107 protein-coding genes, 2 tRNA genes and 5 pseudogenes (2 of these 114 running past the window's edge) are annotated in these 114,073 nt (G+C 60.7%); 57 read left to right on the top strand and 57 right to left on the bottom strand.

What is annotated here, in order from left to right; translation table 11 throughout:
* The 4 genes from IVA88_RS16490 to IVA88_RS16475 all read right to left on the bottom strand — a co-directional run.
* Positions 1–1,366, bottom strand: partial view of a long-chain fatty acid--CoA ligase gene (locus IVA88_RS16490; RefSeq protein ID WP_247498282.1) — the 5' portion only. Its footprint begins 320 nt before the window's first position; the window shows 1,366 of its 1,686 coding nt (coding positions 1–1,366); it begins with the start codon at positions 1,364–1,366; its stop codon lies off the left edge, out of view.
* Between the two features lie 188 nt (positions 1,367–1,554).
* Positions 1,555–3,027, bottom strand: coding sequence for a D-alanyl-D-alanine carboxypeptidase family protein (locus tag IVA88_RS16485; RefSeq protein WP_247498281.1), 1,473 nt, complete (start codon positions 3,025–3,027; stop codon positions 1,555–1,557).
* A 189-nt stretch (positions 3,028–3,216) separates the two neighbouring features.
* Positions 3,217–5,013, bottom strand: a complete 1,797-nt coding sequence (locus IVA88_RS16480; protein ID WP_247498280.1) for a glucan ABC transporter ATP-binding protein/ permease — start codon at positions 5,011–5,013, stop codon at positions 3,217–3,219.
* Between the two features lie 90 nt (positions 5,014–5,103).
* Positions 5,104–6,153: an ABC transporter substrate-binding protein gene (locus IVA88_RS16475; protein WP_247498279.1), complete on the bottom strand. Its 1,050-nt coding sequence runs from the start codon at positions 6,151–6,153 to the stop codon at positions 5,104–5,106.
* Positions 6,154–6,380: 227 nt separating this feature from the next.
* On the opposite strand from IVA88_RS16475, the gene IVA88_RS16470 reads away from it, so the two are divergent.
* The 10 genes from IVA88_RS16470 (at position 6,381) to IVA88_RS16425 (ending at position 13,956) form a co-directional block, all read left to right on the top strand.
* Entirely contained in the window at positions 6,381–6,752 is a 372-nt protein-coding gene (locus tag IVA88_RS16470) for a hypothetical protein (RefSeq protein ID WP_247498278.1), read from the top strand.
* Positions 6,753–6,870: 118 nt separating this feature from the next.
* Entirely contained in the window at positions 6,871–7,275 is a 405-nt protein-coding gene (gene hisE / locus IVA88_RS16465; protein ID WP_247498277.1) for a phosphoribosyl-ATP diphosphatase, read from the top strand.
* Positions 7,276–7,310: 35 nt separating this feature from the next.
* Complete coding sequence (locus tag IVA88_RS16460; RefSeq protein WP_247498276.1) at positions 7,311–7,913, top strand: YqaA family protein; 603 nt, start codon at positions 7,311–7,313, stop codon at positions 7,911–7,913.
* 46 nt (positions 7,914–7,959) lie between these two features.
* Positions 7,960–8,499 (top strand): hypothetical protein, encoded by a 540-nt coding sequence (locus IVA88_RS16455; protein WP_247498275.1) that lies wholly within the window; start codon positions 7,960–7,962, stop codon positions 8,497–8,499.
* Between the two features lie 30 nt (positions 8,500–8,529).
* Entirely contained in the window at positions 8,530–9,930 is a 1,401-nt protein-coding gene (locus IVA88_RS16450) for an aspartate ammonia-lyase (protein ID WP_247498274.1), read from the top strand.
* A gap of 149 nt (positions 9,931–10,079) precedes the next feature.
* A complete protein-coding gene (locus tag IVA88_RS16445) occupies positions 10,080–11,048 on the top strand; it encodes a nitronate monooxygenase family protein (protein ID WP_247498273.1) in 969 nt (322 codons plus the stop codon).
* Positions 11,049–11,125: 77 nt separating this feature from the next.
* On the top strand, positions 11,126–11,899 hold the full coding sequence (locus tag IVA88_RS16440) for a thioesterase family protein (RefSeq protein WP_247498272.1): 774 nt from the start codon (positions 11,126–11,128) through the stop codon (positions 11,897–11,899).
* A 167-nt stretch (positions 11,900–12,066) separates the two neighbouring features.
* Positions 12,067–12,315, top strand: a complete 249-nt coding sequence (locus IVA88_RS16435; RefSeq protein WP_247498271.1) for a hypothetical protein — start codon at positions 12,067–12,069, stop codon at positions 12,313–12,315.
* Between the two features lie 132 nt (positions 12,316–12,447).
* The gene (locus tag IVA88_RS16430) at positions 12,448–13,158 is read left to right on the top strand and encodes a hypothetical protein (protein ID WP_247498270.1); all 711 of its coding nucleotides are present in this window, start codon (positions 12,448–12,450) and stop codon (positions 13,156–13,158) included.
* A gap of 84 nt (positions 13,159–13,242) precedes the next feature.
* Entirely contained in the window at positions 13,243–13,956 is a 714-nt protein-coding gene (locus IVA88_RS16425) for a hypothetical protein (protein ID WP_247498269.1), read from the top strand.
* A 106-nt stretch (positions 13,957–14,062) separates the two neighbouring features.
* Here IVA88_RS16425 and IVA88_RS16420 read toward each other — a convergent pair whose 3' ends face one another.
* Complete coding sequence (locus IVA88_RS16420) at positions 14,063–14,287, bottom strand: cysteine rich repeat-containing protein (RefSeq protein WP_247498268.1); 225 nt, start codon at positions 14,285–14,287, stop codon at positions 14,063–14,065.
* A 236-nt stretch (positions 14,288–14,523) separates the two neighbouring features.
* Between IVA88_RS16420 and IVA88_RS16415 the strand changes: the two genes are divergently transcribed.
* A complete protein-coding gene (locus tag IVA88_RS16415; protein ID WP_007597469.1) occupies positions 14,524–14,805 on the top strand; it encodes a hypothetical protein in 282 nt (93 codons plus the stop codon).
* Positions 14,806–14,921: 116 nt separating this feature from the next.
* Here the strand turns inward: IVA88_RS16415 and IVA88_RS16410 are convergent, their stop codons facing one another.
* Both IVA88_RS16410 and IVA88_RS16405 read right to left on the bottom strand, forming a co-directional pair.
* The gene (locus tag IVA88_RS16410; protein WP_247498267.1) at positions 14,922–16,859 is read right to left on the bottom strand and encodes an ATP-binding protein; all 1,938 of its coding nucleotides are present in this window, start codon (positions 16,857–16,859) and stop codon (positions 14,922–14,924) included.
* The gene (locus tag IVA88_RS16405; RefSeq protein ID WP_247498266.1) at positions 16,856–17,539 is read right to left on the bottom strand and encodes a response regulator transcription factor; all 684 of its coding nucleotides are present in this window, start codon (positions 17,537–17,539) and stop codon (positions 16,856–16,858) included. The genes IVA88_RS16410 and IVA88_RS16405 overlap by 4 nt, the downstream gene beginning before the upstream one ends.
* 80 nt (positions 17,540–17,619) lie before the next feature.
* On the opposite strand from IVA88_RS16405, the gene IVA88_RS16400 reads away from it, so the two are divergent.
* A complete protein-coding gene (locus IVA88_RS16400) occupies positions 17,620–17,976 on the top strand; it encodes a hypothetical protein (protein ID WP_247498265.1) in 357 nt (118 codons plus the stop codon).
* Between the two features lie 86 nt (positions 17,977–18,062).
* Here IVA88_RS16400 and IVA88_RS16395 read toward each other — a convergent pair whose 3' ends face one another.
* The 8 genes from IVA88_RS16395 to IVA88_RS16360 all read right to left on the bottom strand — a co-directional run bounded on the left by IVA88_RS16395 (position 18,063) and on the right by IVA88_RS16360 (position 23,730).
* On the bottom strand, positions 18,063–18,296 hold the full coding sequence (locus IVA88_RS16395) for a hypothetical protein (RefSeq protein WP_247498264.1): 234 nt from the start codon (positions 18,294–18,296) through the stop codon (positions 18,063–18,065).
* Positions 18,297–18,459: 163 nt separating this feature from the next.
* Positions 18,460–18,762, bottom strand: a complete 303-nt coding sequence (locus tag IVA88_RS16390) for a hypothetical protein (protein ID WP_247498263.1) — start codon at positions 18,760–18,762, stop codon at positions 18,460–18,462.
* Between the two features lie 481 nt (positions 18,763–19,243).
* On the bottom strand, positions 19,244–20,737 hold the full coding sequence (locus IVA88_RS16385) for a phosphotransferase (protein ID WP_247498262.1): 1,494 nt from the start codon (positions 20,735–20,737) through the stop codon (positions 19,244–19,246).
* A complete protein-coding gene (locus tag IVA88_RS16380) occupies positions 20,724–20,981 on the bottom strand; it encodes a multiubiquitin domain-containing protein (protein WP_247498261.1) in 258 nt (85 codons plus the stop codon). The genes IVA88_RS16385 and IVA88_RS16380 overlap by 14 nt, the downstream gene beginning before the upstream one ends.
* Positions 20,978–21,532 (bottom strand): DUF6527 family protein, encoded by a 555-nt coding sequence (locus IVA88_RS16375; protein ID WP_247498260.1) that lies wholly within the window; start codon positions 21,530–21,532, stop codon positions 20,978–20,980. Before IVA88_RS16375 ends, IVA88_RS16380 begins: the two co-directional genes overlap by 4 nt.
* Positions 21,525–22,820 carry a ThiF family adenylyltransferase gene (locus tag IVA88_RS16370; protein WP_247498259.1) on the bottom strand — a complete coding sequence of 432 codons (1,296 nt, stop codon included), beginning with the start codon at positions 22,818–22,820 and terminating at the stop codon, positions 21,525–21,527. Before IVA88_RS16370 ends, IVA88_RS16375 begins: the two co-directional genes overlap by 8 nt.
* A complete protein-coding gene (locus tag IVA88_RS16365; RefSeq protein WP_247498258.1) occupies positions 22,817–23,212 on the bottom strand; it encodes an E2/UBC family protein in 396 nt (131 codons plus the stop codon). Before IVA88_RS16365 ends, IVA88_RS16370 begins: the two co-directional genes overlap by 4 nt.
* Complete coding sequence (locus tag IVA88_RS16360; protein WP_247498257.1) at positions 23,212–23,730, bottom strand: hypothetical protein; 519 nt, start codon at positions 23,728–23,730, stop codon at positions 23,212–23,214. The genes IVA88_RS16365 and IVA88_RS16360 overlap by 1 nt, the downstream gene beginning before the upstream one ends.
* Positions 23,731–23,895: 165 nt before the next feature.
* Here IVA88_RS16360 and IVA88_RS16355 point away from each other — a divergent pair, with 165 nt between their 5' ends.
* Positions 23,896–24,228 (top strand): hypothetical protein, encoded by a 333-nt coding sequence (locus IVA88_RS16355; protein WP_247498256.1) that lies wholly within the window; start codon positions 23,896–23,898, stop codon positions 24,226–24,228.
* A gap of 27 nt (positions 24,229–24,255) precedes the next feature.
* Positions 24,256–25,344: a HigA family addiction module antitoxin gene (locus tag IVA88_RS16350; RefSeq protein ID WP_247498255.1), complete on the top strand. Its 1,089-nt coding sequence runs from the start codon at positions 24,256–24,258 to the stop codon at positions 25,342–25,344.
* 253 nt (positions 25,345–25,597) lie between these two features.
* Here the strand turns inward: IVA88_RS16350 and IVA88_RS16345 are convergent, their stop codons facing one another.
* The 4 genes from IVA88_RS16345 to IVA88_RS16330 all read right to left on the bottom strand — a co-directional run bounded on the left by IVA88_RS16345 (position 25,598) and on the right by IVA88_RS16330 (position 29,634).
* On the bottom strand, positions 25,598–26,047 hold the full coding sequence (locus IVA88_RS16345) for a TetR/AcrR family transcriptional regulator (protein WP_247498254.1): 450 nt from the start codon (positions 26,045–26,047) through the stop codon (positions 25,598–25,600).
* A 56-nt stretch (positions 26,048–26,103) separates the two neighbouring features.
* Positions 26,104–27,243: a serine protease gene (locus IVA88_RS16340; RefSeq protein WP_247498253.1), complete on the bottom strand. Its 1,140-nt coding sequence runs from the start codon at positions 27,241–27,243 to the stop codon at positions 26,104–26,106.
* Positions 27,244–27,246: 3 nt separating this feature from the next.
* Positions 27,247–28,620 (bottom strand): hypothetical protein, encoded by a 1,374-nt coding sequence (locus IVA88_RS16335; protein WP_247498252.1) that lies wholly within the window; start codon positions 28,618–28,620, stop codon positions 27,247–27,249.
* A 660-nt stretch (positions 28,621–29,280) separates the two neighbouring features.
* Positions 29,281–29,634, bottom strand: coding sequence for a hypothetical protein (locus IVA88_RS16330; RefSeq protein WP_247498251.1), 354 nt, complete (start codon positions 29,632–29,634; stop codon positions 29,281–29,283).
* A gap of 237 nt (positions 29,635–29,871) precedes the next feature.
* Here IVA88_RS16330 and IVA88_RS16325 point away from each other — a divergent pair, with 237 nt between their 5' ends.
* Both IVA88_RS16325 and IVA88_RS16320 read left to right on the top strand, forming a co-directional pair.
* Positions 29,872–31,047: a hypothetical protein gene (locus IVA88_RS16325; protein ID WP_247498250.1), complete on the top strand. Its 1,176-nt coding sequence runs from the start codon at positions 29,872–29,874 to the stop codon at positions 31,045–31,047.
* Between the two features lie 35 nt (positions 31,048–31,082).
* Entirely contained in the window at positions 31,083–32,180 is a 1,098-nt protein-coding gene (locus IVA88_RS16320; RefSeq protein WP_247498249.1) for a hypothetical protein, read from the top strand.
* Between the two features lie 5 nt (positions 32,181–32,185).
* Here the strand turns inward: IVA88_RS16320 and IVA88_RS16315 are convergent, their stop codons facing one another.
* The 5 genes and pseudogenes from IVA88_RS16315 to IVA88_RS16295 all read right to left on the bottom strand — a co-directional run.
* Positions 32,186–34,576 (bottom strand): S8/S53 family peptidase, encoded by a 2,391-nt coding sequence (locus IVA88_RS16315; RefSeq protein ID WP_247498248.1) that lies wholly within the window; start codon positions 34,574–34,576, stop codon positions 32,186–32,188.
* Entirely contained in the window at positions 34,557–35,330 is a 774-nt protein-coding gene (locus IVA88_RS16310; RefSeq protein WP_247498431.1) for a trypsin-like serine protease, read from the bottom strand. Before IVA88_RS16310 ends, IVA88_RS16315 begins: the two co-directional genes overlap by 20 nt.
* Before the next feature lie 617 nt (positions 35,331–35,947).
* Positions 35,948–36,073 (bottom strand): annotated as a pseudogene (locus IVA88_RS16305) (DNA polymerase IV); the annotation flags it as partial.
* Between the two features lie 50 nt (positions 36,074–36,123).
* Positions 36,124–36,850 (bottom strand): annotated as a pseudogene (locus IVA88_RS16300) (SOS response-associated peptidase family protein).
* A 3-nt stretch (positions 36,851–36,853) separates the two neighbouring features.
* A pseudogene (locus tag IVA88_RS16295) lies at positions 36,854–37,051 on the bottom strand (hypothetical protein); the annotation flags it as partial.
* Positions 37,052–37,151: 100 nt separating this feature from the next.
* On the opposite strand from IVA88_RS16295, the gene IVA88_RS16290 reads away from it, so the two are divergent.
* The 3 genes and pseudogenes from IVA88_RS16290 to IVA88_RS16280 all read left to right on the top strand — a co-directional run.
* On the top strand, positions 37,152–37,640 hold the full coding sequence (locus IVA88_RS16290; protein WP_247498247.1) for a hypothetical protein: 489 nt from the start codon (positions 37,152–37,154) through the stop codon (positions 37,638–37,640).
* Positions 37,641–37,760: 120 nt separating this feature from the next.
* Positions 37,761–38,339, top strand: a complete 579-nt coding sequence (locus tag IVA88_RS16285) for a hypothetical protein (protein ID WP_247498246.1) — start codon at positions 37,761–37,763, stop codon at positions 38,337–38,339.
* Between the two features lie 287 nt (positions 38,340–38,626).
* Positions 38,627–38,851 (top strand): annotated as a pseudogene (locus tag IVA88_RS16280) (ribonucleotide-diphosphate reductase subunit beta); the annotation flags it as partial.
* Positions 38,852–39,160: 309 nt separating this feature from the next.
* On the opposite strand, the gene IVA88_RS16275 reads toward IVA88_RS16280, so the two are convergent.
* The 3 genes from IVA88_RS16275 to IVA88_RS16265 form a co-directional block, all read right to left on the bottom strand.
* Entirely contained in the window at positions 39,161–39,373 is a 213-nt protein-coding gene (locus IVA88_RS16275; protein ID WP_247498245.1) for a hypothetical protein, read from the bottom strand.
* Between the two features lie 76 nt (positions 39,374–39,449).
* On the bottom strand, positions 39,450–39,941 hold the full coding sequence (locus tag IVA88_RS16270; protein WP_247498244.1) for a hypothetical protein: 492 nt from the start codon (positions 39,939–39,941) through the stop codon (positions 39,450–39,452).
* A gap of 227 nt (positions 39,942–40,168) precedes the next feature.
* A complete protein-coding gene (locus IVA88_RS16265) occupies positions 40,169–40,951 on the bottom strand; it encodes a phosphocholine cytidylyltransferase family protein (protein ID WP_247498243.1) in 783 nt (260 codons plus the stop codon).
* 777 nt (positions 40,952–41,728) lie between these two features.
* Between IVA88_RS16265 and IVA88_RS16260 the strand changes: the two genes are divergently transcribed.
* Together IVA88_RS16260 and IVA88_RS16255 are read left to right on the top strand one after the other, a co-directional pair.
* Positions 41,729–43,243, top strand: coding sequence for an ATP-binding cassette domain-containing protein (locus IVA88_RS16260; RefSeq protein WP_247498242.1), 1,515 nt, complete (start codon positions 41,729–41,731; stop codon positions 43,241–43,243).
* Between the two features lie 82 nt (positions 43,244–43,325).
* A complete protein-coding gene (locus tag IVA88_RS16255; RefSeq protein WP_247498241.1) occupies positions 43,326–44,636 on the top strand; it encodes an FAD-binding oxidoreductase in 1,311 nt (436 codons plus the stop codon).
* Between the two features lie 55 nt (positions 44,637–44,691).
* Here the strand turns inward: IVA88_RS16255 and IVA88_RS16250 are convergent, their stop codons facing one another.
* Positions 44,692–46,407 carry a thiamine pyrophosphate-binding protein gene (locus IVA88_RS16250; protein WP_247498240.1) on the bottom strand — a complete coding sequence of 572 codons (1,716 nt, stop codon included), beginning with the start codon at positions 46,405–46,407 and terminating at the stop codon, positions 44,692–44,694.
* Positions 46,408–46,593: 186 nt separating this feature from the next.
* On the opposite strand from IVA88_RS16250, the gene IVA88_RS16245 reads away from it, so the two are divergent.
* From IVA88_RS16245 to IVA88_RS16215, 7 genes are all read left to right on the top strand, one after another.
* Positions 46,594–47,763, top strand: coding sequence for an aminotransferase class I/II-fold pyridoxal phosphate-dependent enzyme (locus IVA88_RS16245; protein WP_247498239.1), 1,170 nt, complete (start codon positions 46,594–46,596; stop codon positions 47,761–47,763).
* Between the two features lie 93 nt (positions 47,764–47,856).
* Complete coding sequence (locus tag IVA88_RS16240; RefSeq protein WP_247498238.1) at positions 47,857–48,864, top strand: fatty acid desaturase; 1,008 nt, start codon at positions 47,857–47,859, stop codon at positions 48,862–48,864.
* A gap of 61 nt (positions 48,865–48,925) precedes the next feature.
* A complete protein-coding gene (locus IVA88_RS16235) occupies positions 48,926–49,762 on the top strand; it encodes an arginine deiminase family protein (protein WP_247498237.1) in 837 nt (278 codons plus the stop codon).
* Between the two features lie 33 nt (positions 49,763–49,795).
* Positions 49,796–50,734 (top strand): hypothetical protein, encoded by a 939-nt coding sequence (locus tag IVA88_RS16230; protein ID WP_247498236.1) that lies wholly within the window; start codon positions 49,796–49,798, stop codon positions 50,732–50,734.
* 329 nt (positions 50,735–51,063) lie between these two features.
* Positions 51,064–52,452: a hypothetical protein gene (locus tag IVA88_RS16225; RefSeq protein WP_247498235.1), complete on the top strand. Its 1,389-nt coding sequence runs from the start codon at positions 51,064–51,066 to the stop codon at positions 52,450–52,452.
* 153 nt (positions 52,453–52,605) lie between these two features.
* Positions 52,606–53,574, top strand: a complete 969-nt coding sequence (locus IVA88_RS16220) for an NAD(P)-dependent oxidoreductase (RefSeq protein WP_247498234.1) — start codon at positions 52,606–52,608, stop codon at positions 53,572–53,574.
* 125 nt (positions 53,575–53,699) lie between these two features.
* Positions 53,700–55,043: an MFS transporter gene (locus IVA88_RS16215; RefSeq protein ID WP_247498233.1), complete on the top strand. Its 1,344-nt coding sequence runs from the start codon at positions 53,700–53,702 to the stop codon at positions 55,041–55,043.
* A gap of 48 nt (positions 55,044–55,091) precedes the next feature.
* On the opposite strand, the gene IVA88_RS16210 is transcribed toward IVA88_RS16215, so the two are convergent.
* Positions 55,092–55,301 (bottom strand): helix-turn-helix transcriptional regulator, encoded by a 210-nt coding sequence (locus IVA88_RS16210; RefSeq protein ID WP_276577896.1) that lies wholly within the window; start codon positions 55,299–55,301, stop codon positions 55,092–55,094.
* A 2,663-nt stretch (positions 55,302–57,964) separates the two neighbouring features.
* Here IVA88_RS16210 and cysD point away from each other — a divergent pair.
* Together cysD and cysN are read left to right on the top strand one after the other, a co-directional pair.
* Entirely contained in the window at positions 57,965–58,858 is an 894-nt protein-coding gene (gene cysD, locus IVA88_RS16205) for a sulfate adenylyltransferase subunit CysD (protein WP_247498430.1), read from the top strand.
* Complete coding sequence (gene cysN / locus IVA88_RS16200) at positions 58,858–60,786, top strand: sulfate adenylyltransferase subunit CysN (RefSeq protein WP_247498232.1); 1,929 nt, start codon at positions 58,858–58,860, stop codon at positions 60,784–60,786. The genes cysD and cysN overlap by 1 nt, the downstream gene beginning before the upstream one ends.
* Before the next feature lie 78 nt (positions 60,787–60,864).
* On the opposite strand, the gene IVA88_RS16195 is transcribed toward cysN, so the two are convergent.
* On the bottom strand, positions 60,865–62,637 hold the full coding sequence (locus IVA88_RS16195; RefSeq protein ID WP_247498231.1) for a PQQ-binding-like beta-propeller repeat protein: 1,773 nt from the start codon (positions 62,635–62,637) through the stop codon (positions 60,865–60,867).
* Between the two features lie 69 nt (positions 62,638–62,706).
* Between IVA88_RS16195 and IVA88_RS16190 the strand changes: the two genes are divergently transcribed.
* A complete protein-coding gene (locus IVA88_RS16190) occupies positions 62,707–63,078 on the top strand; it encodes a cytochrome c (protein ID WP_247498230.1) in 372 nt (123 codons plus the stop codon).
* Between the two features lie 31 nt (positions 63,079–63,109).
* Here IVA88_RS16190 and IVA88_RS16185 read toward each other — a convergent pair whose 3' ends face one another.
* From IVA88_RS16185 to IVA88_RS16135, 11 genes are all read right to left on the bottom strand, one after another.
* Positions 63,110–64,279 (bottom strand): beta-ketoacyl-[acyl-carrier-protein] synthase family protein, encoded by a 1,170-nt coding sequence (locus IVA88_RS16185; protein ID WP_247498229.1) that lies wholly within the window; start codon positions 64,277–64,279, stop codon positions 63,110–63,112.
* Between the two features lie 14 nt (positions 64,280–64,293).
* Complete coding sequence (locus tag IVA88_RS16180; RefSeq protein ID WP_247498228.1) at positions 64,294–64,620, bottom strand: phosphopantetheine-binding protein; 327 nt, start codon at positions 64,618–64,620, stop codon at positions 64,294–64,296.
* Positions 64,621–64,708: 88 nt separating this feature from the next.
* The gene (locus tag IVA88_RS16175) at positions 64,709–65,245 is read right to left on the bottom strand and encodes a thioesterase family protein (RefSeq protein ID WP_247498227.1); all 537 of its coding nucleotides are present in this window, start codon (positions 65,243–65,245) and stop codon (positions 64,709–64,711) included.
* Complete coding sequence (locus IVA88_RS16170) at positions 65,242–66,081, bottom strand: beta-ketoacyl synthase N-terminal-like domain-containing protein (RefSeq protein WP_247498226.1); 840 nt, start codon at positions 66,079–66,081, stop codon at positions 65,242–65,244. The genes IVA88_RS16175 and IVA88_RS16170 overlap by 4 nt, the downstream gene beginning before the upstream one ends.
* Positions 66,078–67,067: an ACP S-malonyltransferase gene (locus IVA88_RS16165; RefSeq protein ID WP_247498225.1), complete on the bottom strand. Its 990-nt coding sequence runs from the start codon at positions 67,065–67,067 to the stop codon at positions 66,078–66,080. The genes IVA88_RS16170 and IVA88_RS16165 overlap by 4 nt, the downstream gene beginning before the upstream one ends.
* Positions 67,068–67,079: 12 nt before the next feature.
* The gene (locus IVA88_RS16160) at positions 67,080–68,069 is read right to left on the bottom strand and encodes a glycine cleavage T C-terminal barrel domain-containing protein (protein ID WP_247498224.1); all 990 of its coding nucleotides are present in this window, start codon (positions 68,067–68,069) and stop codon (positions 67,080–67,082) included.
* Positions 68,062–68,424 (bottom strand): phosphopantetheine-binding protein, encoded by a 363-nt coding sequence (locus IVA88_RS16155; protein ID WP_247498223.1) that lies wholly within the window; start codon positions 68,422–68,424, stop codon positions 68,062–68,064. The genes IVA88_RS16160 and IVA88_RS16155 overlap by 8 nt, the downstream gene beginning before the upstream one ends.
* Before the next feature lie 27 nt (positions 68,425–68,451).
* A complete protein-coding gene (locus tag IVA88_RS16150) occupies positions 68,452–69,693 on the bottom strand; it encodes an AMP-binding protein (protein ID WP_247498222.1) in 1,242 nt (413 codons plus the stop codon).
* A gap of 228 nt (positions 69,694–69,921) precedes the next feature.
* A complete protein-coding gene (locus IVA88_RS16145; RefSeq protein WP_249811254.1) occupies positions 69,922–70,653 on the bottom strand; it encodes a 3-ketoacyl-ACP reductase FabG2 in 732 nt (243 codons plus the stop codon).
* A gap of 205 nt (positions 70,654–70,858) precedes the next feature.
* Positions 70,859–71,704 carry a phytanoyl-CoA dioxygenase family protein gene (locus tag IVA88_RS16140; protein WP_247498221.1) on the bottom strand — a complete coding sequence of 282 codons (846 nt, stop codon included), beginning with the start codon at positions 71,702–71,704 and terminating at the stop codon, positions 70,859–70,861.
* A 161-nt stretch (positions 71,705–71,865) separates the two neighbouring features.
* The gene (locus tag IVA88_RS16135; protein ID WP_247498220.1) at positions 71,866–73,032 is read right to left on the bottom strand and encodes a sulfotransferase; all 1,167 of its coding nucleotides are present in this window, start codon (positions 73,030–73,032) and stop codon (positions 71,866–71,868) included.
* 252 nt (positions 73,033–73,284) lie between these two features.
* On the opposite strand from IVA88_RS16135, the gene IVA88_RS16130 reads away from it, so the two are divergent.
* Entirely contained in the window at positions 73,285–74,271 is a 987-nt protein-coding gene (locus IVA88_RS16130; RefSeq protein ID WP_247498219.1) for a sulfotransferase domain-containing protein, read from the top strand.
* Positions 74,272–74,290: 19 nt separating this feature from the next.
* Here the strand turns inward: IVA88_RS16130 and IVA88_RS16125 are convergent, their stop codons facing one another.
* The 3 genes from IVA88_RS16125 to pabB form a co-directional block, all read right to left on the bottom strand.
* A complete protein-coding gene (locus IVA88_RS16125) occupies positions 74,291–75,109 on the bottom strand; it encodes an ABC transporter permease (protein WP_247498218.1) in 819 nt (272 codons plus the stop codon).
* A gap of 25 nt (positions 75,110–75,134) precedes the next feature.
* On the bottom strand, positions 75,135–75,887 hold the full coding sequence (locus tag IVA88_RS16120; protein ID WP_247498217.1) for an ABC transporter ATP-binding protein: 753 nt from the start codon (positions 75,885–75,887) through the stop codon (positions 75,135–75,137).
* Between the two features lie 97 nt (positions 75,888–75,984).
* Complete coding sequence (gene pabB / locus IVA88_RS16115) at positions 75,985–78,105, bottom strand: aminodeoxychorismate synthase component I (RefSeq protein WP_247498216.1); 2,121 nt, start codon at positions 78,103–78,105, stop codon at positions 75,985–75,987.
* 595 nt (positions 78,106–78,700) lie between these two features.
* Here pabB and IVA88_RS16110 point away from each other — a divergent pair.
* The 4 genes from IVA88_RS16110 to IVA88_RS16095 all read left to right on the top strand — a co-directional run bounded on the left by IVA88_RS16110 (position 78,701) and on the right by IVA88_RS16095 (position 82,063).
* Entirely contained in the window at positions 78,701–79,255 is a 555-nt protein-coding gene (locus tag IVA88_RS16110; protein WP_247498215.1) for a hypothetical protein, read from the top strand.
* Positions 79,256–79,319: 64 nt separating this feature from the next.
* A complete protein-coding gene (locus tag IVA88_RS16105) occupies positions 79,320–79,697 on the top strand; it encodes an SCP2 sterol-binding domain-containing protein (RefSeq protein ID WP_247498214.1) in 378 nt (125 codons plus the stop codon).
* Between the two features lie 101 nt (positions 79,698–79,798).
* Positions 79,799–80,572: an aminotransferase class IV gene (locus IVA88_RS16100; RefSeq protein ID WP_247498428.1), complete on the top strand. Its 774-nt coding sequence runs from the start codon at positions 79,799–79,801 to the stop codon at positions 80,570–80,572.
* A 54-nt stretch (positions 80,573–80,626) separates the two neighbouring features.
* The gene (locus IVA88_RS16095; RefSeq protein ID WP_247498213.1) at positions 80,627–82,063 is read left to right on the top strand and encodes an amidase; all 1,437 of its coding nucleotides are present in this window, start codon (positions 80,627–80,629) and stop codon (positions 82,061–82,063) included.
* A 666-nt stretch (positions 82,064–82,729) separates the two neighbouring features.
* On the opposite strand, the pseudogene IVA88_RS16090 reads toward IVA88_RS16095, so the two are convergent.
* Positions 82,730–83,416 (bottom strand): annotated as a pseudogene (locus IVA88_RS16090) (cytochrome P450).
* Between the two features lie 398 nt (positions 83,417–83,814).
* Between IVA88_RS16090 and IVA88_RS16085 the strand changes: the two are divergent.
* The 10 genes from IVA88_RS16085 to IVA88_RS16040 all read left to right on the top strand — a co-directional run bounded on the left by IVA88_RS16085 (position 83,815) and on the right by IVA88_RS16040 (position 94,328).
* Positions 83,815–84,432: a 4'-phosphopantetheinyl transferase superfamily protein gene (locus IVA88_RS16085; RefSeq protein ID WP_247498212.1), complete on the top strand. Its 618-nt coding sequence runs from the start codon at positions 83,815–83,817 to the stop codon at positions 84,430–84,432.
* 305 nt (positions 84,433–84,737) lie between these two features.
* Entirely contained in the window at positions 84,738–85,523 is a 786-nt protein-coding gene (locus IVA88_RS16080) for a DUF3102 domain-containing protein (protein ID WP_247498211.1), read from the top strand.
* 213 nt (positions 85,524–85,736) lie between these two features.
* Positions 85,737–86,495 (top strand): SDR family oxidoreductase, encoded by a 759-nt coding sequence (locus IVA88_RS16075; RefSeq protein ID WP_247498210.1) that lies wholly within the window; start codon positions 85,737–85,739, stop codon positions 86,493–86,495.
* A gap of 468 nt (positions 86,496–86,963) precedes the next feature.
* Positions 86,964–87,641, top strand: a complete 678-nt coding sequence (locus IVA88_RS16070; RefSeq protein ID WP_247498209.1) for a DUF3102 domain-containing protein — start codon at positions 86,964–86,966, stop codon at positions 87,639–87,641.
* 221 nt (positions 87,642–87,862) lie between these two features.
* A complete protein-coding gene (locus tag IVA88_RS16065) occupies positions 87,863–88,963 on the top strand; it encodes an efflux RND transporter periplasmic adaptor subunit (protein ID WP_247498208.1) in 1,101 nt (366 codons plus the stop codon).
* Positions 88,947–89,648, top strand: a complete 702-nt coding sequence (locus tag IVA88_RS16060) for an ABC transporter ATP-binding protein (RefSeq protein ID WP_247498207.1) — start codon at positions 88,947–88,949, stop codon at positions 89,646–89,648. The genes IVA88_RS16065 and IVA88_RS16060 overlap by 17 nt, the downstream gene beginning before the upstream one ends.
* 11 nt (positions 89,649–89,659) lie before the next feature.
* The gene (locus tag IVA88_RS16055) at positions 89,660–90,805 is read left to right on the top strand and encodes an FtsX-like permease family protein (RefSeq protein WP_346657602.1); all 1,146 of its coding nucleotides are present in this window, start codon (positions 89,660–89,662) and stop codon (positions 90,803–90,805) included.
* Between the two features lie 4 nt (positions 90,806–90,809).
* Positions 90,810–91,997 (top strand): ABC transporter permease, encoded by a 1,188-nt coding sequence (locus IVA88_RS16050; protein WP_247498205.1) that lies wholly within the window; start codon positions 90,810–90,812, stop codon positions 91,995–91,997.
* Positions 91,998–92,360: 363 nt separating this feature from the next.
* The gene (locus tag IVA88_RS16045) at positions 92,361–93,101 is read left to right on the top strand and encodes a DUF3102 domain-containing protein (RefSeq protein ID WP_247498204.1); all 741 of its coding nucleotides are present in this window, start codon (positions 92,361–92,363) and stop codon (positions 93,099–93,101) included.
* Between the two features lie 120 nt (positions 93,102–93,221).
* Complete coding sequence (locus IVA88_RS16040) at positions 93,222–94,328, top strand: amidohydrolase family protein (RefSeq protein ID WP_247498203.1); 1,107 nt, start codon at positions 93,222–93,224, stop codon at positions 94,326–94,328.
* 26 nt (positions 94,329–94,354) lie between these two features.
* On the opposite strand, the gene IVA88_RS16035 is transcribed toward IVA88_RS16040, so the two are convergent.
* The 6 genes from IVA88_RS16035 to IVA88_RS16010 all read right to left on the bottom strand — a co-directional run bounded on the left by IVA88_RS16035 (position 94,355) and on the right by IVA88_RS16010 (position 100,233).
* Positions 94,355–95,473 carry an alpha/beta hydrolase gene (locus IVA88_RS16035; protein ID WP_247498202.1) on the bottom strand — a complete coding sequence of 373 codons (1,119 nt, stop codon included), beginning with the start codon at positions 95,471–95,473 and terminating at the stop codon, positions 94,355–94,357.
* Positions 95,457–95,645 (bottom strand): hypothetical protein, encoded by a 189-nt coding sequence (locus IVA88_RS16030; RefSeq protein ID WP_247498201.1) that lies wholly within the window; start codon positions 95,643–95,645, stop codon positions 95,457–95,459. Before IVA88_RS16030 ends, IVA88_RS16035 begins: the two co-directional genes overlap by 17 nt.
* 99 nt (positions 95,646–95,744) lie before the next feature.
* Complete coding sequence (locus tag IVA88_RS16025) at positions 95,745–97,154, bottom strand: FAD-dependent oxidoreductase (protein ID WP_247498200.1); 1,410 nt, start codon at positions 97,152–97,154, stop codon at positions 95,745–95,747.
* Between the two features lie 770 nt (positions 97,155–97,924).
* A tRNA-Met gene (locus tag IVA88_RS16020) sits at positions 97,925–98,012 on the bottom strand.
* A gap of 555 nt (positions 98,013–98,567) precedes the next feature.
* Complete coding sequence (locus IVA88_RS16015) at positions 98,568–99,938, bottom strand: site-specific integrase (protein WP_247498199.1); 1,371 nt, start codon at positions 99,936–99,938, stop codon at positions 98,568–98,570.
* 210 nt (positions 99,939–100,148) lie between these two features.
* Positions 100,149–100,233 (bottom strand) — tRNA-Leu (locus IVA88_RS16010).
* A gap of 154 nt (positions 100,234–100,387) precedes the next feature.
* Here IVA88_RS16010 and IVA88_RS16005 point away from each other — a divergent pair.
* Positions 100,388–100,927, top strand: a complete 540-nt coding sequence (locus IVA88_RS16005) for a disulfide bond formation protein B (protein WP_247498198.1) — start codon at positions 100,388–100,390, stop codon at positions 100,925–100,927.
* 3 nt (positions 100,928–100,930) lie between these two features.
* Here the strand turns inward: IVA88_RS16005 and IVA88_RS16000 are convergent, their stop codons facing one another.
* Together IVA88_RS16000 and IVA88_RS15995 are read right to left on the bottom strand one after the other, a co-directional pair.
* Positions 100,931–102,016 (bottom strand): AbrB family transcriptional regulator, encoded by a 1,086-nt coding sequence (locus tag IVA88_RS16000; protein ID WP_247498197.1) that lies wholly within the window; start codon positions 102,014–102,016, stop codon positions 100,931–100,933.
* Positions 102,017–102,117: 101 nt separating this feature from the next.
* The gene (locus IVA88_RS15995) at positions 102,118–102,402 is read right to left on the bottom strand and encodes a PsiF family protein (RefSeq protein ID WP_247498196.1); all 285 of its coding nucleotides are present in this window, start codon (positions 102,400–102,402) and stop codon (positions 102,118–102,120) included.
* A 202-nt stretch (positions 102,403–102,604) separates the two neighbouring features.
* On the opposite strand from IVA88_RS15995, the gene IVA88_RS15990 reads away from it, so the two are divergent.
* Complete coding sequence (locus IVA88_RS15990; RefSeq protein WP_247498195.1) at positions 102,605–103,099, top strand: hypothetical protein; 495 nt, start codon at positions 102,605–102,607, stop codon at positions 103,097–103,099.
* A 47-nt stretch (positions 103,100–103,146) separates the two neighbouring features.
* Here IVA88_RS15990 and IVA88_RS15985 read toward each other — a convergent pair whose 3' ends face one another.
* Positions 103,147–103,695, bottom strand: a complete 549-nt coding sequence (locus tag IVA88_RS15985; protein ID WP_247498194.1) for a TetR/AcrR family transcriptional regulator — start codon at positions 103,693–103,695, stop codon at positions 103,147–103,149.
* A 109-nt stretch (positions 103,696–103,804) separates the two neighbouring features.
* Here IVA88_RS15985 and IVA88_RS15980 point away from each other — a divergent pair, with 109 nt between their 5' ends.
* From IVA88_RS15980 to IVA88_RS15960, 5 genes are all read left to right on the top strand, one after another.
* Positions 103,805–104,233, top strand: a complete 429-nt coding sequence (locus tag IVA88_RS15980) for an acyl-CoA thioesterase (protein ID WP_247498193.1) — start codon at positions 103,805–103,807, stop codon at positions 104,231–104,233.
* Between the two features lie 3 nt (positions 104,234–104,236).
* Positions 104,237–104,713, top strand: coding sequence for a PaaI family thioesterase (locus IVA88_RS15975; protein ID WP_247498192.1), 477 nt, complete (start codon positions 104,237–104,239; stop codon positions 104,711–104,713).
* A 44-nt stretch (positions 104,714–104,757) separates the two neighbouring features.
* Entirely contained in the window at positions 104,758–105,141 is a 384-nt protein-coding gene (locus IVA88_RS15970) for a CidA/LrgA family protein (RefSeq protein WP_247498191.1), read from the top strand.
* Positions 105,138–105,860 carry an LrgB family protein gene (locus IVA88_RS15965; protein ID WP_247498190.1) on the top strand — a complete coding sequence of 241 codons (723 nt, stop codon included), beginning with the start codon at positions 105,138–105,140 and terminating at the stop codon, positions 105,858–105,860. Before IVA88_RS15970 ends, IVA88_RS15965 begins: the two co-directional genes overlap by 4 nt.
* A gap of 87 nt (positions 105,861–105,947) precedes the next feature.
* A complete protein-coding gene (locus IVA88_RS15960; RefSeq protein WP_247498189.1) occupies positions 105,948–106,607 on the top strand; it encodes a DsbA family protein in 660 nt (219 codons plus the stop codon).
* A gap of 82 nt (positions 106,608–106,689) precedes the next feature.
* Here the strand turns inward: IVA88_RS15960 and IVA88_RS15955 are convergent, their stop codons facing one another.
* From IVA88_RS15955 to IVA88_RS15945, 3 genes are all read right to left on the bottom strand, one after another.
* Positions 106,690–106,896, bottom strand: a complete 207-nt coding sequence (locus IVA88_RS15955; protein WP_211400393.1) for a hypothetical protein — start codon at positions 106,894–106,896, stop codon at positions 106,690–106,692.
* Between the two features lie 81 nt (positions 106,897–106,977).
* Complete coding sequence (locus IVA88_RS15950; protein ID WP_247498188.1) at positions 106,978–108,048, bottom strand: phospholipase; 1,071 nt, start codon at positions 108,046–108,048, stop codon at positions 106,978–106,980.
* Positions 108,049–108,076: 28 nt separating this feature from the next.
* The gene (locus tag IVA88_RS15945; protein WP_247498187.1) at positions 108,077–109,048 is read right to left on the bottom strand and encodes a S1C family serine protease; all 972 of its coding nucleotides are present in this window, start codon (positions 109,046–109,048) and stop codon (positions 108,077–108,079) included.
* A gap of 284 nt (positions 109,049–109,332) precedes the next feature.
* On the opposite strand from IVA88_RS15945, the gene IVA88_RS15940 reads away from it, so the two are divergent.
* From IVA88_RS15940 to IVA88_RS15925, 4 genes are all read left to right on the top strand, one after another.
* Entirely contained in the window at positions 109,333–110,751 is a 1,419-nt protein-coding gene (locus IVA88_RS15940) for a M20 family metallopeptidase (protein WP_247498186.1), read from the top strand.
* Positions 110,752–111,011: 260 nt separating this feature from the next.
* On the top strand, positions 111,012–112,802 hold the full coding sequence (locus IVA88_RS15935) for a peptide ABC transporter substrate-binding protein (RefSeq protein WP_247498427.1): 1,791 nt from the start codon (positions 111,012–111,014) through the stop codon (positions 112,800–112,802).
* Positions 112,803–112,829: 27 nt separating this feature from the next.
* Positions 112,830–113,789 carry an ABC transporter permease gene (locus tag IVA88_RS15930; RefSeq protein ID WP_247498185.1) on the top strand — a complete coding sequence of 320 codons (960 nt, stop codon included), beginning with the start codon at positions 112,830–112,832 and terminating at the stop codon, positions 113,787–113,789.
* Positions 113,755–114,073: the start of an ABC transporter permease gene (locus tag IVA88_RS15925; RefSeq protein WP_247498184.1), read on the top strand. Its footprint extends 599 nt past the window's final position; only the first 319 of its 918 coding nucleotides appear in the window; the start codon lies at positions 113,755–113,757; its stop codon lies beyond the right edge, outside the window. The genes IVA88_RS15930 and IVA88_RS15925 overlap by 35 nt, the downstream gene beginning before the upstream one ends.

Here is a 114,073-nt window from a genome sequence, read left to right as displayed (position 1 = left end):
GGTCGACGATCTTGGTGTAGCCCTTCTCGTCCATGATGCCGATGTCGCCGGTGCGGAAATAACCGTCCGCGGTCATCACCTTGGCGGTCTCCTCCGGCCTGTTCCAGTAGCCCGACATCACCTGCGGGCCCTTGGCGCAGATCTCGCCGGGCTGGCCGAGCGGCATCTCGTTGCCGTCGTCGTCGCGGATCGAGATCCAGGTCGAGGGCACGGGGATGCCGATGGTGCCGTTGAACTCGGGATCCGTCGTGGTGTTGCAGGTCAGGGTCGGAGAAGTCTCCGACAGGCCGTAGCCTTCGGCGATGGAGCAGCCCGTGATCGCCTTCCATTGCTCGGCGACCGGGCGCTGCACCGCCATGCCGCCACCGTTCGAGATTTTCAGCTTGGAGAAGTCGAGCTTCTTGAAGTCGGGATGGTGCATCAGGCCGTTGTAGAGCGTGTTCACGGCCGGGAAGTTGTTGACCTGATATTTCGCCAATTCCTTGATGAAGCCCGGGATGTCGCGCGGATTGGGGATCAGGAGATTGCAGCCGCCGGCGCGCACCGCGAGCAGGTAGCAGGCCGTCAGGGCGAAGATGTGATAGAGCGGCAGCGCGCAGACGACCATGAGCTGATCGACATGCGGCGGCGCGGCCATTGCCGGCTGCAGCCAGGCGTCGTTCTGCAGAACGTTCGCGACGATGTTACGATGAAGCAGGGTGGCACCCTTGGAGACGCCGGTGGTGCCGCCGGTATATTGCAGGAAGGCGACGTCGCCGGGCGACAGTTTTGGCTTATTGAAGGACATGCCGCGACCGGCCGAGAGCGCATCGTTGAACGACACCGCGCCCGGCAGTGACCAGGCCGGTACCATCTTCTTGACGCGGCGGACGACCAGATTGACGATCACGCCCTTGAAGCCGAGCAGGTCGCCCATGCTGCCGACAATGACGTGCTTCACGTCGGTCTTGGCGATCACCTGCTCGACGGTATGGGCAAAATTTTCCAGCACGATGATGGCTTCGGCGCCGGAATCCTTGAGCTGGTGCTCGAGCTCGCGCGGCGTGTAGAGCGGGTTGACGTTGACCACGGCGAAACCGGCGCGCAGCACCGCGGCGGTTGCGACCGGATATTGCAGCACGTTCGGCATCATGATGGCGACGCGAGCGCCGCGTTGCAGGCCTCGCCCTTGCAGGTAGGACGCCATCGCCAGCGACATCTGGTCGAGGTCGCGATAGCTGATCGACTTGTCCATGCAGATGAACGCCTTGCGGTCGGCGAACTTGGAAAAGCTCTCCTCCAGGAGGTCGACCAGCGATGAATATTGCGTCGGCTCGATATCGGCAGGCACGCCGGGCGGATATTGCTTGAGCCAGATGCGCTCCATGGAAAACTCCCCTCATATACCAGAGCCCGTTGTGTCTCGGGCTTGCCTCGTTACCGCCAGTATCGAGCTTGCCGGAACGGGTGGCAAGTCGTCGTCGCTTAGGGCAAAGGTCGGGGAGTAGCTACCGGAATCGTCGAGAACCGCGCTGCCGCAGTGCGAAGTGAGGGCGCGGTTTCAACTCTGTGCCGTTAACTGTTGTTGGCCGGCTTGGCGGCGGGCTTGATCGCAGCCTTGGGCTTGGCGGGTTTGGGCGCGGGATCGCCGTTTGCCGCAGGTTTTGCCGCCGCATCAGATTTGGCCGCATTAGACTTGGCCGCCGCGTGCTTGGTCCCGGCCGGCTTGGCTGCGGTCTTGCCGTCGGCTGGCTTGGCATCCGGCTTCGCCGCCGCCGTCTTGGCGGGAGGCTTGGCATCCTTCGGCTTGTCGGCTGGCTTGTCTGCCGCGTCAGGCTTCTTGGCGACGCGCGACTTCTTGCCACGCGGTTTCGGAGTTGCCTGCTGGTCGGCATCGGCCGCGACTGCCGCGATCAGGGCGGTCCCGGTGCGGGTCGGACCGGTATAGACCAGCACGGGGTCGGCGGCCGCCGGGGCCGAGGCCATCAGCTCGGAGGCCTTCATCAGGGGCGGCTGAAGCCCGGCCGTGAAGAAGGTAACCTGGGCTTCGCCGCCGGTGGCCGAGGCCGATCCCGTCGTGCCGCCATTTGCCGCGATCAGCGCGTCGTCATCGTCGCTGGCCGGTCGCTTGCGATGACCGCCGCACATGTCGTCGCGCAGGTTCGGCGGCGAGGCGTCGACCGGGACCAGCTTGTCAACCGTGCCGAGCGAGGGGCGGAGCCACGTGAGATTATCTTGCGAGAAGCCGCGCTCCAGCAGCTGCGCCGCCTTCACCGCGCGCGCGGTACCGGAGTTGGCACCGAGCACGACGGCGATCAACCGGCGGCCGTTACGCGTGGCCGATGCGACCAGGTTGTAGCCGGAGGCGCAGATGAAGCCGGTCTTGAAACCGTCGGCGCCGGGATAGCGGCCGATCAGTTTGTTGAAATTGCCGGTGACGCGCTTGCCGAAGCGGATTGCCGGAATGTGCACGAAATACTCGTACTCGGGCAGATCGCGCAGGAACGAGCGCGCGAGAATCCCGAGGTCGCGCGCCGACGTGATCTGGCCGTCGGCGGGCAGGCCATTCGGATTGACGTAGCTCGTCTGCGTCATGCCGAGCTTCTGCGCGGTATCGTTCATCAGCGCGGAGAAGCCGTCGATCGAGCCGCCGACGCCTTCGGCAAGCACCACGGCCATATCGTTCGCCGACTTCACCATCATCATCTTGAGTGCGTTGTCGACGGTGAGCTGCGTTCCAGGGCGGAACCCCATCTTCGACGGCGACTGCGAGGCTGCCGTCGGCGACACCGTGAGCAGCGTGTCGAGCGTGAGCTTGCCATCCTTGACCGCCTTCAGGGTGACATAGGCAGTCATGATCTTGGTGACGGAAGCCGGATACCAGGGAATGGTCGCGTTTTCCGCCTGCAACACCTTGCCGCTGTCGGCTTCGATCAGGAGCAGTGCTTCGGCGCTCGCCGCGCGCGGCGCGAGCGATGCGGCGCATGCGAGTGTCGCAGCGAACAGGGTGAACAGGGATTTGCGAAGCAGCGGGTGAAGAGCGTGCACTATCCGATTCCGGTCCTTGGAGACCCGCCGGTTCCGGTCGGCTCTCGCGATCTGATGTTCGGTTCTGAAATCCAGCGCCGCTGCTTGCGGCGCCGCAAACCTATACCGGCTCATGCGTCGGGAATAGGGGCATCAACGGGGTATTCCGCAATGAAATAGGCCGAATTTCGACGATAGTATGGGGACTTGCTAAGGCGACCTGGCGGCAGTCGCCGCAGCCTCAGCCGCTGTCACGCTGGCCCGTGCGTTCTCCTGAACCATGAACTGGGCCCTGGCGAGATCGGCGAAATGGCCGCCTTTGACCACGAGTTCATCGAAAGTTCCGCTTTCGATCACACGCCCGTTCTCGAACACCAGAATCCGCGTGGCATTGCGGATGGTGGAGAGACGGTGGGCGATCACGAAGGTCGTGCGGCCTTTCATCACTTCGTCGAGAGCGGCATTCACCTTGGCCTCGGTCACGGCGTCGAGCGCGCTGGTGGCCTCGTCCAGGATCAGGAGCGGTGGATCCTTCAGCAGGGCGCGGGCGATCGACAGCCGCTGGCGCTCGCCGCCCGACAGCATGCGGCCACGCTCGCCGGCATTGGTCTCGAAGCCGCCGCTGCGCTCGATGAATTCGAGCGCCTGCGCGCGCTCCGCCGCCTTGCGCATCTCCGCCTCGGTGGCGTCCGGCTTGCCGACGCGCAGATTTTCCGCGATCGAGCGGTTGAACAGCAGCGCCTCCTGAAAGACCACGCCGATGTTCCGCCGGAGCGACGTTAGCGTCACCCCGCGTACGTCCATACCGTCGATCCTGATGAAGCCGGACTGCGGATCGAAGGCGCGATGCAGCAGCGCGATCGCAGTCGACTTGCCGGCGCCGGTCGCGCCGACCAGCGCGATGGTCTGGCCAGGCAGCGCGGTGAAGGAGAGATCTTCGACCGCCGGCCGTTTGCCGTCATAGGAGAAGGTGACGTCGTTGAATTCGACGAGGCCGGAGAGCCGACCCGCGTCGATCGCATCGGGCCGGTCATGCACCGCGGGCACCGCATCGAGCACGTTGAAGAACTCGCGCAGGCGCGGGGCTTCCATGAACACGTTGTTGATGAAGCTCACGACCTGCTCGAGCTTCTGGATCAAAAGTGTCGCGAAGCTCACGAACATCACGATATCGCCGACCGAGGTCAGTCCCTGGTCGTGCAGCGCGATGCCGAAAGTGAATATCGCGAGCACCGTGATCGTGGTGGAGGCGCGCGTGATGATGGTGACGAGCGCCCACCAGGACAGCACTGGCATTTGCGCGGCGAGCAACTGGTCGGCGACGGAGCGCAAGCCCTTCACCTCGGATTCGACGCGCACGAAACTCTGCACCAGCGCGACGTTGCCGAGGGCGTCGGAAGCGCGCGCGGAGAGCTCGCTGTAGTGCTCCTCCACCTCCATTTGCATGCCGAAGGTTCTGCGCACCACGAAGGTCGTCAACCCCGTGAAGACGATGCAGAGCACGAACAGCAGGATCGCCAGCCGCCAGTTCAGGTAGAGCGACAGCGGCAGCAGCACCACGACCGACAGGATGGCGGCAAAATGCTCGCGGAAGAAGCCGACCCATAATCGCCACAGCGCATCTGTGCCGTTCAGCATCACCTTCATCAGCCGGCCCGAATGGGTGCCCGAATGGAAGGTCAGTGGCAGTTGCAGGATATGCTCGAAATAGTCCGTCAGGACAGCCTGCCGCTGGCGGTGGGAGAGCCGGTCGGCCTGCAACGCTACGAGCGCGCTGCAGGCGATGGTGAACAGCCCGAAGGCGACCCAGGCGACCAGGAACGGCCAGGCCGAGTTGGACCCTGCGACCGTCTTGCCGGAGAGCACGTCGACGATCCGGCCGAACAGCACCGGCTCGGCGAATTGCGAGCCCGCAAGCAGGAGATTGACGACCGCGAGCAGCCAGCCCAGCCGCGCCTCCTTGCCGAGCAGCTCGAGAACGCGGGTGTAGAGGCGGAAGATGGGCATGGGACGACGAACTCGGGCGGCTGGAACGGTGTGAGCGCATACTCTAATCAGGGATCGCCCGCGAGATATAGCGGAAGCTGTCGGTTTTGCTCAGTTGATCAGCCGCCCTGCGAGCGGCGGCAGGAAGCCGGCGTCGAAGATGTCGCCCGCCGCCGGCCGTTTGCGAAATTTGAAATCCTGCGCGATCTGTTCGATCGAGCGGTCCATGCGCGCCGGAGCGATGCCGCCGAGGCCGTTGCGTCTGACTTCATCGGTCAGGATGTTGTCGACGAGGACCGTGCGCAGGCGCTCCAGTTCCAGATCGCGGTCGCCGCCATCCATGCGGCTTGCGGCCTCGTTCGCTGCACGTGCCGGGTCCTTCACAGTTGCGTTGATGCCGGCGATCAATGCGCGGGCGAATCCCTTCACTGCGTCCGGCTTGGCCACGGCGAAAGCCGGGTTGACCACGACGGCAAAGCCATAGGCCTCGCAACCATAGTCGGCATAACGAAGCACGACGAGATCGTCGCCTGGCACGCCGCGGTCGCGCAGGTTCACTGCGGAGAGATAGCTGAAGCCGGCGACGGCATCGACCTGTCCCGCGGAGAGGATCGGCTCGCGGACCGCGGCGCTTATCTTGTGGAATTTCACGTGAGCCGTGTTGATGCCGTTCTGCTGTGCCAGCGCCGGCCACAGCCGCATCGACAGATCGCTGTCGGCGACGCCGATGGTCTTGCCGTCGAGGTCGGGCAGGAGGTGGATGCCACGGCTCCTGCGGGCGACGATCGCGTAGGGCGCGCGGTTGAACAGCACGAACACCGCCTTGACCGGTGCGGCATCATCCTTGTCGCGGAAGCGGATCAACTCGTTGATGTCGACGAGCGCGAGCTCGCTGTCGCCCTTGGCGACGCGCGCAAGCGCCTCCGGCGATCCGGCCGCGCTGCCGAAGGCGACGTTGAGACGTTCGGCGCCGAAACTGCCGTCCTTTGCGGCAAGAAAGAATGGCGCCATGCTCGCATCGATCGGGCGGTCGAAGGTGAAGTGGATTGCAATGGATGGCGCGGCGGTCTCAGCCGCATCGACGTTACTTGCGGCGAGGACGGCAAGCGAGATCGTAACAGCCAACAGGCGGCGAAGGGCGATGGCCTTGAATCCAAACATCGGTCGCGCCGGTCCCGCATTGTTATGGTTCGTGACGCTCGGAGCGCCGGCTGGCAATGACTCTCTCCGCGCCAAGATGAACGGCGCATGAGCGGCGGTTGCGTCACGATTACGCAACCCCGTTCAGCTTGTGTTGGGGCTGCGGAACCCAACATGGGATGCGGGTGTTTGACAGACATGAGCCTGTCGTCAGGCACCAATTCGAGGTCCCAAGGAGGGTCCAGGACATGTTTGACAGCTTTTCGAAATTTACCGGCCGCAAGGCCGTTCTTGCCACCGCAGCGGTGCTGGCAGTGACTGCGATTGCCCCGACTGCCTCATACGCCGGCGGTCGCCACTGGCATGGCGGCGGCGGTGGCGCAGCGGCTGCCGCGGCGTTTGCCGGGATCGTCGGCACCGGCCTTGCGATCGCGGCGACCCGTAACGCCTACGCCTATGACGACGGGCCGTATTATGGCAGCCCCGCCTATTACAGTGGCCCTGCCTATTACGGCAACGGCCCTTATTATGGGCCGGGCCCGAACTACCAATATCAGCGCTATGGCGGCACCGCTCCGTCGGAGCTCTGCGGTCAGGGTTATCACCAGAACTGCTATTAGCCCTGGCTACCAGAGGTTGACCAAAATGGACCGTCGCGCTTGCCGCGCCGGTCTGTTTTTTGCTTTAATTGTCGCGCGTTAACGCGTTTGCCATTGGTTTAGAGTAGTTTTGAGTACCATGAGTGATTCGCTTGAGCGGCTATATCTGGCTGTGCTCGCGGCCAGGGATCTTGATCCGGCAACATCGCGCACCGCGCGGCTGTTTCAGCGCGGCCCGTCAAAAATGGCGAAGAAGCTGGCTGAAGAGGCTATCGAGGTCGTCATCGACGCGGTCAACGGCGATAGCGAAGCCGTGATCCGGGAAAGCGCCGACCTGCTCTACAATCTGACCGTGCTCTGGGCGTCGGCCGGCGTGCGGCCCGAGGACGTTTGGCGCGAGATGACGCGGCGTGAAGACATGCTCGGCATCGCCGAGAAGCTGCCGAAGTCGGCGATGAAGCTGCCCAAAGTTGCGTCGCCGCGCGTTGCCTCCAGGCGGCCAATTGCCGCGCTCGAGGGTCGCGTGGCGCGCAAGCGCCACTAAAGCGTCATAAAACTCGCGATGGACAAATCTGTCCCATGGTGCTTCATCGCGGCGCCATGCTGAAACGTATCTACGACTGGTGCATCGACGCCGCTCACAAGCCTTACGCGCTCTGGATTCTGGGTGCCGTGGCTTTCGCAGAAAGCTCGTTCTTTCCCGTCCCGCCGGACGTGATGCTGATCCCGATGTCACTGGCGCGCCCGCAGCGCGCCTGGGTCTATGCCGCGATCTGCACCGCGACGTCGGTGCTGGGCGGCCTGCTGGGTTACGCCATCGGTGCGCTGCTCTTCGACTCGGTTGGCCATTGGCTGATCCAGGTCTATGGCCTCGGCGGCAAGGTCGATGCCTTCCGCGCCTCCTATGCCGAATGGGGCGCGATCATCATCCTGCTCAAGGGCCTGACACCGATCCCCTACAAGCTCGTGACCATCACGTCCGGCTTTGCCGGTTACAATATCGGGCTCTTCATCCTGTGCTCGATCGTGGCGCGTGGCGGTCGCTTCTTTATCGTGGCGATTCTGCTCAACCGCTACGGCGACTGGATCCGGATCAGGATGGAAAAGCATCTCGGATTGTGGGTGGCAATCGGCGCCGCGGTGCTCGTGCTCGGCTTTGTCGTCGCGGTCAAATTGATCTAACCCAAGGCGCTTTGCCACCGCGTCCGGTTCGGCTACGGTTGCCGTCATGATGGTTCGATCCGGCAATCCGGCGGTGCGGCTGGGGACGATGACTTCAGCAGCGCTGTTGCTCCTGCTCGGCGCTGGCGGGACCGGATGGCCGCAATCCGCGCCGCCATCACTCGGCATGCAGGAGCAGGGGCCGCAAGCCGCACCGCCGCCCTCGACGCCAACTCCTGGGTCGCCGCCGGCGCGTGAGGACAATCCCGGGCTGATCAACGAAATGGGCAAGCTGTTCGACAAGCTGCCCTCGATCCTACCGCCGATCAAAAGCCCGAGCGAGACCATGAACGATTTGTCGCGCCTGGCGAAGCCATCGACCATGGTGTCGGGACGCGTGGCCTGTCCGGCCTCGTCGAACGGTGCGCCCGACTGCAAGCTCGCCGCCGACAAACTCTGCCAGAGCAAGGGCTACACGGAAGGCAAGAGCCTGAATGCCGACTCCGCGGAAAAATGCTCGGCCAAGGTTCTGATCCCGGGCAGGCAACGCAAACCGGATGACTGCCGCACTGATACTTTCGTCACCAGCGCGCTGTGCCAGAACTGAGGACGTCGCGCGAGCAAGCAAGGAGCGCCCATGAGCCGTACGGAGCAGGACTTCCTCGGACAGCGTGAGATCGCCGACGACATCTACTACGGCGTCCAGACCATCCGCGGGAAGGAGAACTTCCACATCACCGGCATTCCGATGAACCAGGAGCCTTACTTCGTGAAGGCGCTCGGTTACGTCAAGAAGGCCGCCGCCATGGCCAACCGCGATCTCGGCGCGGTGGATACCAAAGTCGCGGAAGCCATCATCGTGGGCTGCGATCGCGTCATCGCTGGGGACATGATGGACCAGTTCGTCACCGATTTCATCCAGGGCGGCGCCGGCACCTCCACCAACATGAACGCGAACGAGGTGATCGCCAATCTCGCGCTGGAATCGCTCGGCTTTGCCAAGGGCGACTACCAGCATGTCAGCCCCAACGATCACGTCAATTACGGTCAATCGACCAACGACACCTATCCGACCGCCTTCCGGCTGGCGCTGATCCTGCGGCTCGAGAGCTACATGACGGCGCTGCGCCAGCTCCAGGAGGCCTTCTTCGCCAAGGGCAGGGAGTTCGATCGCGTGCTGAAGATGGGCCGCACCCATTTGCAGGACGCGGTGCCGATGTCCCTGGGCGCGGAATTCCGCGGCTGGGGCACCACCATGGGCGAGGAGGTCGATCGAATTTCCGAGGCCCGCGCGCTGCTGCGCGAGATCAATCTCGGCGCCACCGCGATCGGCACCTCGGTCACCGCGGCGCACGGCTATCCCAAGCTCGCGGTTCGGCATCTGAGCGCGCTGACCGGCGTCGACTTCATCCTCGCAGGCGACCTCGTCGAAGCGACGTCGGATACGGGCGCCTATGTGCAGCTCTCCGGCGTCCTCAAGCGCACGGCGAGCAAGCTGACCAAGATCTGCAACGATATCCGCCTGCTCGCCTCGGGTCCGCGCGCCGGCTTCAACGAGATCAACCTGCCGCAGCTCCAGCCGGGCTCCTCGATCATGCCCGGCAAGGTCAATCCAGTGATCCCCGAGGTCGTCAACCAGACCAGCTTCCTCGTGATCGGGCTCGACACCACGGTGACGCTTGCGGCGTCCGCCGGGCAGCTCCAGCTCAACGTGATGGAGCCGGTGATCTCGTTCGCGCTGTTCTTCTCGATCCGCACCATGGAGCGCGCGGTCAACAGCCTGCGCGAGAATTGCGTCGTGGGCATCACCGCCAACGAGGAGCACACCCGCAACATGGTGCTGAACTCGCTTGGCATCGTCACGGTGCTGAAGCCGCTGCTCGGCTACAAGCAATGCGCCGAGATCGCGCGCGAGGGCTACAAGAGCGGCAAGTCGCTGCACCAGATCGTCGTGGTCGAGCGGAAATTGCTCACGCAGGAGAAGTGGGACGAGATGTTCTCGTTCGAGCGGCTGATCAATCCGGATCTGATTGCGTGATGTCGTCGCCCCGTGACGAATTCCGCGGCTTGGAATTGCGGTAACGGCGTCCTCCACGGCGCCAAAACGCAGTACTTGACAGTGGAAAGATTGCCTTGTTGGTATGGCTCCCGACTTCGGTTTGACCACCAACAGAGGATCGTCTCGCAATGTCCATGCCTGCCTTGTTTAGGGGACGCCTGTCGATCCCCGTGATCGGTTCGCCGCTCTTCATCATCTCGGTGCCAGATCTCGTGATCGCGCAGTGCAAGGCGGGCGTGGTCGGCTCGTTTCCGTCGCTGAACGCGCGGCCGCCGGAATTGCTCGACGAGTGGCTGGCGCGGATCACCGAAGAGCTCGCGGCCTATGACCGCGCGCATCCCGACAAGCCGTCGGCGCCGTTTGCGGTCAACCAGATCGTGCACAAGTCGAACAACCGGCTCGACCACGACATGCAGCTCTGCGCCAAGTACAAGGTGCCGATGATCATCTCGTCGCTCGGCGCGCGCGAGGAGCTCAATCAGGCCGTGCATGGCTGGGGCGGCATCGTCTTCCACGATGTGATCAACCAGAAATTTGCGCACAAGGCGATCGAGAAGGGCGCCGACGGCCTGATCCTGGTCGCGGCGGGCGCCGGCGGCCATGCCGGCACGATCTCGCCGTTGGCTTTCGTCGCCGAGACGCGAAAATGGTTCGACGGCCCGATCGCGTTGTCGGGCGCGATCGGCAACGGCAAGGCGATCCGCGCGGCGCGCATTCTCGGCGCCGACTTCGCCTATATCGGCTCGGCCTTCATCGCGACGAAGGAGGCCAATGCGGTCGAGACGTACAAGGAGATGATCGCGGGCGCGAGCGCCGACGACATCGTCTATTCCAATCTCTTTACCGGCGTGCACGGCAACTATCTGAAGCCGTCGATTCTCGCCGCCGGCATGGATCCGGAAAACCTGCCGACGTCAGATCCCTCCAAGATGAACTTCGGCACCGACGCCTCCGGCGAGCGCGCCAAGCCAAAGGCATGGAAGGAAATCTGGGGTTCGGGCCAGGGTGTCGGCAGCATCGACGGCATCGTGCCCGCCGCCGAAATGATCGCGCGCTTCAAGAAGGAATACGACGAGGCGGTCGATCCGCCGCTGTGATCATTGTCGGCGCGGCGAAGGCCGGGACGACACCTTTTGCTGAGTCGCCAGCATTTCAGCCAACTGAGATTTGAGCGATGACCCCGATCTACCGCGTCGACGGCAACAGTGTCGTCACCAGCCCGGATGCCGCTGGCCCATGGGACCCGCGTATGCAGCACGGTTCGGCGCCGGCCTCGCTGGTGACTTGGGCGGCTGAGCGCATTCCGACGCCTGTAACGATGGACATTGCGCGCGTCACCATCGACCTGATGCGCCCGGTGCCGGTGGCGCCGCTCACGATTGCGACCGAAATCTTGCGCGAGGGCCGCAAGATCCAGCTCTGCGGGGTCAAGCTGCTCGCCGACGGCGTGCAGGTGGTCGGTGCCACCGTGCTCAAGATCAAGCGCCAGGCGCTGACGCTGCCCGACCACGTGAAGGCGCTGCCCGTTGCGCTGCCGTCGCCGGAGGACTCGCTGCTCGAGGACGGTCATGCCGCCACCAGCCCGTTCGTGCGCTCCGTCTCGATGCGCGCCGCGCGCGGCCGCTTCGGCCAGGCCGGCGCGGGCGCGATCTGGTTTCGTGTCGACCATCCCCTGATCGCGGGCGAAGCGCTCTCGCAGGCGATGCGCGCCGTGGTCGCCGCCGATTTCTCCAACGGCACTGCCTCGACGCTCGACTTCCGCGCCTGGACCTACATCAACGCCGATCTCACCGTGAACTTTTCGCGCCAGCCGATCGGCGAATGGATCCTGCTCGACGGCGATTCCTGGATCGGTCCTGACGGCGCCGGGCTTGCAATGTCGCGGCTCGCCGACCGGCAGGGCTATTTCGGCCGCGCGGTGCAAAGCCTGGTGATTGAGAAACGGTGAGGCCCTTTTTGCCTCCCCGTGACGAACGGGCGGGGTGGTGCCGCGTGCTCACCTCATCAGCACGGTTAATCCCGCATACCTCCGGCCCGCTCCACTTAACGGCAGATTAACCATCGCCGGCGAAGAATCCCTCTCAAGGCGCCAACCAGGACCGAGAGGGACAGGCGATGGACTTCGATTATCTGAACGCCAAGACGGCGGCTTCGCTGGACGAAATTCGCGTTCGCGTCGCCCATGCGCTGGCCCGCCACCCGCTGTGCCGCAATGTGCGCTTCGATATCGTCAGCGTCCCCCGCACCCGCCGGGGCGGCAATTGGACGGTGACGCTGCAATCGGTCGAACCGCGCGGCGTCTGGGAGGCCTCGGAGATCGTGGCCGACATCCAGGACGCTTACGAACTGGCGCTAGCTGCCTGATTTTCTTGAGTTTTCGGGGCAGCGTCGCCGCAGTCCGCGCGATTGCCGCCGCAATGGCACGGTTAAGCCTTAATTATCGCCCAGTTTCCGGGCAGTGATCACGTGGACTTGAAGCCGGTTGCGGAGAGACGTTTGTCGAAAGCCATCACCATCGTCGTGCTGACCTGCTTCCTCGTCCTCGGCGCCGCCACCACCGCCATTCTCGGCCGCGACAGCGTGCCCAGCGTCAGCGCCGAAATGATCACGCAGGTCCCGGCGTCCAAGCCGCTTGCAACCAACCGGGCCGCCAAGGCCGACCGTCTGGTTCCGACGCTGGCGCTGGCCTCGGCCGCGATCGACCCGGTCCAGGTTCCGGCCGACAAGCTCTCGCAAATGCCCGTGCTGACCGAGCCGCTGCGCCAGGCGTTCGCTGCCGCCACGCCGTCCGATTTCCCGATGCCCAAGGCGAACGTGAACGAGGCTCCGGTCGCTGCAGAGGTTCCTGCCGTCGAAGTCCCGGCCAAACCGAAGGTCGTCGCCAAGCCGCAGCCGCAGAAAACCTATTCATTGCTGTCCGACATACAGATCGCAGGTATCAGGGATCGCCTGAAATTGTCGTCGTCGCAGGAATATTACTGGCCCTCGGTCGAAACTGCGTTGCGTAATGTTGTCCGCAAAATCTCGGCAAACAAGCTGTCCAATCCGAACGTGCAGGGCGTGCCGATCGATCCCAATTGCGACGAGGTGCAGCAGTTGAAATCGGCCGCGATGCCGCTGCTGTTCCAACTGCGTGACGACCAGAAAGAGGAAGTGCGCAAGCTCGCGCGCATCATCGGGCTCGAGAAGGTCGCGCAGCAGATCTGACGCGTAAGTTCCTCCCGGAACTACGCCCGTATCAGGAACATCCGGCAATCGACAAGCGTTGCCCGCTCCAAAGGGAGTGGACCAATGCGCGCCTCGACAGCCTATTTCGTCGGTGCCGGAACCATTGTCGCAGCCATCGCCATTGGTCTCGGCGGCGGCATTGTCGCCGGCAATATCATGAATCCGGTCTCGCCCAAGCAGGGGCTTGATACCAGCAAGATAGCGCAGCGCGCTGACATCAAGCCCGCGACGAACGCGCCACCCGAACGCCTGCAATATCTCACTGGCTCGCAAGCCTTCGGCGCCATGGTCACCGCGCCGGCGCAGGCCGAAGTCAAAGCCGAAGCCAAATCCGAAACCAAGCCCGAAGCAAAATCCGAAGCCGCGAAGCCCGATACGCAGAACACTCAGGCCAACGCTGAACCGCCAGCGCAACAGCCTTCGCAGGCGGCTGCGGTGGAGCCGCCCAGGCCGGCACCGGCATCGCCTCCGCAAGCCGCGAAAGCTGCAGCACAGCAAGCGTCGACAGAGCCGTCATCCTCACCCGACAACGCCTATGCCAAGGCCAGAGATTCTGACGTAAAGCGTGCCGGGTCTGAACGGCGCCGGACGGAGCGCCGCGAGCGCTGGGTCGAGCGCCGCCACTACGACTACCGCGAGCCGCGTGGCATGCGCGATCGCACCGATTGGGATGACGTCGCGCGCAACATCCGCGAAGATTCCGACGCGCGCGATGTCCCGAGCCGGCCGCGCGGCGGCTTCCCGCAGGTCAGGCTGTTCGGGCTCGACGACGACTAGCGTCCCTCCTCGCGATCGCGAGCGATGGTTCGCTCCGCAGAGGCGCTTGCCCGCGAAGCCATTCCGGACTCGCGTGCTGCGCGCGCATCCCGGAATGACGGTTGGCTCACCCGCCGTGCGTCTCCACAACCTTGCGGCAGCCTTCCGAAAGCTTCGACTTGTTCTCGCGCAGACAGGCATTCATCTGCGGCGGCTTGCCGATATGTTCGGCGCAGAATTTGCTGGCGTCGCTTCGGCAGGTCATCTGCTCCTGCGGGGTCGGACCGGATTGCGCAGCGGCGGGCAGGGCGGTGGCGGCCAGCAGCAGCGCGGCAAGAACCGAATTCTTCATAAGGCACCTCTTTGAGAATGTCGTTGATCCCGCTTGGGATCAAGCGAGCCGGACCATCTCGTGGGGGCCGGGCGCAGGTCCATGCCATGTTCATGGCATCGGCCAACCCGCCCCGTCGCCGTACCCCCATTTTCATGGCATGTATCCGCGCCCCGTCTTTTGTCATTCAGGCTGCACGTCGGCTGCGAGATCCGGTGGATTGCATCGGGACGCCGAACGGGAAGCAGGAGAGCAAGATGTCGAAAAGAGCGGGAGCGCTCAGCGCCGGGCTGACGATTTTGGCGCTGGCAGGCGCGGCGATGGTGTCGCTGGGCACGAGCCCGGCGCAAGCGGTGGTCTATTGCAAGACGGTCGGAATACCCAAGGGCTGCGTGGTGCGGCCGACAGCAGCAGTGGTGGTTGCGCCGGCCGCCGCGGTCGCGGTCGCGACACCCGGGGTCGGTGCGCCCGGTGTCGGCGTGCGCGCGGGCACGCCGATGAATCGCGGTGGTCCGGTCAATCGCGTCGGCGTGCGCTGAGAAAGACAAAAGAGTTCGGGCGAAGGAGCCTTGCGAACGAATCCCCCATCCTCCGCAGGCAGATCATCCGGCCCGTCCCTCTCTCCGCGCGTCCCACACGTTCGGAGAGGGGCTTTTCAGCCCACGGCGGCATCGCTGTCGGGGAAAATCTGCGGCAATTGCAGTCGCACGCGCGTGCCTGAGGAATCCGAACTCAGATTGAGCGTCGCCCCGCAACGCGCGGCACGGCTCTTCATGTTGCGAAGGCCCCGCGCGGTCTGGCTCGCGTCCGCGGCCCCGCCGTTGCCGACCGGCGCAGAACCGTTCGCAAAGCCCTTGCCGTCATCCGCGACCCTGATCACACCGTACGGTTCCTGACCTTCATCGACCGTCTCGATGGTAACAGCGATGTGGCGGGCCTCAGCGTGCTTGACCGCATTGGTCACGGCCTCGTCGAGGATGCGCACGATCTGGATGACATGCCATGGCCTGAGCTCGGGATGCAGCGGCAGCCCCTGCGGCGTCGCCACCTGCCAGTCGAGCGCGATGCCGTGCGGGCGCAATTGCGCGGTCGCGCGCTCGCGCCAGGAGCCGAGCGCCAGCATCAGGTCGCCGCCGATGTCGTCCATGGAATCGATGACGAGACGCAGGTCCTTCAGCGCCGCGCGGGCGGCGTCGGTGATGGTCGCGCCCTCATGGCCACGCTCGGACAGTGCTACGATGCTGATGAGCTGGCCGCCGAGGCCGTCATGCAGGTCGCGCATCAGCCGTGTGCGCTCACTGGCAAGCGCGGCGGCCCGTGCACGCTCCTCCTCACGGGCAAAGCTCGCCTTCAGCCGTTCCTCTGCCTCGCGTACGCGGGTTACGAGCTGGCCGGCAAAGCTGTCGACCTGGTTCAGCGCGCGCGCGAACCGCCAGGTCAAGCCGGCGCCGATCGCGACCAGCATCGCCGAATAGGACAGGCGCGAGAGGAAGATGCGCTCGTCGGTCACGATCTCGAACACCGACAGCATGTCGTGGACCCAGCATATCAGCACGATGGTCACCGCGCAGCCGAGCGTGAAGCTTGCCGCGTCCTGCCGCCGCACCACCGCGGCAGCGGTGACGCAGGCCATCAGGAACAGGCAGAGCCCGACGGTGGGAATGCCGAGCACGAGAAACAGAATGCGCGGCAGCGGCGGGCCTCCGATCAGCCCGACACCGAACACGACGAGCCCCGGGGCGAACAGCAGCATGCTGTAACGCGGCCAGCGCCAGCCGAAGAACAGCACGCCGAAGACGACGACCAGGGCGCTCTCGATCGGTGCGGACGCGAGCAACACCGCGGCGAGCCGCGACGTGTTGACGGGGGGCACCGGCGGGGGCGCGAAGGCCTGCACCACGCCGAGTACCATCGCCACGGCCAGCACGCCGTAAACAGGCTCGCGGCGGCGCATCAGCCACATGATCGCCAGGATCACGGCGAGGATCGACTGCCAGGCGGAGAACACGACGGGCAGCGTGACGAACATCAGCGTGCGCGTCTCGTAGGCGGGCCGCAAGGCCGCATCCGGCCCGACATAGACGGTGTCGAGAAAGCCCTTGAGCGGTCCCCAGACCAACAGCCGCACTGTGATCTCGTTCGCGCCCTCGCGCAGCAGCGAGGACGGGATCGACCCGATCTGCGGGGTGTTGCGGTCGGGCCGGTTGGCGTTGGCATCGCGTCGGGAATCCAGGATGACGACGCCGTTGATCGCGACTTCGACCGCGTTGCTGAAGCGCGGCAGGAATACCGACCATCCCGACGCCACATCGCCGCGGCGGAAGGTGAAGCCGCCGGTGTAGAGCGGTGGGTCGGCCAGGGAATAGCGCGACGACGTGAAATGCGGCAGCGTCACGGGACGCGCCACGCCGTCCTCGCGCAGCGAGAACTCGCTCAGCGCAAAGTCGTCGGGGTCGATGGGCTGGAGCAGCCGCAGCCCGAGGATGGTGGCGACCAATATCAGCGCCTGGAGCAGCAGATAGGGCACGAGGCGCGAGACCAGCAGCCGGCGCCGTGCCGGTTTGACCGGTGCCTTCGCCGCGATCTCGCTCACAGCTTGATCAGGCCTTGCTGTACCGCTTCGAACACCGCTTCGCCGCGGGTGTGCACCTCGAGCTTGCGATAGATGTTCTTGATGTGGCCGGGCACGGTCTGCCTGGAGAGGCCGAGATGGCTCGCGATCTCGGCGTAGCTGAAACCTTTGGCGATGCCCCAGAGGATGTCGATCTCGCGTGGGGTGAGCCTTGCGGTGTTGAGGGCGGGACCCGGCGGAGGCTCGGCCGCATTCTGCGGGGTACCTTGCGTTCTGCGCACGATGAAGCGGGCGATCGAGGCCGAGATTGGCGAATGGCCGGCGACTAGATCGCGCACGGTGGTGGCGATGTCCGTGGGGAACGCGTCCTTCAGGAGATAGCCGGTGGCGCCGACCGTGATCGCGGAGATCACGCTTTCTTCGTCCCCGAGCGCCGAGATCACCATGATCTCGGTATCGGGAAAGCGCCGCCTTGTCTCGCGGATCAGCTCGACGCCGTGGCCGTCGGGCAGCCGCAGATCGGTGAGCAGCACGCGCGGCGCCCGCTCGCCGAGCCCGGAGCGGGCCTCTGCGAGCGTGCTGGCGCTGCGCACCTCGTAGCCGGCCTTCACCAGCGCGTCGTGGAGCCGCCAGCAGGTCGGCGCGTCGTCCTCGACGAGGAGGATGGTGATGGCTTCACCCGTCTCGCCTTGTTCGGTCATGATCATCGGCCTGCACCGCGTGTCCCCCGCGGCGCAGGGCCAAGCTTAGCCGCGGCGCGGACGCCGCGACACCCATAATCATGGGGCGCAAACCGACCGTTTGGCGTCCGCGACGCGCCGGCGAACCGCACCAGCTTGTGTTTTGGCGGGACGGCGGTGGTCATTCCGTCGGCATGCGCGGCGTCGACGCGCTCGATGCGGTGCGCGCCCGGCCCAATCGCATCTGTCCGCTGGTTTGTGCGAGGAGACAAAAGGCGGTCGGCGACCGCTGCGGCCTGATCGTCTGTGACAACAACTTCGTGCTGGACGCCCAGGGGGTGTGCCAGCGGCGTCCCGATCCGCCGCAGAAGCCAAAGGCCGTATCCCGCCACGAGTCGAGCCCCGCGCGCGCCGTCTGCTCCGGTCAGCAGCGAAGGGGGCGAATGCCATACATTTGAAGGCAAGCAATACTGCCAGTGAGACGGCGTTGCTCGCTCTGGGTTGAGGGCTAGTGGGATCCTCGCGTCCGTCCGGGATGGCCCCTCTACGAAGCCTCCACCCGCGGCGGCGGATATCGCCGGGCCAGCGCCGATAACGGCAAGTGTCGCTCGCCCTCCGGCAGCTCCAGATAGGCGAGCACGAGCGGCCGTTTCCAGTCACCGACGCCGAAATCCATCGCCATCCATTTCTGCGGCTCGGGACCTTCGAGGCCCCGCACCCAGACGAAGAAGCGGGGGAGGTCATCGGCGTCCGCTTCCGTCGTGCGTCTTCTCGCCATCAAACCTGCTCGCTGCACCAACATACGTTGCCACACGATATAGGGACTGGCTCCGCGAAGTCGAACCCGTCGTCGAGGGAGGCTCGTGCAGGGAAGCGCGTGGCCCTCCACTGGCGGAGTGTCTCCGGGACGCGGATACGAGCCGTACGGTCGCACACTCATGTCACTGCCAGAGTTCGCAGGTCGCAACCCGGTTGATATCGGCGAGCCGCCGGCTGGTGTCGCCCTTGAGATCGAGGCTTGCGACCAGTGCCAACAGGCGATGATAGGCGCCGTCAGCGACCTCGACGGGCAGCGGGGCCTCATCGAACGTCTCGACATAGCTGCCGACGAGACCGCTCAACAAACGGCACAGGCCGCGCTGGGAGGGATCGTCCCGGCCGAGCGTCTCGAGCTTTTGCTGAAAGATCCGGAAGGTGCGCAGACCGTGGTGCTGTTGCGAAAGCCACGTGTGCAGGTCGTTCATATGAGCCTCTTCGAGCGATGGAAGAAGCTACCGGTTTATACAGGTGCGATGTGACGGTTGGAAGGGGAGGGGAATACCGGACCATCGATCCAGTCCGCCTTCGCCAAGGCTCCGGCGGGACAGCCTTCGCTGCTTCGCCTCAATGGTGCGGAGCTTGGCTCGCCCAGCCGTAGCTGCGAGGCAGCGAAGGCTGGTGCCCCTGGCCGGCAATCGCTTAGTACCACAACCATTTGAAATTTAAGTCACTTTTATCGTCGATTGCTGCCGATACCAGCACAAATACCAGCAGGATGACGCGGTATTCGCCGACAAAAAATAAAACAGCAGGCTTCCCGTAGCGGGCACGCCTACGCCGTTCCGGTCTCTACAGCGTCCCAAGCGGAATCGAGCCCAGTTCTGACTCATAATCCTGGCAGGATCGATCCAGCTAACTATCGTGAGCTCATGAAAGGGGGCATGCCTGCATACGTCCCGCCGGCCTTCACGCTGCGTCGGGCGTCCGATGGGCTGTCCGGAGATGCTCGTCGGCTAATTGACCGATAATCCGGTCCGCCAGACGGTAGGCGTGCACTCGGCGCCGCTGGCCCTCTGCGCCGTCGCCGCCGTACGACGCCTTCCGCAGCAACTGCAGTGCGACGACGACGGGGTATTCCACGTCCGAGAACTGGACGGCAAACGCCGTCTGCCGGATGTAATGGAGCGCGTCGAGGAGGTTGGCTGCATCTCGCTCGGGCCGCGGCGGCACGGCGGGCGCGCGCAGCGCTTGCAACTCATAAACCTCGTCGGCCAATCGTATCCAATCTCCATCGGTTGCGAGGCACGTGTCCATCATCAAAGACACGTCCAGGGCGGCGGGATCGACGGTCAACGGTCCGTAATCGACGGATGCGAAGTCGATCAAAATCGCGTCCGCGCCGGCGATGCGGACATTGTTGCCATGAAGGTCGCCATGCGTCGTTCCGTAGCGGTACTTGATCGCGGGAAGCGCCTTGAGCATGGCGTCGAGTTCATCGAACGAGCGGACGGACGCTCCCGCCGAAAGCTGGCGCTTTTCGAGCCTCTTCTGCCGGTAGACATTGTACGTACCGGGTCGCGACCGGCGAAGGTATTGCAGCACGCTTCCGTCGGCGACGTACTGGCTGTCGTAGAACGGCTGGCGCCGCCAGCCGCGCAACGCGCCCTCGAAGAGGGAATGGAGCGCATCACGTCCGGCGCCGCGGTCGATCGCCTCCATCAAGGACTCGGACTGTTCGACGAAATTGCCGACAATCACGCCGCTCGCGTGAGAAAGCAAACACCGTTCGTCGTCGAGGTTGGGTCGCTGATTGAACGGAACATGCAGGGTCGTGCATTGCCGGTAGTTGTCGAGCTCGCGTTCGATCTTCTTGCGGCCGTCGAACTTTACAAAGAACGGCAACGGAATCGGTCCGACCCGCGAATTCAGCAGGCTCGCGAACGCGCAGAACACCTTGGCGCTCCCCGTGGATTGCTTCACCAGCTTGACCGCCGAGCAGTCGCCGAACGCGCGTTTCAACAGGATTTCCTCTTCGGGCGATAGCGACTCGCCACCGACCACCTGCAGCGACGCGTTTATCGTGGGCTGCTCCCGCACGCGCACGATCTCTTCGAGCAGTTCGCACTCCTCGCCGCGTGACGAGACCCCGACCACTCCGTTGAGCCGCCAATCTCGCAATGCGACGGCGACCGCCGTGGCGTCATTAAACGAACAGGAGACGAAGGCTTCAAGTCCATGCGCTAGAGCTTCGCGCAGCATCGCTTCGGTGTCGGTCTGCAGCGCCGCGGCTGCCGCCCCGTCGTCCAATGCCACGATCACCGCACGACCGTCCCGCAGATGCAGCGCCGACAGGTGCCCAGTGAGGCTCTCGATCTCGAGTTTCCCGAATTTACAGGCGTCCAGACAGTCCCGACCTGGACTTCCACCGCTCCAGATGACTTTCCGCCTACGCGTGTTCATCGGGCGGGCTTCCGAAGGCAGTGGGGGGTTTCGAGAAGACGCTCGGGCAAGATTCCGAAAGGTCGATCGTGTCGGTGTCGCTCACAAGGCGATCGGGCTGGTCGCCGACGCCCTCGACGATCATTCCGTGGCCGGCTGGAATTCGGGCGAGGAGGCGCAACTGGATGACGGTTATCGACGGCCCTGGCGCTTCGAGGCGCTGACCGTTGAGCAGGATTGCATACCGCCGCTCCTCGTTCATCATGCCGTCCTGTCAACTTGCGATGAGCGCGGAGCATTCGGCGCCGACGCCAGCCCGAAGCGCGAGCCCTTCTCGGAGGAAACAGCCACACGGTCGGCCACGAGCGCCTGGCAAGTCCAGAGCGCCTCCCAGGGGATGACGTCGAGTTGCATGGCGAGGTCCGCGTAATGCGCGTGCTGCAGTCCCGGCGCGGGCAGCAGCTTGTGAATGCGCCTTTTGAGGTCCTCGCTCCGCCAAGAATGCGGATCCGATACGTCGCACCAGATCAGCCTGTTCCGCCAAAGGATGAAATGCGCCTCACAGCCGCTTTCTCTCCACACCGATGGAAAGAGCGTAAGACTGTCTTCCCGATCGTAGAGTTTCCAGGCGGGACCGGTCCGCGGATCGAGGTTCACGCTGATGACCTCGCCGCAACCGTCGGGACAACGTATCGCCAGCGACCTCAGCGCGCCTCGTCGGACCAAAGCCACGTCACCGGCCTGAGGCACGAGATCGACAGCGTCGGAGTGCCTTTCCGTTGTGCCGCGCAGTTTGATAGAGCTGGCTCTAACCATGGCGGCGTACCGGAAGCGGTTCGAGGTCTTTCTTGCCTGCCGCCGAGTCCGGCCCGCAGAAATTGCAGGTCGGGTTCCGTTGGGCGACCACGCTGGACAGTCGCTGTCGGTTGCCGTCGTAGACCAGGAAGCGCGCCTGCGCGTCCAGGCCGGTCACCATCGAAAGAAACATGGTGACCCCGGCCGAAGCGACGGTGGAGTTGATGCTGATGATCGCGGGCTGCACCACGCGGGCGCCGACCACATAGGGGTCGGCCTTGCGTTGATCCGGCGTCATCATCTCCTCGCGGATCTGCTTGGGGTCGAGATGATTGAGGCACCAAAGGCATGCCTCGCCATCCACGAGCGCTTTGACGTGGCCGGCGAAGGTCACCGTGGACCCCGACGCGTCGACGACGACCCCCATGTCGATTGCCGGGATGCCGTACTGGAAGGCGAGTTGATTGATGACATGCCGGCTGGCGTGCGAGTCCGTGCAGCAGAAGATGAAGTCGCATTCGGTGAGGCGATTGGCGGGCCCCTCGTCGACCACGTCTCCCACGATCTCCTCGACCCGCGCTTCCGGCCGCACCGACCGGATCATTCGAGCCGACACGGAAGCCTTGGGTTCGCCGACCGACTTCGGCGTCGATCCGACGGTGCGGTTGAGATTGGTAGTTTCGACCACGTCCGGGTCGATGAGCAGGAAATCCGCCACGCCCAGATGGGCGAGCTGCTGGACCACGACGGACCCGGTGCCGCCCAACCCGACCACGCCGAGGCGCAGTCGCGCCAGCGCGGCCTGGCCTTCTTCTCCGAATGCGCGGATCTGGCGATCGTAGGTCGATGCTGTTTCGTGCGGGATATCCGTCACTTTCACGGTTTCCTCGGTGCCCAGTCGCCGCGCGGTTTCGGCCTCGCTGCCGAAGACCAGGGCGCAGTGCGGAATTCCCGGAATTCGAGCTTCTGCGTATTTGGCGAGTTCGATCTCGGCATGATCATCGATGTGGGAGAAAACCACGTGTTTAGTCTGATGCGGGTGCGTGTGGCAGTATACCAACGACAGGCCCTCGACGCGCCCCTTCTTTTCGACAGGCAGTCCGAAAGCGGGATCAACCACCACCGCGGTCGCGGTCCGAACCAGGCATGCCGCGGGCGGCACGACGTGCATCTCCCTCACGACCAGGTGCCAGTCGTCACCCGATCGCTTGGGATCGCAGAGCAGGATTGCCGCGGTCTCGAGGCCTTCGTGCCAGATATCGTCGCGCAACCGGCGGAGTTTTCCGGCCGGGAAGATCATCTCGATCATTGTGCGCGTCGCAGTCGGTCGATCACGATCGAAACGAAGGTCATCAGGTCGTCCCTGTTGGGGCTCCAGTTGCTCTGTCCGTCGACGACGTGCCACGAAAACCACAGGCCGACGATCGCGGTCTCGGGGATCTGCTGGATGTTGCTGGCCTGAGGTTGGCCTCCACCGACGAGCCTAAGCGTCTGGTCTGCCCAGAAGCAGTCGGGCGGCGGTCCCGGATAGCCGACAGGCACCAGGAAGTGAATGTTGGTCGACGTGGCGGACCAACCCGGCGGCAGGGCCATACCCGGAATCGAGACCAGTGCGGCGCCGGAAGGCAGTCCCTGAAGGGTACCTCCCGGGTAGCGTTCCTTTACCCGCTCAAATTGCCGTTCAGTGACGCTGGACAGCATCAGCGCGCTCCGAAGTTGGTCGGCGGCTTGGAGAAGAAATGCTTTACAGGATGTGCGGAGTCGACCGTGAGCAAAACCGTCTGGCCGTCCTCGATCACCTTGTCCTCTTCGTGGCCATGGCCTTCTTCGATCAGAGTGTGGTTCAGATCGAAGTCCGGGTCGACCGCCTTGATCTTCGCCTTGATCTGGGCACCCGTCGCGGTCTTCGTGGCCGAACGGATCTCATGCTTCTTGTAGAAGAAGTAATGCCGCTGGCGCTCGAGTTTCAGGTGAAGCTCGTGGGCGTCGGCGGCGACGGATCCCAACGTCTCCGGGTCCTTCAACGTCACCTGTTCGTGGAACAGCCCGAAGGTGACCAATTCGCCCTTCTCGTCAACGCCCTCCTTGAGGTCGAAGGCGACGAGAACCCGGGACTTGAAGGACCCGACTGTCTCGTCGCGGCCGACCTTGTGATCGTCGAGCTTGTCGCCGTCCTCGGGGTAACGGACACGGACGTCCAGTTTGCCGGTCTCACTCATATTCTTTGTCCTCCAGCCGCGGCGAGCCGAAGGGGCTGCCCTGGAACTTGATCGCAGATTCGGGCCGAAAGGTCAAATTATATGTTTCCTAATAGGTAACACTTTTTGTTTTCTGTGCATTGTGGCCGCCAGTCCAACGAGTTAAGTTGTGTTGGGCGGGAAAAAGTGTTTCCCATTGCTAAACGAATCATCGGGTCCGCCTTGCTTGTCTTGTTCGAAAGCGTTGCCGACCAGCGCCTTTTCTGTTCGGCAGAACTGCTCGATCGGCGTTTCGGACCCCTTCTATCGAAGAAGATCAAGGTGCGGCTGCATATGCTCAGGGCCGCACCGACCCTGGCATTGGTTCCGACTTGCCAGCCTTTCTGCCTTAAGAAGACGCCTCGTGGCGACTTCACGCTGGATCTGTCTCCTCCGAAGGTCCTGCGCTTCGCGACTCAAGGCCGGCGTGGCGATCCTATCACCGCAATCAAGACAGTCAGGCTTCTCGGCGTGGAATGACCGGCCGCAGCAGTTCAAAGAGGAATCATGACACGTGAGCAATTTACATTCGAGCCTGACTATTCGATCAGCCCAGGGGCGGCTTTGGAAGAAAGCCTCGAAGCCATGGGAATATCAGCTCGGGAGCTCGCCCGCAGGTGCGGACGCTCCGCGAAGCTAATAGTCGAGATACTCGCCGGAAAGGCGCCTCTCGAACCCGAGACGGCACTGCAGTTCGAGCGGGTGACCGACGTGAGCGCCGCCGTGTGGCTCGGCATGGAGACCCAGTACAGGCTCGACCTGGCCCGGAAGGAAGAGGACCAGCAGCTTGCCGGTCGCTACGGCTGGGCGAAGGATTTCCCGCTCAAGGAGATGAAGGAAAGGGAGCTTATCGATCCGCCGAAGGACAATGCCGATGCCGTCAGGCAGCTTCTCAAGTATTTCGGCGTGGCCAGCATCGATGCGTGTGAGGCGGGGTTCGAGTCTCTTTCTCTCTCGTACCGGCGTTCTCCGACTTACGTGACGGATCGAAATTCTCTCTTTGTGTGGCTAAGACTTGGGGAAATGGAAGCGGAGTCCATCGAGTGCGCTGAGTACGACAAGGCGACGTTTCTGAAGTCGCTCGCGCAGATACGCTCTCTCACGTTGGAGAGAATCGAAGTCTTCCTGCCGAAGATAGAGCGCCTATGCGCAAAGGCTGGTGTGGCATTCGTTCTTACAAAGCCTGTAGGCAAGATATCGCTTAGCGGAGTTTCTCGTTGGCTCTCGCCACGTAAGGCGATGATCCAGCAGACTTTGCGCCACAAGGCGAACGATCATTTTTGGTTCACGTTCTTCCATGAAGCACGTCACGTCCTCCACGGTAGTCGCAAGACAGTTTTCGTAGACGGAACAGGGTTGGAAGGCGCGTCACCGGAGGAAGAGGAAGAGGCAAACGCCTGGTCCGCCGAATTCCTCGTTCCGCAGGCGCAGCTCTCCAAATTTTTGGCTGACGGGGATCTGTCTGAAAGAGCCGTACGGTCATTTGCGAACGAGTTGGGTATTGCCCCGGGGGTCGTTGTCGGTCAGTTGCAGAAGCGCAACTTTTTGCGCTACGGGCAACTCAGCGGCTTGATCGAGCGTTTCGAGTGGACGTGAAAACAGGCCCCCGGGGCATGCGCCGGTCTCGAGCTAAGCGGATTCGGATCGCCGCGCTCTTGGCGGTGAACGGATGGCGGGGAGGAGGGTCAGACGGCGTTCAGGATCGCTTCGGCCGTCTTGATCTTGCCGATGATGCCCTCGAACGACGGGACATGACCGCGGCGTCGATCGCTCGCTCGGCTCGGGTCGTGAGCGTTCGTGAGGTCAATGGCAGCGCGTTAGCCCTTCGCGGCAACCCGGAAACTGGAATTCACGCACGATTCCGCAGATCACTTTCTCTATCTCCGAGATTGTCGGGGCTGCCGATAGGCGCACCGCTTCTCAATCTTTCGTTCATCTGCGCGATGAGCCGCGCTTGATCCATTACGTCGAAAGAGATGCGGTCGCGATCATGAAGCCAAGCCGAAACTTCAGACCAACGCCATAAAGGATTATCGCTGCCGATTTTGGCGACAGGCACCGGAAAGCCCTCGCCTCGTGTTCCAGCGAAATAATTCGAGATGGCGGCTCGGCTCATTTCGGCACGTCGAGCGATGTCCGCCAGTGTGACGAGCTCATCTGGTTCGACCCGACGTACGGTTGCCCCGGAGTTTTGAACATCGCCTACCGCCGACCACAGCGCATCCGCCCACCGCCGCATCATCCGCTCGGCGCTCCTGCCAGGATTCGGCGGCGTGGTTATAGGCACCATGGATTTCATTCGCCTCCTGGTGCGCATTGTTTCGCAAGCTCCAATTCGAATGCAGGTGCGGAGCATTATTCGCTGGAAATGACCTCAGTAACTCTTGCCCAGTAAAAGACGTCGCCGAGGTAGCGCATCGCTTGAATAGCGCCGACTTTGATTTGGTTTTTTGCCGTAAGTTGAGAAACCACCGAGCCATAGTATGCCTTGCCATCTTCGAGTTCTGGGCATCGAGACCGAACATTTATAGCCTCTGCTTGGGTGGCAATACGCAATGGCTTATCGAAAAGCGTAAAACTTGCTTCAGTTCCCCCAGATGCCCGTTGCTGAACTTGCGACAGGATATCTCGGCCAAAGGGGGCATCCGGATATCTCAACTGCGTCCTCGCCAACGCGGACCGCTTACCGAGGAAGATACAGAGCCCGGTTGTCTGTCCAACAAGTTTTGCCAGATCGGGGCGGGCGGCTTCGGCCACGGGCACCCCTTGATTGCCCTTGATCCATTCGGTCAATTTTTGGATCGGAAGAGCCAACGCCTTTTTTGAAACCCCTCCTGTAACTTCCCTCATAACGACAATGGCCACAACCGCCCCGGTTTCGTCGAGTACGGGAGATCCGCTTTCGGTGGGCACGAGTTCGCCCTCGAGTTGTACGAGCTCTGGATCTACGTCGTCTGAACCGATCACCTTTACGACTTTCGCGCCGGCGCTTTCGGCAACACGATCCCCACTCATGCCCCAACTCACGACGACGTACTTGTTGCCGGAGATCAAGGGTGTGGGATTTAAATCAGCGGCGAGGGTTGTCGTTGGTCCGGTGACAACTTGCGCGATGTCGTTCTGACCATTCACCAAGACTCCTGTTACGGGTCGAAATTCAACGCTACCGGGACCGTACTCGGCGATGATGTAGACGTCTCGATTCACCCTGCTGCCAAGAGGGGCCCAGGACGCGTCGGATTTCACGACATGTCCTGCAGTAAGGATGCGAAACTTGAGCCTTGGGTCGGAAGCTCCGGTCTTAACGATTACGCCGGACCCATGTATAGGCTGTACAAACGTCTCCCCGGGTGCTTCTTGGCCGGCTACCCGCAGATGAACAATTTTGCCTTGCAGCTTTGCCAGAACCTGCCCTGCATCAATGGCAAAGACCTGGTTGGACCAAGCGCCATAGATGAGCGCCGCACTGAGCGCACGAACAAGCTGCCGTTCCACTACTCAGTCCCCAACGACGGCAAAACGGTAGGCAGACTTGGCGTCGTCTCTAACGGTAGGCAAAGAAAACTCGAGCTCGAAAGCTCCTTTTTGCAAAGAACTTAGGTCGGCAGTGATCGAAAATGTCAGCCTTCCCAGCGAAAAGTCTGCCGTGCCGCTAGTCTCAGCTACCGGGATCTCGATCTCGCTAGAGCCGTTGCGGAGGATGGTCTTCGCTAGCACCAATCCAGTCTTTAGCGACTCAACAGGTCCGTCCACGTTGATCGTCGCCGTTGCTCGAAGCATATCGGTATTAGCGTAGGTCGGCTGTTCGCAAGTCACTTCCAGCGTTCTGATCGTCCAATTGAGTTGGGTCCCACCGGATCGGACGCTTATGATCGGATGGCCTCGACCGTTTATCGGCTCTCTCACAACTGGCGTGATCGAGAGTAGCTCGCGTTTCAGCTCACTTTCGGCCCAATTATCATCGAACAAGGTCGCATGCTCAGAGAACGAAACCATGGCTCCGGAAAGATCATCAAAATTTGGGTTTCGTGCAGCGCTCCAGGCAGGAACGGTACCGTCTCCGAGATCCTTCGAAAAGTACCACCGGCTTGCGTCGGGTGCGGTCGCTCCCTGCTTGACGGCGAAATACACATTCGTGGGCTTAGCATCGCCCGCAAAGATGACTTCGCTTACCTTCGGAGGTGGGGTTCGGAGCAGATCGCTTAGGGTTCGCGCGTTATTGAGGTTCGTTTTGAACGCGGCAAGGCGTTCGGGGCTGGAGCTAATTTCGTTAGGGAGCCAATGAAGCAACCGCCACTGTTCGGCATCGAATACGTCGATGGGGTCTTTGTCGTTATTCGCTAACCGGACGTAACAGCATTCTTTGTAGCGCGGGAGGAGCTCCATGAATCCAGGGAGGGAGATTGCAACGCGCCGGATCGTGTCCATCCCGCCAGCGACAATATTTGCGATCCGCCCCCAGCCTTCCGAAAGCGTGCTAAGCGTGTCCGCAGACCCGAGAAATGGCGTGCCGAAGTAGATCACTTTGTTCACAGAGTTGTCTGGGTTCTTGTCCAGGTAAATTCGCGTAACGATTCCGCCCATGCTGTGAGCAAGTATATCGAACTTGCCCGGCAGTCTGCCGTCCTTCTGTCGCTCCTCGATAAAGGTTTTGAATTTCGCGGCCGTCTCGAAATTGCTTTGCCGCCAATCGTAATCGAACAGATGGAGATTGGATTGATCAAATCCGAAAGACTTGAGATTCGTCAGAAGAGCTGCATAGGCTTTGATGGAGTAAAACGGACCGAAGACTTCGACTTTGTCGATCAACCCGCATGGAGAGAGGGCCTCTTTTGAAGGGCCTCCTAGTTCTAAGCGAGCAAAATTCTGCAAGGAACTTCCCGTGCCCCAAACGACCTCGCCGGACGAAGTACAGAGCTTGCTACCTAGTATGCCTGCAACGACGACAAGAGGCCGCCTGACCGATTCGGTTGCGTGAGCACCTCCGGCGCAAGCCCAGGCAAAAGCTATAAGAAGCAATCGAGCTTGGCGAAACATAGGAGCTCCGCAAAAGAAATTTACGCAAATAGGACGGCTTGAACCAAGCCATCATAGGCGCAGAGCAATTCGTCCGCAACCTAAACTGGCTAATGGTCGGAGCCGCTTTCGTCGCCGCGCCTGCATCTTATAGCGGGCGGATCCTAAGTTGAGACCGATCGGCGAGAGCGCTCTGGACAGGTTCCGACCAGCTCAATCGCGCGCAAGAGGCTGCACGGGCGGAAAGATGCCGGCTCATCCGCGTAGGGGAGCGAGCTTCAACGAACGCCAAAGCAGCTGGAATGGCTTCAAGCGTATCGAGCGTCGGGCTAGATCGGCGGTCTTCGATCAAGTTGCGTGGCACGCATCGACTGCTCCAACACCAAACGCATAGCTGCAGATGGGCCTTCGACAAACTGTTGATGCTCCCATAACAGCGGCAATGACCCCATCCATCCTTCCAAAGAGAAGGCGCGAATGGAAAGGGGCGGACTGGCGCGAAACTCCCCTATCCTTCTAATCGGGACATCCTTGATTTATCCAATCAACGATCTCCTGGACCTCCGGGTCGGGAATGAAGGGTCCGCCTTTCGGCATTCTGAATGCGGGACTAGCAATTCCTGTTCGCAAGTCGATCACCAGGTTCGTGCTGGCTCCATCCTTCCCAATCAAGTCCGGCTGTATCAGTTGTTTGCTATGGCCGACTGCAGCCATGAGGTTTGCTTTTGTATCCCACTTGAAAGTCGCGCCGTGTCCGTGCAAGGCCGCGGGGCCATTTTGCTGCTCCCAAGCTGCCAATCCCTGGGCCAGTATCTCTCTGATACGATCAAATCCCATATCTTCTCCTCCACTATGATTTTCATCGCTCATGAATGAGCTTACGAATATATTGTTTGCTCAGCTCGCAGACGCGTCGGGCCACTTAGAAAATCAAGCGCGCTTGCGGTTGCCGGACGCGACGCCCGAGGACTAATTGGCCTCCCGCTCGAACCTGAGGTGCACTTGGATACCCTATCCGACCGGGAGACTTACCATCGGATTGTATTATACATATTGACACGCGGTAGTAGAGAGGTCCACAATTGACTGAGCCAATGGGGGGCACCAATGGCCAGAAGATCATTTTATTCAGCCGTACTTTCATCCTTTAGAGCCTTCGTTTTTACCGTTGCAGCAGCGACCGCTCTCCCAGTCGAATCTGCTGGCGCTGAACCGTGGGACGATTTGCAAGATACGGCGGCGGCAATAAGCCGGCCGGATGAATATGCGTGGAAGGTGTTCGTGTCGATCAATTGGCCGGCGGACATTGCAAAGCGTGCAGCAAACTCCTCAGCAAAATTTGGCGCTGACGGGCCCGTCGTCTGGGAGACCTGGAAGATCGCTCGCGACGTATTCAAGTCCGACGGCAGCGATCCAGGGGCTTGGCTGGATCAAATCAAGCCTTCGGTAAGGGAATTGGCAGACTTTGAAACTCGGCCATTGCAGCAGATTGCGCGCGACGCTCAATTGGGCATCGCACGACCGGCCTTCGACCCGCAAGCCGCGCTGACTCTCACAAACGAAACACGGCTAAACAAGGATACATACGAGTTTGTTCGTTCGAATACCCTCTACAATCTCGACGGACAGAATGCGCTCGCAAAGCAAGGTCAGCTGACGATTTCGTTTCCTAACCGGGCGAAAGAGATCAAGGCGCAGTGGCGACAGATATCCGAGGCTGACAAGCCGAGATATCATTGGACAGCGCTGAAAACGCCTGATGGGCAAGAGCGCATCTATGGCCTTACCGCTCTTCACATAACCACGAAAGACCTGCCGAATTGGTTTTGGGCCACTTTCGAACACGTGGACAATCCGACGCGGTCCGGCAACGAATCGTGGAAGCTCGAATCTCGCGACACGTTTGCTTGTTCAACCAAGCCCTTCAATTGCAATCTTGCTCCGAAGGGGATTGGCCTTGAGGGCACGAAATGGGCGAACTACAGGCTGAGGGGTACGCAGGTCGATTTCATTGACTCGAGGGGAAGTACTACTCTGCTGGCAAACTCGGAGCCGGAGGAGGGATTTCAGACCACGTCCTCGTGCATAACGTGTCATTCTCGCTCCACCATTGGCCCCAGCGGGAACGACAGGCTGGATATCTTCAGGCCTGACGGGCAAAGCTTCAACGGCCCGCCCGATTCAAACTGGTTCATCATCAAGGACGCGAACTCCAAGCAGACGGGCCGATATGCTCAGCTTGATTTCGTCTGGTCGCTATTTCGGGCTAGGCCGAAGAAGTAATTTTCGATCAGCCAATTCCCTTAGTTCGGTGCCTTATGAAGACTGCTGCGCGTGCCTTGAGCATTGGCCTCTTGCTGCCGGTCATGACGGGTTGTACGAGCCTCTACTACGTTCATGATCCTCAGGCGGGCGTAATTTCTGCAGGTCAACTGCCTGGCTTTCTGAAATCTATCCGTTGTGAGCTCGTCACCTTTTACGAGATCGAACGCAGGCGAAAGGTAGCCTATCTTCTATTGGCCAAAACGTCCCCGGACGAGGCCTTCACGCGCTATTCCTATTTCGAGGTCGCACCGAAGCTGTATGGTGCTTTCACGGTCGAACTTAAAGTGACGGATTCTGCCGGCTTAGGAGCCGGGACATCCGAAGACTTCAAGCGGGTCCTGAGCCCGTCTTCGAGCGAAACGGTGCATGTCGGGCCCACGCTTTCGGGACAGGGTACGTACGATCTGATCTGGTCATTCCTGTTGAGGCAAGATGCCGCGCCATTGGCCATTTCATCGGATGAGCTGCCGAATCCGAGCGATCGAGCGAGGTGCTATTCCGCTCCGATAAGGACGTTGGACGATCTCGAGGCGCTAGCCGAGACCTCGCTAGGGGATCCGATCAACTTTACAAGGATCAATGTGAACGGCCAGAAGCCCTTGGCGGCCTGGCTGCGAGACAACGGCTCTCTTATGAGCGAGAACTTCCTCTATCCGGCAAAGGGCGCAGAAAAGGCCGAGCCGGCGCAGATGTACTATTCTTTCGCCGTACAGGTCATTGGCGGTATCGAAGCGAAGTACTCCCTTGTAACCGTCTCCTGGAACCCGCTCGCGGTCCAGGGGACTGGCTCCCTGCAGCAAAACAGCAACCTACAGATCTATATCAATGGGCCTGGCTCGGCGTATGCCAACGCTGCGAAATCCGGCTCGTCGGGCTTCGCAACGCCCAAACCGGAGCTTGGAAGCGCAGAGAACCCGATCCATATCGCTGAGCCGAAGAAGGAGCCCGACAAGGGCAAGACAGGCACCAGCGGGGATAAAATCAAGCCTGCAGCTCGTGAGCCGGAGGCAACAAGAGCTCCTTCCATCAGCCGCGAGCGACCCTATCTGCTGGCTCCCAATGCGGTATTCCCGCCATCTCCCAGCCAGTGATTTGATTACTGCGGCCTAAACTCACAGCTCTCGCAGAACGTGATGCTCTCTACGCTTCTGATGTCTATTGGTTCGGCTGGGGCATAGCTAAGACCGTTGTCGCCAAGCTGTGCTTCCTCAAATGGAATGGCGTCTAATTGACCATTTGCGAGGTCGCATGTTTTGAGGTCGAGCGCTCCTGAGGCTAGAGCTCCCTGCTTTTTAACCACGCTTACTTTATCTTGCTGATCGCTCATACGATGAACCTGGGCAAACGTCCCTTGCGTGAAGGGCGTCCCGCACAAAGTCTTTCCTGGCAGCCATTTTACGCGCCCAAATCGCAACTTGCCGGCGCTAGTGCGTACAACATCAAAGGGTGTCGCCAAGGCGGTGGGAATGTCCAACGCACGCGATGAACGCGTCACCGTCTGAAGATCCGGAAAATAACGTCCGCTAGCAAGAATCCGCGCCTTTCGTCGAGCGCCGGACGCGTACTCGCGAAGTAGATTGGAAGTAAAGGAGACAAGAGGAGCTGCGAAGGATGTGCCGCTCAACACAACCTCATCGAATTTCTTCGTACTCGGATTCCAGTAGGTAGTCGGCACTGCACATCCGGGCGCTGCGATGTCGACGAATGCGCTGCTCTTGTTCGATTTCTTCCAAAAATTGTTATCCGCTCCGATTGCGCCTACCGTAATGACATTTTTGTTGGCAACGCCTCCCCAGCGAGCCGGGACCACGTTTGCAGCGTCTTCGCCATCATTGCCTGCTGCCAGGACAAACAAGACTTGGTTCTGGAGCGCTAGGTATCCGTTAAAGTCTGGAGCTTCTTCGAGATTTTCCAGGTCAAACTTAAGGCTCAGGTTGACCGTCAGGATGTCGGCCCGTCCCCAGCCTGTTCCGGACAGGCTTCTTGTCACTGCTTCGGCGGCAACGCCAAGCTTATTGCCGGCCAGCCGTTGGTAGGCCATCAAGTCTAGGATTAGCTTTCCTTGGGTCTCAACATTGGAGGCAAGCATGTTCTGCTTCAGGACTCCCAAACCTCCTAGCGCCAACGCCAGCACGCCGACGCCATGGCTCGCGTTCTCGGAATTGTCGTTAAAATACTCAGGCGGGCGGGTCACAGACCACAGATAGGGCTCGCGCGCGGGATCGTCGTCTTGGGGGCTTGGGTAGAAGAACATCTTGGTAAACGGAGCCGTATCGACCTGCCCTCGCGGAAAGCCTGTATCAAGCACCAGAAGCAAGCCAGTGCTGGGCATCGCACCTATCGCCTTACGCAGCCGCAATACGGTCTGCAATTCCTCAAGGTTCACTGGCCAAGTGTCTGATGGACCTGGCTTGCATTCCTTGTCATCGCCTCCAAGAGGTTCGGCAAAATATGGACTTATGTTGTTAAGTTGGCCAATTGCAGCAGTCGATCGCGGCGCAGACGTGAATATCTCCCTTGCTGCCACTTTGACGTCTGAGCCCTCTTTCAATGTGATGGGATAAGCGCCGGGGGCAAAATCGGACGTCACGAGACTTGCGCCTGTAGGAATATTCTTAAACCCCTTGATGTCATTGAAGTCGAGCACATCCTGTGCCCGAAGCATTTTCTCGAGCCCAGCCGAGCCTTGAACAAGGCGAGGCTCCACCGTGCTCACGTCATACTTCAACGCGTCCTTCAATACCTTCTGATACTGATCATTGATGGAATTGTTGGCAAGGTGGTCACTGTCTGTACGGGCGACCAGAATGGGTCCAGTGTTCGGTGCGGCCTTCGCCGTCGGCTTACCTTTAACAAGGAAATCGTAGTCGATAGTTTGCGCCCCCCAAGTTGAGGCATCTGAATTCTCAACGGGGTCGAAAATAAAACCTGTAGAAGAGCCCAGGATCGGTATCCATTTGTTCGGTGCTGAAGGTTTTGATTTCGTCGACTGCGGCTTGGATTTTGCAGACTCTTGATACGTTCGCAGTACCTCTTGGAGAGTGCTGCTTTGAACGGGAGTGGGCTTCGTCCAATCAACTCCGGTTTCTGAGACGGGTACCAACGCGAGCTTTTCGTTAGCATATAGGCACGCAGGAAACACCAGCGTAGCCTCTTTCGTGAGGACGAGCTTTCCGCTCTTTATTTCGGGATTGCTGGCGTTGGCCGACAGGAAAACTGGAAGGTAATAACGACGGGCGTTCGCGGTGCCGCATTGCTGGGAGACCAATTGAATGACGTCTGTCCCCGCCTTAGCCGGTATCGACTTCTCTTGTCCCCATTTGGCGACCGCCACGACCAGTTCGGGTGTCAGTTTCTTTGTCTGAATCAACAGATTCACTGGAGGCGACTGGGCAAGCGCACATGGCGCGCTCAGCAGGGTTGAGGCGACGAAAAGGGCAGAGGCGATATTCAAAATCGTTGGAGCCTTAGGGAACGAACCTGTCATGGCAATACAGAACGTTGGAGTGGACGCCACAGATCGTGGTCTTTCTGTCATCGGCCCAATCTCGGATGAACTCGGCTACATCCCCGGTCAGAGGAGTGATGGCTGAGACGCGCGTTAGAGCGGCGTAGCCCGAGTTGATGCCAATGATCGACCTTGGACTGACTGGTTGGTCCTGGTTCGCGAGTACGTAGGCTGAGCCGCCGCTATCGCCTGGGCAGATGACCACCCCATCGTGAGTCCTGATATGGGTGCCTGGGCTGGGCGCTAGTTGAAATACGGTCGCGCTCCCGCCGTAGAGCTGGCCAAAATCGACCTGCGAATTGACGTCCCGGCAGCCGTACCCGAGCAGGAAGAGTATGGACCCTACCGAAACGCGGGTGACCTTAACGTCAAGGTTCTCATAACCGATTGTGTTTGGAAAGGAGTCCTTGCTGAAGCAGAGCGCGACGTCGAACTCCAAAGTATCCCGGCTAAAATGAGGATGCAGCGTGCAAGTCAGATTGAACTTCTTATCGCCAATCTCAACCCGTGCCGTCGTGCCGTCCGGCAAACAGTGCGCGGCCGTTATGACGGAGCGTTCGCCCACGATCGTGCTTGTGCAAGTAAACTTTCCCGCAACCAAATACTTCAGCGTTGCCGGCCAGTTCTTGGTGTCCTGCTTTGCGCCGCCGTCAATCTGAACCACGCCACCGGCACTGTTCGCCGATCCGACCATTACAAGCTCGTCCGCCTTTGCCTGCGCGGACAAGGCCACCAAGAGGCAAACCGCTGTGAAAAGTGACTTCCAGATGCAATCGCGAGGGCTCATAACTGATCGTCAATAGGAAGTGAGGAAAAGCTCTACCTATAGTAGATTGGAAACTCCACCTCGTACAAGCGGTTTTTCGTTGTTTGAACAGATGTTTGGCGGATACGCTGATCTCGTGCTGCGGATCGAGCCGCCAGTGCTTCGCCATCAACCCATCTCCTGAATTGTTTTGGTTGCTACACCCGCGGAATGTTCGAGGAGCGTCTCCCAGCGATCAATGATCAGAACCTTCCTTCACAGCTTCGATCCGCCAACGGCGAGCCCTGTCTCTGGGCCGACCGTCGATCTGGAGGTTTCGGCTATCGAGGATGCCGGCATCCGCGAGGTGCTGCAGACGCCGGGCGCAGCTTATGGGGCTTGGTCCATTCTCGATGCGCTGTTGACGCCAACCGGTCCTGGAACAGCAGGAGCTTGCGCGATGATAATGCAGCCGTCGAGCGATCTTCGGAGCCGCTCGTGAAATCGCCGATCTTCCCGCCACTGACAGTCGCTCTTCCGGCTTCGGATTGGCATGGGCGGGCGCGCATGTATGGAGACCAACGCAGACCAATTGCAATGGGTCAATGGCTGGCTGCCGCCATGATGACTTGCTCGCGGGATCCACCGACGGCGACCGGCTTGTTGCGGAGAGCCAGATTGTCGCGCTGCTCGGTGGACGCATAGAAGGTGTCCATGTAGATATGTATCATCTTGCGCTGGCGGCCCGAGGAAGCTGCCTGGTCATCATCGTCCTCGATGGTCACGTGGCTAGCCCGGCCGTATCTTCCTTGACGCCGCGGGCGACGATCCGGAGCGCACCATCGGCAAGTGGCCGCTGTAGCTTCAGGGCCTCGTCCGGAGGGGCCGTCATCCAAGCTTCGACTTCGTCCGGCGTCGTTAGGATCGCCGGCATCGCCTTGGGGTGGATGGCGCCGACTTCGGCGTTTGGCTCGGTCGTGAGGAACGCGTAGAGGTCGTTAGTCGTCTCACCTTCCTTGACCTTCCGGACAGACGTCCAATTGGCCCAGATGCCGGCGAAGCAGGCGAGGGGACGAGTTTCATCGAGTGCAAACCAGATGTCGCCGCCTTCGGTCTTGTTAAATTCACTGAAGGAGTTGAACGGTACCACGCAGCGATTCTCGGCTCCCAGCCATCTCGTCCAGTGCTTGCTCTTCACGTTGCGGATGTTCGTGGTGCCGCCGTCCGGCTCCATCCGTAGCAGCTCCTTGAAATCGACGGTCTTGCCCTTGGCCTGCAGCTTTTCGGCTCGATTCTTAGTGGCGTCCATCAGCGCTTTTGACGACGACGGCATTCCCCAGCGCGCCGTCGCGAGTTCGCGGCCTTCGGCTCCATTGCGCACGATCGGTGCCTTGTAATCGGGAAAAACCCCCGGCATTGGCGCCAGATTGCCAACGTATCGGTTCACGACGCGGAACAGCGCGCTGATCGCGGCCTGGTTGGTTGTGATCGAAATAGAGATTGCACATCGATCAGGCTTCGGTCCGAGGGTGGCGCGGTTGCAACGTTAGTTGTAGCAGAGTTGCGGAAGGACGCCGGCCCGCCTTGGCGCATTTGCGGCAGCGCAGCCGGCTTGCGAGGTCGTGCACGAAGGTGGTCGGCGGATGCTTCATTGCCGCAAGGTCAACGTCGCTCGGCGTCTTGCAGCGCGCACACTGGATCTCCAGCCATGAAAGCCAGATCCAGATGCACAGGTCGGGAAGATGGTCCATTGAGATACCGCCCAACCAGGTCCTGGATGCTGCATCCGCGAAAGCGTTGGAGAGGGGGGTGTCCGACGAAGCGGCATTCCGTAAGCTCCGGCTCACTCTCGACCTACCTATGATCAGGGAGTTCTCCGGTAAGTTCGAGATCTATCTCGTCATTGAGGAGTGGGTCAACAAAAGCCTGGGCTTCAGAGATTGTAAAATCTACTTCGACTCAGACCAGATCGACAACGGTGAACCTGACTACATGGTCTCGCAATGGATTCCGACGCATAGCCTGGACGAGTACATGGCGGACGTCTGGCCATGGCTGTCATATGAATACTTCGATGAAGTGCCGGAGCGATCAGGAGCCGAAGAGGTTGAAGAGCACAAGATCAACGTGGTGTTGAGTGATGTCGGCAAGGCAATTATGACGCTTGAAGAATATTACGAGCATGGCATCGAGGTTAAAGAGCCAGACGTGATTGACGACAATTTCCTCGATGATGAAGCCGAAGAGTACTACCGCTCGCTGAGGGAAGACTCGGGTGAGCCCTACGATGAGAAGTAATAGATGAGGCTTGGTAGCTTTCGGAAATCGTTTGGAATGATGGACTGCATCTCCTTGCTTCATCTCCGACCGGTGGTGTGGTCTCGCTTTTGGGCGGTCAGTAGTTCTCCAACTGCCCGTATGACGGTCCTCATCCCGCTGATCGGTTATCTGATCATCTTCAACGCAAAGATCTCAGAATACCTGCACGTCATTAGTGAGCTGGGTGGCTCGCCGGGCGACGTTGCTGTCTCGCCCAGGCTGTTGCTGATCTATTTCGGGCTCTGCGCCATTGCGGCGGCGGTTGCCATCTACTCGTGGCGCTGCCCGAACGCTGTCAAATACTATGGCTCTGCCAACGCGTACGTCTCTGCGGTCAAGGACGTGAGTGGCGATTTCCCGATGGTCGATATCGAGAAAGCTTTCACGCACAACAATGACAAATTCTTCAATGAGTACTGGGAAATCCGCGACCGGTACAAGAAAACGAACCCAGATGGGCAGTCCGAAACGGATGCGCAGAAACGAGAGATGTATCTCGGCTATTTGCATCTCTATTACCGGTACCTGGACGAGCTTCATCCCATCTCGCGTATCCTCGTCGCTCTCTTTTATTCCATCGGATTCGTCTGTCTTCTCATCCCGTCGGCTGGTGTGTTTTGGAGAGTGTGCCAAATCCTCTGGCGAACACTGACACAGAACTTTGGGTCGCTGTTCTAAGTTGCCAACCTTTGGTAGGCTGTGTGCACAATGGGACGTGGCAAAGAATAAGTCTCATGAAGACACGAACGCCGTAGGGCGTCTTCTGACGTTGCTTGCCGATCTCCCAGCTGACTGGCGCGACAGGATGCACGCCATTTACAACGGCGGCGGCTCTGATGCTGAGGTGAAGGCGGCTATTGCCGTACTACCCCCGGCTAGAGCGATGAGCAACGATTTGTGGGACGATTTGCAAAAGCGCGAGCCAGCATTTTCGGAAGTCATAAAGGAAGGTCGCTTGCTTGCTGAGCCTCGGCCTCGATGAGGGCGAGCTGTTCAATATGTACCGCGAGGTGCCCTCGATCACCGACAAGGCGGCATGGGCACTCAAGCACACCCAGCATCTGGACGATCTGTCGTTCGAGACCGGAACGCCTGACAACGACCGCGCCTTGCTGCGCGATCTCGTGGCGTTCTACGTCAAAGGCATGTGGTTCTACACGGGGTTCGCGCAGATCTTGTCGCTTGTCCGAGGCGATGGACCTGAAGAAGGAGAAGAACTTCTTCGAGACCGCGGACGTCGCTATGCTCACGCTCTTGCGGGTGCCATTTCACTTGTTGCGATGCGCCTGCGGCGCACGCAGTTGGGGTCTGCGACCCCACCGCGGACAAGGGCCATGCGAGCGCCGCAGGCGGCGCCCTTGACCGCCTTCCCCGCTCATTGGCGCGCCTAGTCCGGTTGCATACGCAACCGTCCCACAAGGTTAGGAAATCCGATCTCAATTGAGACGACGCGCCGTGGGCGTTAGGCTCGCCCGGTGATCAGCTAACGAGCAGCGGTCTCAGACTGGAATGATCGTCATCAGGGTTTGATCAGGTAAATTCGGTCTGCCTTGCGCCGCGTCGTAGACCTTGATTTGGATGGCCGGAAACCGGCCCTTAAGCTCAATGACCGCCCTGCGTGCGCCTTCTCTGGTGGAGAAGGTCGCTTTAGAGTGGCCATCGACAATGATCGCGAACCCTTCGAGCGGAAGGTCGTCCAGGCGCTGGTGCATGATCGTTCAATATCCCCGTGCAGCGGATTTGGCGCGAGTCGTGGGGACTGTTAGTGCTGACCGCGACCCGCCAGCCTCAGTCGAACAAGCGTCGGATCGCGACGATGCGCCAACGAGCGCCGTCGAACCATTTCTCCGCGGCGCTGCGAGCTGAGTCCTCGTTCAAAGCTTTGAGGTCGGTCTTCAAGTTCCGCTCGCCGTCGGCGAGCTGAATTCGAAACATCGCCATTTGCGGGCCTCCCTTTGTTTGGAGGGGAGGTTGGCGTTGCGTGGTTAATGAAAGGTTAATGGTCGCCGCCTCGGGCTCCCTACGGCCGACCTTCGATCGGATGGCATCGCACAGAAAGCTGAAGGGGACCCGTTGGGGTCGAAATGAACCTTTCGATCCAAACTGCTCGAATAAGCCATTGAATTCGCAAGAAATGCGAACGCCCTCCGAGCGCACCATAAACTCTCGTCTACTGTCAGAGCGGGCTTCTGCACCGGTGGCCGGAGACGTCGATCTCTCATCCGGATTGACCATTTTCCGGCCCGAAGCTGGCGCGTCTTCAGCGGAGCGCGTCGCCATGCGCATTGCGGCAACGCAAGTGCATGTTCCGCCACGGCGTTGATATTCACGTGGTTTCTTGCGACGAACACGTCGGCATCGCGAAGACCGCTCGAAAAGTCTCTGTCATTGACCTGCTCTACTTCGTGGTAGGTTGCAAGTTGCCTGGTCGTGGCGGGTTGATAATGACCAAGGAGCCGAACTTTCATCACACATCCATCAGTGGACATTGCGCTGATTGAAGCACTCTAACAGGCCATTTCCCTCTTTGGTGCGAACATCGCTTCGGCGAGGCTAAGATCATTCTCGTTGTCGATGTCAAACAACTTCAATTCGTCACAGCGAGCTGCCGCGATCCGTAGACTTCGATTCCAGACAAGCGGGCCAAGCAGTTCCTCGATACAGAACTTCACGACACCGTGGCCGATCAGATCGTCGAGATGTGGGACGAGAGTCTGACGGAGGTCGACTCCGGAAAAGCGAATGAGATTCATGGTCTTGAAAAGACGTGGGTAATCCGCATCCAGATTCGCAGCCGTCTGCTTTGTCCGCACCTCAGATATGAAGTCATCATTGTCCAAGACTACAGCGGGGCCCTCCATGGATTGGTCGAATGGCGCGACTGCCGCAACGTTTTCGGCGTTGACCGCTCCAAGGTTTCGCAGAGCGTCTAGCTCGAAGAAGACGTCGCCTTCTAGCAGATAGGTATCTCCGTTGAGTAACGCATGACGCGCCAACCACAAGGAATAGGCGTTTCCTGTTGCGTCGTATACCGACGATTCAACGTAGTTGATGTCGAGCTTGCCGAAGCGACGGCCGCATGCGAATTGGATGGCATCCTTTCGATAGCCGACCACGATGGTCACGTCCTCGACGCCGACGGCTTCCAAATGACGGAGCGCATTGAAGAGGATCGGGGTCCCTCCAACCGCGACCAGCGGCTTGGGGCGCAGATCGGTCAGGGGGCGCAAGCGGGATCCGAAGCCGGCAGCGAGAATGACGGCGTTCTTGGGGGAAGGCGATACAATCATAGCGTTAGTCCTTTCCACTGCCAGGTTCGACGCTGCTGTTGAGACATTCCACCAGCCGGCTCCGCCCTGTCTCTAGTATGGCGGACGGAACTCCACAGGACAGGCGAAGACCCATCGGATCTCCAAAAGCCATGCCAGACACTCCGGCCGCACCTGCCCGCTTGAGCAACTGATTGACGACATCACTCAACTGGAGATGATGTGACGTTTCGATAAGTAAAGCTGCGCGATAGCGTTTAGCGCAACTATCAAACCTGATAGGTATGGAAGGACGGCTTAGTTGTTGCGCAATGGCAAGTAAGAAAAGAGGGCGCGCGATTAACTCACCACCACGCGTTGGCTTTGGTCCCTTCAAGATCGACTCGCAACCTGATCTTCTTACAGCAGCGCGCTAATGGACCCTCGCCCAACCAACGTGTCCAGAGAGGCGTGGTCTCTACGCTATCAACCAAAAGTCTCGGCTAAGTACCGCCTTATTCCCTTTCGGTGGTCTCCTGTTGTGCGGCTAGCGGCCAGGCGCGTTGTCGCCGGTAGGATCGCGCACCGCCAGAGGACAAGAAGGGTCTTGCCCGGATGCGATTGAGTTGGTACGATCCTGTACCCCAAGGTTGAAAGCGGAGGGGAAGGTCCATGAATCATCATAGCCGCCACAATCCAACCCGCGGACCTGTCTGCGCCCTGCGTTTTACCTCGCGGGGCTGACCAAGGAGCGTATCGCCGTCTCGTTGTCAGCCATTTGCGCGCGTTTTGTCGCGCTCACTGACTTATGAGACTGTAATGTCACTTATTGCCATCAAAGACCTTTCTCTAACCCGTGTTGACTCGCTCTTCTCCGGCCTGAGTTTCTCAATTGGCAAAGGCGACCGCCTTGGCCTTGTCGCGGCCAACGGACGCGGCAAATCATCACTCCTTCGTATCTTAGCCGGCCAGGAAGACGCAGCGGCGGGGGGCGTTACCCGCACACGCGGACTGATAGTGGCTGCCGCCCCACAAGATCCACCCGAACGGCTCAAGTCGCTCAGCTTCCAAGATGCAGTGCGCGAAGCACTTGCTCCGGAGGTCGCCGAGACGCAAGGCTGGCGGGTCGATGTCCTGCTCGATGATCTTTTCGTGGACGAATCCATTCGGGGCGTTGCTGTCCATGCTCTATCCGGCGGGTGGCAACGGACGATGCTTCTAGCGAGGGCCGCCATTGTCGAACCTGACCTGCTCCTGCTGGATGAGCCGACAAACCATCTCGACATCGGCCGGATCGGCGTGCTGGAAAGGTTCCTGGCAGCGTTGCCTCGCGATTGCGCCATGATCGCAGCAAGCCATGACCGGGCCTTCCTCGACGACGTGACCAACCGTACGTTGTTCCTGCGCCCAAAGGAAAGTGCAGACTTTTCTCTGCCCTATTCTCGCGCCCTGCAAGCGTTGGAGGATCACGACGCGGCGCGAAAAAGACAGTTCGAGAACGATATGCGCAAGGTCAAGGTTCTTCGACAACAGGCGGCGAAGCTCAAGAACATCGGCATCAACTCCGGGTCCGACCTGCTGGTGGTGAAGACAAAGCAGCTGTCGGAGCGGGCAGACAAACTCGAGGAGCGCGCCCGACCAGGGCATCTGGAGCGTTCGGCAGGAACCATCCGTCTAACCAACAGCGGAAGTCATGCCAAGGCGCTGGTCGCAATCAAGGACACTGCCATCGTCACACCGGATGGGAGGCCGCTGTTCCGTACCGGTACGAAATGGATCGAGAACGGGGATCGGGTTGCTCTCCTGGGAGGAAACGGTACGGGTAAGACAAGGCTGATCGAGCGGTTGCGGGCGGCTGTTGCGGGATCCGATCCGGATATCCGTGTCGCCGCGAGTCTCAAGTTGGGATATTCGAACCAAGCGCTATCACAGCTCGAGATGTTCAAGACCCCGCAGGACGCTTTCAAGAGCCTGAGCAGTCTCCCGGATCAACAGGCGCGCTCCCTGCTCGCAGGCGCCGGCGTCGGTATTGACGCCCAAACTGCGCCCATATCTCGTCTTTCGGGAGGGCAGCGAGCGCGGCTTGCCATGCTTCTTCTGCGCTTGCTCCAGCCAAACTTTTACCTTTTGGATGAGCCAACCAATCATCTCGATATCAACGGTCAGGACTCGCTGGAGAGCGAATTGGTCGAGCACGGTGCGGCTTGTCTTTTGGTCAGCCATGATCGAGCGTTTGTCCAAGCCGTGGCGACGCGAATCTGGGTCATCACGGGTCAGCGACTTGTCGAGGTTGATGACCCGGTGCCGGTCTTTGACAAGCTGATGTCCAGCTGATCCTGCATTGCCTGGCGCGTTGACCAATCTGCGACCTGCTCAGGCCGAGTTGGGCTAGTCGCAAGAGTACGAGGGACCACCGATGACCGACGCACTCGTGCTTGGTGCCGGCATGGCCGGCGTTTCGGCCGCTCTCATGCTGCAGAAGCGTGGTTGGTCGGTCGCCCTTATCGACCGCCAAGCGCCTGGGCGGGCAACAAGTTTTGGAAACGCAGGAATCATTCAGAGCGAGGCGGTTGAGCCGTTCGCGATGCCGCGAGACTTGCGCTCGCTTTGGAATATCATCCTGGGCAACACGAACGACGTGCACTGGCGCTTGCGGCATCTCGGGCCGCACGTTGCTCCGCTTCTGAGCTACTGGTGGCACTCCGGCGGATCCCGCTATAGACGAGCGGTAGAGGTTCATTCAGCTCTCGTCGCTCGGGCTGCAGAGGCACACGCTCCCCTTATCGCCGCGGCAGGAGCAGAGAGCCTGGTTCGCCGCGAGGGATTTCGTGTCTTGCATAGAACTGAGCGGGGAATGGACCAAGAAGTAGCTGTTGCAGAGAGGTTTCATGCCGATTACGGCGTCCCCCACCGTGTGCTTTCAGCGGAGGCACTCGCAAGAGCGGAGCCGGGCCTGAAATTCACAGGGGTCGGAGCAATGCATTGGCTAAATTCCTGGACCATCAGCGATCCTGGAACCTTGACGACCGCATATGCACAACTTTTCGCAAAGCGCGGTGGGACGATTGAGATCGGAGATGCAGAGACCCTCATCAGTGACCCCTCGTCCGGTTGGATGGTAGCGACCGTGAACGGACTTTTGCGGGCTGAACACGTCATCGTGGCGCTTGGACCTTGGTCCGGCCAGTTCTTGACTCGGTTCGGGTTCCGCATTCCGATGGTTCGCAAGCGCGGCTATCACCTTCACTATTCGGGGCAGCCCCTCGATCTTCCGCTTCTCGACGCAGACTTCGGTTACGTGATGGCGCCAATGACGCGCGGCTTGAGGATCACGACAGGCGCCGAACTGACCGGACCTGACGCAAAGGCTACCCCCTGGCAGCTTGAGCGGGCTGAAATAGCCGCCCGTCATCTCGTCACGCTAGGCGCGCCGGTCGAGAATTCGCCGTGGTTCGGAACGCGTCCTTGCATGCCTGACATGCTCCCGGTCATCGGTCGCGTCGCGGGATTAAAAGGGATGTGGACTCATTTTGGGCACGGGCATCAAGGATTCACTCTCGGGCCCGCAACAGGCGAGATACTTGCGCAACTGATGACCGATAGAGCGACGGCCATGGACGTGTCGCACCTTTCTCCTAATCGATTTCATCGATGCGACGTGACGACCGCATGCGTACGTTCAAGCAACAGGACCAGGCGACAGGATGCCATGGCGGCGTTGCCGTGAGCGCGATCTTCTTGTTATCGCTGCAAAGCGACCCGGCGCCTGAAGGGTCACCCCGCTAAGGGCGCATTGGTTGTGTGTTTGGCGTACGAATGCTCTTGTCACAGCGAACATCTACCAGAAAAGGCTTGTCTACTGTCCGGAAGGCTTTTTGGAAGGCGATCTCCAAATCGCCGGACTCTTCCACGACGATCCCATCACCTCCCAAAGCAACGCAAAAAGATGCCCAGTCTTTTGGAGGGGAGATTTCCACGATACTGGCTATTTCCGGGCCTTCCTTCCGCGCCCGAAGGTGAATGCTGCCCAAGGCACCATTGTTGATGACAACGACCACCAGGGGCACCTTGAAACGCACGGCCGTTTGAATCTCCATGCCGTGCATCAGCAAGCTCCCGTCTCCTACGATCGCGACATGTGGCCGCTTGGGCCGAGCCATCCATGCTCCTATGGCCATCGCGATCCCATAGCCCATCGGTCCTGTGTTGGATTGGAACAGGAATTCGTTGGGCGCGAAGCTGGTCCAGTTGTGTCCCGTGAAGAATGTATGCGCGCCAGAATCAACAATCGTAACTGCATCCCGAGGAGTTGCTTTTCGGAGATCTGCGATGGCCCGTGCAGGGTTGATTGGAGTCTCGTTGCTGACCCGATCAGCCTCCGTGTCGTAATAGGGTGTTCGACGAATTCCACTTAGCCAATTTTCACGCTCGCTCTTGGTAGACATTAGTTCAGCGTGATATTGGTCGCGATTTTCTCGAAGCCAGCGCAAGAACGTCCGCACATCGCCGGTTACAAAATGCTCGTCATACTCTTCACCAAACGTGTTGTTGGGATCTATGTCGACTCGTATCAGTGCCTTGGACGGCTTCAACATGGGCGCCCAGCCGTGAGTATTGTTTTCGTTTAGAGTTGCTCCCAGAACGAGAAGAACCTCGGCACGTGGATCTACACCAGTGCCCAGCACCACTTGGTTGGCCCATAGGCTGCCGCCTGCCCCGAAGACACCCATCGCGATCTCGTCGTCTTCGGATATCGCCCCCTTTGCCCGAAGAGTGGTTACAACGGGGATGCTGTACTGTTGGGCAAACGCCTTGAGTTCATCGCTCGCCCGTGACCAGACAGCACCATTCCCCGCAAGGATCGCCAGCCTGGTCACGTCCTTAAGGATTCCGGGGACAGCCTTGACGGCCTCGACATCCAATATGCGAGGAACATCGTCCCTCTTTACCGGCGTATAGCTCGCCTTCCACTCATCTTCATGCATGTCATGCGGAATGGATAGAAGCGCTGGGCGGTTTTCGAGGCCTTTCATCGCCTTCACGGCTTTTCGGATAAAGCGCTCCAGCAGCGATTTGTCCGTGATGACATCCGCAAAAACAGTGAGCGCCGAAAAAAGCTTCAGATCGTCAATCCCCGTCGTGCTTGAATCCTGAAATGCACCTCTGCCTTCCGCGCGAAATGGGATCGTGCCCGCGACGATAAGGACAGGCGATCGATCGGAATAGGCCGATGCGACAGCGGTCGTCATATTCCCAACTCCCGGCCCACCAATCCCCATCGCCACTCCAAAATTCTGGGTCGCGCGTGCATAGCCGTCTGCCATGTACGCGGCTCCTCCTTCCTGGGCGGCAATAATAGGAGTGATCTTCGACGGGTCGCACCTGAACCAGAATGGATCAATCAGTTTGCCGGGAACGAAGAAGATGTGGGTGATCCCCTCCGCATGAAGCGCGTCCAGCACATAGCGGGTCACATTAGGACTAGATGCTTGTTGCATTGATCCGTCCACAACCTGCCTCCTTGCGCTGCACCGCACGACAATATGGCCAGCGACCGCGACCCGCCACCTACTAGTTTAGGTAGCTCGACTCGGGACGCACAATGAAAGCAAGTAGCAGCACGAGAAGCGGTTGATCGCATCGATACGGCAAACTCCGGCTTTCCAATAACAAGAGAAGCATAGATGAGCGACACCCTCACCGATGTCGAAATCAAAGGTTTGTCCGCGCCCGCGAGTCTGGCGGACGGCCACGCTTACCAGGACCTTGGCCCATTCTTCGCACCGATCGTTTCAGATCTCCCCGATATTTGGGCGGAGGCACAGCTCAGCAGCATTCCCGACATGGAAGCGCGATACAAATACAGCCTTTCAACTCTCGTCGGCTCTGCCGGTCTCGAATCCCTCGACAACTTTGTCATTTGCCCGACCGCTTCGAACTCCATCGACATCGTCGGTGCGCTACTCGCGACGCGCCGGATGCGGGTGGCTCTTGTCGAACCTACGTTCGACAATCTCGCTCTTCTGCTGAAGCGACGCGGCGTGGATGTCGTTCCACTGAACGAGACATTGCTGCACACCGCCGCCGAAGCGGGATGTTTGGACGAACTACTCAAGGTGATGCGTTTCGACGCATTGTTCCTCGTGAAGCCCAACAACCCAACCGGGCGGGTCATTGGAAAGTCGGCGTTCAAGGAGATAATCAGCTTTTGCGTCGAGAACGCAATTGTCCTGGTAATCGACAACAGCTTCCGGCTTCATTGCCGCGAGCCTTACGACGACTATGCAGATCTCTTGCATTCCGGCGTTTCCTTCATCGCGTTTGAGGATACCGGCAAGGTGTTCCCGACGCTCGACATGAAGGCGAGTCTTCTCGCCTATTCGGCCGACAACAAGCAGATCATCGAAACCATCTATCGAGAGCTCTTTCTGTGTGTTTCCAATTTCTCACTCGCGGTTCTGACGAAGTTTATCGACGTGACACAGAAGGTGGGGATTTCGGAGACGATCTGGCGGATCGTCGATCAGCATCGCGATATTCTGAGACGCGCGCTGGCGAACTCGCTTTTGCGTATCCCGTCAGAATCTCTGCGGTCAACCCTCAGCGTGGAGTGGATCGACTGCAGTGGGCTTGGCCGTTGCGACCGGGACGTGTGCAAAATGCTCGAAGCCAAAGGACTGGTCATCTTACCGGGACGAATGTTCTTCTGGCACTCTGCGCGACTCAAGGAGAACCAACACAACGTCCGGGTCAGCCTCATGAGGCCGCATCAAACCTTCCTTTCGGGTGTCCGCGTCCTGCAAGATATCGCCACGCGGTCCTATGCGGACGAACGTGTCGTTGCGTTGGGATAAGCGAACGGTGGCTTGCGCGATGAAAACGTGGGCAGTCCACTTCGCTTCCTGCTCGGCGAACGCGATCATCGGCAGTAACTTGGAGGATCATCGATGACCGGCGCGGGCGAATACGGACCAACAGTCGACGCGTCGAGCGATACCGAAACTCACGTTGTCAGCATTTCCGAGATGTGGAGATTCATGCGCAAGGCCAACCTTGATGGCCAATTGAAGGCGCTGCATAGAAAGTCGAGCTCGGCCGCGGTGGCGGCTGTGGCCTTCGATTGGTGCATCATTGCGCTGGCTTGCACCGGCGTCTGGGCGCTTGGTTGGTGGGCTGTACCGGCGGCGCTCGTAGCCATCGGAAACAGGCAGCGTGCGCTCGTTGTACTGATCCACGACGCATCACATTACCTTCTGCATCCTTCCAAGCGAGTAAACGACTGGTTGGCCCAGGTCGCGCTCTGCTGGCCAGGATTTGTATCATTGCACAAGTATCGCAGCCTCCATAACCAGCACCATCTCCACCTCGGCGACCCCGTTCTGGACACGGATTTTCTCCACGACGAGAGCCTCATCAGAAAGGGAGCCTGGGCGTTATACACCGCTCAAGCCTTCAATCGGACGACCCTGCGAGGCGCTCTCTTCGGAATGCTCGGAAACCTCACCTGGCGCCAGACGGCTCCCATTCTGTTCTGGTGGTGCACGGCCTTGTTGTTTATCGGCACCCTCCTGAGTCCATGGGCAGCCGTGGTCTTTTGCATGCTGTGGATCTCCGCGCGTCTCACCGTCCAGCATCTTACCATTAGCTTCGTGATTATCTCCGACCACGTCGGGTTGACACCCGGCAGTATCCTGGGATTCACGAGAAACCATCCGCCAAACAGTCCATTTACGTGCTTGTTGCATCCGCATGAGAACGGCTGGCACCTCACTCATCATCTACTTCCCGGCGTGCCGTTCTATCGATTGCGAGCCGCACACCGGCTACTGATGACCTGGCCCACCTATTCGGCAGCAGAACATTGCGAGAGCTATTTCCTGGGAAGCCGCACCGTCGTCGGCTCCTGGTGTCGGTTGAATGAGCGTTCGACCACCACGACCGGAGCTACGGCATGAGCTTGCGATGCACTACCGCATATCGAATCCGTGGTCGGATGCACGCTGACGAGGGCTCGTGATGCGGACCGAGTATTGTGACAGCGAATATGGGCGTCTCCGAGAAGCTCTGCTTTGCCCGCCGGCCGAGGTCTCCTCCGGCGGCGGTGATCAGCGCACAATCCCAAACCATAGCATCGCAAAGGAGCAACACGAAGAACTCGTTCGCACACTGGTGAACGAAGGCATCGAGTGCCATTTGATGCCGGCGGATCACGGAAGTCCATACCAGTGCTACACGCGCGACAGCTGTGTCATGACGCCGTGGGGGCTCCTGCAGACCCGCATGGGCATCATGGCGCGCCAGGGCGAGCCTCGCGTTGCGACGAATTACGCCGGCTCGCTGGGGATTCCCCTCTGGAAGCGAATCACGCGCGGAACGCTGGAAGGTGGAGACGTACAGATCTTGCGCCCCGGGCTCGTCATCGTCGGCTACAACGGCCTCCGCACGACGGAGGACGCCGCCTGGCAAGTGAAGAGCTGGTTCGAGGAGAAGGCCTGGACTTGTCGGATCGTGCGATATCATCGCAGCTTGAGGCACATCGATCTGGCAATTGGAGTGCTGAGCGAAAGTTCGCTGGTTTGCTGCCGCGAAATGGTCGAGGCAAAGGAGCTGGCCTGGCTCATGAACGAGGGCTACACGCTCCATGATGCGCCGGCAGAGGAGTGCCTCAGGATGGGCTGCAACATACTCAACATCGGAGGTGGCAGGGTCATCGCTCATGCACTCAACGAGCGCTCGAACCGACTGCTGCATGATCTCGGATTGCGCGTGATCGAGGTCAACGTCAGCGAATTCGTCGCAGATTTCGGGGGGATTCACTGTTTGGTGCAGGCCGTGCGAAGGGACCTGAACTAACGCGCAAAGACGCATAACCATCAGGGAGGAAGTATGCTCGTCGAGAATTATCAAGTACCCCAAACAGCGGGCGAGTGCGTGGTCGTCAGCAGCGACCTGGGACATCTCCTTTGCGGCAAATCAGGGCAGCGGACAAAGTCCGACCAGTCCTTGCTGGTCTGGCGTCAGGCGTTTCTTCAGCTGGACCTGCAGGCATATTTCTGCGAGCCATCGTGGCCGCTCGAGCTCCTGGGAGCCTTGCCGCCTTCTGCCGAATGGCCGTGGGTTCTTGTGCTGGGCGAAGAGCGTGTGAGCGACGTCAAGGTCATGCGAGAAGCCCTGCGTCTGGCGGCTGGCCTGAACGGAAAGCCAACCGGCAATGTTCATATTACACTGGAGCTCCGGAACTACGAAGAAAGGTCGTCGTTCGCTGGCGGCCTCGGCTGGTGGAAGACGAAGCAAGCCAGCGTTGCTGACCGTGGCGAATTCGGGCGCGCATTCATGAGCGCGCTGATTTCTGTTCTCGAGAGGGCCAAGGCGATCGGCTCGGACCTTTTCACGGAGCAGATGTCCATCATCGTGAGCAAGGATGCGTCGTCGCCGATTGCCACGCTGACCCCCACTCTGCATTCCGACAAGTTCTACGGTATCCGGGAAACGGCGATCACCTCTCTCCTTGAGGAAGGTTGGGAGGGGTATGGAGGAGCCATGTTCATGCCTGCGACACGCATGGATCGACTCTGGCACCTCCGCCCGATCACGGTATCAACGCTAACGGAGAAGCTCACGGATGAGCTCATTGTGCGGACCGGAAGCGGCGACATCCTGTTGTACGACGGTATGGTCGGCATAGACGGAGTGGCGAGCCCAAGTAATGGCATCCCCCACATTTCTCCGGATGTACCGGGTATGAGCTCACGACTTGGCATTCTGATGCATCACCGTGACCGCAACGTGCGGCCGAACGCAACCGCGTTCAGAGTCCCCTTGTGACCGGATCTGGTCGACTACCGAAGGCCTTGTGACGCCGGCTTGTTCCAATGCGGCGTCAGAGGTGTCCAGCCCAAGAACGTAGGGTTGTCTCGCGGACGATCGGCCCGGCGATCAGACCGGACGCTCGATGCTGGATGATCACCGGCCGACGGCGGCACGGCTCCATCCGACCCGAGGCCCGACAGAAAGCACAAAAATCGGCAGCAGTCGGAGACACTTTTGCCAGGCAGGCCGTCAAGACGGGAGCCAAAATAACGGGATTCGTCTCTGGCGCCCGACTGAATCCTTCACATTGGCGACGAGAAACGAAGACAAAAGGTCCAAATATCATGATGGACGTCAACGCGTTCGACTTCGGCCTATCCGACATTCGCGCTTTCAACTATCCACCGCATAAGAGCTTTCCAGAGAGTGTGGTCGCACAACGGCGCGTCCTTGCAAAATGGAATCGACTGCGTGAGTCTTTGCACTACAGGACGCAGCTTTCTTTGGAACAGACAGCCGCACTTCAGTTCGATCGCCTGTCACTATTGATTGACATGGCCTTTATCACTCACCCGTTCTACCATGAACTCTACAAGTCTGTTGGTTTCAGGCCGGGCGATCTGGTCACGTGGGACGACTATAACGCACTGCCCAGCATTTCTAAGAGTGATATCGCAAGTTCATGGGATATGTTCGGCTCGAGCCGAAGTATGAACAGAGCTGATTGCTATTCCTCTCGTACATCAGGCTCTTCGGGACGGGCTCTGATCGTGCTGCAGGACAGCGGTACGAACGATTGCGGAGCACTTTTCTATCTTCGGCACTACGAGCAGATGTTGGGCCGAAAGCGTGCCGCAAGCGAATGGTTATACGAAGTTTATCTTGCACCTCCTCGTTTCACCTCGTTCGAGGGGTCCTTTCCCGTGTTTACGATCTCCAACCAATGCCCGCCCGACTTGGCGTTCAAACATATTGCGCGACTGAAGCCCAAGATCCTGTCGGCCTTCCCCAGCTATCTCTCTCGCATGGTTGCCTCGGTTGACAATCTTTCCAGCCTTGGGATCGAAGCCATCTGTACCAATTCCGAATCCAGCATCAAAGCCGAGCGCGACCGGATTGCGGAAGGTTTTGGCGCGCCGGTCTTCGACGAATATTCGTCTGAGGAGCTGTATCTGATTGCAACGCAATGTCGAGAAGGAAGCTATCATATCGTTGAGGACAACGTTCGCGTCGACGTTCTCAATGCTGACTCCGAAGGGCGCGGCGAAATTGTCGCTACCAGCCTGACGAACACCTTCATGCCATTCATCCGCTACAGGCAGGGCGACGTTATTCAGATTAGCGGCAAAGCCCACCCGTGCGCTTGCGGAAATCATTTTCGACGCCTCAGCAGCTTCCATGGGCGTGCGGATCAAGTCCTTTTCAGCCGCACGCGAGGCGCAATTCTACCAGACCGCGTGATGACACTGTACACGCACACACTGTTTCCAAAGGATGGACGAATCGCGGAATTTCAGATCGTTCAGAATGAACCCAGCACCATAGATCTGTTCCTCGTGACGGAGTCGATCGATCGAACCTATAACGAGAGCCGCGTTGAAGCCTTTATCACTGGACTGAAAGACATCCTTGGAGATGAGCAACTGGATGTCAGAGTGCAGGTAGTCGATGCCATGCCCGCTTCTCTGTCGCACAAGAGGCGCCTCGTCACGAACCGTATACCTTCCAGTTGAGGGCGCTTAAGTTATGAGGAAGGGACCATCTGTTGGATGGTCAAGCTTCACAAGCCGGCGGCAGCGCAGGGGTATGCGGCGGTACGTCACGTCACTGGTGGTTTCGGGAGCTGTCAGGCCCGGCCAGTTCAAACCTTGGCACGCGGGAGCGCCATGACGAAACCCATCGTGTTAATTACCGGCGACTTCGAAATTCCAGTTCCGGTGCGACATCGCCTCTCCGCGATCTTCGAAATCAGACACTTGCGTCGGCCCGCGTCGCTCGACGATCTGGCCGGCAACCTGACCGGGGCCTCTTATTACGTCCTTGGGGGGCCCGAATACGCGGATAGCGTTCTCCTCGATCGCGCTCCGACACTGAGGCATGTCATCGTGATGGGAACGGGCACCCCCAGCTTCGTAGACGAGAGCGCGGCTGCATCACGCGGCATCATGGTGCACAACACGCCTCATCTGAACTGCGCATCGGTGGCCGAGTTTGCGCTCGGCATCACCCTCTTGGCAAGCGCAGCGGTGTTTCATTCATCGGAGGGAGTTCATCGCGGCACATATTGGTGTCAAGCCTTGCGCCCAGGGCTTGACTCGTCCACGATCGGGATCATCGGGTTGGGCCGCATCGGAACGCGCTTGGCTCAGAACATAAGAGCCATCTCGGCTGAATGCCAAATCCTCTATTGGTCTCGCCGCCGGAAACCGGAGACCGAAGCTGCACTCGGCGCGCGGTATGCTCCACTACCGGAGATATTTTCCAGCGCCCATCAATGCTGCATCTGTATTGCATATGATCCCGTCGATACCCACAATTTGATTGGTCGAGAGCTGCTGTGCCGCGGTCGCGGCGTTCTCCGGATCCTCCAATTCTCAAACCCCCACGTTGTTGATGCTCACGCGCTGCGGCGAGCGCTTGAGAGCGGTGAAGTCGCATTCGCCTTCATGGACGGGTATTACAGGGAGTGGGTCGCAAACAGGGGAGCCGCGTCTGATCAGGAAGGACTGCTCGGACTCGGGCCAGATAAGTTCATAGCGACGTCCCACAAAGCTGCACTCACGATCGAGGCCACCGATGCACTTCTTAGCGCCGCGACGGACCATCTTCTCCGATGCGAGGGCCGAATCGGATAACTCTCGGCGTGGCCGTTGGCATTTCTATCCCGAATGATTACTGGGATCATGAATACAGAAGCATCATGTCGCCACGAAGCTTGGAATCGGTAGTCGTACCTGCATTGATGGCGAGCTCGCTCTTCATGCAAGAGATCGATCTGGCGCTGCTCAACACTGCGATTCCCGGCATGAGCGCGTCCCTCCAGGTGGATCCGACTCTGCTAAGCCTTGCCGTCACGGCCTATTGGGTCTGCGCGACTATCTTCATGCCAGCGAGCGGCTGGGCTGCGGACCGGTTCGGAACCAGGATCATCTTCCAGATCGCAGTCGGCATCTTTATCGTCGGATCCATTTGCTGCGCAGTTTCTTCCAATTTCGCGGAACTGACCCTGTCTCGCTGTATTCAGGGCGTCGGTGGCGCATTCATGGTGCCTGTAGCACGGTTGGTTGTTGTCAAGGAGGCCGCGCCCGGTTCGTTAGTCAGGTCAATGATCTGGTTCACGACTCCGTCGCTCCTCGGAGGGATCATCGGTGCGCCGCTGAGCGGATATCTCGTCACGTATTTGTCCTGGTCCTCAATATTTTTGGTTAATGTCCCGACCGGCCTGGCGGCAATTCTCTTAGCTGGGCGCTATGTTCCGAACTACAAGGAGGACGGCCGGCCGGCTTTCGATCTTCTGGGATTCGTTCAAGTCGGACTTGCGCTTGGTGCCTTATTGTTCGGACTCTTGAGCATTGGCAGAAACGTTCTTCCCATTTTTGTCTCAATGGGGCTCGCGGCTGGCGGCATGCTTGCTATGGCCCACTACAAGCGTGCGACAGGTAGGCGGGGGGGCGTCGCCATTCTCGATTTCGCTACATTGGACGCTCGCACGTTTCGAATTACAACGGCAGGGGGCGCCGTATTCGTCGCCGGCGTCGGGGCCACGATGTTTATGATGCCCATCTTCCTTCAGAACAGTCTGGGATTTAGCGCCCTGGATACTGGCCTTCTGTTGATGTGCGGAACCTTCGGTACGCTCGCAGCAAGAGCAGCAGCGCATTGGGCAATCGGATATTTCGGTTTTGCAAGGCTCATGTTGCTCAACTCCATCGCCACGTGTTCCATCCTGGCTGCGCTCTCGGTCCTTCCCACCGCTTCAGCACCTGCAATCGCCGTATTGTTCGCCTTCGCCGGTGCGGTTCGTTCAATTCAGTACACCTGCCTCAATTCCGCGGCTTATATCGGGCTGAAACCCCATGTGCTGACTGCCTCGGCAACTTTCGCAAGCGTGGCTCAGCAAGTTTCGTTCGCTTTGGGGATCGGTTTCGGTGCAACGCTACTGGAGGTCTCTTCACGTTCACCAGTAGTCGCGTCCGTGCTGCGAGAAGGGCCGCCGATGCTCCCGTTGATCGCGGTCAGTGCGATGACCTTACTGACAGCGTTTTTCTTTGCTCGGCTGAAACTTGATGGTCGACTCTCGGCGGGTGCCGCGCGGAACGACTGACGCGCATCAACCACGACGATATTATCCGAATACGATGCGAGCCTTATTTCACGCGGGCGTCGAAGCTATGAGCTTGAGTTCAATCGCTCTTATGAGAGCAACGCTCCTCCGATTCGTTCCCAGTTTTTTCATCGCGTTCTTGAGATGAAAATTGACGGTATTTTCGCTTATCTCAAGTATAACACTAATGTCCCACGATGATTTTCCCTTCGCTGCCCATTCCAAGCATTCGCTTTCACGATAGGTAAGCTGCACCATAAGCATTCCCGTAGCGTTCCCGGTAACGAACTTTTTCTTATAGCAGTTGAGGTAGAGCGATATAGCAATTACAACTTTCAGTCAAATCTGTGGCGGTGCGCGTGTGAAGACTTGCGGCAAATTTTCCCGTTGATGTTTTGGGTGCGCTGCGGTGCCAAGCTGCTTGGCAGAGCCTGAAAAATCTCTCACGTGAGAGCGCACGTCAGTCTCGTCACCTACGCCTGGATCCTACTTGGAGTCTTCCTGGTGTCGCTCGGGTGCGGAACGGCCGCTTCGATATCCGTGCGACACCTTGGTTTCTTCAACTGGACCGACGTTTCCGCTGCTCTGATGCGGGATGCTCCGTGGCCAATAAACCTGCTTTGATCGCGCTGTATATTAACTACTTCATGGACCTCTAGGCAGACTCCGCGAAGGGAGTACTCAAGCAAGGGGAGGGCAAGTATCTCACCACGGATCACATCCGAGTGCGTCCCGGCCCTCCAAAGGAGCTTGGTATCGTCGGATGGATTTTTGATCGGTTGCTGGAAGTGAAGTGTGAAACGGTCGTCGCTTGGGAGCCAAACAAAAAGAAGGTGCGAACCCGCACTGGGAAGCCGTGGACACGCGTAATGGTCGGCGCCATTCTTATAGATGAGAGTTACATCAGGAATTTGGTTTTCAATCGGCGATCATGGAAGTTGCGTCAAACGTACAATCCCCCTGAACAGTGGATTAGGGCTGAGGGCAGTCTTGAACTAATAGTTGCCCGAGAGGTCTTCACGAAAGTTACCACGTTCATTGAGGGGCGCCGTGTTGACCTCACTGAAGGAGAGATGCTTGTCCGCTTGCACAAAGCCTTGCTCAAGGAGGGGCGATGAGCATCGGGATAATTGATCGGACGTCCGGCCTGCCATGTGTGGCGACGTGTCAAACCACTTCGGGAGCATGCGAAACCTTTATCGCTTGCTCGGCTTCGCTCCGAATCGGAACTACGAGTATCTGGATTCGCGTCCTCTTTGGTCTGATCAAAAGACGCAGCTCGCGTCTCGCATTGGAGCTGCCGTTAGACGGGCACGGTGCCACACGAGCACGGGAGGCTGGACAGATTCGTTACGAATCGATGGCGCCACTTGTGTCTCGGTCAGAGCTGCGCGCTGGACAGCAGAAAAAGAAGCAACTCATTCTCCGCATTGGACCATTCAATGTGATGCGCACGTGCCTGCGGGGTGGGTTGCGGCCGTTAGGCTGTCTGAGCATAACAAGGACGTGCTCGATGGCGTGCTGTTGCCGACCGGTGGCGCGGTAAAGAGAACCATCAGGTTCTCAGAAGCAGCACGCGAGCACCCCAATCACTTGCTTCAAAACGGCTGACGCGCTTGTTCGTGCAATCACCAGGAGGCTAAACAGGAGAAGCCGTGCTTCGCGAGCCATCCCAGAGCCGCTGAGCAAGCGACCGAAAGTAAGCCAGCCCAAAACCAGGAGCGGCCACGGGCGGCATTAATTGAACGCAGGTAGAGAAATGCGCCGAGTAGTGGGCCGTAGTTCCTTCGGAAGTCCCCATTGAGCTTCGCGATTTTTGACAACTCAGGGGATATTTCTACGTCATCCGTCACTGCGCTGGTTCCTCTTGCTGCGGTTAGAGCCAGCATCCTATGAACCACTGTTCTGCCCGACGGAGCAAGTGAGATTTCGCACAAACCGAAATTGCGTGCTTTGCCAGAGAGGAACCTGTACTCCGGTAGCAAGAATGGCGACATGGCCCAACTTTCCTCTGCCGTCGTCGACCGCAAAGACCTAGTAGTATTGCCCTGGCTAGGCCTAGTGAGCACAATCTCTCAGGCGACGATTTCCGAAACGGGGAACCAGTTAAGCGTGACGGTGAACAGAAAGATGAAGAGCAGCGCCAGAATTCCGGGTTGTCGCTGGTTGGCCGGACCAGAGTGTCTCTGTCGCGGAGCTGAGGAGCGCCTCTCACGCCAGACGCGAAGCATGAGGTTGAGATGCGGCTGGTACGTGCACGGTTGTGAGTCCTGAAAATTGAGAAACCGCCGGGCTCGCGCGCATCGTTCTTCCTGTTGTTACCTAGGGGGGCGAGCCCGCCTGCGTCGGCATCTCTGGGCCGCGATCATCTCGGCGCCATCAAGGGTACGTCCTTCGTCTTCGGCGTTGCCGGTGCAGCCGTCGGTCCGTTGCCCTTTGCGGCCAGTGTGGAGCCGATCGGAAGCTATGCTGCGGTCCTGATCGCATGCTGTATGCTTTGCGTGGCCTGCGGCACGGCGGCGCTCTTCGTAAGGAGGCCGCGTCCAGACCAATAGCTAGATCGCGTGAGGGCCGGGACGAGCGATGCGATGACACGACATCGGATCGTGTTTGCGAAAACGTTGCGCTTTTCCCGCAACGAATTCCAGTGAATCTTCAAGGACTCAAGTGGATCGTCTCGCGGAATCGCGGCGCGGCAAATTCTCGTTGAGCGCAGGCAGAGAATGAGGTTTGCTTGATCCCTGTCGACCAGAGAGATGCTGCGCTCGACCTGACATTCGAGTCATCAAATGATTGTTCATGGGTGCTCAGATCCCGTGCAGTATCGTGAATCCGCGCCGGCAGGCGGCGTGGAAACTTCGCTGGTCGCGGCGATCCGCCGCTATGCCGTACGTCGAGACGACGGACAGCATCCTCAATTGATGCCGCACCTGCGATGGCTGGAAGCGGAATCGATCGAGATCCTGCGCGAGGTAGCCGCCGAGTTTCGCAAGCCGGTCATGCTATATTCGATCGGCAAGGATTCCGGCGTCATGCTGCATTTGGCGCGCAAGGCATTCTTTCCGGCGAAGATCCCGTTTCCGCTTTTGCATGTCGACACGACGTGGAAATTCAGGGAGATGATCAGTTTCCGCGACATCATGGCCCGCGAGTTGGGTCTCGATCTTCTTGTCCACGTCAACCGGGATGGGATTGCCCGTGGCATTAGTCCGTTTGGCCCCTCGGCCGCACTGCATACCGAAGTGATGAAGACCGAGGGGCTGAAGCAGGCGCTAGACGCCCATGGCTTCGATGCCGCGATCGGCGGCGCGCGCCGTGACGAGGAGAAAAGCCGCGCCAAGGAGAGGGTGTTCTCATTCCGCAGCAAGCAGCATGTCTGGGATCCCCGGCGGCAGCGGCCCGAGCTTTGGAATCTGTTCAACACAGCGATCCACGATGGCGAGTCGGTTCGGGTGTTTCCGCTGTCAAACTGGACCGAGACCGACGTCTGGACCTACATTGCGTCCGAATCCATTCCCGTGGTGCCGCTGTATTTTGCCAGGCCTCGCCCGGTCGTGCACCGCTCCGGCGCGCTCATCATGGTCGACGACGAGCGGCTTCCGCTCGACTCGGGCGAGAGGCCGGAGACGCGCATGATTCGCTTCCGCACGCTCGGCTGCTACCCGCTCAGCGGTGCGATCGAGTCCGAGGCGACCAACGTCGACGAAATCATCGACGAAATGCTGGCCTCGACCACCTCTGAGCGCCAGGGTCGCCTGATCGACCATTGCGAGAGCAAGTCGATGGAGCGCAAGAAGCGCGAGGGCTACTTTTGATGGAAGACACCCTCGATGTCCGTGCAGTGTCGCCGCCGCCGGCGGTCAAGGCCGAAAAGAGCCTGCTCCGCTTTCTGACCTGCGGATCGGTTGATGACGGCAAGTCGACCCTGATCGGCCGGCTGCTCTGTGATTCCCAGCTGGTCGAAGACGACCAGATGGCGGCAGTGGTGCGCGACAGTGTCCGGCACGGTACCCTCGGCGAGGAGGCCGACCTTGCGCTGCTGGTTGACGGTCTCGAGGCTGAGCGGGAGCAGGGCATCACCATAGATGTCGCTTATCGCTATTTCGCTACGCCCCGGCGCAGTTTCATCGTCGCCGATACGCCCGGGCACGAGCAGTACACGCGCAACATGGCGACAGGGGCCTCTACTGCCGACCTCGCCGTGGTGCTGGTCGACATGCGCAAGGGCATTCTGACGCAGACCATGCGTCACAGCTACATCTGCTCGCTGCTTGGCATCCGCTCGATCGTTCTGGCCGTCAACAAGATTGACCTGGTATCCGATGCCGACGAAATGTTCCGCCGCATCATAGCGGATTATCACCGTTTCGCGGCGGCACTTGATTTCAGCGCGGTGGTGCCGATTCCAATCTCGGCGCGTTATGGCGACAATGTCGTCGCGGCGTCGGCGCGGACGCCATGGTACAGGGGCCCTTCGCTCCTGCGACACCTCGAAACCGTAGATGCTGCGCAGAACGAACGGCAGCTACCGCTTCGCTTTCCGGTACAACGGGTGAGCCGTCCCAACGCGGATTTCCGCGGTTACGCCGGGACAGTGGCCTCGGGGCGGATCGCGGTCGGAGACGAGGTGGTGGTGGCGGCCTCGGGCCGATCCAGCCGGGTTGAGCGCATCGTTACCTTCGACAGGGATCTTCCCCGTGCGACCGCCGGCGACGCGGTGACGCTCACCCTCAAGGACGAGATCGATATTGGTCGCGGCGATCTTCTGGTGGCGCCAGCCGCCCGGCCAGAGGTTGCCGATCAGTTCAGCGCCCACCTGCTATGGCTGGACGAGAAGCCGCTGTTGCCGGGCCGCTCCTATCTTCTCAAGATCGGGACCCGGACGCTGCCGGCGCAGGTGACGACGCTCAAGCACAAGATCGATATCAATACGCTGGCGCAGAGACCGGGGCGGACGCTCGACCTCAACGAGATTGGCTTGTGCAATCTCTCGGTCGCAAGCCCGGTGGCCTTTGACGCCTACATGGACAATCCGCGGACCGGCGCGTTCATTTTGATCGATCGGCTCAGTAACGCAACGGCGGGCGCCGGCATGATCGCATTCGGGCTGCGCCGCGCCTCCAACATCCGCCGTCATGCACATCTGGTCGACAAGACGGCGCGGGCCTCGTTGATGAAACAGGCCCCCTGTGTGTTGTGGTTCACCGGGCTCTCCGGCTCCGGAAAATCGACCATTGCCAATCTTGTCGAGAAGGCGCTGCACGAGGCAGGTATCCACACCATGCTGCTCGACGGCGACAATATCCGCCATGGCGTCAACCGCGATCTTGGTTTCACCGACGCGGATCGCGTGGAGAATATTCGCCGCGCCGGCGAGATCGCCAAGCTGCTGGCCGAGGCGGGCCTCGTGGTGCTGAGTTGCTTCATCTCGCCGTTCCGCGCCGAACGTGAAATGGTCCGAGGGCAACTCCTCCCCGGAGAATTCGTCGAGATATTTGTCGACGTCCCGCTCAAGGAATGTATCCGGCGCGATCCGAAGGGCCTCTATGCCAAGGCGCTGGCCGGTGGCATTGCCAACTTCACCGGGATAGGCAGCCCCTATGAAGCGCCGCAGGCTCCCGACATTCTCATCGATGGCCGGAACGAGACCCCTGAGATGGCCGCGGCCCGCGTGGTTGAATGGGTCTTGGCCCGCCATGGCGAGGATGACGGCAGTGCGCATGGTGTGAATGATGCCGGCTGAGCGGGGCAGGCGACAAGGCTGAATGTGCGCTCCATCGTCCGACCGGAAAATTTGGCGTTCTCTGGCTCCCGGCCCTTGTCATCCTTTGTCAGGCAGTGCGAAGACATAGATGGCGCTATGGCCGCGAACCGTTTTCAACTTGGGAACGTCGGCAAGGACGTTCGCGGTCCCGGTCAGGCCATCTCCCGTAAGTACGGCAATGTACTGTTTGCCGTCGATCGCGTAGCTGATCGTGCTCGCAACGATCATCCCGCCGAGCGGTATCTCCCAGAGAACCTTGCCGCTGTCGGAATCGATCGCGTGCAAGCGGCGGTTGAGATCGCCCCAGAACAGGAGATCGCCGCCGGTTGCAAGCGCTGATCCATTGCCTGGCCAGGCTTGCGAGAGAATCCGAGTCATTTCGCCGGTCGCAAGATCGATCTTCATGATCCCGGCATAAGCGTTTTCGTCGACGCCGGGCCGCCTGATGCCCGTGCGCGGTCCCGCTCCCGTCGGTGACTTGTTGTTGGCCGTCATGTCGAGGCAAGCGTCCTGAAACGGGACGTAAAGTGCATTGCGGCCGGGGTCGTAACTTGTCGCCCACCAACTTCGCGTATTGAACGAGCAAATGATGCTGCGATCACCGTCCTTGCCCAACATGGCGTCGACATTGATTTGGGTGCGGCCGGTCGCGACGTCGATCGACTGCAATGTGTGGTGTGGCATATCGAGCGGAAATGGCTGCGCCCACAGAAACCGGCCGCTCTCGCGATCGAGCACAAAGATATCTCCGGCTTCCGCGACCTCGACGACGACATCGTGCTCCTCGCCCTTTGGTAAAGTGGGATTGATCCACTTCACGAACTTTGGATCGGGCGACACCTTGGTGCGTAGCAATGTCCGTTCGTGAATATGATCGGAGTCCCAATCGTCGCCGGGCAGATGCTGGTAGTACCAGCTGAGTTTGCCCGTATCGACGTCGAGAGCGACTGTTGAATTGCTGTAGAGCTCTGACGGTGCCGTGAAGGACACCGCGTCGGTGCTGCCGTGCCGTTTGAGCCGAGTGTAGGGGGTGGGGTTGGCGATCGCCCAATACGTGATCCTCCGTTTCGGATCGTAGGACCCCGGGAGGCCCCAGGACGATGCAACGCGCTGCTGGTCCGGCAGATTGCCCCAGCTGTCGGCGCCCGGCTCTTCGGACGCCGGCGTGGTGTAGAACCTCCACAGTTCCTTGCCTGATCCGGCATCGTGTGCCGCGAGGAAGCAGCCGGCGCGAATCCTGCAGGCCCGGTTGCTGATCAGCTTGCCATCCGCCACCATCAGACCGCCGGTGTGCTCGGTGCCGTCGGCGTAGTCGTGCGCCTTTGTCTCCCATCGGACTTTTCCGGAGCGGGCATCGAGCGCGACGAGATAGCCGTCGGGCGCGGCGAAATAGATGAGATCCTCGAATATCGCGAGATTCTTCGACCGAGAGAACGATGCCGGGGGAATTGTCTTCAGCATGTCCTTTGGGTAAGTCCGCCAATACTCCCAGATTAGGTCGCCATTGCTGCCGTCAAGTGCCTGAACGCCGCCACCGGGTGCGATGAGATAGATCACACCTTGATGAACGAGCGGGGTCGATTCCTGCGTGCCCTGTGGAAGACCACGCACCCAGGCCACGCGCAACTCGCCGACATTGCTGCGGTTGATTTGGTTGAGCGGGCTAAATCGCTGTTCGTCATAGGTACGGTTGATCATCAACCAATCAGCCGGATCCGGGTCGGCAAGTGTTTCCGAGGTCACCGGCTTGAAATCGATAGCTTGGGCGGGGCCGCCGACTGCAAGAGCACAAAGGGGTAGCGTGATGAGAGCTGCGATGAAGCGAAACACGGCATTCCTCCAGTTTTGTCGAGACCCATCCGGGCAATGCCACTTGCCTTGTCTAATCCCGACCGTTGCATGTTACATTCGACAGCGTCCGACGATCCGGTGAAGCGTCCTGCGGAGCGAGATCACATGAACCGTTCTTGCTTAATCGCCATCGTCGCGCTCCCTGCGATCATCAGCTCGGTTGCATTCGCGCAGCACGGTCTTGCGAGCGAGAATGGTCGACGCCTTTACGACGCGCACTGCGCGCAATGCCACGGAGAGCGCCTGCAAAATGCAGGAATCTCCTTCGATTTGCGCACACTGAACGGCAACGAGCGCGATCGCTTCGAAATCTCCGTATTGGACGGCAAGGGCACGCAGATGCCGCCCTGGCGCGGAACGCTGGAAACGATCGAGATCGAGCAATTATGGGCTTACATCCGGGAGAATGCCCAGGACTGACGTTGATCTGACACATGATGGGCTGCCGTGCTCAACTCCGCATCCGCCGTATCACCACCGCGCTGTTGGTGCCGCCCAACGCGCTGTTCATCGAGATCACGGCGTTCTGCCGCAGGGCGCGCGGCGCTCCCATCACGAAGTCGAAGTTATCGAAGTGACGGTCAGGCTGGTCGAGATTGAGGATGGGGGGCACGAGATCATGCTGCATGCCCAGGATCGAGCAGATGACTTCGATGGCGCCGGCAGCACCGCAGAGATGGCCGATCGCCGGCTTGGAGCTGGTAATCGCAATCCGACCTCGAGCGCCGGCGCCAAAAACCCGATCCATCGCCATGCACTCGACCTGGTCGTTCAGTTTGGTCCCCGATCCATGGGGATTGATGCTGTCGGGCAGGGCCTCGAGCCTGGCATCGGACAGCGCCAGCTCCAGGGCGCGCGCCACACCCCGACCTGCTGAATCCGGCGCGCTGAAGGACGTCCCATCTGCCGACGCGCCAAACCCGGCGATCTCGGCAATCGGTTTCGCGCCGCGCTTTTCCGCGTGAACCAGGCTTTCGAGGACCAGCACCGCAGCGCCTTCGCCAGCCACAAATCCATCCCGTTTGGCGTCGAACGGGCGACAACCTTTTTTGCCAAGAACACGTAGCGCCTTGAGGCCCTCCAGCAGGAAGGGCGTTAGCGCTTCCGTTGCGGCGACCACAGCGACAGACCCGAGACCTGCGCGAAGATGATCGAGCGCCTGTCCGATGGCCATCGCGGAGGAGGTGCACCCGGTGCTGATCGTGGTAACATTCGTCCGTTCGGCGACGGACGGCCAGATATCGGCCCCGAGTTGCCAGAGACCTGGCTCGGTCGGGGCGCCACTCATGTGCGCTCGCCACCAGGTATCGATGTTGCCGTGGATCGATGCGACAAAGACGGAGAGCTCGGCCAGAGGCAATGGCAGCAACGCCGCGCGCAAGGCCTCATCGACCGCGGCTCTTATGAAGTGATTGGCGCGCGCCGGCGCGTCTTCCGGCGCATCCGCGATATGACCGGAGAGGCTGGCTTCGCCGTCGAGCTCGGCAAAGAGTTGCTGAGGCCGGACGCAGCTATGGCCTGCCAGCAAACCATTCCTGAGCGCGTCGACGCCGTAGCCGAATCCGGTAACCGTGCCGATGCCGGTAACGACGATCGTTGGTCGATCCTGTTGATGAGACATTGCATATGCCGTGTTTAGGCAACCTTTTCCTGTTCCTGCAGGGTACGCTCGTCCTGCGCTCGCAGAAGAAAGTCGACGATCAGGTTGAGGGAACGAAAGCTGGTGAAGAAATCCTCATCGGCTATGGTGACCTCGAATTCACGCTCGATCGCCACCGCGATTGCGAGGGCATCAACGGAATCGAGGCCTAATCCGGTCCCGAACAAGGCCGTATCGTCGGCGATCTCATCCGCCTTCAACCGCAATGGCAGGCGATAGATCAGCGTTTGTTTCAAATGATGCATGAGCGCGGCCCGATGCTTGACGATGCGCTCCGCCTCGCTTCTGGTTATCTTGGTCATTGAGACGCTCCACCTTGTCGTTATTCGGGAATTCGTCCGGAGCGCCAGGCCCAGCCATGCTGCCTGGCTGCCGGAAGTTCGATCCATGTCATGTTGCGTACGCCCTTGCGGCTGGTTCTGAGTCTGCCGGGAACTCGCCAAATATCCAGGCGAACTCCGCCGGCATTCGCACCAACATCTGCCCGGCGGGGTTGATGATCACCGACGCGGTGTTTCCCTCAGCGAGACGGCGCCCCGTTTTGGCGTTGCGCACCTTGTAGCCGAACATCAACTTGGCGACGTTCGTCCTGCGTGGGACTACCATTATGTCGAGCTCGTCGCCGTAACGGGCGGGCGAGACATGGTGGCATGAAGTGTCGACGACGAGGAATCGATAGCCGGCTTCTTCGAGACTGTCGCTGCCGATGGCACGTCCGCGCGCGACGATGTCCTGAAAATGCCCGGACCATTTGTAGCGTTTGCGCGTCGCGTCCTCCGCCCACGCACGGAACGCTGCGTCCCTCGCTTCGTGAAACCAGATCAGGAAGTTGGCGTGGTAGACTATCCCGGCCTTGTCGGTCTCCGCATAGCGGACGCGGAGTCGGTGCACGATGGCACGGTTGGTCAACCATTCCTCGTCATTCATGGCTGGCTCCCCGGCATAAACTTGGCGTTGGCAAAGCTCTGCTGGTTCGCCACGATCCAATCACTGAGGATCTCGACGCAGCTTCGCCGATTTCCGGTGACGGGGAAGGGAAGATCGGCGCCGGTCTTCCAGGTCGAGAGTGTCAAGCCGTTGTCGGCAGCCGCGCCTCGCTGTAGCGCCAACACTAACAGTTGAGCACGCTCGGGCAGCCTTTCCTTCCGCGTTGTTTGTGATGGTACGTGCCAACATCCTGCAATCGCCAGATCACAGCGGCCGACCGCCAGCATCGTGACGCTGTTGTTGACCGCTGCGATCCCGACTTCATCCTCGCCGGACACGGTGACGGTCGGTCCGAGCAGTTGAAAGCAGATGCTGGCAGCCGCGGTCGCGGTCGATGGCATCGCGTAGGTATAGGTAAGGGGCTCTACCCTCTTTCTCTTCACGCTTTCGAAGAAAGCCTCATAGCTACAGAGCGAGCCGAAGGCGCTCCCGATCACAAGAGCGGCGCGAGATTTGTCGAAGCCGTCATTGCTGTCGCCGCCCGCAGCAGAAATCCGCTTCAGGATGCGCTTGACGCCAAGCAGGACGAGCCTGGAATCCGGATTGAGGCGATAGCCCTGCTGCCAGTCAACCTCGGTTGCATAGGCGAGATCGATATCGGTGGGACTTTCGTCGATGCTGACGACGTCCGCGATACGAACGCCCATGGCTGCACCCGATAGCGTTTGCCTATTCCCGGCGCGGTCGACCACGGCGATCCGCGGGGCGGCCTCCCTCAAGGCAGTCTCCTCGCGGATGCCAGCGGCCTCCCTGGCGATGGTTGGTGTTCCAGTCATTGCAATACGCTTCCCGTCATTTCCTCGACGGCATGGCACGCGGTATCGAAATCCGCGACGGTGGACGTGGTAAGGCAGCGGAGCGGCGACTGATTGCGGAGAGCCAGACCTTTCAACGTGCGGCCGGGGCCGGCCTCGATCATGATGTCACAGCCGTGCTCCGCGATGGTCGTGACACACTTAGCCCAATTGACCGGCGATAGCATGTGCTCGCTCAGCTCGGCACGTACGGCCGCCGCGGAGCAGATCGGCGCGGCGGACGAGCTGGCGAGCAGCGGTATCTTCGGATCTCGGAACGTGGTTGCCGCGATTCTCGGAGCCAGTCCCGAGGCCGCCATCGACATGAGCGGCGAGTGCGCGGGCCCGGGAACGTTGAGCCAGCGGCAAAGCGCGCCCTGTTGGTCGAGCACCTTTTTCAATTGCCAGAGGGCGGGCTTCAATCCCGAGACCACGCTTTGCGAGGAAGCATTGAAGTTCGAGATCCAGACATCGGCGCCAATCTCGGCGATTGCCGCTTCAACGACGTTCCGCGCGACGACATCTATCGCCATCATGCCGCCGTTCACGGCTTCATTGTTTCTCTGCATCAATTGGCCGCGTTCGACGATCAATGCGAGCGCGGAGGCGAAGTCGATCGACCCGGCTACGGTAATCGCCGTGAATTGACCCATGCTGTGCCCGGCAACCAGCGACGGGGCGAAGCCGCGTTCCGCCAGAAGCGAAGAGATGGCGACGCTCATCGTGAAGACCACCGGCTGGGCGACGCGCGCTTCCGCCAGCGCATTCGGGGGGCCCTTGGCCATAAGCTGGCGCAAGTCGGTGTCCAGCCGGTCGCTCGCCATCTGGAATAGTTCGCGCACGAGACCGAAGGACTGAAGATAGTCTTCGGCCATGCCGGTGAACTCGGTCCCCTGGCCCGGGAAGACGACTGCCACTGCCGGAGAGGATGCGATCGGCAGGCGTGATCCGGTGGCAAACTGGTCCATGATGACCTCCGCTCAGCTGGTGTATGTGCTTCTTGTGATCACCATCGGCGCCGCGACTGCCCGCGCGATCGTCCTTCGCTCTCCGCCAATGACATCGTACGAGACGCCGACCCAGCCGAGGTCCGCATCGACATAGGCAAGGCTGATGTCGGCGTTACGTGTCGGCGAATGCTCGACCCGGGCGATGATGCCGACCTTCTCGCCCTCGATTGAGAGCGGGTCGCCATCTCGCGCCGCGCCGGCGTCGGCCAACTCGATCATGACCGATCGCCGCTGAATAGAAGACTTCAGTTGCTCGAGAACGGGGCCGCCGATCAGGTTCTTCTTGCGGAAGTTGACCATCCAGTGAAGGCCGGCTTCGAGGACATTGGCGCCCGCCGTGATGTCGCGGTGGATCAGCGTCCGCACCTCCAGGAACATGAGGGGGAGGGCGGCTGGATCGCCGGCAATCATCCCCACGGCCTGTCCGGCCGCCTCGAGCCTTCGCCGCAGTTCGCCGGCTCCGGCGTTCGGTACCAGGAAGCGATATTCGTATTCCCCCGTAAAGCCCGCGCGGAACAGTTCGCAGCCGAGCCTCCGGTTGTTCTCGAAGCTCAGGAACGACAATCCCAGAATATCTTCGCCGGCTGCCTCGACGGTAACGTCCTGGGCGAGCGGGCCAATGACCGACAGGTAGCCATGCGACCCGCGCAGGTCCTCGATCGTCACGTTGCTGTCGGCAAGGCAACCGGTGAGGTGTGTGAGCAGCGCCTCGGCGCGCTCTGCTTCGCCGATAAGCAGGAATTCGCCATCACCCTTGAAGATAGATGCTACGGCGATGAGAGTTGCGTCAGGCTGGATGACGAGGCCAACCAGGCCGTGGAACGGATGCAGGGCATCGAGGTCGACGGAGACGAAATCGTTCAGCTTGCGCCAATCGGGACCCGAGACGCGAATTCGTGCATCAGCGGCGTTGTCGAACAGGGCGACGGCCGTGCGGGCCGCTGTATAGGTCTCAAGCATTGAACGTCCCCTGCTCCGGCTGCCGCTTGATGATGAAGTCGGCAAGTCTGCTGATCGAGTGAAGCTCAGCGATGTCGGCTTCCGTCACCGGCACACCGAATTCGGTCTCGACAGCAACTGCGATTTCCAGCGCATCTACGGAATCCAGCCCGAGCCCGGTCTCGAAAAGCGGTGCGTCATTGGTGATCTGATCCGGATCGATCCGCAACGAGAGACGCTGGATCAGTATCCGCTTCAGCGCGTCGGATAGTGCCATGTGACGGGATCCGTTCTCGTTTGATGCGCCTTCGTGCCTCTCGATCATCTGCAGCTCCTGCTTTGCTTTTGAATCCGAAAGTGGTTTGCGCGATAGCATGTGTCCAGGACTTCGCGGCATTCGGGTCTAATCGACGCTCATGGCTGCAATTGATCCTTGCGATGTGCACGTCGTGTAGAGTTCTCGGAGCGATTCCCGGGGCAGCTTGCCGACCGCATCCCGGGGGAGATTGTCGACGATGAGAAGTGGCCGCGGCAAGAACAGCGGATAGATGTGCGTCCGCAGGTGCGCGATCACCACATCTTTCGTGGCGCCGGCGCGGAGGGCGACAAATGCAACGAGCCGCACCACGTCGGTGTCTTCGTGGTGATCCGGTACCCAGAAGCAGCCGTCGCGAACGCCGGGCGCGCTGAGCAGCGCGGCGTTGAGGGCGCCCAACGAGGTCCGCTTTCCGGCGACCTTTACCAGGTCGGCCGATCGGCCCAGCACCCGGAATTGCCGCGGCGATGATAACTCAAGAACGTCATTGAGCAATTCAGGCCTGGAAAGATCGACGCAGTCCAGTTGGGCGCGGCCATCCGCACACTGGGTCAGCAATCGCCCCGGGATGCATTCCCAGAGGTCGGACTCACCGGGCACCTGCCGTGATGCGATGGTGCCGGTCTCTGTGCTGCCGTAGATGTCGGTCACCGCAACGCCGAAGCACTGCTTGGCTTGTGCCGCCAATGAGGGGCTCAGTGGGCTCGTCGCGGAGAACACTCTTGCGACCTTTTCCGTACGAAGCCCCGTCTCGGCGAAAGCGTTAAGATGAAGCGGCGTGGTTATCAGCCAGATCGGAAGGTCGGATTGCTGTAGTTCCTTCGCCAGAACGGCGGGCAGTGTGATGCGGCTCGTTGGCGCCTCCAGCCCAAGAAGCCGGGGCCAGAAGAAGCCGTACATGTATCCGTACATGTGCTCGAATGGCAGCGTAGTCAGGATTCGAGCCTGCTCTCCTGTCCTTCGAAACAACCTGTCGAGCGACCTCGCCTCACCAGCAAAGTTCTGGAAAGTCTTGGGAACGAGCTGAGCGTGCCCGGTGGACCCTGAAGTGAAGAGCACGGCGACCAGCGTATCTGGGGCCGTCTCAGCCGGAATGGATCGATGCGTTGGGAGATCGGCAACTGAAATCCTCCCGTAACCGGCCAGTGCCGGGTCATCCGGATGATCTGTATAGACCGTAACCTGATCGCAATGTCGGGCTGCTTCGCCGAGAAGCTCGTGGTCCTGATCGGGAATGAGCAGGCTGCACTGTCCGCTGTTGAGCGCATGCAGGTGAGCTCGGACAAAGGCGGCCGGAGACCGGGTAAATATCGCTGCTGTCGTCTTCAAGTGAAGCCCCATAACCCTGTTCCGAAAGCTGTGACGGCTCGTCACTTCGGCGCACGATGTGATCTGAGGTGGCGTCGATAGACGCAGGATCGCTCTCTCTCGAAAGCGCGTCAACGTCGCGAAGAGGCGAAAGCTGATGTCGATGAATGTCCGAGATGCGCGGGATATTCTTGGTTGCGATGAAGATGCCGTCATGCGCGCCGTGGACTGCGCCACATGATGGTGGCGTCAGATCATCCCGCCATTCACGCCGATCACCTGCCTCGTGATGTAGGAGGCTGCATCTGAAACCAGGAATGCGACGAGCGCGGCGACCTCAGCTGGATGTCCAATCCGCTTCATAGGAACAGATTTGACGAGTTCGTCGAGATCGGCATCCTTGAGCGCCTCGGTATCGATCGGACCGGGGGCAACGCAATTTACCGTAATGGCGCGTGTGGCAAGCTCGGCAGCCAGAGCCTTGGTGGCGCCAATGATGCCTGCCTTGGCAGCGCTGTAGTTGACCTGGCCACGGATCCCGAGAATGCCGGAAACGGAACTCAACGTGACGATCCGTCCCCCCTGCCTCAATCGTATCATCGGCATGATGAGCGGATGCAGGACGTTGAAGAAGCCGCCCAGATTGGCCGAGATGACATCGTCCCAGTCGTCAGCCGTCAGCGCGGGAAAGCCTCTGTCCCGGATGAAGCCGGCGTTGGTGACGACGCCGTAGTAGGCACCATTGCGCTCAATGTTCGCGGACAAGGCTGTAGAAGCTGCCGTGCGGTCGCCAATATCGAAGCAAAGGAGATCCGCAGTACCGCCGCTAGCGCGAATGATATCGACGACGGCTTCTGCGTCCTCAACGCGCTGACGGCAGTGCACGGTGACCGAAAATCCGTCGGCGGCCAGCCGCGCCGCGATGGCACGGCCGATCCCCCGGCTTGCACCTGTAACGAGAATGCGACGCGCTATTCCCAATGGAGGACCTCTCTGTTTTTTGGCGACGGCACGCTCAGCGAGTGTATTGGTGGCGCCTCGCCGCTTTCCTCGTTGCGCAACTCCGATAGAGGCGGAGTGCAATCCACTCGAATGGTCACCAAGTCGGATCTGTAGCGATCCGACTTCTCGTTGCACAAAAACGCAGCGATTGCGCATTTGCGCGGTCGAGTGCCATCCCATCGCGCTAGCGCTCACCGCCCGAAACGTCTCGGCCGGCGGCGGGTGCTCGGTAGAGTGCCTTGGCGTTGTTCGCCATGACCTTTCGGTAGCTCTCGGAAACGTCAGGATCGAAGTCGCGGGCTGGTCGGGGTTCCAGGTTGAAATGGTGATATCGATCCTGTCCCCGCACCAGGGTCGCGCTGTCTTCGCCGAGCGTCTGCTTGATGCTGGTCGGTATATATCGAACGGCGAAGCCGACCCGCCTGTGCTCGGACGCGTTGGGCGGCGAATTATGGACGAGCCGGCAGTGATGCAGGGACATCTCGCCGGCCTTCAGAGATATCGTGTCGCTTTTTGCCTTGTCGACATCGACCATGATTTCCTGTCCGCGTGACAGAAGGTTGTCGGCGCCAAGCGTCTCCCGATGAGGCAGCTGGTCCAGGACGTGCGATCCCGGAATGAACTGCATGGCGCCATTCGCTTGGACGCTATCAGTAAGAGCGATCCAGGCAGTGACGACGTCGGTGCTGCTCAGCCCGAAATAGGTGGAATCCTGATGCCACGTCACGTGCGCGGGCGTTCGGCCTTCCTTGATGAAGAAATTGGCGTTCCAGCATAGGATGTCCTCGCCGATCAGGTCTTCGACGGCATCGAGAATTCGTGGATTGCGCACCAGCTCCGCCAGCCACGTCAGTTGCAGGTACGGCTTGTGCGGGATGGACTGCCTGCCGCCTGCAGCGTTGAGTGCCTGTAGACCGTCGAGCTGGGTGCGATATTGGTTCACGTCGTCGTCCGACAGGACCCTGATCGGATAGATGCAACCGGTCTGCTTGTATCGCTCAATTTGAACTTGAGTCAGCGTCTTCGCCATCGTCAGCCTCATGAAGTTGACCGTGAGAAGCGGCGTTCTATCTCATGACACGAGTGTCGCCGTGCGCGAAGGATATCGAGTCCCGATCGATGGGCCAACACATGGCGGCCGATGAAGTGGCCGCGCGTTGCTGACGATCTACATGCGCTGACGATGAGTGATCATTCTGCAGGACACAATCGGTCGAGCCAGCGTCGATAGGCTGCTGCACGCGTGTTGACGCGCTCTTCCGTCAGTCCGAAGCGGTCGAGCGCGTAGTTGTGCCGGTAACGCGGCGCGGTATTGTTACGTGCCAGATAGGCCTGGCAGCGATCGTTCCAGTCCTGCGTATATTCATGGCGCATGGCTTCGGCAATTCGGCGCACGGTTCGAACCGGATTTGCGACGAGATCGTCAAACCGCACGTGTAGAAATCGGGCGGTCTGGCAGGATTGTTCGGTCGCCATCAGCCGGTTCATTCCGTTGATGAATACGTCCAGGGCCAGCTCGCCGAGTTCGGCATCGGCGCCCCCATGGACGAAGCCCGAGCCGACCCTCTGGTACAAGCTGCACAGGGATGGCACCGCGCAAAGCGGATCTCTGTGCAGGCAAATGATTGTCGCATGCGGGAAGGTATGGAGCAGGGCCGGCAGAGCGTGCAGGTGCGACATCGATTTGCTGAGCCAATATCGGCCCCGGCGAAATAATTGAAGCCGCTGAATTTGTAGTCGGTATCGCGCCATCAGCTCGTGCTGCTGGTCTGCTTTCAACCCCTTGAGCCATTCCCAGTAAGGCAGCGCGACGTGCTGGAGGGCATAGTGAGTTCCATGGCTCACGATCCAATGACATTCATCGGGCTGATCTGCGACCAGTGGGTGTATCTTCAGGACCTCCGGCGTCCATTTTTCCACCAATTCGATGCGCTCGCGTGCAGCCTGAATGCGTGCATCGCAATCCGTCTTGTCGCGACCCGGTGGTGGGCTCGGGCTCCACAGCTCCCAAAGCGCCGGCGCGTGGGCGCGCTGGTCCTGAGCCATGAGATTGTGCAGAAATGTGCTGCCGGCTCGGCCGAAGTTTACGATGAAGACCGGGCCGATGATTGGAACGTCTTTGATCTTCGGAAATTGCGCGAGGTCCCGCTCCAGCTGAAGCTCCGCGGCGAGGCGTATAGAGAATTCCTCTCTCAACATTTCCACACCGCGGGCATCGTAGCGTCGCGAATGATTCACGGATTCAATGAGGTGTTGCCATCCCTCCATCACGATCGCGCCGCCGACGCCCAGGCCGCTCAGTCTCGTCCGTCGCTGCGCGGTCTGCATCAATCGATCGAACTTCAGCGTTTCCTTCATGGCGAACACCGGCTCGCAGCGTTTCCGGGAATTGGCACCGCCCATTGTAAACGCGCGTTGATGGTTCTGCTACCGCGGAGGCGATGAGATCGTGGTCTGCCTGGCCGGGTCGCGTTTCAAGGGTCAATGCTCTGTTGGAGTCGCGCGGGGGGCGGAGCGAGTGAACGCTTTCCGCCGGCGACGGCGCTATCTATACTTGTCTTGCTCTCACTGTTGATCGCGCCCAGATGATCGCGAAGGCGTTGCAGACACATGGCCGCGGTCGATGCAGGTCGACTGATATCAGCATCAGCAGCGCTGAACGAAGGTGGCGTCATGAATGTAGCTCCAGGGAAAGAGCCAGGACCGGCAGCAAATATCGTCTGGGTTGCCTCCTATCCAAAGTCCGGCAACACCTGGGTGCGGGTCTTCCTCCACAATTTGCTCAGGGAATTGTCTGGCGACGTCGAGGGCGTCCAGGACATCAATCATTTGTACCAGCATTCGCTGCGCGAAAACGCGGTTGCGTTCTTCGAGCAAAAGCTCGGAAAACGCGCTGCGGAGGCGACGGAAGTGGAGATTGCGAAAGCGCGGCCAGAAGTTCATCGCTGGTTAGCGGGCATCAAAAGAGAGCCGGTGTTCGTCAAGACGCATCTGCAGTTCTGCAACGATCATCTCTATCCGACGATCAACCTCGACGTCATGCTGGCGGCGATTTTGGTCGTACGAAATCCGTTGGACGTGGTCATCTCGATGTCGCACCATTCCGCGCTATCGATCGAAGACGCGATCCGACAAATGGCGACCCGGGACATGAGGTGGCGGCCGCATGTGCAAAGGGTTTATGAAGTGCTCGGCAGCTGGAGCCAGAGTGTCGCGAGTTGGCTCAGTCTCACCGATCGCCCCGTCTATATGATGCGTTACGAGGATATGCTGGAGGATCCGCAGCAGAGCTTTGCAGGGCTTGCGCGGTTTCTGCGGTTGGCGCCAAGCGATGGGCAGTTGCAGCGGGCCATTGCCAAGTCGTCGTTCGCCGTGCTGCAAAAGCAGGAAGTCGCGTCCGGCTTCATCGAGCGGCCGGAAAGCTCCCAGCAATTTTTTCGAGAAGGCCGCGCCGGGCAATGGCGTGAGGTTCTGTCCGGGAAGCAGATTGAGGAGATCTGCGCCGTTCATGCATCCATGATGCAGCGTTGCGGCTATCTGCATCCCGATTGCGGCAGGCCGGTGCTTCTCGCGACGCCGGCGGCGCGGCAGGAATAGGTCGCCGGAATTGCTGGCGTCATTCCCCGGTCTGCAGCAGCGTACCGTTGCGTCGGGCTGCGTCCATCAACTTCGCAAATCCCGTTGCCCCGGCGATGAACAGAACCAGGTTCAGCGCGAAGGCCTCGATCATAAGGTCGGCGCGAAACTGATGGTCAATCAGCAGCGCCCGCATGCCTTCGAAAACATATGTCGGCGGTAGCATCCAGGCCACAATCTGGAGCCAGGCGGGCAATACCGCCACGGGATAGAAGACGCATGCCAATGGCATGAACAGGGTCATGACGGTCCAGGCAAGACTTTCCGCGCCGAGGCCGTTGCGCAGGATGGCGCCGGACACAAGGATGCCGACCGCCCACCCGGTCAGGATAAGATTCATGAAAAATGCCGCCAGCGCGATCCCCATTCCATAGACGTTGAAGCCAAAGAAGACGTTCGCGACGATGCTGACCGGCACGATGCCGATGGCAAGCCGGATGAGACTCATGATCATCATGGCGATGGCGAGCTCGACCGGCCTGAGCGGGCTGATCAGCAGATTGGCAAGATTGCGGGACCACGTCTCCTCTAGGAATGAGATGGAGAAGCCGAGTTGCCCGCGAAACAGGATGTCCCACAACAGCATCGCGCCTATGAACGTTCCGCCGGCCTGAGCGAAGTACCCGGCCTTTTGGCCGATGTAGGTCTGGACGAAGCCCCACATCAACATATTGACGGCCGGCCAGTACACCAGTTCGGCCAATCGTGGCCACGATCCGCGCATGACGTAGGAGTACCGACCGACCATCGCGGAGATCCGGCGCAAGGAATCGGTGTAATCGGAGAGGGCGGTTTGCATGCTGTCTCTCATGGCTGTCTCTCGGTCAAAGGACGGGTTCACGTATGCCCGAACTGCCGCGGGCAACATCGAGGAAGACCTCTTCGAGCGTCAGGCGGCCGTAGCGCTGCAGCAGCCGGGCCGGCGTCCCGTCATCCTCGATCTGACCTTTCTTCATGATGATGACGCGCTCGCAAAGGCGCTCGACCTCGTTCATGTTGTGAGATGCGAGCAGGATGGTTGCGCCGGACTCCGAGCGGTACCGTTCCAGCCTTGCGCGTACCCAGTCGGCGGTGTCGGGATCGAGCGAGGCCGTCGGTTCGTCGAGCAGCAACACCTTCGGCTGATTGATGAGGGCCTTGGCTAGCGATACCCGTGTCTTCTGCCCGGAGGATAGTCTGCCTGTCGGTCGATCGAGCAGGTCGTGAATGTCGAACTCCTGGGCCAACACGCCGATCCGATCGGCGAGGTCGTCGACGCAATAGAGGCGGCCGAACACCATGAGGTTCTGACGAACGGTGAGCCGCATGGGCAAGTCGATATAGGGGCTGACGAAGTTCATGTGCTTCAGCGCGCGGAATCGCTCGCGCTGCATATCGGCTCCTAGGACGTGTACCTCGCCGGACGTGGGCGTGAGAAGGCCCATGATCATGGCTATGGTGGTGGTTTTTCCTGCGCCGTTGCCGCCCAGAAGGCCGGTGAGCGAATCGGCCGGCAGCGTGAAGCTGATGCCGTCGACGGCCGGGCGGCCCTGGTAGAGTTTCACAAGCCGCTCGGCGGCAATGGGAGGTTGGGTCATTGCGGTACCAATTCAGGAGCGCTGATCATGCGCCGCAGCCATGTTACGCCCGGACGCGTGGCGGCATGCGCGGCGACGTTACTAATGCTATGAAACGTCAACTGGCGGCCTTGATGCGCTGCGGTTCAACGAGGGTGTGAAGCAGCGGCTCCTCGAACTCACCTCCGCTGGCTGCAATGATGGACATCAAGGACGCCTTCGCTTTGAGCAGCATCTCGGCGAATTCGCTTTCGGGGGTCGATAGCGCGACGATGCCGCCCCCGACGCCCATCGAAAGCTGGTTATTCTCGGCGACGATGGTCCGGATCACGATGCTCAGATCCGTCGAACCGTTCTCGCCGATCCAACCAAGGGCGCCGGAGTAGATCCCTCTTGGACGTTGTTCCAGCGCGTCGATCAGCTCCATCGTCCGTATTTTCGGTGCGCCGGTCATGGATCCGCCAGGGAAGCTGGCGCGGATCAGCTCGATGACGGAAAGGCCGGGGCGCAGCACACCGCGAACCGTGCTGACGAGCTGATGCACGGTCGCGTAACTCTCGACGGCGCAGAGTTTCGGTACGACGACCGAGCCTGGTTCGCAAACCCGTGATAAGTCGTTCCGAAGTAGATCGACTATCATCACGTTTTCTGCCTGGTCCTTCTTGCTCTGGCGCAGTTGTTCGGCGAGTTCGGTGTCCCGCGCGCTATCCTTGAGGCGGCCGATGGTCCCCTTGATCGGCTTCGTTTCCACCGACCCCTCGGGGTCGACCGTCAGGAAGCGTTCCGGAGACGCGCTAAGCACGGCACCGCCGGGCCATTTCAGGAACGCGGCATAGGGCGCCGGGTTGATGCGACGCATCGTTCGGTACAGAGACAATGAATCCAGGTTCGACCGACAGCGCACCTCGTTCGTCAGGCAAACCTGATAGGTCTCTCCTTCGCCGATCCAGGCAAGACACTGGTTAATGTCGGAAAGATAGGTCTGGCGATCGTGGTTCAAGATGAATTCCAGCGGTTCGCTCAGCGTTTTCGGGCAGGATGGTTGCGGAAGCGGGGCCAGATCGCTGATCCGATCGAAGGTTTCCGAGATCCATTGTTCCGCGCGTTCGGCCTCGCCGGAATCGTCGATCGAGACCAGATAACTGACGTTGGTCTCGTGGTCGACGGCAATGAAGCGATCGGCACGAATGAAGAATGCGTCGGGGGTCGTCGCCGTTCGCCCCGTAGGCGATCCGCATTCGTGGCGCAGCTCATAACCGAACCAGCCGACATAGCCACCGACGAATGGGCAGGGTGGAGGAGGGGACGGCGGCTCGGTCAGCGTGTGGTCGAGGTAGTCGAAAATATTCATTGTGTCGGTTCGCGAGCCATTCCGATCGGAGATCGTCAGCGATTTGTCCTTGCATCGATACTGAACCACCGCAGCATTCGGTCCGGATGCGTCGCCAAGATAAGACCAGCGGGACCGTCCCTGCTCGACCAGACTGCTATCGAGCCAGAAGGCGGTCGGAGAGTCTGCGAACAAGGCGACAAATGCGGCCTCGGCGTCGACACGCGCCGGTAGCTGACGCCAGAAGGTCCGCCGGCCCGTCCGTTCGTCCGTCGAATTGCAGTACGTGTTGTTGCACACGCGTCTTCCTCGCCGACGGCTCCGCATGTGCTCGCGCGTCAATTCTTTGAAGTTTTCCAGAAGGTGGCGACCGGAGTCGGTGATGATGGATTCGGGATGAAATTGAACACCCCATTGCGGCCTGTCCCGGTGAGCCAGGCCCATGATCAGTCCGTCCTGGGTCCAGGCGGTCTCAAGAAGCGCCGGCGGCAGCGGGCGCGCTGCAAGCAATGAATGATATCGTGCCGCCTTGAAGGGAACGGGCATCCCGTAAAATAGGGGGTCGGTTCCTGTGTGATGGATCTCGGAAGTCCGTCCATGATACGGCGTCGGCGCCCGCATGATCGTTCCGCCCGCCAGTGCGGCGATTCCCTGATGACCGAGGCAGACCCCGAGCAAAGGTACGTCCGAGAACAAGATCGCGTCTCTCGAGACTCCGAAGTCCGCCTTGCGATCAGGTCGTCCCGGGCCAGGCGATATGACGATGTTGTCGAAGTGGTGCCTGCGCAGCTGCTCCCACGTCACCTCGTCGTTCTTCACGACCATCGGAAGCTCGTCAGATATCTCCGCGAGAATATGCACGAGGTTGTAGGTAAAGGAATCATAGTTGTCGATCACAAGAGTCTTCATGGATATCGCTCCTGATGCACGCGCGAGACGTTCGACGGGACAACTTCGCAATGTTGTGCCAGAAACCGGGAAGCATACAATACACGCGCAATCGAGATGTCTCACGCGCTGAACGCCACGTATGATAACAGCGACTGATCGCGGTTAGACGACTGCGATTGATTGGAGATGATGGATAGAAGCGCGTGCGGATGCAGACGACAAAAGCGCAATGGTTGCGCTTTTGTCGTGTGCGGCAATCGCGATACGACGCTTGGGAGATGCGACGCTTGGGAGGTGGCGCATGTCTCAACGGAGCGTGACGTCAGAAACAACGGAGGAAACCGTGTCATCAGAATCGCCGCCCATCTCGGACCAGCTGTGCGAACAGGTCCTGAGCCGTCTCGGAGTGGAGAGGCCGGTGCCCGTTACGCTCGAGGGCCTGAGACGATTGTTTCGCGCTTGGTGTCACGGCACTGGGTGGGATACGATTGCGCTTTCTCTCCGCTCCGTTGAACTGAGCAACGGTCCCATCACGGGGTTTCCAGCGTCGAGCTATTTTCGGCGGTGGCTTGCATACGGGATTAGCGACGTATGCTTTGCGAATTCAGAGGCGTTGCTGGTCTTGCTGCGAACGCTTGGCTTTGCCACGGAGCGAGTGCTGGGGACCGGCGGCTCGAACTCGTTTCATGGCAGCGTAATCGTTCGGATCGGCGAGCAGCGCTATCTCGTGGATCCGACCTTTCTGGCCGAGGAGCCCTTGGCGTTGCTGTCCAGCGAGCGAAGCACGGCGGGAGCCGGACCGCTCAAGGTGTGGGCCGACACCGACGGGACGATCCGCTGGCAGCCGCCGCAATGCAGGTTTCATGCGGTGTTCCGGATCGACGAGTTCGATTGCGGTTTCGAGACATTTCGGGAGCATCATCGGCTGGTCGAGGCCGGAGATGATGAGCATCCATTGGCGCGGCTCTATCACGACAAGCTGTTCATACGCCGAAATGCCGACGGTGGCGTTCGCACCTACGACAACGGTATCGTTGTCCGCAAAACGGAGCGGCGCAGCAATATCGCCAAGGCGACCGGCGACCACCGTGATCTGCTCACGGCGGAGTTCGGCGTCGCGGCCGGGCTGGTTGCGCAGATTCCAGCAAGGTTTTTCCCGCAGCGTTAAATGCAAGGTGCCCGTTAGCCAAGCGGCATCCCAGATATGAACGGAGGAAATGATGACAATAACCTTGGAGCAACTGACCAACGGGATGCGCAGGCGCGTGGCGACGCGCTCCGGCCTCGATGGAACGGTCAAGTATGATTTCGGCGCCGATGGCGTCATTTTCGTTGATAATTCGACGGTGCCGTTCTCGGTCTCTAACGAAAACCGGGAGGCTGACTGTGTGGTCAGCGTGTCGCTCGCTGACTACGTCGCGATCGTGCGCGGAGAGCTCGACGACAATCTCGCTTTTGTGATGGGTCGGTTGCAAGTCACGGGTAATACGGCCATCGCCATGAGCCTGCCGTCGGTACTGGGGAGCATGGGCGGGTCTCTTGAAGGTGCAAACGGCCTGGCGTTACCTTCCGCGGAGATACTCCAGGTGGCGCGAGCGGAACCGCGTTAGCGGTGGGCATGGCCGCATAATGTGCCGATGACCGATCGGGAGGTCGGACCAAAAGGGGCGAGCCGAGGAAAATGACAACGGTTTGGTTGGACGGTTGCTTGGTGAAGGAGGAAACAGCACGGCTCGCACCATCTGATCGCGGGTTCACGCTCGCAGACGGGGTGTTCGAGACCATTCGGGCTGTTGGGACGTTGCCGCTATGGTGGCCGGACCATTTGCTTCGGTTGAAGGCCGGCGCGGCTTGTCTTGGCATTGATCTTCCGTACGAAGACAAGATCATTGAGGACGCGATGTCGAGCCTGTTGTTAGCGGAAGGTCATCAAGAGGCCGCCATAAGGGTCACGTTAAGCCGGGGCCCGGCCAAACGGCGCGGCCTCTGGCCACCGGGAGATGCACGGCCGACGCTCCTCGTTTCGGTGGCACCATCTCCACTCGCAAGGTCGTTGCAGACAGTAGTCATTGCGCGCAGCACCAGACGCAACGAACTGTCGCCGCTGTCTCGGATCAAATCGCTCGCCTATAGCGATAACATCATCGCGCGCCGGGAGGCACTGGAGCGCGGGGCGGGTGATGCGTTGCTGCTCAATACACGCGGCAATCTCGCATGTGCGACCGTTGGAAACATCTTTCTACGCTTCGGCGGCAACTGGTTGACCCCTCCGCTGACCGACGGTGCGCTTGCCGGCATCGCGCGAAGCCGATTGATTTCCTTCCTTGGCGCGCGCGAGGAAATGATTGTTGCTGCAAGTATTGAGCGTGCCGATGCAGGTCTCATCAGCAACAGTCTTGGCTGGAGCAGCATCGTGCGGCTGGACGAACGTGAGCTGCCGCCGGCGGACGAGGTGCTCGATCTCGCCCCGCTTTATTCGTGCTGACGGTTCACCGGCGCGCAACTTGTCGCGGCCACGGAAGGACGCGGAGACCACGATATGGATAATGCGGCGTTCTCTTGCTGCTCGGACTTGAACGTTGCCCTCCGCGAGCGATCCGTCTCGGCGGTTGAGCTGTTTGAGGCGGCTGTCGCCCGGATCGAGCGGCTGGATCCGGAGCTCAATGCCGTCGTCGTACGCGACTTCGAGCTAGCTCGCGCAGCGTCTCGCGAAGCCGATCGCGCCTTGGCCGCAGATGATCGGCGTCCGCTCCTTGGCATACCGATCACGGTGAAGGAATCATTCAATGTGACGGGGCTGCTTACGACTTGGGGGATGCCTGACTATCGTGACTGGCGGCCGCGATACGATGCCGAGGCGGTCACGCGACTGAAGGCCGCCGGCGCAGTCGTGCTCGGAAAGACCAACGTTCCCTATGCGCTCGCTGATTGGCAGACCACGAACCAGATCTACGGCCGCACGGCGAACCCCTGGAATTTGGATTGTACGCCAGGTGGCTCATCCGGCGGCGGCGCTGCGGCTCTGGCGGCTGGACTGGTGCCGCTGGAGCTTGGATCCGATTTCGCGGGATCGCTGCGAGCGCCGGCGCATTTCTGTGGAATCGTCTCCCATCGGCCGAGCGTCGGGTTGATATCGATGCGCGGCCATGCGCCGCCCACCGTGGAGGGGGGCTTGCCGTTCGATCCTTTTGACCTGGCTGCGATTGGTCCGATGGCCCGATTCGCGGTCGATCTGGAACTGGCGTTCGAATTGCTGCTAAACGAAAATGCCGCGGAACGCCTCGAGGCGCCGCAGCTACAGAACTTGGGAAATGCCAGGGTCCTGGTCATAAGCCAGCATCCCCTTCAACCGACCGCGCGGGCGATAAGCGTCGCGCTGGACCAGCTCGTCGAGCGGCTCGAAGCCGTCGGTGCACGCGTTTCGTATGCCGGCCCGAAGAGCCTCGACCTCTCGCTCTGTACGGCGGTCTTTCTCCAACTGGTCAGGTCCACCCATCAGCATCCCTTGCTGAACAGTGTTCTCGCGCGTGCGCCGGATCGCGGCAGGGTGTTCCATCAACTGGCGGCGGCGATTGATAGACTTTCAGCCAGCTCGACGGCCGAGCTATGCGGGTTGCAGGCACTCAATCAAGCACGCTTGGACCTGAGCGCGCAGTGGCGCTCGATCTTCGAGCAGTGGGATGTCGTCTTGTGTCCAGCCATGTCGACGCCGGCATTTCGTCATAACGAGGAGCCGGCGGAACAGCGAACGATCATGATCGATCAAAAGCCGCATCCTTACTTTGACCAGGTTGCCTGGCCGAGCACTGCGCCCGGTCTGCCGGCGACGGCGGCGCCGATCGGCTTCGATGACGGTGGTCAACCGATCGGCATCCAAATTATTGGCCCTATGTTTGGAGACCGCACCACGATCCGAATGGCCTGCTTGATGGAGCGCGAGTTCGGTGGCTTCATTCCGCCGCCCCGTTACCGCTGACACGTTGGCGGGCGGCTCCAGTCGATGAATCGTTTGGGAGCCGGCGCAGCGCGCGGCCTCCTTCACGCTACCCGCGGGGCCACGGACCGGCGCGATCCTGCCCTGACCTGTCTCTTAGATGAGCGTCTATAGGAGAAGGACTTATCGGGTAGTATCATCACGGCCAGAGAAGTGTTCTGTTCGCGTGTCGCCGGCAATAGTGCGCGTGGCTCCGGAAGCCGAAGCATCGTCGGGGACGAAGGAAGTTTGACCGATTGATCTCGCTAGTGAGCAGGCAGTATGGCAAGCCCCGTCGAAAATGAAGAAGTCGTTACATTGCGCCGGCTGCTCGTCTTGAAGGAGGCTCGGCTAGCCGAAGCAATGGCCGAGATTGAGCACCTCAAGAGGCATATCGTCGCCGAGCCTCGCGATCACTCGGCTCTGTCGAGCAGCGTTCCGGCTGTCGCTGCCGATGATACCCGTCAATGAAGGCTGCGATGACGCCGCCGTCGCCGGCCACGGTCTCGCCGGTCGTGAAATTCGAGGCCACACTTTAGCGGATATTGCCAGCCGTTGCACCGGTGCCGCGGTTCAAACCGGTGACGGCGTCGCCTTGTCGGTGAGATCGAATGCGGTGAATTTCATGGTCTGCCTACACCTCATTCGTCGGTCGCCTTGGCTGCAGGATCATCGGCATGCCGCCTTGGGACCGCAGCGTGATTCGTGCACTGGCCGTACGACGTGGCCGTGCTTGAGCTCGAAGCGGAAGGCGTACGTCAGATGCGCCAAGGCGACGATCGTCTCGTGCAACGCGAAGCTCATGCCGATGCAAACGCGTGGTCCGAAGCCGAACGGAATGTAGGCGAAACGGTCGATCCGCTCGCGGTTGCCCGGTAAGAAGCGGGTGGGGCCGAATTCGTCCGGCCAGTCCCATAATTGCGATGGCGATGCAGAACGAAGGGCGCAACCGTCACATCATGCCGGGCTCGATGCGCGTGCGGGCGATTTCGTCCGTGAGGACCGCCGAGGGCGGATAACGGCCTTGGTCACCGGCAGGCGGTCAACGAGCGTTTCCATCGGCCCGGCATTGAGTTTGGCATCGACCTCCGCCTCGACACGGTCGCGCCAGTGATGCGATTGCGAAAGCAGATACAGCGCCCAGGTGAGCGAATTAGCCGTGTTCTCGTGACCGGCATCGATGAAAGTTACGGCGTTGGAGCGCAGGACGTCCTCCGGCATGCCTTGCCCCGTCTCGGGGTCCCGCATCTCGAGAAGCAGCATAAGCACGTCGCGCGGCGGCGTGACGCCGGATGCAATCAGCTTGCGCCGTGCGCTGATGGTTTCATCGATGGTCTGGCGGAACCAATTGAGCACGGCGCGGCCGCCGCGCGGAATTGGGCGTGGCAAGCCCAGCAGATCCAGAATGCTGATGCGGCCGGCGGTGTTGAAGTAGCACGTCACCGCCAGCCGGTTTTCGTGGCCTCTGAATCCACCGCCGCGGCGCCGCGCGACAATCCTGTGGGATCAATTGGCGCGACATCGCCGCGATCGAATTCAGGACGTCTCGAAGAACTCGCAACGCATCGAACGGCACGACCGTTTCGCAAGTCTCACCGTGAGGACGTCCGACGCCGACCTCCTCACGCATCAGATTCTGTTTATATTGAGAAGCTCCGTTGTTGCTGGCCGATACGCTTACGACGTTTCACATGAGACGCAGGTGAGGTCGAATGTTTGGATTGGCGTCCCTGGTCCCTTCTTCCGCAGAAGTGATGGAAGTCTTCGATTCTACGGCGGGCACGCTGCTGCCCGAAGAGTATGCGGCTCTGGGCAACGTAGCCGACAAGCGTCGACGCGAATTTACGAGCGGCCGCGAATGCGCACGTTCGGCGCTAAGTGCGTTGGGTATCGGGCCGGCGCCAATTCTGTTCGGTGCCGCGATGGAGCCGCTATGGCCGCCGGACATCTGCGGCAGTATCACCCATTGTCAGGGATACGTTGCGGCGGTGGTTGCGCGTCGGGTGGATGTACATGGCATCGGCATCGACGCGGAATCCCGGCGGGAACTGGGCGCCGGCGTCTTCGAGCGGATTTCGTTACCGGAAGAGCGTGCGTGGATAGGCGCCGCGACACCGTTGCTGCCCTGGGAACTGCTCCTGTTCAGCGCCAAGGAGAGCGTGTTCAAGGTGTGGTATCCTCTTGTTGGGACCATGTTGGGCTTCCGACATGCACGGATCGAGTTCGGTTCGGCCCGGGGTGACTTTCGCGCCATGATCCACCCGGACGCGCCACGAGCGGGAAGGGATGAGCCATCCGAACTGGGCGGACGCTTCTGCGTCAGCGAGCGGCACGTGCTGACCAGTGCCTTCATTCTGACGAAGGAAAAGTAGTGCCAGTCCGGACCGATGTCAGCCAGCCGTCAGCTTCCTCTGCGATATCTCGTGATTCCGGAACACGATCTCAAGTAGCGTTGGCGATGGTATGCACGTCTTTCTTTTGCCGACTTTTTGTCTGCCTATGCACGAGCACAGCATCGATTGCCGTTCATCAAGCGTGCTTGTTGAACGGCGAGAACATGCCAATCGAGGGAACGCTGGCTGCTGCTTCGTGACCGGCTTTTCTCGATCAGTCCAAATACGATCTCGGGGTAGCTCGCCCCATTGCATAGCTCGGCTCGCGACAGGGAGACAGGTTCATGCTTGGTAACGACGATATGGCCGGTGCCGTTGAAAAGTATCCGCAACACCGGATATTCGACTATCGTGACTTGTCTGCGCCAGTAGCCGCGTTTCTCAGAGGACAAGCGGAACGAATTCGTCGTCAGGCGACGTTATCCGTCATCAACATCGGCAGAGACCTTGCTTCGGCCAAGCAATATGTGTCTCACGGTGCCTTCATCGCGTGGGTGGAAAGCGAAATTGGAATTCCGGCACGCACAGCGCAAGCGTATATGCGCCTAGCGAAGTGGGCTCCGCCGAAGAATTCAAAGATCGGACATCTGCCGATTTCGCTCCTGTATATGCTATCGGCGTCGACGACGCCGGACGAATTCGTTGCGGATGTACTGACGCGTCTGGCTGCCGGTGAATGCATCACGACTCAGGCTGTCCGTGATGAATTGCGAAATCTGCGCGAAACGTCCGAGGGAGCGTCTCGCGACAGCCGGCGCCGACGGTTTCAGCGCTCCGACCAAAACGGGAGCTGCGAACGGCACCATGGCGAGGTGGTGACGAGTGACTTCGACGTCGAAATGAACAGCGCAGCCCTGCTTGAGGTTGTGACGATCTTCGCCCACAGGCTTCCCAGTCATGATTTTGTGCGTGTTCAGGATATCCTGACCGATCGCATTACAATCGAGGACCCGGACCTGCCACAAAAGATCATCGATGCATTTTCGACTTTCGAGCGGCAGGGATCTGAACGATCGCCCTTCGGACGAGATGGTCTTCATGAGTCCGCAGCCGGGTCTCAATCCGAATGATTGTCAGCGCCCGCAAATGAAACGTCGGAGCCGAGCGCGCTCGTCCGCGAAAGGCGATTGCAAAGAGAACGAAGGCAAATGCGCGGCTGTCGCGCTTTTGGAGTCGGTAGCCTGCAAGGGAACCTCCGCCCGAATAGCCGTGGCGCGATTCACACCTCCGGTCCCGGCGTCAGGCATGGAGAGCCATCGCGTTGAGAGCAAGGGATTAGCTCGATGAACGGGGCAGGCAAGATCGCACTTGTGACCGGCGCGGGAACCGGCGTCGGGAGGGCTGTTAGCATTGCCTTGATACGCGAAGGCTATGTCGTCGTGCTCGCGGGGCGGCGTGCGGACAAGCTCGGCGAAACTGCCGCCGCCGGAGCTGCGCTTGGCGGGCAAAGTTTGGTCGTTCCAACCGACGTCACGGAACCGAATTCGGTCAAGGGACTGTTTGATCGGATCAGGGATAATTATGGCCGGCTGGACCTGCTCTTCAACAATGCGGGAATTGTAACGCCGCCGATCCTGCTCGAGGACCTGCCGTTCGAGATATGGCAACGAGTGATTGCGACCAATCTTTCCGGCATGTTTCTGTGCACCCAGCAAGCCGTCAGAATGATGAAGTCGCAGAAACCGGCCGGTGGGCGGATCGTCAACAATGGCTCGGTTTCCGCTCATACGCCGCGTCCGCGCGCCGTCGCCTATACCGCGTCCAAACACGCGGTCACGGGATTAACCAAGCAAATTGCGCTCGACTGCCGCGGTTACAACATCAGCTGCGGCCAGATCGATATTGGGAATGCCGGAACGCCACTTGCCGCAGCGATGGCATCCGGCGTGTTGCAGCCGGACGGCGCCATACGGACGGAATCGCGCATGGACGTCGACGACATCGGCCGGGCCGTGGCGTACATGGCCAGCCTGCCGCTGGATACAAGCGTGCTTTTTATGACCGTCATTCCGAACCAGATGCCGTTTGTCGGACGAGGCTAGTCGCTCGACGCGCTCTTCGTATTTCCGGCGTGCTCGCATGAAGCGCGGGGTCCGCACTGCCCCGCGGTCGCGTCGCCGGAAGTCCTTGCGCAGGATGAAGCCCGTCGTCGAACACGGCGGGCGGAACCGGCGAGCAGCTCCGCTTGGGAGTCTTGGCCGACCATGTCTGCGGCAGGCATTCACAATACCAATAGCAATACAACTTTAAGAAGTATTTGCGACGGTCGTAAGGAACGATCGAGGCCTTGTGAATTGAATGATTCGCTGTGATGTCACCGGACCGTCGTCGCGACAAATCGCCGAACTCGCCTTAAAATTGTCTAGTCGATACTTTCGTTTTGTGGGACAGTTCGCTGCAAGAAGCCACGAGTTGAAGGAGACGTGGTCGTGCCTGTCGGCAATTCTGTTGTACGAGCAACGGAGGTCACGGCGTCCGGGAGCCAGTGTCCGAGGTTCGATTATAGTGACATGTCGTCTTCGGTGGCGACCTTCCTGATGGGACGCGCGGAGCGCATCCGTCGACAGGCATCGTCGTCCGTCATCGGCATCGGGAAAGACCTTATCGAGGCGAAGCGCTACCTGTCCCACGGTGCATTCGTCGATTGGGTGGAGGGTGAGGTCGGCATTCCGGCGCGCACGGCACAGGCCTACATGCGTGTAGCCAAATGGGCGCCGGCAAAAAGCGCAAAAATCTCGAAGTTGCCAGTATCGCTTCTGTATGTGCTCGCGGCATCGGGAACGCCGGAGGAGTTCGCCGCGGATGTCGTAAAGCGCGTCGAGTCGGGCGAGCGAATTTCAGTACGGGCCATTCATGCCGAATTGCGCGACATGCGGGAGATGAAATGTGAAGATCTTCGGGCACGGCCGTCGTTCCGCGAAGCTCGAGGCAAGGACACTTCAGCGATTGCCGTCGGGACCCATGTCGCGACTGCGGCCGCGCTGCAGGAAGTTGTCGCCATATTGGCGCATGCGCTGTCCGAACAGGAGTTCGCGCGAGTGCAGGACATCATGACGGATAAGTCCGTCATGAATGATCCAGAACTGGCGTGGAAGATCCGCAATGCCTTCTCAACACTGGCAAAGGGGGGCGACCTGAGCGGACGCCATTTCGCGGCAGAGAACGCAGAGGCCGTCTGTGCGCAGTAATCAAAAGTCGTGACGGCGGAACGGCGCGTGAGGCCGCGTCGACAGCCGCCCTGCCCACGGTGATCTGGCCCCCGGGCCATGACGACTGTCGCGGTCGTCCCGGAACTCCCGTTATGCACTCCAGCGGGTCAGAATGAAGAAACTGTCATTCGATTTCGGGCAAGTACATTGTTATACAGTAAACAACCAGAGGGTGTTATTCAAGCCGGGAGGCCGGTTCCATGGATGACAAGGCGAGGTTGTTGCGCTCGCTCGCGATCGATCGGCCCCAGCCAGCGACATCGTCGGTAGCGCGACAAGACAGCAGAGCTGGGTTATTGACCTTGGGAGCAGTCGGCACCGTGGCCGTGCTCGGGGCGGCCGCTGGGGTGTGGCTATGGTTCGCGCCGCCTTCGGCAAAGGTGCCAACGGTCGAGGCCGCTGCGGCCCACCCGCAGCAACCAGAACCGGTGCAGCGGGCAACGGCTGTATCAGAACAGCGCAATGGGAGCAGTCTCGTGGCATCGGGCTTCGTCGTCGCCCGCCGCAAGGCGACCATCGCAGCCGAGATCACCGGGAAGGTTGTCGAACTTTTGGTTGACGAGGGTATGGTGGTGCAGGCCGGTCAGGTTCTTGCCAAACTCGACGATATCCTGGCCGACAAGGATTACGTGCTGGCCGAGGCGCGCGCCGAAGCCTCGGACGCGGCTGTTGCCGCGATTGCCGCCGACCTGCGCGACGCGGAGCGCATACTCGATCGAACCCAGACGCTGTCGCAGAAGAATTTCGCCACCGAGGCCGATCTGACCAAATCGCAGGCGAGGGTAGGCGTGCTGCGAGCCCAGCTCCGCCAAGCGGAGGCGCAGCGGTCGGCGGCACGGGTGGAAGCCCAGCGGTTCGAGGCGGTGCTGAGTAAGTATCAGATCCGTGCCCCGTTTCCCGGCATTGTGGTCGACCGCAGTGCGCAACCCGGCGAGATGATTTCGCCCCTGTCGGCCGGTGGCGGCTTCACGCGTACCGGAATTTGCACGATCGTTGACATGGAGTCGATCGAAGTTGAGGTCGATGTCAACGAAGCCTCGATCGGCCGCCTGCATGCAGGTACGCGGGTCGCCGCGGCGCTCGATGCCTATCCGGACTGGACGGTGCCGGGTGCGGTCATCGCCATCGTGCCAACCGCAAATCGTGAGAAGGCCACTGTCAAGGTTCGTGTGGGCCTGGATGTCAAGGATCCGCGGATTCTGCCCGACATGGCGATCAAAGTGACATTCCTGGGAGACAGTCCGGGACGACCGGACGCTCCCTCAGCCGGCGAGAGCAAGAACAATGTCGTCAGCAAGTGATCCAATGATTGGCATCGTCGATCTGCGCAAGACGTTCACCAAAGGCAAGGAGACGATCACGATCTTCGATGGCCTCAACCTGGCCATTCCAAAGGCGGATTTCGTCGCCGTGATGGGACCGTCGGGCTCCGGCAAGACGACCCTGCTGAATCTGCTCGGTGGTATCGATCGCTGCGACGCCGGTATCATCGAGATCGCCGGTATCCGCATCGATCGGCTGTCGGAGGGACAACTTGCGCACTGGCGGGCGTCCCATGTCGGCTTCATCTTCCAGTTCTACAACCTGATGCAGATGCTGACGGCAGCGCAGAATGTCGAACTGCCGCTATTGCTCACCCGGCTCGGCGGCAAGGCGCGACGCGAGCGCGTCGAGGCTGCTCTGGCGGTGGTCGGGCTCTCCGACCGGCTCAAGCATTACCCGAAGGAAATGTCGGGCGGGCAGCAGCAGCGGGTCGCCATCGCCCGCGCCATCGTATCTGATCCCGAGCTTCTCCTGTGCGACGAGCCTACGGGCGATCTCGATCGCCGTACGGCCGACGAGATCCTGTCTATTTTGCAGTTGCTCAACCGGGACTTCGGCAAGACCATCGTGATGGTGACCCACGACCCGGCGGCGGCGCAATATGCCAGACGAGCGCTGCACCTCGACAAGGGACACTTCATCGAGAAGGAGCTCGCGGCGTGAACGATCTCCTCATGATTCGGAAGAATCTGTTCCGCCGGCGATTGCGGGCGATCCTGATGATAGTCTCGATCTTGATCGCGTTTGCGATCTACGGCGTGCTCGCGAGCTTCGAGCGTGCCTTCAACGCCGGTCAGGAGCGGGCCACGCCGGATCGACTGGTCGTCCTGAACAAGATCAATATGAGCCAGCCGCTGCCGATCTCCTATTATAGCCGGGTCGGCGCGGTCGACGGTGTCGCCCAGCTGTCCCCGATCAGCTGGTTGGGAGGCTATTACCGGGAGCCGAAGAACTTCATCTCCGCCTTTGCGGTATACCCGGAGGACTGGATGAGACTTCGCGACAGCGACTTCGTGTTTTCCCAGGATGCGCGCACGGCTTTCGCCCGCGAACGCACCGGCGCGCTTGTCGGCGCGCGCATGATGGAAAAATGGGGCTGGAAGGTCGGCGATCGTATTCCGATATCGAGCAGCATCTACGCGCAGAAGAGCGGCGCGCGCGCCTGGGACTTCACCATCGTCGGCAGCTTCACGTCCCGCATTCCTCAAGCAGACACCAACATCATGCTTGTGGGCTATGACTATTTCAACGAGACGCGTTCGTTCGGCAAGGATTTGATCAACTGGCTGATGCTGCGCACCACCTCCGCGGCCATGAACGAGAGAGTTGGAAACGCGATCGACGGGATGTTCGCCAACTCGCCCTATGAGACCACCACGGATAGCGAGAAGGCGTTTCAGAAGTCCTTTGCGGCGCAGCTGGGGAACGTCGCGCTGATCGTCGAACTGGTGGTCGGGGCGGCCTTTGTGACGATCCTGATGATCGTCGGCAATACTATGGTGATGAGTGTGCGCGAGCGCACGCGTGAAATCGGTGTGCTCAAAACCCTTGGATTTCCCGGCGGCCGGATCCTGCGCATGGTGCTCGGTGAATCGATCCTGCTGGCCTTGATCGGCGGCTTGCCGGGCCTCGGCGTTGCAATGCTGTTGATCACACAAGTACGTGGCAGCCTGATGAACTTCGTTCCCACGCTGACGCTGTATCCCGATATCGCAGTGGGGGCGATCGGTCTGATGCTTCTTCTGGGCATTATAACGGGACTACTACCGGCGCTTGGCGCAATGCGGCTCAGGATCGTCACTGCGTTGGGACGGAACTGATACCATGCGCTCGGTCCTTTTGCAGATGCTGGCGGTGACCGCCATCAACCTCCGGAGCCTGCCGAAACGATTGTGGCTCTCGCTGGCCACGGTCGTCGCCGTCGGCCTCGTGGTGATGGTGCTGCTGACGTTCCTGGCAATGGCCAACGGCTTCCAGCGCACGATAGCGGGTAGCGGGGCTGAAGATATTGCGGTGGTCTTGCGTGGCGGCTCGCGGGCCGAACTCAATAGCGTGGTATCGCTCGACCAGGTTCGACTGATCGAGGACGGGCCAGGGATCGCCAAGCGAGCAGACGGCAAGCCGCAGACCTCGGCCGAGCTCTATGTCACCGTCGATGGCATCAAGCGCAGCACCCGAACCAAGGCCAACCTGCCCCTGCGCGGCCTTGGTCCGCAAGGGCCTGCGTTGCGCCGAGGGATCGTCATCACTGCTGGTCGAATGTTCAATCCGGGCAGCAACGAGATCATTGTCGGAAAGGCGTTGGGCGGTGAATTCGAGGGCTTCGATCTCGGTCAGACGGTCACCTTCAACAACACTCGATGGACGGTGGTCGGGATCTTTTCGGCCGAGGCCGGCGTGTTCGAGTCGGAGATTTGGGCGGATCTGCCGGTGCTTCAAAGCTTGTTCAAGCGTACGGGCGCGTTCCAGGTGGTGCGCGCACGGCTGACCATGCCGGCGTCGATCGACGCACTGCGGAGCTACAGCGACAGCGATCCGCGCCTCAAGCTCGACGTGATGTCCGAGGCCGACTACTTCGCCCAGCAAGCTTCCTCTACCGCGGATCTGATCCAGAAGCTTGGCTGGCCGCTGGCGATCGCGATGGCCTTCGGCTCACTGGCCGGTGCACTCAACACCATGTACTCTTCGGTCGCAGCGCGGGCGAGCGAGATCGCGACCCTCCGCGCCATTGGTTTCGGAGGTTTTTCGACGTTTGTCGGGACCTTGGTCGAGTCGCTGATCCTCGCGTCGTTCGGCGGTGTGCTCGGCGCTGCCGCCACCTATCTGATGTTCGACGGTTTTACAGCGTCGACGGTGGGGGGCAACTTCGGGCAGGTGGTGTTCCATTTTGAACTCAGCCTGCGGGTCATTGGCCAAGGACTATTGCTCGCGCTCACCGTGGGCCTTCTTGGTGGCCTGTTTCCGGCAATGCGCGCCGCCCGCATGCCAATCGTTGCCGCGCTGTACGGATGATCGCATTCGAAAGTTGTGACGGGTATGCAGAAAAAGCTTCAACCAATTTTGCAGGACGAGGAACAGGAAGGCCTACGCGGCCGCCGGAGACATGAAACGGCGTGAGCGACGTTCGCCAGTTAACGAGCAGTTAGCAACGCGTTAGGGCCAAGAGCGCGGTTCTTCTCGTTGATGCTCGCTCAAAGTCTCGCGACATCGTCGTGCGGCTTCAGCGGCGGTTCCAAAATTGGCTCTTTGCGCCAATTCTAATCATCGCATGGAGGTAAAATTCAAGTCACCCAATGGCTGTTCAATATTACCATTGCTATGTTCGGTAGAGTGGATATCCTCAGACAAGCGCGCGACTGGACAGGGGTCGTATGAATGGAAATGCGCAGTGAAGTGAAAAGTCGTCTGGTGGCTTCTGATCGGTCCAAGGAGCTTGACAGCGCGCAGTTTGACTACGATTGCGTCACCTCGTCCGTTGCCAAATTCCTGAAAGGCCAAGCGGATCGGATCAAGCGGCATTGCGTTACGTCAATCATTCAAATTGGCAAGGCGCTGCTCGAGGCAAAGCGTCATCTTTCCCACGGAGAGTTTGTGCGCTGGGTTGAAAGCGAGGCGGGCATCCCCGCGCGCACCGCACAAGCCTACATGCGGGTGGCGAGCTGGGCATCCAGCAAAGACTCAATAGTGGCTCAGCTGGCGCCATCCACCCTCTATTTGCTATCGGCCTCGAGCACCCCCAAGGAGTTCGTATCCGACGTTCTCGGCCGGATCCGGGCGGGTGAATCCATTCCGCCATCGGTCTTGCGGCGGCAGCTGGCGGCCTTGCGCAAGACGGGACATCACGCAGACTCGGAAGAGCTGGTGCCGGGTGTGACGGATGAGGCCCGCGGCAGGCAGAGCTGGAGCGCGATGGCCATCGCCGAACTCGTCGAGATTCTGGTGCGCGGGTTGTCGGAATCCGATTTCGATCGGGTCCGCTGTATCGCCACCGATGATACGGTTTTGTCCGACCCTTTTCTGGCAAAGAATCTCGAACGGGCCTTTGCGCGCCATGACACTGCAAGCCCGGCGCTGGTTTCAGCGAGGAGAAACGTCGAAGAGCGGATGGGGACGTGATTGCCGGTGTGGATGGGTAGCCCCGGCCGTCGCCGTATCAAGACGCCGGCCGCAGCAATAGCCGTGGAGCGGTCTGAGGCGTCGTCTTATTCGTCAGGCTATCCCGAAACGGAGCATGACATGAGCAAACGACACTGCTGGTCGGTTCCTGCCTGCACTTGCTGTGATCGCGACACGCTTGCGCTGACCGGAGGGAGGTTCGATCGCCGCGGCTTCCTTGCCGGAGCCGCAGCGATTGCGGCGGCTGGCCTGCAGCGGGTGCGAGGGGCGACTGCCCAGACCCTGCAGGCCGCAAAACCATATCGGATCGATATCCACCATCATTTGTCGCCGCCAAGCTACGTCGCGGCAGCGAATGCCCGACATTTCGGCGAGCCGCTGATGAACGGCTGGACGGTGGAGAAATCGCTCGCGGACATGGACCAAGCCGGCGTTGCCGTTGCAATGCTTTCGATTACCGCGCCGTCGCTCAGCGTCGTGTCGGGGGAGCAGGCACGTCGGCTGGCGCGTGAATGTAACGAATATGCGGCAAAACTTGTCGCAGAGCATCCCGGGCGGTTTGGTGCTTTCGCGGCGATTCCGCTGGTCGACATCGACGGAAGCCTGAACGAGATCGCCTACGCCCTCGATACGCTCAAGCTTGACGGCATCGGCCTCATGACGAGCTATGGCGACAAGTGGCTCGGTGATCCCCTGTTCCAGCCGGTCATGCAGGAATTCCATCGGCGCAAATCCGTGGTCTATACCCACCCCACGGCGGCAAATTGCTGCGTCAACCTGATCAAGACCCTGCGGCCGGCCGTGATCGAGTTCGGCACCGATACCACGCGAACGATCGCCGACATCGTGTTCAGCGGAAATGCGCGGAAGTTTCACGACATCCGCTGGATATTCTCGCATGCCGGCGGCACCATGCCGTTTCTGATCGAGCGCTTCGCCCGCAACTCCCTGATCGTTCCCGATGCCAGGGCGGCGGTGCCGGACGGCGCCTTGGCCGAGCTGAAGCGCTTCTACTACGACACCGCGCAGACCTCGAACAAGGCTGCGATGGCCGCGCTTTCGGCGATTATTCCAGTGTCGCAGATACTGTTCGGCAGTGATTTTCCGTACCGGACCAGCATCGACCACGTCAACGGATTGCGCAGCGCGGAAGTATTCACCGATTCGCAGCTGCTCGATATCGAGCGCGGCAATGCACTGCGGTTGTTGCCGCGGCTTTCGAGCTGAAGGTCCGCGCGGCCCCGCTGGCGGCATCACGGCGGCGTGGGATCGGCGAACGGTCTTACCCGCGCCAACAGTTCCGTCAGAAACTGATCGGGCCGGTCAAAGGGAATAAAATGATCACCGCCGTGGATGAGGACGAATTCCTTGTGAGGTGCTTCGATCTGCTCGAAGTACCGTTCGGCAGGTTCATACGGCGTCACGTAATCCTGATCGCCCTCGATGAAGAGAACGCGCATCGAGAATTCAAATCCAAGTGAAGCTAGGTCTCGTTGAAACATCGGACTACGCACTCCACGCAGAAGCCTGTCGGAGAGCGCGATCCCCCTGTTCCAGTAGTACCAGTCAAGCAAGGAATAATCGGGCATGAAAGGCGGTGACACCGCGCCGGCCAGATCAAAGCTGTCGACCGGCGGCAGAGCCAGGGCCTTGCTCCATTTTTCCGTGACAGAATGATTTTGTTCGTTGACGGTGGGTTGGGAAGCGATCGGTGCCAGCTCCGCCAAAGCATCCACGTTGTTTGCGGACCTCGCCAGCGCTTGCAGGCGAGCGATGGTGAGTTCGAATGCTCTCTCGAAGGTCGCCCTTCCAACAACCTGGCCCGTGCCAATATAGGCATAGAACAAATCAGGGCGTTGCTTGACGATATGAACTGCCAGGAATGAACCCCAGGAATGCCCGATCAGGCCGATCTTGTGCTTATTCAAACGGGTTCGCAGCTGCTCCGCCAGCTCGATCCCGTCCTGTGTCATCCGGTCCAAAGTCATCGTCGGTGCGATCGCGTCTCCGGACTTGCCCCAGGTTCGGCCGGTGCCGCGTTGGTCCCATTGCACGATGGTGAAATGCCTTTCCCAGGAGCGCCAGCCCGATGACATCGGCAAGGTGGAGCTGCCGGGACCGCCGTGAACGAACAGCAGCACCGGGTTGTTTCGATCCTCACCCCGGATCTGCACCCATTGTTCGATCCCTCCGATGGTGACGTATAGCCCCTGCTGCACCCCATTGGGGGAACGGATGGCAAGCTCATCGGCCGCGAGATGCTGAAGGTAGGCGCGAATAGTCAGCCCCGTGATGACGAACAGCAGAAGTAGTCCAGCGGTCCATAAGAGAGAGACCCGGATCAGCCCTGCAACGTCACGCGGCATCATCATGCGGCTCGTAGTCGAAGTAACGCGAGCTCCAGCGGCCTTTCAGCTCGCGTCCGCAATGGACACAAGATAGCTGCTCGTCGTTCGGCAGCGGAATTTTCTTGCAAACGACGATATAGCGCGCCCCGCACCCGCAGTTATGGTTCAAATCTGCGAAGCGATCCTGCGCGATCATCGAATGGCCTCTGTGTAGCTGCGAGGCGGCGAAAGCGCGATCGAGCAGCTCCTGCGTCCTCGCCGGAAGCGATGACGAATTCTACCACAGGAATATAAATCATACAGCACGATCCCTGAGATTGCTTGTCTGGCCGTCTCGTCCTTTACCGGTTTGGCCGGAGCGTTCAATCAGGCGTGCGGCGAGTTCGGCGCATTGGTTGCGGATGTCGGGAATTGCGATGATCTCCCAGAAGGCCGCCCGCGTGAGCGGCCCGATCGCGAACAGCCGTCGCGAGGAAGATCCGTTGCGAGCGACGATGGCGCAGTCCGTGCCGATTTCGATGCCGATATGTAGGGGGTCGACGCGTGCGAACCCCTGCTCCAGCAGGCTGCGTATGGCCGGGTTGCTGGACGTGGCGGGATCCTTGACGAGACCGGTGCAATCGACGATCGCGCCGACTTGAAGCTCCGACAGCTCGGTGCAGCCGCGCCTGCGAAAGCGAACCAGCGCCCCTCGCTCTTTCGGGGTGATCGCGGAGAGCTTGCCCGGGATCACGACGACGCGCCGTGCAGCAATCGCCTCTCCGAGGCGATGCTCCACTTCCGGCGCCATGCGATGGCGGTGAACGTCCCACCAGGCGCGGGCGTGTTCCAGAAAGCGCCGTTTGGAGGCGTCTGGAAGCTGAAGCCACAGCCGCTGCGTGAAGGGCCTCAGTCCATCGATCACGCTACGCCAGTCACCCCCACTTGCAATATGCGCTTCGGCGCGTTGACGGAACCAGCGCAACAGAACGGTGATGCTGGCCCCGAACGGAACCTCGCGCTCCTCAATCCGCAAGGAATCGACCCGTCGATGGCCCTTCGCCAGCAGGCCGCGGCGTGACAGCACGACAATCTGCCCTTGATGTCCGCTGCGGAGCAGGGAGAGGACATAGTCGGCCATAGTGAGGCCGGAGCCGAGGATCAGAACCGTTGCGAGCCTGTCGACACCGACCGCGGACAGCGAAGTCCAGGGATCGACATGACAGTGAAAGTTAACGGCCGCGGCATCATGGCCGGTGGCGCAGATCGCGAAATCGCCAGTGAACTGCCGGCCGTCGTCCAACGTGACCGCAACGCCGGCAGGACCTTCCTGGACCGAGACGCATTCGCCTTGCACGACGGCCAGGCGCGCCGCTCCGCCGTTCGACGTCAGGGACTCGATGAGGCCTGCGAGATAGTCGCCATAGATCCGACGCGGCACGAAGCAATAGGGATCCGGGCACATTGGACCGTCGGGACGTGTGCAAAGCCACCTCCAAAAGTGTTCGGGCTCGTCCGGGAGTGCGCTCATATTCCCAACCCGCACATTCAAAAGGTGCTCGGGATTGCCGGTGTGATAGGCGACACCGCGTCCGATCTCGGGCCGCCGCTCGATCAGGGTCACACTAAGGTCCGAGGCGGGGTTCTTCAGCAGTTGATAGGCGAGCAGAACGCCGCTGGCGCCCCCGCCGATGATGATCGCGTGTTGCCATGCGGGAGCGTTCATGCGGCAGCCTCATGCGCCGGTGATCGACTGCAATGGCGCAAGCCGACCCTTGACGCGCAAATGCGTTGATCTTCAGATGAGAAATTCATGCCATTAGGAGCCTATCCGAAGCGGTCACTTTCCACGAAGCGTACCGCGAGGGCGGCATCGGGATTTCTTGAAGGTTGTCGAACTGCCTCTGCTATCCCGACGTTAGCCCAATTTAGACCATCTCGGGTTGAAACGAGAGTCGGGGTTTTCAATCCTTTAGAAGGCAGCGTGTGTACCGGCAGCTCAGAAAGTTTCTGTCGCGATCCGGGCGGCGAGGCCTCTCAGAATTCAGCGACAGAAGCGCAAAAAATTGGCTCACGTTGGGGGCCCTCACGCCGAAAACCTAACAAGGAATTGCAGCTCCGATGAGTGTGGGGAAAGGCGGTAGCGCTCTTCCTGACTCGAACCCCCGACAGCTCGTCCTGTAGGTTCTCGCGAGCTGCGCGTATTTGATACCGGGGCCATTCCGACAAATGGAAATCCAATTGTGGGTTCAATGCACGTTCAATGAGACGTTTGTCGGAATGGCCATTGATCTTACTGAGAAATCATACGCCTCTTAATCAGCGGCTCTGTCGGAGTATCTCCAACCGATGAGTGCGCGACGTTTACATTCACCGTCGCCCAAGTGCCATCAAGCGGATTGCGGTGCGCGAGCTCGCTCACGAACAGAAAGTGGGCTAATCTGGTGCGGTAGCCGCGCCAACGGCAACGGGGACCGAGTAAGATACTGCTATTCTTGGTGAGCCCGGCAGGACTCGAACCTGCAACTAGACCGTTATGAGCGGTGGGACCGACGCGTCTTGGCGATATCCTCGTTAATCTCTCTCTCTCTCTCTCTCTCTCGTTCTTCCGCGGCAGTTAGCTCATGGCACTTGGACCGCTCACGCCATATTGAACAGTTTCACCACATGCGCCGAAGCTTGCCTGGGCTTGATGTGCATGTGGCGTAACTCGATTGAAATTGCCGCAGCTCAGTTCGTGAATTTTCGAAGCTGTTGAACTGCCTTCACTATTGGGTTTTGCTAATCCGATCTGTCTCCAGCGCGCTGTAACCACGCGACTGCTTTCGTGACAAGGAGAGGCTATGACGGATGACCTATCGGAAGAGGATGGGCGGAGCTCGCCCAAAAGCCCGTTTTCTCCTACGAACGATCGCGACGCGAAAGTGGTCCCGTTTCGGGAGCGACTCAGCTGCACGGTGGACGAGGCCTGCACGGTAACGGGCTTGGGACGCACGAAGCTTTATGAGTTGATTGGATCGGGCCAACTTGTCACAACAACGATTGGGCGTCGGCGCTTGGTGATAGTGCGATCGCTTCTTGAACTTGTAGGCACAACTATTTCGGCGTGACCAAGCGTTAATCAGCCTGATAGGCGCCCTCAGCGCCACGCACCTCCCTTGATCGGAATGACGCTCTTGGGATCGAGCCAGTGGTCAATCCGATCAGCCCAATGCTGCATCAACTTTGTGCGCGAGCCGATCAGCGCGAGCGGTCCGTGCTTCTTATAGAGACCTTCGACGGTAGAGCTATCGAGATGCGCGAGCTGCAGCTCGACGACATCACCGTCCCACGCTTTGGCGTCCTTGATCTCTTCGTGGTGAGACAAGGTCGAGAAGGTGGTCCGAAACCCGTGGGCACAATGTTCAGTCTTGGTGTCGATGCCAAGCAGCCGCAAGCGCTTGTTGAGCGTGTTGTTCGACAGCGGCGTGTCCCTCGAGCAGGAGAACGCGTACCGGCGATGACCCGTTAGCTTCTGAACGCTCCTAAGAATCGCAAGTGCCTGGCGAGACAGAGGCACGACGTGGTCCCAGCCGGTCTTCATCTTGGCGGCTGGAACAGTCCAGCGTTCGGTGTCCCAATCGACCTCGGTCCACTCCATTTCATTGACCATCCCGGGGCGAGGAACGGTCAGCGCGTCGAAGCGTAACGCAAGGCCAACAACGTCACTAAACCTCGCTCTCGTCCACGGTGCGCTGATGAGCTTGAAAACGCGCGTCACGTCGCGTGGTTCGGTGACGCCAGGACGAGGCGTCGAAATGTTCGCAATCATCTGCCCATTCAGGTTGCGGAATGGATTGTAGCCGTCTCCTTCGACATCGGCATAGTCGCAGATTTGCTCACCGATGCTGCGCACGCGGTCGCGGGTTTCCAGCTTCCCGTCGGCTTCATATGAACGCATGAAAGCGAGCACGTCCGGACGCTTAATGTCCTGCCTGCACAGCTTGCCGAAGCGGCCCTTGACGTAGCCGACGCGAAGCTCAAGCACCTCGATGGTCTTGGGATCGCGCACCGCTACGATCCTGCCGCGTTTGACTTTCTCCACTTTCTTCTTCGCGAGCCACTCGTCCGCCCATTGCCCGAAAGACCGGGCGGCCGCCTGCCTCTGCTTGTCCAGCTGCTTCTCGGTGCTCGGATCTTTTCCTTCCTTAAGCTGCTCTTTGGCCTTGTCGCGCTCGCGCCGCGCGTCAGCAAGAGAGAACGAGCCATCGCTGCCATTGCCGTAAGGGCCAATGGAGTAGGTTTTCTGACGGCCTTGGAAGCGGTAGCTCACCCGCCAGAGTTTGGAAGCAGCGTGCCCGGGCGTACTCACGTCGGGCGTGACGAATAGATAGAGGCCGCCGCCGGTCACGTCGGAAATCTTGGCCGGGCTCCACGCGCCGCCCCCAAATTTCGGTCGGGCGGCGCGGCAGTCGACGTCGCTCCTGATCTGCTTGGGATTTGCGTGCGCGCCGTCGTTCTTGCGAGCCATCTGCTCAATTCCATCGTTCGGAACAGCGGAAGTCACGGTGAACGTCTGTTCTCCCGATACCAACAAAAATACCAACAAATCGCGCGGCTGGGGTCGGATGAGAACAAACGGTGACGAACACCGACTTATGCAGAAGTGCCTATTTTTCAAGGCCTTGGAGCGCTGTGCGCACGGCTGCGGACGCTCTCGAACGAGCCCGAACAACTTAGTTGGTGCCCCTGGCCGGAATCGAACCAGCACTCCTTGCGGAACTCGATTTTGAGTCGAGCGCGTCTACCAGTTCCGCCACAGGGGCCCTCGGTCAGCCCCAAACAGGGCGTCGCGAAGCCGGCGGACTATAGCCATGGACCGGACGGGGTCAACCCGCGCCAAAGTGATCCCAGCGTTCTCGACAGCCGCATGGGGCGGAGCTAGAGGCTTAGATCTGCGTCCATCCGAAAGAGGCTGCCGTGACGAGCCACAGTGCCGCAATACCTGCGTTCAAACCGGCGGCCACGAACCCCGCGCTGACCGCTTCGCTCGCGGTGACGCTGATTGCAGCCGCGACCATCGCGGGCGCCTGGTTCTTCCAGCTGGTGCTCGGGATCGTGCCCTGTCCGCTCTGCCTGGAGCAGCGCTACGCCTATTACCTCGCGATCCCGCTCGGCCTGCTCATCGCACTCGCGGCGCGAGGCGGTGCGCCGCGGCCGCTGCTGCTCGCGGGCCTTGCGATCCTTGCTCTGGCGAGCTTCGCCAATGCGGGGCTCGGCAGCTATCACGCCGGCGTCGAATGGGGCTTTTGGAAGGGACCGACCGACTGCTCCGGTCCCGTCGGCAATCTCGGCAGCGCCACCGACCTGCTGTCGCGGCTCGACACCGTGAAGGTGGTCCGCTGCGACGAGGTGCAGTGGCGCTTCCTCGGCCTCTCGCTTGCCGGCTACAATTTGCTGATCTCGCTCTTGATGGCCGCGATCGCCACCTGGGGATTTGCGGCGACGGCGAAGCGCTGAGGCTCAATCATCCACGTCGTCCTGCGTGCGGCCGAACAGGTGCACGATGCCAGGCGTCGCGATCGTCACGAAGACGAAACGCGAGAGGTGATGTGCGCCGACGAAGATCGGGTCGATGTGCAGCGTCAGGGCCAGCGCCAGCATGGCGTCCATCGCGCCTGGTGCGTAGGCGACCACGATGTCGGAGAATTTCACCTGTGTGGTAAGCGCCACGATGCCGACGAAGATCGCGGAGACGGCGATGGCGACAGTAAACGAGCCCAGCGCAGCATTGATGTGACCCGCGAGCGTCTTGATCCGCATCCGCGCGAAGCGGCTGCCGATCAAGGCGCCGATGCCGACCAGCGCCACGCCGCGTACCCAGTCCGGCAGGCCGCCCTCGACCCAGCCTACCCCATGCAGCACGCTTGAGCCGATCATCCCACCGAACATCCAGCTCGCCGGAAACTTGATCAGCCGCAGGAGGAGTGCCGCGGCCAGCGAGGCCGCGACCAATTCGACGAGGTCGAGCGGCGAAGCGATCGTCGTCGTCAGCGACGGCGCGACGGAGGGCGCGACGCCGACGAACGCCAGCACCATCGGCAGCGCCGCGGTGAGGATGATCACGCGCATGGTCTGCACCACCGCGATGCCCGGCAGGTCGGCGCCGCGCTCGACCGCCAAAATCGTGATCTGCGATAGCGCGCCGGGGCTGCCGGCGAGAAAGGCCGAGGTGCGGTCCCAGCCGTGGACGCGCTGGAGATAATAGCTCGAGCCGAAGGTCGAGCAAAAGGTCGCGAGCGCAAGCAGCCCGATGGTGAGCGGATAGGCGCTGACCTGTTGAAGCAGGTGACGCGAGACGACTGACCCTAACGAAATGCCGAGCAGCACCAGCACGGTCTGGGTCAGGATCGGCGGCAGCGTAAGCCGTCGTCCGGCGATCGCGGCGATCCCGACCGCGATCATCGAGCCCGAAATCAATCCGCCGGGGAGGCCCGCGACCAGAAACATGAGGCCTCCGGCGGTGCCGATGACGAGCGTTTCCACCGTGCTCAAGATCTCGGCACGGCTTGGCCATTCGAACGGCAGGGAGGCGGTGATTTGCTTCACGCCACCTTATCGCAAATCAGCGAGAGGCGCACAATTGCGGGCTCGTCATACCGCAATGCGTACGCGTCTCGCTGACGTTCGCGAGCGGTACTGTGACGGATTTACTTCTTGTCGGCGGCCGGCGCGGCGGTGCCGGCCTTCGCTTCCTTCATGCACTCGCGGCGAAAATTCTTGCGCTCCTTACCTTTCAGCGCCTTGGCGTCCGCCTGCTTGGAGCATTCGAGCGATTCGGCCGAGTGCTCCTTCGGCGCCTTCTTGTCGGTGGGGGCGGCAGTTGTGGTCTTGGTATCGGCCTTGGCCGCCGGTGCGGCGGCCTGCGCGAAGGCGGTGCCGGTGGCGAACAGGGAGGCGAGGGCGACGACGGCGAGGCGAGATGTGAATGTCATGGTGCTGCACTTTTCTTGCGGGAATTGCGAAGGGGGCGAAAGTCGGCTCGCCTTGCTGAACGCGACATGAATAATTCGGACGGGCGGGATCACTATATTTTCACGGCCGGAGCCATCGCTTCCTTGTCGCGAGCCGGCGGCACGCTAGGATAGCAATCCTGGGTTAACTTCCCGCGGGGGAAGATCAAGGAGGAGACCAAGGATGACCATTCAATCAAAGTTGCTGTGTGCAGTTGCGCTGTCGGGCTTTGCCGCGCTGGTGGCGAGTGCGCCGGCGCAGGCGCTGACCTCGCAGGAGTGCAGCGCGAAATATCAGGCCGCCAAGAAAGACGGCTCGCTCGGCACCACGAAGTGGAATGACTTCCGCAAAGCCCAGTGCGGTGCGGACGCAACACCCGCGGCTGCGCCCAGCGCGGCCGCTCCTGCTGCGCCCGCCGCTCCCGCCGAGCCGAAGCAGGCGAAGAAGGAAGCCCCCGCTGCCGCTCCGGCACCGACCCTGCCGGCCGGCCCCGCGATCTATCCGAACGCGGTCGATCCGAAATACGCCAAGGAGACTCCCGGCAAGGGGCGCCTGCATACCTGCGTCGACCAGTACAACGCCAACAAGACCACTAACGGTAATGGCGGCATGAAGTGGATCGAGAAGGGCGGCGGTTACTACAGCGAATGCAACAAGAAGCTGAAGGGCGCCACCTGACGCTTCACGTCGATGCAGAGGCCGGGGCCAAGCTCCGGCCTCTTGCTTTAATCCAGTAGTTTCTCGGCCGATTTCGCCACGAGCTGCGATCGCTTGCGCGGGCCGCGCTCGACGAACAGCAGGCTCTGGCCGAAGATGAAGCAGTAGAACAGGAAGGCCTGCGCTTCAGCCGCCTCGGCTTCCAGGCCGGTCGCGCGGTAGAGCTCGGCGACGTGCTTCAGCCGCGCTGCGTCCACGCTTGCCACCGCTGCCGCGGCGCCCTCGTCCGAACGGGCCCATTGCCGGATCGCAAGCTCGATGGCCATCCCGTCCGGATTGAGCCGCTCGGAATAGAGCTGGATCACAGCCCTCAGCCGCTCACGGGGCTCTTGGCCATCGAGGCTGGTCTGCTGCGCGATCGCCATTGAGCGCCCCTCGCGCCAGCGTTCCAGCATGGCACCGAGCAGCGCGGCACGGTCCGCGAAGCGGCGGTAGAAGCCGCCCTTGGTGACGCCCAGGTTCTTGGCGAGCACCTCGACCCGCACCCCCTCGAGCCCCGATCGGGCGAGTTCGGTGAACCCTGCCTCGACCCAGACATCGCCTTTGCCGTCACTCATGCAGGGAGCCTCGCCGATTTTTGATACGGTGCCGTATTGCTAACGCGGAAGCAGCTTGATACGCTACCGTATCAGCAATCAAGGGCAGAAAAGGCCAGGAGAAATTGCGATGGAGCAGGAGGCGACCTATCGCGGCACGGTCTATTCATGGCAGTGCGATCACGTCGGCCACATGAATATCATGTGGTATGTCGGCAAATTCGACGAGGCCAACTGGAATCTGTTCGCCCGTCTCGGGCTGACGCCAAGCTATCTGCGCAGTTCCGGCCTCGGCATGGCCGCCGTGCAGCAGAACATCACCTACAAGCGCGAGCTGCTCGCCGGTGACATGGTCGAGATCCGCAGTCATCTGCTCGAGGTCCGCGACAAATCGATCCGCTTCCGGCACGACATGACCAATGCCGAGACCGGCGAGATTGCGGCGTTCTGCGAGATCACCGGTGTGCACATGGACCGTAGCCAGCGCAAATCCGTGCCGTTCACGGATGCCATCCGCGCGGTCGCTTTGAGCCATCTCGCCGAGCCCGCCGAGGCCTGAGCCATGGCCGCATACGAGCCGAAGAACCCGGGCTATCGCGCGGCCGCCATCGCCATGTTCGACCGCCAGCCGGCGATGCACACGCTCGGCATTGTGATCGTCCGGCTTGCGCCGGGCGAGGTCGAACTGGCCATGCTGCATTCGCCCGCCCTGACGCAGCAGAACGGTTTTATCCACGCCGGCATCATTACCGCAGGACTCGACAATGCCTGTGGTGTCGCGGCCTTCACCCTTATGCCGTGCGAGGCGGACATCCTCACCGTCGAGTTCAAGACGACCCTGCTCGCGCCGGCACGGGGCGAGCGTTTCGTCTTCAAGGCAGAGGTGGTCAAGCCCGGCCGCACGCTGACTTTTTGCGAGGCCAAGGCGTTTGCCGAGCACGACCGCAAGGTCAGTTTGATCGCCACGATGACCGGGACGCTGATGGCGATGCTGCCGCGCGTTGCGGCCTCGCACGAACCGCGCACGACCGCTGCATAGCGGTGATTGACAAGACCGCCGGCGCATCCCTTGATGCCCGAATCATGCTTGCAAGTCTTGGTCTCATTCTGCTCTGCCAGTTGATCGGCGAAGCCGTCGTGCGCAGTCTCGGCCTGCCGGTGCCTGGCCCGGTGCTTGGCCTCTTGCTGCTCCTCATCCTGCTGCTCGCGCGCGACCGCTTTGCGCTTCTCGCGCGTGGGCCGCTGCGCGATGATGGCGTCGAGACGGCGAGCAAGGGTCTGTTGGCGCATCTGTCGCCGCTGTTCGTGCCGGCCGGGGTCGGCGTCGTGCAAAAGCTCGATCTGCTCGCCTCCCACGGCATCGCCATCATCCTCGTGCTCGCACTGTCGGTGGTCGTCACGCTGCTCGCAACCGTATTCACCTTCAGCCTCGTCAGCCGCTTGTTGAGGCAACAGGACGTGCGATGAAGGACAATCCGTTCTCGCTCTGGGTCTATCTCTCGCAGTCGCCGCTGCTTTGGTTGACCGTGACGCTGCTGGTCTATGCGAGCACGGACGCGGTGTCGCTGGCGACGCGGCGTCATCCCCTCGCCAACCCCGTGCTGCATGCGATGTGGATCGTCGGCGCGTTCCTGCTGTTAACCGGCACCTCCTACACCACCTATTTCGCCGGCGCGCAGTTCGTGCATTTCCTCCTGGGGCCAGCGACGGTCGCGCTGGCCGTTCCGCTCTACGAGAACCGCAAGCGCGTCGTCCCCTCTATCGTCCCGATGCTGGTGGCGCTGGTCGCTGGATCGGTCACAGCCGTGGTGTCCGTGGTGTTGCTGGCCGAGCTCGCCGGTCTGCCGCGCGACGTGGTTTTGTCGCTCGCGCCGAAATCCGTCACGGCCGGCGTTGCCATGGGCATCGCCGAATCCCTGCACGCCGATCCCTCGGTGACCGCGGTTGCGGTCATTCTCACCGGCATCATGGGCGCGATCATCGTCACGCCGCTGATGAACCGCACCGGCATTACCGATTTCCGCGCCCGCGGCTTCGCCGCCGGCCTTGCTGCGCACGGGATCGGGACCGCGCGTGCGTTCCAGGTCGACGAGATCGCCGGCGTCTTCTCCGGCATCGCCATGAGCCTGAACGCTTTAGTGACCTCCTTCCTCGTACCCTTGGCGGTCACGCTGCTGGTGCGATGACATCGCCACCGCGACAGTCTATATGACCTGTAACAATTCCCGGTCTCGAACCGTATCGACGGAGAAGGGACCGAAACGGGACGAGATATGGCTGGATTGAGGAACAAAGGCCTTGTGCCGACGCGGCGCGCGGCACTGACCCTGATCGGGGCGGGCGCCCTTGTGGCGGGTGGGATCACCTCGGCGCGCGCGGCCACCGACGAAGACGAAGTGCTCACTGAAGCGAGGGTGCTGCGCGACCCCGATGTTCCCGTCGCCGGTAATCCCGACGGCAATATCAGCATTATCGAATGGTCCGACTACAACTGCCCCTATTGCCGCAAGCTCGAGCCCGAGTTGCGTCAGGTCATCCAGGACGACGGCAAGGTCAGGCTGGTGATGAAGGATTGGCCGATTCTCGGGCCGGTTTCGGTCACGGCGGCCCGGATCGCGCTCGCGGCGAAATTCCAGGACAAGTACCATCAGGCCCATGACGCCATGATGGGCGTCAGCTCGCGCCTGACCGAGCCACGGATCAACGAGTTGCTCGCGGCCGCCGGCGTCGACATGGATCGGTTGAAGCGCGATCTTACCGACCACGCCAAGGATATCGACGCCGTGCTCAAGCGCAACAACGAGCAGGCGGAAGCCTTCGGATTTCGCGGCACCCCATCCTTCATCGTCGGCAAGTACCGCGTGCCGGGCGTGCTCAGCATGAACGAGTTCGAGCAGGTCATCGCAGACGCCCGCAAGGCCAAGATGAACTGACGCGAGCGAAATTCACCGCGCAACACAAAGGCGCCGCCGCGGACCCGCGACGGCGCCTCATTTCATTCACGACACGGCCTCGTTACTTCGAGGAGATGCGGACCCAGTCCTTGTGCGCGCGATCGCGCAGCGCGTCCCAATCGGCCTTGGCGACATCCCAGTTCACGATGGTGCGATTGGTCGTCGCGACCTCGCCATTGGCGACCGACGACGTCTGCATGGAGTCGTAGACGTACACGCCGCAGGCAAGCAGCAGCGCGCCCAAAATCATTCCAAGAAACATCCGCATGGCTGACCTCCGGTGACGGGCGATAACGTCGGCCCGGAGTGATGGTTCCGCGGCAGTACGGCGGAGGTAAGGAGAGCTTGTTCATTCTCCATTCAGCCACTGTACCAGCTCCGCGTTGATCTCGCGCGGATAGGTGTGGCTGAGGTCGTCGATCTCGCGATACGTGACCTCGGCGCCGGCAGCGGAGAGCGCGGCCTGTGTCTGCCGCGCGGTCTGCACCGGAAACATCCAGTCGAGCTTGCCGTGCGTGATGAAGATCGGCAGCCGCTGCAGGCGCGTGGCGTCGGCCATCTCCGCCATCAACGGATGGAAGGTCGCCGACACCGGCGCGAGATGCGTGAAGGGCGAGGCGCCGTCGAGCCCGGTGACATAGCAGAAGGTGCCGCCGTCGCTCATGCCTGTCAGCAGCATGCGCGAGGCGTCGATGGTCCAGCGGCGGCGCACGGTTTCGAGAATGCGCATGAGATTGGGCGTGTCGGCGTCGTCCCCCATCAGCGCCCAGGTCGGACCGGTCGCGGTCGGCGCCACCAGGATCGCACCAAGACTGCGGGCGTCGCGCAGCCAGCTCCACAGAAAACCGCGGCCGTTGCCGCTGCCGCCATGCAGTGCCATCACCAGCGGCATGGCGCGATCGGGCGTGTAATATTCGGGCACGTAGACCGAAAAGCCGCCGCGGCTGCCGGGCTCGTTGTGATCGTGAACGATGCCGGTGTGCTCGCCCGCGCCGGCTTCCAGCCGCGACAGCAGGTCGGCATTCTCGCGATTGGCGGCGTTGAGGAAGAAGCTGCTCACCGGCGGAAACTGCGTCGCCAGCGGATAGAGTGCCTCCTGCGCGCGCGGCACATGGCGCAGCGCGCGGAAGACCGCGACGAGGTCGCCATTGCCGCGCTCGACCTCGCGGAGGCCAGCAAAGGCGGCGAGCGTCTCGTCGCAGGCACGATCGAGCCGCTCGCGCAGTCCGATGAACTGCTCCGGCCATTCCCCGACTGCCCCGCGCGCGGTTTGCAGCGCCTCGTCGGGAGCGCCGATCGCGTTCATCACGGAGGCGAAGGCCGGCGGGTGCAGGTTTCGCTGGAAGAAGCCGAGCGCCTCTAGCGCGTTGAGCAGCGGCGGCAATACGGAGACGATGTCGTCAACGACGGCCTCGCTCATCGTCGCTTCCTTGCTTCGGTTCGGTTTGTCAGTGCAGCTTCGGCGCCTTCAACAGCTTGAAGCGATCGGTGGAGGTCACCGTGACGTCGAAGGTGACGCCTTCATGATGTACCGTCAGCGGCACGTCGACGCCGGCAGCGCCGAGGCCCCACAGCTTGTTGTAGAAGGCGGTCTGGCTCGTGACCTTGTCGCCGGCCACCGCGAGAATGACATCGCCGGTCTTGAGCTCGGCACGGGCGGCCGGGCCGTTGGCGGAGATCCCGATCACCACCACGCGGTTGTCGATCTCCGTCGAATAGAGTCCGAGCCATGGCCGTGCCGGCTTGTTGACGCGGCCGAACTTGCGCAGATCGTCCAGGATCGGTGTCAACAGGTCGATCGGCACGATCATGTTGACGTGCTCGGCCTTGCCGTCGCGTTCGCGTTCGAGCTGCAGCGAGCCGATGCCGATCAGCTCGCCGCGCTGGTTGAGGAGCGCCGTGCCGCCCCAGTTCGGGTGCGCAGGATGGGTGAAGATGGCCTCGTCCAACAGATATTCCCAGTAGCCGGCGAATTCCTGCTTGGCCACGATGTGGCTTGCGACCGAGCGCGTGCGCCCGCCGGCGCCGCCGACCACGACGCGGTCGCCGAGCCGGGTCTCGGCCGAGATGCCGAGTGGCAAGGGTTCGACATCGAGCTGGCCGAGTGCCTGCACCAGGCCAAAGCCGGTGACGGCATCGAAGCCGAGCACATGTCCCTCCACCACGCGCCCGTCTCCGACATGCAGCCACACGGACTCTGCTTCGGTGATGAGATAACCGATCGTGAGCACCAGCCCGTCATCGATCACGACGCCGTTGCCGGCGCGTTCGGTGCCCAGTGTCTCGGCGCTGAAAGCGTCCGGCGGGATGATGGCATGCAAGCCGACGACGGAGGCGAGCGCGCGGTCGAGATCGAAACCGTAATCGCTCGCACGCGGCTGATTGGCCGGCGGCACTCTCCATTCGGTCAGGGCGGGCATGGAGTTCTCCTGGCTGAGAGCATCGCTCCGCCGTGGCTAGCGGAACGACGCGCGAAGCACGGATAATTTAGGCCGGGGGAGGCCGTCTTGAAAGCCTCGTTCCCCAACTATTCCGGAGACGCCGCATGAAATCTTTGAAAGGCACCGGAACGGTTCGTGCACTGTCCTAGGGCGGTCCTCCGGCATTGGCCGCATGGCTGCTGTCCGGCGAGGTGCTAGGCGCCTTCCAACGAAGCTGCTAACCATTGCCGCTTCGTTTGACCCTGGGGATCACGGACCGAAGCATGGACAACCGCAGCGACATCTGGCGTGGCATTGACACGATCAAGGCACGTTTCATCGATCTCAGCGACAAGGTCTGGGGCATGCCCGAGGTGTGCTACACCGAGGCGCGGTCAGCCGCAGAACATCTCGCCGAATTGCGTCATCAGGGTTATCGCATCACCGAGAACGTCGCGGGCATTCCGACCGCGGTGATGGGCGAATGGGGCGAGGGCGGACCGGTCATCGCCTTCATGGGGGAATATGACGCGCTGCCGGGCCTCAGCCAGGAGGCGGGCGTCGCGGAGCATCGTCCGGTCGAGACCGGCGGCCACGGCCATGGCTGCGGTCACAATCTGCTCGGTTCCGCAGCTCTCCTCGCCGCCACCGCGGTGAAGGACTGGCTCGCCGAGAACAAGGTGCCGGGCCGCGTGCGCTATTACGGCTGCCCCGCGGAGGAAGGCGGCGCGGCAAAGGCCTTCATGGTGCGCTCCGGCGCATTTGCAGACGCCGACATCGCCATCACCTGGCATCCGCACAGCTTCTGGGAAGTCGCAGTGACGCCGTCACTCGCCAACACCCGCGCCGACTTCATCTTCACCGGCCGCACCTCGCATGCGGCGGCCTCGCCGCATCTCGGCCGTTCCGCGCTCGACGCCGTGGAGCTGATGAATGTCGGCGTAAACTACATGCGCGAGCACATGCCGAGCGATGCACGCGTGCACTACGCGCTGCTGGACACCGGCGGCATCGCCCCCAACGTGGTGCAGGCGCACGCGCGCGTGCGCTATTCGATCCGCGCCCGTGATCTGCCCGGCATGAGCGAGCTGGTCGGGCGCGTGAGCAAGATCGCGGACGGCGCGGCGTTGATGACCGAGACCAAGGTCGAGATGAAGATCATCTCCGCAGTCTCCAACATCCTGCCGAACACGCCGCTGGAACAGGCGCTGCACCGGGTCATGGAAGAGCTCGGACCGCCGCATTTCGACGACGCCGATAACGGCTTTGCCAGCCAGATCCGCGCGACGCTGAGCGACAAGGACATCGAGTCGGTCTATTACGCGATCGGCATGGAGCCGACCGACCGGCCGCTTGCTGACTTCCTGGTGCCACTCGATGCCAAGCGTAATCCGCTGGTCGGCTCGACTGACGTCGGCGACGTGAGCTGGGTGGTGCCGACGGTGCAGGTTCACGCACCGACGGTTGCAATCGGCACGCCGTTCCACACCTGGCAGGTGGTCGCGCAGGGCAAGAGCGCGCATGCGCACAAGGCCATGGTGCAGGCGGCCAAGGCGATGGCCGGCATCGGCATCAAGGCATTGACCGAGCCGGAGCTGATCGAGGCCGCCAAGGCCGACCTCGAGAAACGGACGGCCAAGACGCCTTACGTCTGTCCGCTGCCGGACCACGTCGCGCCGCCGCTCGACATGTCCGTGGCGTAGAATTCGCCTCGATACTTCGTCTGATCCGACGAACAAATTTTCTGCAGTGCAGCGCGGAATCCGGCCTGTTTTGATGCTGGATTGCCGCACGGATGGGCTGCGGAATATGGTTTTGCCCAACAGACAGTCAGAAGACCGTTTGCATACACACGGTCGCAGTTGACGCGCGCCCCATTCGGTGTGCCATCTACCGCCAGCCAACCTGGGCGTCGTCTCACGCGACCGCCTGCATCCTTACGGGAACCAGACAGGGGATAACCATGCTGGATAAAGAACTGCGTTCGATGATCGGTGACGTCAAGGACGGTCGGATGGACCGCCGCGCCTTCATTCAGCGCTTGGCTGCCGTGGGTCTCACCGCGCCTTTGGCCAACCAGATCCTCGCGCTTGGCGGCGTCGCCATGGCGCAGAGTCCGAACCCCTATCCTCCGGCCAAGCGCGGCGGCGGGGGCCCTCTCAAGCTGTTGTGGTGGCAAGGACCCACTCTGCTCAATCCGCATTTCGCCACCGGCACCAAAGACCAGGACGGCTCGCGCCTGTTCTACGAGCCGCTCGCAAGCTGGGACGCCGACGGCAATCTAAACCCGATCCTAGCGGCAGAGATTCCGTCGATTGCAAATGGCGGCCTGGCCGCCGACGCCAAATCAGTGACTTGGAAAATCAAACCCGGGGTGAAATGGCACGACGGCAAGCCGCTCACGGCCGACGATTTTGTGTTCACCTGGCAGTATGCCAGCGATGCCGCCACAGCCGCAGTATCCATCAGCACCTATGGTGAGATCACGGTCGAGAAAGTGAGCGATCTTTCGATTCGCATCCTTTTCAAGACTCCCACGCCGTTCTGGGCAAACGCCTTTGTCGGCGCCTACGGGTGCGTTCTCCCGAAGCATGTGTTCGCGGATTACAAGGGCTCGAAGTCTCGCGAGGCGCCGAACAATCTTTCGCCGGTCGGCACCGGGCCCTACAAATTCGTCGAGTTCAAGCCCGGCGACCTGATCCGCGGCGAGCTCAACCCCGACTATCACATGCCCAACCGGCCGTATTTCGACACTATCGAGATGAAGGGCGGTGGCGATGCCGTATCTGCGGCACGCGCCGTGATCCAGACCGGCGAGTTTGACTTTGCCTGGAACATGCAGGTCGAAGACGACGTGCTGTTGCGTCTGGAGAAGGGCGGCAAGGGCAAGACCGTTTACGCCGTGGGTGGCGACATCGAGTTCATCGCGATCAACTTCACGGATCCCAACACCGAGGTCGATGGCGAACGGTCCTCGATGAAGACCAAGCACCCGATCCTGTCGGATCCGAACGTACGCAAGGCGCTTGCGCTGCTGGTGGACCGCGAGTCCGTCAAGAAGGCGATTTACGGTCGCGCCGGCCGCACGACCGCCAACTACCTCAACGGCCCCGAGAAGTTCGTGTCCAAGAACACCTCTTGGGAGTTTAGCGTCGAGAAGGCCTCGAAGATGCTCGACGACGCCGGCTGGAAGGCCGGCACGGATGGTATCCGCGAAAAGGACGGAAAGAAGCTGAAGCTCCTGTACCAGACTTCCACCAATGGTCCGCGCCAGAAGACTCAGGCGATCGTTAAGCAGGCCTGCCAGAAGGCCGGCATCGACGTGGAGCTGAAATCCGTCGTCGCCTCGGTGTTTTTCTCGTCTGATGTGGCTAACCCCGACACCTTCCCCAAGTTCTATGCTGACATCGAGATGTTCCAGATTCCGATGACACAGCCCGATCCGGCCTTGCACATGCGCCGCTACATCTCCGCCAACGTGGCCGCCAAGGAGAACAAGTGGCAGGGCCAGAATTTCCCGCGCTATGTCAACGGGGAATATGATGCCGCCATTGCGGCGGCCGAGACCGAGACCGACCCGGTCAAGCGGGCGGCGCTCTACATCAAGTGCAACGACTTGTTGTGGCAGGACACCGTGTTCATTCCGGTGATGCATCGCCTGCTCGTGGACGCCTGCTCCAACACGGTGCGGCCGGCGCTCTCCGGTTGGGCCAACCGGACCGACAACATCCAGGACTGGTATCGGGAGGCGTGATCGCAGACCTAGACGGGGTTCTTCCCTATGAGTCAGTTTGTCCTGCGTCGCCTCCTGATTGCCGTTCCGAGCCTGCTCGCCATCTCGCTGGTGTTGTTCATCGTGCTGGCGCTCGCGCCGGGCGATCCGTTCTCGGAATTGGCGACGAATCCGAACGTACCGCCCGAAGTGCAGGCCGCGCTTCGGGCGAAGTTCGGCCTCGACGATCCGATCTACCTTCGTTACCTGCACTGGCTCAACGCCATGCTGCACGGCGACTGGGGTTTTTCCTTCGTCAGCCGGATGAACGTCGACACGCTCATCCTCCAGCGACTGCCAACGACGCTCTACGTGATCGGCTCGGCGCAGATTCTGGCGCTGCTGATTGCGATCCCGGTTGGGGTCTATGCGGCGACCAAACCCTATTCGCTCTTCGACCAGGTCGCCAACACGCTCGCCTTTGTCGGCTTCTCGCTGCCGACTTTCTTCACCGGCATCCTGTTCATCCTGATCTTCTCGGTCACGCTGGACTGGCTGCCTTTCGTCTACACGACGGACATCAAGGGCACCGGCATTCACTGGCTGCTGGAGGTGATCCGTCAGGCCATCATGCCGGTAGCGGTGCTCGGCCTGTTCCAGGCTGCGTCGATGACGCGCTTCGTGCGCTCGGCGATGCTCGACGTCATTCGGCTGGATTACGTCACCACCGCGCGCGCCAAGGGCATCGGCCAGCGACGGGTGATCATCAAGCACGTGATGCGCAACGCGATGATCCCGGTCGTCACGCTGATTGCGTTGCAAATCCCGGCGGTGTTCGGCGGCGCCATCGTCACCGAGCAGATTTTCCGCATCCCCGGCATCGGCTCGCTGCTGATCTCCTCCATCCTTTCCAACGACACGCCGGTGGTGATGGCCGTCACCTTCGTCTTTGCGTGCCTGGTCGTGCTGTTCAATCTCATCGCGGACGTTCTTTATGGCTGGCTTGACCCTCGCATCTCCCTCCGCTGAGCGGCGCGTCTACTCGCCCTGGCGCGAGACGTGGCGGCGCTATAGTCGCCACAAGCTTGCCGTGGTCAGTGCGTTCCTGCTCCTCATTCTGATCCTGGCGGTGGTGGCCGGCCCCTTCGTCTGGCGGGTCAAGATCGACGACATCGATATCGTGGCGGGCATGCAGGGGCCGTCGCTGGCCCATCCGTTCGGCACCGACGATCTCGGACAGGACATCCTCGCCCGCATGATCTATGGCGGGCGTATCTCGCTCGCGGTCGGCCTCGCCGCGATGCTGGTCTCGG

It is taken from the genome of Bradyrhizobium sp. 149 (assembly GCF_023073915.1).
GTDB lineage: Bacteria > Pseudomonadota > Alphaproteobacteria > Rhizobiales > Xanthobacteraceae > Bradyrhizobium.
The sequence above is the reverse complement of the archived record's forward strand: the minus strand, read 5'-3'. Positions and strand labels throughout refer to the sequence as shown.

Coding starts and splice junctions, on each gene's coding strand:
- IVA88_RS15955 (WP_211400393.1), bottom strand. CDS start 106,896: ATGCGGATGTTTCTTGGAATGATTTTGGGCGCGCTGCTGCTTGCCTGC.
- IVA88_RS16435 (WP_247498271.1), top strand. CDS start 12,067: ATGGACTTCGATTATCTGAACGCCAAGACGGCGGCTTCGCTGGACGAA.
- IVA88_RS16085 (WP_247498212.1), top strand. CDS start 83,815: ATGGAAGTCTTCGATTCTACGGCGGGCACGCTGCTGCCCGAAGAGTAT.
- IVA88_RS16250 (WP_247498240.1), bottom strand. CDS start 46,407: ATGCAACAAGCATCTAGTCCTAATGTGACCCGCTATGTGCTGGACGCG.
- IVA88_RS16135 (WP_247498220.1), bottom strand. CDS start 73,032: ATGAAGGAAACGCTGAAGTTCGATCGATTGATGCAGACCGCGCAGCGA.
- IVA88_RS16440 (WP_247498272.1), top strand. CDS start 11,126: ATGACCCCGATCTACCGCGTCGACGGCAACAGTGTCGTCACCAGCCCG.
- IVA88_RS16405 (WP_247498266.1), bottom strand. CDS start 17,539: ATGACCGAACAAGGCGAGACGGGTGAAGCCATCACCATCCTCCTCGTC.
- IVA88_RS16160 (WP_247498224.1), bottom strand. CDS start 68,069: ATGCTTGAGACCTATACAGCGGCCCGCACGGCCGTCGCCCTGTTCGAC.
- IVA88_RS16230 (WP_247498236.1), top strand. CDS start 49,796: ATGCTCGTCGAGAATTATCAAGTACCCCAAACAGCGGGCGAGTGCGTG.
- IVA88_RS16260 (WP_247498242.1), top strand. CDS start 41,729: ATGTCACTTATTGCCATCAAAGACCTTTCTCTAACCCGTGTTGACTCG.
- IVA88_RS16380 (WP_247498261.1), bottom strand. CDS start 20,981: ATGATGAACGAGGAGCGGCGGTATGCAATCCTGCTCAACGGTCAGCGC.
- IVA88_RS15965 (WP_247498190.1), top strand. CDS start 105,138: ATGAAGGACAATCCGTTCTCGCTCTGGGTCTATCTCTCGCAGTCGCCG.
- IVA88_RS16045 (WP_247498204.1), top strand. CDS start 92,361: ATGGAAATGCGCAGTGAAGTGAAAAGTCGTCTGGTGGCTTCTGATCGG.
- IVA88_RS16180 (WP_247498228.1), bottom strand. CDS start 64,620: ATGACCAAGATAACCAGAAGCGAGGCGGAGCGCATCGTCAAGCATCGG.
- IVA88_RS15990 (WP_247498195.1), top strand. CDS start 102,605: ATGACCATTCAATCAAAGTTGCTGTGTGCAGTTGCGCTGTCGGGCTTT.
- IVA88_RS16265 (WP_247498243.1), bottom strand. CDS start 40,951: ATGATTGTATCGCCTTCCCCCAAGAACGCCGTCATTCTCGCTGCCGGC.
- IVA88_RS16455 (WP_247498275.1), top strand. CDS start 7,960: ATGATGGTTCGATCCGGCAATCCGGCGGTGCGGCTGGGGACGATGACT.
- IVA88_RS16375 (WP_247498260.1), bottom strand. CDS start 21,532: ATGGTTAGAGCCAGCTCTATCAAACTGCGCGGCACAACGGAAAGGCAC.
- hisE (WP_247498277.1), top strand. CDS start 6,871: ATGAGTGATTCGCTTGAGCGGCTATATCTGGCTGTGCTCGCGGCCAGG.
- IVA88_RS16275 (WP_247498245.1), bottom strand. CDS start 39,373: ATGCACCAGCGCCTGGACGACCTTCCGCTCGAAGGGTTCGCGATCATT.
- IVA88_RS16140 (WP_247498221.1), bottom strand. CDS start 71,704: ATGGCGAAGACGCTGACTCAAGTTCAAATTGAGCGATACAAGCAGACC.
- IVA88_RS16235 (WP_247498237.1), top strand. CDS start 48,926: ATGCGGACCGAGTATTGTGACAGCGAATATGGGCGTCTCCGAGAAGCT.
- IVA88_RS16345 (WP_247498254.1), bottom strand. CDS start 26,047: ATGAAATCCATGGTGCCTATAACCACGCCGCCGAATCCTGGCAGGAGC.
- IVA88_RS16040 (WP_247498203.1), top strand. CDS start 93,222: ATGAGCAAACGACACTGCTGGTCGGTTCCTGCCTGCACTTGCTGTGAT.
- IVA88_RS16270 (WP_247498244.1), bottom strand. CDS start 39,941: ATGGCGACGCGCTCCGCTGAAGACGCGCCAGCTTCGGGCCGGAAAATG.
- IVA88_RS16415 (WP_007597469.1), top strand. CDS start 14,524: ATGTCGAAAAGAGCGGGAGCGCTCAGCGCCGGGCTGACGATTTTGGCG.
- IVA88_RS16055 (WP_346657602.1), top strand. CDS start 89,660: ATGATTCGGAAGAATCTGTTCCGCCGGCGATTGCGGGCGATCCTGATG.
- IVA88_RS15945 (WP_247498187.1), bottom strand. CDS start 109,048: ATGCCCGCCCTGACCGAATGGAGAGTGCCGCCGGCCAATCAGCCGCGT.
- IVA88_RS16125 (WP_247498218.1), bottom strand. CDS start 75,109: ATGCAAACCGCCCTCTCCGATTACACCGATTCCTTGCGCCGGATCTCC.
- IVA88_RS16365 (WP_247498258.1), bottom strand. CDS start 23,212: ATGCTGTCCAGCGTCACTGAACGGCAATTTGAGCGGGTAAAGGAACGC.
- IVA88_RS16330 (WP_247498251.1), bottom strand. CDS start 29,634: ATGAGCGATGAAAATCATAGTGGAGGAGAAGATATGGGATTTGATCGT.
- IVA88_RS16030 (WP_247498201.1), bottom strand. CDS start 95,645: ATGATCGCGCAGGATCGCTTCGCAGATTTGAACCATAACTGCGGGTGC.
- IVA88_RS16210 (WP_276577896.1), bottom strand. CDS start 55,301: ATGGTGCAGCTTACCTATCGTGAAAGCGAATGCTTGGAATGGGCAGCG.
- IVA88_RS16470 (WP_247498278.1), top strand. CDS start 6,381: ATGTTTGACAGCTTTTCGAAATTTACCGGCCGCAAGGCCGTTCTTGCC.
- IVA88_RS16395 (WP_247498264.1), bottom strand. CDS start 18,296: ATGGCGAGAAGACGCACGACGGAAGCGGACGCCGATGACCTCCCCCGC.
- IVA88_RS16460 (WP_247498276.1), top strand. CDS start 7,311: ATGGTGCTTCATCGCGGCGCCATGCTGAAACGTATCTACGACTGGTGC.
- IVA88_RS16175 (WP_247498227.1), bottom strand. CDS start 65,245: ATGAATGACGAGGAATGGTTGACCAACCGTGCCATCGTGCACCGACTC.
- IVA88_RS16220 (WP_247498234.1), top strand. CDS start 52,606: ATGACGAAACCCATCGTGTTAATTACCGGCGACTTCGAAATTCCAGTT.
- pabB (WP_247498216.1), bottom strand. CDS start 78,105: ATGAAGACTCTTGTGATCGACAACTATGATTCCTTTACCTACAACCTC.
- IVA88_RS15950 (WP_247498188.1), bottom strand. CDS start 108,048: ATGAGCGAGGCCGTCGTTGACGACATCGTCTCCGTATTGCCGCCGCTG.
- IVA88_RS16255 (WP_247498241.1), top strand. CDS start 43,326: ATGACCGACGCACTCGTGCTTGGTGCCGGCATGGCCGGCGTTTCGGCC.
- IVA88_RS16035 (WP_247498202.1), bottom strand. CDS start 95,473: ATGATGATGCCGCGTGACGTTGCAGGGCTGATCCGGGTCTCTCTCTTA.
- IVA88_RS15975 (WP_247498192.1), top strand. CDS start 104,237: ATGGCCGCATACGAGCCGAAGAACCCGGGCTATCGCGCGGCCGCCATC.
- IVA88_RS16185 (WP_247498229.1), bottom strand. CDS start 64,279: ATGTCTCATCAACAGGATCGACCAACGATCGTCGTTACCGGCATCGGC.
- IVA88_RS16450 (WP_247498274.1), top strand. CDS start 8,530: ATGAGCCGTACGGAGCAGGACTTCCTCGGACAGCGTGAGATCGCCGAC.
- IVA88_RS16130 (WP_247498219.1), top strand. CDS start 73,285: ATGGCCGCGGTCGATGCAGGTCGACTGATATCAGCATCAGCAGCGCTG.
- IVA88_RS16095 (WP_247498213.1), top strand. CDS start 80,627: ATGGATAATGCGGCGTTCTCTTGCTGCTCGGACTTGAACGTTGCCCTC.
- IVA88_RS16155 (WP_247498223.1), bottom strand. CDS start 68,424: ATGCTATCGCGCAAACCACTTTCGGATTCAAAAGCAAAGCAGGAGCTG.
- IVA88_RS16070 (WP_247498209.1), top strand. CDS start 86,964: ATGTCGTCTTCGGTGGCGACCTTCCTGATGGGACGCGCGGAGCGCATC.
- IVA88_RS15970 (WP_247498191.1), top strand. CDS start 104,758: ATGCTTGCAAGTCTTGGTCTCATTCTGCTCTGCCAGTTGATCGGCGAA.
- IVA88_RS16015 (WP_247498199.1), bottom strand. CDS start 99,938: ATGGCTCGCAAGAACGACGGCGCGCACGCAAATCCCAAGCAGATCAGG.
- IVA88_RS16325 (WP_247498250.1), top strand. CDS start 29,872: ATGGCCAGAAGATCATTTTATTCAGCCGTACTTTCATCCTTTAGAGCC.
- IVA88_RS16400 (WP_247498265.1), top strand. CDS start 17,620: ATGGGGCGCAAACCGACCGTTTGGCGTCCGCGACGCGCCGGCGAACCG.
- IVA88_RS16370 (WP_247498259.1), bottom strand. CDS start 22,820: ATGATCGAGATGATCTTCCCGGCCGGAAAACTCCGCCGGTTGCGCGAC.
- IVA88_RS16170 (WP_247498226.1), bottom strand. CDS start 66,081: ATGACTGGAACACCAACCATCGCCAGGGAGGCCGCTGGCATCCGCGAG.
- IVA88_RS16425 (WP_247498269.1), top strand. CDS start 13,243: ATGCGCGCCTCGACAGCCTATTTCGTCGGTGCCGGAACCATTGTCGCA.
- IVA88_RS15995 (WP_247498196.1), bottom strand. CDS start 102,402: ATGACATTCACATCTCGCCTCGCCGTCGTCGCCCTCGCCTCCCTGTTC.
- IVA88_RS15980 (WP_247498193.1), top strand. CDS start 103,805: ATGGAGCAGGAGGCGACCTATCGCGGCACGGTCTATTCATGGCAGTGC.
- IVA88_RS16420 (WP_247498268.1), bottom strand. CDS start 14,287: ATGAAGAATTCGGTTCTTGCCGCGCTGCTGCTGGCCGCCACCGCCCTG.
- IVA88_RS16350 (WP_247498255.1), top strand. CDS start 24,256: ATGACACGTGAGCAATTTACATTCGAGCCTGACTATTCGATCAGCCCA.
- IVA88_RS15930 (WP_247498185.1), top strand. CDS start 112,830: ATGAGTCAGTTTGTCCTGCGTCGCCTCCTGATTGCCGTTCCGAGCCTG.
- IVA88_RS16445 (WP_247498273.1), top strand. CDS start 10,080: ATGTCCATGCCTGCCTTGTTTAGGGGACGCCTGTCGATCCCCGTGATC.
- IVA88_RS15960 (WP_247498189.1), top strand. CDS start 105,948: ATGGCTGGATTGAGGAACAAAGGCCTTGTGCCGACGCGGCGCGCGGCA.
- IVA88_RS16060 (WP_247498207.1), top strand. CDS start 88,947: ATGTCGTCAGCAAGTGATCCAATGATTGGCATCGTCGATCTGCGCAAG.
- IVA88_RS16385 (WP_247498262.1), bottom strand. CDS start 20,737: ATGAACACGCGTAGGCGGAAAGTCATCTGGAGCGGTGGAAGTCCAGGT.
- IVA88_RS16190 (WP_247498230.1), top strand. CDS start 62,707: ATGTTACATTCGACAGCGTCCGACGATCCGGTGAAGCGTCCTGCGGAG.
- IVA88_RS16390 (WP_247498263.1), bottom strand. CDS start 18,762: ATGAACGACCTGCACACGTGGCTTTCGCAACAGCACCACGGTCTGCGC.
- IVA88_RS16225 (WP_247498235.1), top strand. CDS start 51,064: ATGATGGACGTCAACGCGTTCGACTTCGGCCTATCCGACATTCGCGCT.
- IVA88_RS16165 (WP_247498225.1), bottom strand. CDS start 67,067: ATGGACCAGTTTGCCACCGGATCACGCCTGCCGATCGCATCCTCTCCG.
- cysN (WP_247498232.1), top strand. CDS start 58,858: ATGGAAGACACCCTCGATGTCCGTGCAGTGTCGCCGCCGCCGGCGGTC.
- IVA88_RS15940 (WP_247498186.1), top strand. CDS start 109,333: ATGGACAACCGCAGCGACATCTGGCGTGGCATTGACACGATCAAGGCA.
- IVA88_RS16245 (WP_247498239.1), top strand. CDS start 46,594: ATGAGCGACACCCTCACCGATGTCGAAATCAAAGGTTTGTCCGCGCCC.
- IVA88_RS16080 (WP_247498211.1), top strand. CDS start 84,738: ATGCTTGGTAACGACGATATGGCCGGTGCCGTTGAAAAGTATCCGCAA.
- IVA88_RS16315 (WP_247498248.1), bottom strand. CDS start 34,576: ATGACAGGTTCGTTCCCTAAGGCTCCAACGATTTTGAATATCGCCTCT.
- IVA88_RS16065 (WP_247498208.1), top strand. CDS start 87,863: ATGGATGACAAGGCGAGGTTGTTGCGCTCGCTCGCGATCGATCGGCCC.
- IVA88_RS15935 (WP_247498427.1), top strand. CDS start 111,012: ATGCTGGATAAAGAACTGCGTTCGATGATCGGTGACGTCAAGGACGGT.
- IVA88_RS16050 (WP_247498205.1), top strand. CDS start 90,810: ATGCGCTCGGTCCTTTTGCAGATGCTGGCGGTGACCGCCATCAACCTC.
- IVA88_RS16120 (WP_247498217.1), bottom strand. CDS start 75,887: ATGACCCAACCTCCCATTGCCGCCGAGCGGCTTGTGAAACTCTACCAG.
- IVA88_RS16480 (WP_247498280.1), bottom strand. CDS start 5,013: ATGCCCATCTTCCGCCTCTACACCCGCGTTCTCGAGCTGCTCGGCAAG.
- IVA88_RS16215 (WP_247498233.1), top strand. CDS start 53,700: ATGCAAGAGATCGATCTGGCGCTGCTCAACACTGCGATTCCCGGCATG.
- IVA88_RS16285 (WP_247498246.1), top strand. CDS start 37,761: ATGACGGTCCTCATCCCGCTGATCGGTTATCTGATCATCTTCAACGCA.
- IVA88_RS16240 (WP_247498238.1), top strand. CDS start 47,857: ATGACCGGCGCGGGCGAATACGGACCAACAGTCGACGCGTCGAGCGAT.
- IVA88_RS16025 (WP_247498200.1), bottom strand. CDS start 97,154: ATGAACGCTCCCGCATGGCAACACGCGATCATCATCGGCGGGGGCGCC.
- cysD (WP_247498430.1), top strand. CDS start 57,965: ATGCCGCACCTGCGATGGCTGGAAGCGGAATCGATCGAGATCCTGCGC.
- IVA88_RS16320 (WP_247498249.1), top strand. CDS start 31,083: ATGAAGACTGCTGCGCGTGCCTTGAGCATTGGCCTCTTGCTGCCGGTC.
- IVA88_RS16475 (WP_247498279.1), bottom strand. CDS start 6,153: ATGTTTGGATTCAAGGCCATCGCCCTTCGCCGCCTGTTGGCTGTTACG.
- IVA88_RS16075 (WP_247498210.1), top strand. CDS start 85,737: ATGAACGGGGCAGGCAAGATCGCACTTGTGACCGGCGCGGGAACCGGC.
- IVA88_RS15985 (WP_247498194.1), bottom strand. CDS start 103,695: ATGAGTGACGGCAAAGGCGATGTCTGGGTCGAGGCAGGGTTCACCGAA.
- IVA88_RS16360 (WP_247498257.1), bottom strand. CDS start 23,730: ATGAGTGAGACCGGCAAACTGGACGTCCGTGTCCGTTACCCCGAGGAC.